The 115,343-nt window shown below is 38.3% G+C and carries 117 protein-coding genes (2 of these 117 cut by a window edge); 16 read left to right on the plus strand and 101 right to left on the minus strand.

Translation table 11 applies throughout. From position 1 onward, the window contains the following. Positions 1 to 326: the start of a glycoside hydrolase family 25 protein gene (locus AAFN64_RS12220; protein WP_347760638.1), read on the minus strand. 559 nt of this gene lie to the left of the window's left edge; the window shows 326 of its 885 coding nt (coding positions 1–326); the start codon lies at positions 324 to 326; its stop codon lies beyond the left edge, outside the window. 5 nt (positions 327 to 331) lie between these two features. Beyond that, positions 332 to 1,081 carry a CDP-alcohol phosphatidyltransferase family protein gene (locus tag AAFN64_RS12225; protein ID WP_300486274.1) on the minus strand — a complete coding sequence of 250 codons (750 nt, stop codon included), beginning with the start codon at positions 1,079 to 1,081 and terminating at the stop codon, positions 332 to 334. Between the two features lie 232 nt (positions 1,082 to 1,313). Between AAFN64_RS12225 and AAFN64_RS12230 the strand changes: the two genes are divergently transcribed. Beyond that, positions 1,314 to 2,300, plus strand: a complete 987-nt coding sequence (locus AAFN64_RS12230) for a PorV/PorQ family protein (RefSeq protein ID WP_300486280.1) — start codon at positions 1,314 to 1,316, stop codon at positions 2,298 to 2,300. Positions 2,301 to 2,317: 17 nt separating this feature from the next. After that, on the plus strand, positions 2,318 to 3,439 hold the full coding sequence (locus AAFN64_RS12235; protein WP_347760639.1) for a DUF4105 domain-containing protein: 1,122 nt from the start codon (positions 2,318 to 2,320) through the stop codon (positions 3,437 to 3,439). On the opposite strand, the gene AAFN64_RS12240 is transcribed toward AAFN64_RS12235, so the two are convergent. From AAFN64_RS12240 to AAFN64_RS12340, 21 genes are all read right to left on the minus strand, one after another. Continuing rightward, positions 3,440 to 4,789, minus strand: coding sequence for a sugar transferase (locus tag AAFN64_RS12240; RefSeq protein ID WP_347760751.1), 1,350 nt, complete (start codon positions 4,787 to 4,789; stop codon positions 3,440 to 3,442). A gap of 153 nt (positions 4,790 to 4,942) precedes the next feature. Beyond that, positions 4,943 to 5,959 (minus strand): glycosyltransferase family 4 protein, encoded by a 1,017-nt coding sequence (locus tag AAFN64_RS12245; RefSeq protein ID WP_347760640.1) that lies wholly within the window; start codon positions 5,957 to 5,959, stop codon positions 4,943 to 4,945. Beyond that, positions 5,928 to 7,277, minus strand: coding sequence for an O-antigen ligase family protein (locus AAFN64_RS12250; RefSeq protein ID WP_300485972.1), 1,350 nt, complete (start codon positions 7,275 to 7,277; stop codon positions 5,928 to 5,930). Before AAFN64_RS12250 ends, AAFN64_RS12245 begins: the two co-directional genes overlap by 32 nt. Further along, positions 7,267 to 8,355 (minus strand): glycosyltransferase family 4 protein, encoded by a 1,089-nt coding sequence (locus tag AAFN64_RS12255; protein WP_347760641.1) that lies wholly within the window; start codon positions 8,353 to 8,355, stop codon positions 7,267 to 7,269. The genes AAFN64_RS12250 and AAFN64_RS12255 overlap by 11 nt, the downstream gene beginning before the upstream one ends. After that, positions 8,322 to 9,329, minus strand: a complete 1,008-nt coding sequence (locus tag AAFN64_RS12260; protein ID WP_300485968.1) for a hypothetical protein — start codon at positions 9,327 to 9,329, stop codon at positions 8,322 to 8,324. The genes AAFN64_RS12255 and AAFN64_RS12260 overlap by 34 nt, the downstream gene beginning before the upstream one ends. Next, positions 9,329 to 10,450, minus strand: a complete 1,122-nt coding sequence (locus AAFN64_RS12265; protein ID WP_347760642.1) for a glycosyltransferase — start codon at positions 10,448 to 10,450, stop codon at positions 9,329 to 9,331. The genes AAFN64_RS12260 and AAFN64_RS12265 overlap by 1 nt, the downstream gene beginning before the upstream one ends. Positions 10,451 to 10,453: 3 nt before the next feature. Continuing rightward, a complete protein-coding gene (locus AAFN64_RS12270) occupies positions 10,454 to 11,467 on the minus strand; it encodes a glycosyltransferase (RefSeq protein ID WP_347760643.1) in 1,014 nt (337 codons plus the stop codon). Beyond that, entirely contained in the window at positions 11,464 to 13,002 is a 1,539-nt protein-coding gene (locus AAFN64_RS12275) for a glycosyltransferase (protein ID WP_347760644.1), read from the minus strand. The genes AAFN64_RS12270 and AAFN64_RS12275 overlap by 4 nt, the downstream gene beginning before the upstream one ends. Then, positions 12,999 to 14,150 (minus strand): glycosyltransferase family 4 protein, encoded by a 1,152-nt coding sequence (locus tag AAFN64_RS12280; RefSeq protein ID WP_347760645.1) that lies wholly within the window; start codon positions 14,148 to 14,150, stop codon positions 12,999 to 13,001. Before AAFN64_RS12280 ends, AAFN64_RS12275 begins: the two co-directional genes overlap by 4 nt. Next, entirely contained in the window at positions 14,147 to 15,541 is a 1,395-nt protein-coding gene (locus tag AAFN64_RS12285; RefSeq protein WP_347760646.1) for a UDP-glycosyltransferase, read from the minus strand. Before AAFN64_RS12285 ends, AAFN64_RS12280 begins: the two co-directional genes overlap by 4 nt. A gap of 4 nt (positions 15,542 to 15,545) precedes the next feature. Beyond that, the gene (neuC, locus tag AAFN64_RS12290; protein WP_300485959.1) at positions 15,546 to 16,667 is read right to left on the minus strand and encodes a UDP-N-acetylglucosamine 2-epimerase; all 1,122 of its coding nucleotides are present in this window, start codon (positions 16,665 to 16,667) and stop codon (positions 15,546 to 15,548) included. Positions 16,668 to 16,674: 7 nt separating this feature from the next. Next, positions 16,675 to 17,715 carry an N-acetylneuraminate synthase gene (neuB, locus tag AAFN64_RS12295; RefSeq protein WP_300485957.1) on the minus strand — a complete coding sequence of 347 codons (1,041 nt, stop codon included), beginning with the start codon at positions 17,713 to 17,715 and terminating at the stop codon, positions 16,675 to 16,677. Then, on the minus strand, positions 17,712 to 18,389 hold the full coding sequence (locus AAFN64_RS12300) for an acylneuraminate cytidylyltransferase family protein (RefSeq protein WP_347760647.1): 678 nt from the start codon (positions 18,387 to 18,389) through the stop codon (positions 17,712 to 17,714). Before AAFN64_RS12300 ends, neuB begins: the two co-directional genes overlap by 4 nt. Next, positions 18,386 to 19,492, minus strand: a complete 1,107-nt coding sequence (locus tag AAFN64_RS12305) for a glycosyltransferase family 4 protein (RefSeq protein WP_347760648.1) — start codon at positions 19,490 to 19,492, stop codon at positions 18,386 to 18,388. Before AAFN64_RS12305 ends, AAFN64_RS12300 begins: the two co-directional genes overlap by 4 nt. A 27-nt stretch (positions 19,493 to 19,519) precedes the next feature. Beyond that, positions 19,520 to 20,596 carry a galactosyltransferase-related protein gene (locus tag AAFN64_RS12310; RefSeq protein ID WP_347760649.1) on the minus strand — a complete coding sequence of 359 codons (1,077 nt, stop codon included), beginning with the start codon at positions 20,594 to 20,596 and terminating at the stop codon, positions 19,520 to 19,522. A gap of 49 nt (positions 20,597 to 20,645) precedes the next feature. Beyond that, positions 20,646 to 21,674: a glycosyltransferase family A protein gene (locus AAFN64_RS12315; RefSeq protein ID WP_347760650.1), complete on the minus strand. Its 1,029-nt coding sequence runs from the start codon at positions 21,672 to 21,674 to the stop codon at positions 20,646 to 20,648. Between the two features lie 62 nt (positions 21,675 to 21,736). Continuing rightward, positions 21,737 to 22,726, minus strand: a complete 990-nt coding sequence (locus AAFN64_RS12320; protein WP_347760651.1) for a glycosyltransferase — start codon at positions 22,724 to 22,726, stop codon at positions 21,737 to 21,739. 89 nt (positions 22,727 to 22,815) lie between these two features. Then, the gene (locus tag AAFN64_RS12325) at positions 22,816 to 23,802 is read right to left on the minus strand and encodes a glycosyltransferase family 2 protein (RefSeq protein ID WP_347760652.1); all 987 of its coding nucleotides are present in this window, start codon (positions 23,800 to 23,802) and stop codon (positions 22,816 to 22,818) included. Next, positions 23,799 to 24,701: a glycosyltransferase family 2 protein gene (locus AAFN64_RS12330; protein WP_347760653.1), complete on the minus strand. Its 903-nt coding sequence runs from the start codon at positions 24,699 to 24,701 to the stop codon at positions 23,799 to 23,801. The genes AAFN64_RS12325 and AAFN64_RS12330 overlap by 4 nt, the downstream gene beginning before the upstream one ends. Beyond that, positions 24,701 to 25,519: a class I SAM-dependent methyltransferase gene (locus AAFN64_RS12335; protein WP_347760654.1), complete on the minus strand. Its 819-nt coding sequence runs from the start codon at positions 25,517 to 25,519 to the stop codon at positions 24,701 to 24,703. Before AAFN64_RS12335 ends, AAFN64_RS12330 begins: the two co-directional genes overlap by 1 nt. Then, positions 25,516 to 26,799, minus strand: a complete 1,284-nt coding sequence (locus tag AAFN64_RS12340; protein WP_300485943.1) for an ABC transporter ATP-binding protein — start codon at positions 26,797 to 26,799, stop codon at positions 25,516 to 25,518. The genes AAFN64_RS12335 and AAFN64_RS12340 overlap by 4 nt, the downstream gene beginning before the upstream one ends. 175 nt (positions 26,800 to 26,974) lie before the next feature. Between AAFN64_RS12340 and AAFN64_RS12345 the strand changes: the two genes are divergently transcribed. Continuing rightward, positions 26,975 to 27,706, plus strand: a complete 732-nt coding sequence (locus AAFN64_RS12345) for a CpsB/CapC family capsule biosynthesis tyrosine phosphatase (protein WP_347760655.1) — start codon at positions 26,975 to 26,977, stop codon at positions 27,704 to 27,706. A 52-nt stretch (positions 27,707 to 27,758) separates the two neighbouring features. Here AAFN64_RS12345 and AAFN64_RS12350 read toward each other — a convergent pair whose 3' ends face one another. The 28 genes from AAFN64_RS12350 to recR all read right to left on the minus strand — a co-directional run bounded on the left by AAFN64_RS12350 (position 27,759) and on the right by recR (position 60,716). Next, on the minus strand, positions 27,759 to 30,149 hold the full coding sequence (locus AAFN64_RS12350) for a polysaccharide biosynthesis tyrosine autokinase (protein ID WP_347760656.1): 2,391 nt from the start codon (positions 30,147 to 30,149) through the stop codon (positions 27,759 to 27,761). A gap of 6 nt (positions 30,150 to 30,155) precedes the next feature. Then, on the minus strand, positions 30,156 to 30,935 hold the full coding sequence (locus tag AAFN64_RS12355) for a polysaccharide biosynthesis/export family protein (protein ID WP_300485937.1): 780 nt from the start codon (positions 30,933 to 30,935) through the stop codon (positions 30,156 to 30,158). Between the two features lie 37 nt (positions 30,936 to 30,972). Continuing rightward, complete coding sequence (locus AAFN64_RS12360) at positions 30,973 to 32,859, minus strand: nucleoside-diphosphate sugar epimerase/dehydratase (RefSeq protein WP_347760657.1); 1,887 nt, start codon at positions 32,857 to 32,859, stop codon at positions 30,973 to 30,975. A gap of 140 nt (positions 32,860 to 32,999) precedes the next feature. Further along, positions 33,000 to 34,160, minus strand: coding sequence for an aminotransferase class I/II-fold pyridoxal phosphate-dependent enzyme (locus tag AAFN64_RS12365; protein ID WP_347760658.1), 1,161 nt, complete (start codon positions 34,158 to 34,160; stop codon positions 33,000 to 33,002). A 143-nt stretch (positions 34,161 to 34,303) separates the two neighbouring features. Beyond that, positions 34,304 to 34,876 (minus strand): sugar transferase, encoded by a 573-nt coding sequence (locus AAFN64_RS12370; RefSeq protein ID WP_347760659.1) that lies wholly within the window; start codon positions 34,874 to 34,876, stop codon positions 34,304 to 34,306. A gap of 13 nt (positions 34,877 to 34,889) precedes the next feature. Beyond that, positions 34,890 to 35,909 carry a GNAT family N-acetyltransferase gene (locus AAFN64_RS12375; protein ID WP_300485931.1) on the minus strand — a complete coding sequence of 340 codons (1,020 nt, stop codon included), beginning with the start codon at positions 35,907 to 35,909 and terminating at the stop codon, positions 34,890 to 34,892. Beyond that, entirely contained in the window at positions 35,902 to 36,948 is a 1,047-nt protein-coding gene (locus AAFN64_RS12380) for a hypothetical protein (RefSeq protein WP_347760660.1), read from the minus strand. Before AAFN64_RS12380 ends, AAFN64_RS12375 begins: the two co-directional genes overlap by 8 nt. Next, complete coding sequence (locus tag AAFN64_RS12385; protein ID WP_300485927.1) at positions 36,938 to 37,504, minus strand: GNAT family protein; 567 nt, start codon at positions 37,502 to 37,504, stop codon at positions 36,938 to 36,940. The genes AAFN64_RS12380 and AAFN64_RS12385 overlap by 11 nt, the downstream gene beginning before the upstream one ends. 2 nt (positions 37,505 to 37,506) lie before the next feature. Beyond that, positions 37,507 to 38,148 carry a sugar transferase gene (locus AAFN64_RS12390; RefSeq protein ID WP_347760661.1) on the minus strand — a complete coding sequence of 214 codons (642 nt, stop codon included), beginning with the start codon at positions 38,146 to 38,148 and terminating at the stop codon, positions 37,507 to 37,509. Beyond that, positions 38,148 to 39,365 (minus strand): glycosyltransferase family 4 protein, encoded by a 1,218-nt coding sequence (locus AAFN64_RS12395; RefSeq protein ID WP_347760662.1) that lies wholly within the window; start codon positions 39,363 to 39,365, stop codon positions 38,148 to 38,150. Before AAFN64_RS12395 ends, AAFN64_RS12390 begins: the two co-directional genes overlap by 1 nt. Positions 39,366 to 39,370: 5 nt before the next feature. After that, positions 39,371 to 40,135 (minus strand): polysaccharide deacetylase family protein, encoded by a 765-nt coding sequence (locus tag AAFN64_RS12400; RefSeq protein ID WP_347760663.1) that lies wholly within the window; start codon positions 40,133 to 40,135, stop codon positions 39,371 to 39,373. 9 nt (positions 40,136 to 40,144) lie between these two features. Further along, the gene (locus AAFN64_RS12405) at positions 40,145 to 41,179 is read right to left on the minus strand and encodes a GNAT family N-acetyltransferase (RefSeq protein ID WP_347760664.1); all 1,035 of its coding nucleotides are present in this window, start codon (positions 41,177 to 41,179) and stop codon (positions 40,145 to 40,147) included. Between the two features lie 27 nt (positions 41,180 to 41,206). Beyond that, the gene (locus AAFN64_RS12410) at positions 41,207 to 42,025 is read right to left on the minus strand and encodes a glycosyltransferase family 2 protein (RefSeq protein ID WP_347760665.1); all 819 of its coding nucleotides are present in this window, start codon (positions 42,023 to 42,025) and stop codon (positions 41,207 to 41,209) included. Next, the gene (locus AAFN64_RS12415) at positions 42,025 to 43,092 is read right to left on the minus strand and encodes a glycosyltransferase (protein WP_347760666.1); all 1,068 of its coding nucleotides are present in this window, start codon (positions 43,090 to 43,092) and stop codon (positions 42,025 to 42,027) included. The genes AAFN64_RS12410 and AAFN64_RS12415 overlap by 1 nt, the downstream gene beginning before the upstream one ends. Before the next feature lie 185 nt (positions 43,093 to 43,277). Beyond that, positions 43,278 to 45,092: an asparagine synthase (glutamine-hydrolyzing) gene (gene asnB, locus AAFN64_RS12420; protein ID WP_347760667.1), complete on the minus strand. Its 1,815-nt coding sequence runs from the start codon at positions 45,090 to 45,092 to the stop codon at positions 43,278 to 43,280. Positions 45,093 to 45,151: 59 nt separating this feature from the next. Then, positions 45,152 to 46,255 (minus strand): glycosyltransferase, encoded by a 1,104-nt coding sequence (locus tag AAFN64_RS12425; protein WP_347760668.1) that lies wholly within the window; start codon positions 46,253 to 46,255, stop codon positions 45,152 to 45,154. A 90-nt stretch (positions 46,256 to 46,345) separates the two neighbouring features. Beyond that, positions 46,346 to 47,587, minus strand: coding sequence for an EpsG family protein (locus AAFN64_RS12430; RefSeq protein ID WP_347760669.1), 1,242 nt, complete (start codon positions 47,585 to 47,587; stop codon positions 46,346 to 46,348). A gap of 122 nt (positions 47,588 to 47,709) precedes the next feature. Beyond that, positions 47,710 to 48,798: a UDP-N-acetylglucosamine 2-epimerase (non-hydrolyzing) gene (gene wecB / locus AAFN64_RS12435; RefSeq protein WP_300485908.1), complete on the minus strand. Its 1,089-nt coding sequence runs from the start codon at positions 48,796 to 48,798 to the stop codon at positions 47,710 to 47,712. Between the two features lie 229 nt (positions 48,799 to 49,027). Next, a complete protein-coding gene (locus tag AAFN64_RS12440; protein ID WP_347760670.1) occupies positions 49,028 to 50,524 on the minus strand; it encodes an oligosaccharide flippase family protein in 1,497 nt (498 codons plus the stop codon). Between the two features lie 201 nt (positions 50,525 to 50,725). Further along, positions 50,726 to 51,316: a serine acetyltransferase gene (locus AAFN64_RS12445; protein ID WP_300490000.1), complete on the minus strand. Its 591-nt coding sequence runs from the start codon at positions 51,314 to 51,316 to the stop codon at positions 50,726 to 50,728. A gap of 30 nt (positions 51,317 to 51,346) precedes the next feature. Then, the gene (locus AAFN64_RS12450) at positions 51,347 to 52,624 is read right to left on the minus strand and encodes a nucleotide sugar dehydrogenase (RefSeq protein WP_347760671.1); all 1,278 of its coding nucleotides are present in this window, start codon (positions 52,622 to 52,624) and stop codon (positions 51,347 to 51,349) included. Positions 52,625 to 52,640: 16 nt separating this feature from the next. Continuing rightward, the gene (locus AAFN64_RS12455; protein WP_347760672.1) at positions 52,641 to 53,609 is read right to left on the minus strand and encodes an SDR family oxidoreductase; all 969 of its coding nucleotides are present in this window, start codon (positions 53,607 to 53,609) and stop codon (positions 52,641 to 52,643) included. Between the two features lie 75 nt (positions 53,610 to 53,684). Further along, positions 53,685 to 54,194, minus strand: coding sequence for an ArsR family transcriptional regulator (locus tag AAFN64_RS12460; protein ID WP_300489992.1), 510 nt, complete (start codon positions 54,192 to 54,194; stop codon positions 53,685 to 53,687). Positions 54,195 to 54,348: 154 nt separating this feature from the next. Beyond that, positions 54,349 to 55,740, minus strand: a complete 1,392-nt coding sequence (locus AAFN64_RS12465) for a UDP-glucose 6-dehydrogenase (RefSeq protein WP_347760673.1) — start codon at positions 55,738 to 55,740, stop codon at positions 54,349 to 54,351. Between the two features lie 125 nt (positions 55,741 to 55,865). Further along, positions 55,866 to 56,738, minus strand: coding sequence for an ABC transporter permease (locus AAFN64_RS12470; protein WP_300489986.1), 873 nt, complete (start codon positions 56,736 to 56,738; stop codon positions 55,866 to 55,868). Next, positions 56,738 to 59,200: a tyrosine-protein kinase gene (locus tag AAFN64_RS12475; RefSeq protein WP_300489983.1), complete on the minus strand. Its 2,463-nt coding sequence runs from the start codon at positions 59,198 to 59,200 to the stop codon at positions 56,738 to 56,740. The genes AAFN64_RS12470 and AAFN64_RS12475 overlap by 1 nt, the downstream gene beginning before the upstream one ends. A 3-nt stretch (positions 59,201 to 59,203) precedes the next feature. Next, positions 59,204 to 60,001 carry a polysaccharide biosynthesis/export family protein gene (locus tag AAFN64_RS12480; protein WP_300489980.1) on the minus strand — a complete coding sequence of 266 codons (798 nt, stop codon included), beginning with the start codon at positions 59,999 to 60,001 and terminating at the stop codon, positions 59,204 to 59,206. A 94-nt stretch (positions 60,002 to 60,095) separates the two neighbouring features. After that, positions 60,096 to 60,716 (minus strand): recombination mediator RecR, encoded by a 621-nt coding sequence (recR, locus tag AAFN64_RS12485; protein ID WP_347760674.1) that lies wholly within the window; start codon positions 60,714 to 60,716, stop codon positions 60,096 to 60,098. A 109-nt stretch (positions 60,717 to 60,825) separates the two neighbouring features. Between recR and AAFN64_RS12490 the strand changes: the two genes are divergently transcribed. Further along, positions 60,826 to 62,325 carry a sodium:solute symporter gene (locus AAFN64_RS12490; protein ID WP_300489976.1) on the plus strand — a complete coding sequence of 500 codons (1,500 nt, stop codon included), beginning with the start codon at positions 60,826 to 60,828 and terminating at the stop codon, positions 62,323 to 62,325. Here the strand turns inward: AAFN64_RS12490 and AAFN64_RS12495 are convergent. Beyond that, positions 62,322 to 62,678 (minus strand): CoA-binding protein, encoded by a 357-nt coding sequence (locus tag AAFN64_RS12495; RefSeq protein WP_347760675.1) that lies wholly within the window; start codon positions 62,676 to 62,678, stop codon positions 62,322 to 62,324. The genes AAFN64_RS12490 and AAFN64_RS12495 overlap by 4 nt on opposite strands. Positions 62,679 to 62,824: 146 nt before the next feature. Here AAFN64_RS12495 and AAFN64_RS12500 point away from each other — a divergent pair, with 146 nt between their 5' ends. After that, entirely contained in the window at positions 62,825 to 63,454 is a 630-nt protein-coding gene (locus AAFN64_RS12500) for a MarC family NAAT transporter (RefSeq protein WP_136403079.1), read from the plus strand. A gap of 81 nt (positions 63,455 to 63,535) precedes the next feature. Here AAFN64_RS12500 and AAFN64_RS12505 read toward each other — a convergent pair whose 3' ends face one another. Genes AAFN64_RS12505 through AAFN64_RS12515 form a run of 3 tightly spaced genes read right to left on the minus strand, consistent with a single transcriptional unit; the run spans position 63,536 to position 68,342 of the window. Beyond that, positions 63,536 to 64,795: a T9SS type A sorting domain-containing protein gene (locus AAFN64_RS12505; RefSeq protein ID WP_347760676.1), complete on the minus strand. Its 1,260-nt coding sequence runs from the start codon at positions 64,793 to 64,795 to the stop codon at positions 63,536 to 63,538. 23 nt (positions 64,796 to 64,818) lie between these two features. Further along, a complete protein-coding gene (locus AAFN64_RS12510) occupies positions 64,819 to 66,222 on the minus strand; it encodes an HmuY family protein (RefSeq protein WP_347760677.1) in 1,404 nt (467 codons plus the stop codon). A gap of 5 nt (positions 66,223 to 66,227) precedes the next feature. Beyond that, entirely contained in the window at positions 66,228 to 68,342 is a 2,115-nt protein-coding gene (locus AAFN64_RS12515) for a TonB-dependent receptor plug domain-containing protein (RefSeq protein ID WP_347760678.1), read from the minus strand. Between the two features lie 190 nt (positions 68,343 to 68,532). On the opposite strand from AAFN64_RS12515, the gene AAFN64_RS12520 reads away from it, so the two are divergent. Beyond that, complete coding sequence (locus tag AAFN64_RS12520; RefSeq protein WP_300489963.1) at positions 68,533 to 69,438, plus strand: DUF6607 family protein; 906 nt, start codon at positions 68,533 to 68,535, stop codon at positions 69,436 to 69,438. Positions 69,439 to 69,497: 59 nt separating this feature from the next. On the opposite strand, the gene AAFN64_RS12525 is transcribed toward AAFN64_RS12520, so the two are convergent. Beyond that, the gene (locus AAFN64_RS12525) at positions 69,498 to 70,436 is read right to left on the minus strand and encodes an arginine deiminase-related protein (RefSeq protein ID WP_347760679.1); all 939 of its coding nucleotides are present in this window, start codon (positions 70,434 to 70,436) and stop codon (positions 69,498 to 69,500) included. Between the two features lie 21 nt (positions 70,437 to 70,457). Continuing rightward, positions 70,458 to 71,372 carry an arginine deiminase family protein gene (locus AAFN64_RS12530; protein WP_300489959.1) on the minus strand — a complete coding sequence of 305 codons (915 nt, stop codon included), beginning with the start codon at positions 71,370 to 71,372 and terminating at the stop codon, positions 70,458 to 70,460. Positions 71,373 to 71,545: 173 nt separating this feature from the next. Between AAFN64_RS12530 and AAFN64_RS12535 the strand changes: the two genes are divergently transcribed. Further along, positions 71,546 to 71,911, plus strand: a complete 366-nt coding sequence (locus AAFN64_RS12535; RefSeq protein WP_347760680.1) for a hypothetical protein — start codon at positions 71,546 to 71,548, stop codon at positions 71,909 to 71,911. Positions 71,912 to 71,958: 47 nt separating this feature from the next. On the opposite strand, the gene AAFN64_RS12540 is transcribed toward AAFN64_RS12535, so the two are convergent. From AAFN64_RS12540 to rpsL, 35 genes are all read right to left on the minus strand, one after another. Then, positions 71,959 to 73,242: a citrate synthase gene (locus AAFN64_RS12540; protein WP_347760681.1), complete on the minus strand. Its 1,284-nt coding sequence runs from the start codon at positions 73,240 to 73,242 to the stop codon at positions 71,959 to 71,961. A 349-nt stretch (positions 73,243 to 73,591) separates the two neighbouring features. Beyond that, positions 73,592 to 74,884, minus strand: coding sequence for a phosphopyruvate hydratase (gene eno / locus AAFN64_RS12545; protein WP_347760682.1), 1,293 nt, complete (start codon positions 74,882 to 74,884; stop codon positions 73,592 to 73,594). 37 nt (positions 74,885 to 74,921) lie between these two features. Further along, complete coding sequence (carA, locus tag AAFN64_RS12550; protein WP_300489947.1) at positions 74,922 to 76,031, minus strand: glutamine-hydrolyzing carbamoyl-phosphate synthase small subunit; 1,110 nt, start codon at positions 76,029 to 76,031, stop codon at positions 74,922 to 74,924. A 182-nt stretch (positions 76,032 to 76,213) separates the two neighbouring features. Beyond that, a complete protein-coding gene (gene rplQ / locus AAFN64_RS12555) occupies positions 76,214 to 76,705 on the minus strand; it encodes a 50S ribosomal protein L17 (protein WP_300489944.1) in 492 nt (163 codons plus the stop codon). A 38-nt stretch (positions 76,706 to 76,743) separates the two neighbouring features. Continuing rightward, on the minus strand, positions 76,744 to 77,736 hold the full coding sequence (locus tag AAFN64_RS12560) for a DNA-directed RNA polymerase subunit alpha (protein ID WP_136403067.1): 993 nt from the start codon (positions 77,734 to 77,736) through the stop codon (positions 76,744 to 76,746). 25 nt (positions 77,737 to 77,761) lie between these two features. Beyond that, entirely contained in the window at positions 77,762 to 78,367 is a 606-nt protein-coding gene (rpsD, locus tag AAFN64_RS12565) for a 30S ribosomal protein S4 (RefSeq protein WP_136403066.1), read from the minus strand. An 86-nt stretch (positions 78,368 to 78,453) separates the two neighbouring features. After that, positions 78,454 to 78,837 carry a 30S ribosomal protein S11 gene (gene rpsK, locus AAFN64_RS12570; RefSeq protein WP_136403065.1) on the minus strand — a complete coding sequence of 128 codons (384 nt, stop codon included), beginning with the start codon at positions 78,835 to 78,837 and terminating at the stop codon, positions 78,454 to 78,456. Between the two features lie 11 nt (positions 78,838 to 78,848). Next, complete coding sequence (rpsM, locus tag AAFN64_RS12575) at positions 78,849 to 79,223, minus strand: 30S ribosomal protein S13 (RefSeq protein WP_136403064.1); 375 nt, start codon at positions 79,221 to 79,223, stop codon at positions 78,849 to 78,851. Positions 79,224 to 79,225: 2 nt separating this feature from the next. Further along, a complete protein-coding gene (gene ykgO / locus AAFN64_RS12580; protein ID WP_002987490.1) occupies positions 79,226 to 79,342 on the minus strand; it encodes a type B 50S ribosomal protein L36 in 117 nt (38 codons plus the stop codon). Between the two features lie 11 nt (positions 79,343 to 79,353). Further along, positions 79,354 to 79,569: a translation initiation factor IF-1 gene (gene infA / locus AAFN64_RS12585; protein WP_007136545.1), complete on the minus strand. Its 216-nt coding sequence runs from the start codon at positions 79,567 to 79,569 to the stop codon at positions 79,354 to 79,356. A 5-nt stretch (positions 79,570 to 79,574) separates the two neighbouring features. Beyond that, positions 79,575 to 80,921 carry a preprotein translocase subunit SecY gene (gene secY, locus AAFN64_RS12590; protein ID WP_136403063.1) on the minus strand — a complete coding sequence of 449 codons (1,347 nt, stop codon included), beginning with the start codon at positions 80,919 to 80,921 and terminating at the stop codon, positions 79,575 to 79,577. A 13-nt stretch (positions 80,922 to 80,934) separates the two neighbouring features. Next, positions 80,935 to 81,387, minus strand: coding sequence for a 50S ribosomal protein L15 (gene rplO, locus AAFN64_RS12595; RefSeq protein WP_136403062.1), 453 nt, complete (start codon positions 81,385 to 81,387; stop codon positions 80,935 to 80,937). A gap of 14 nt (positions 81,388 to 81,401) precedes the next feature. Continuing rightward, positions 81,402 to 81,584 (minus strand): 50S ribosomal protein L30, encoded by a 183-nt coding sequence (gene rpmD / locus AAFN64_RS12600; protein WP_347760683.1) that lies wholly within the window; start codon positions 81,582 to 81,584, stop codon positions 81,402 to 81,404. Between the two features lie 12 nt (positions 81,585 to 81,596). Next, positions 81,597 to 82,121 carry a 30S ribosomal protein S5 gene (gene rpsE / locus AAFN64_RS12605; protein WP_347760684.1) on the minus strand — a complete coding sequence of 175 codons (525 nt, stop codon included), beginning with the start codon at positions 82,119 to 82,121 and terminating at the stop codon, positions 81,597 to 81,599. 5 nt (positions 82,122 to 82,126) lie between these two features. Continuing rightward, positions 82,127 to 82,474, minus strand: coding sequence for a 50S ribosomal protein L18 (gene rplR / locus AAFN64_RS12610; RefSeq protein ID WP_347760685.1), 348 nt, complete (start codon positions 82,472 to 82,474; stop codon positions 82,127 to 82,129). Positions 82,475 to 82,485: 11 nt separating this feature from the next. Further along, positions 82,486 to 83,028 carry a 50S ribosomal protein L6 gene (gene rplF / locus AAFN64_RS12615; RefSeq protein WP_347760686.1) on the minus strand — a complete coding sequence of 181 codons (543 nt, stop codon included), beginning with the start codon at positions 83,026 to 83,028 and terminating at the stop codon, positions 82,486 to 82,488. A 15-nt stretch (positions 83,029 to 83,043) separates the two neighbouring features. Next, a complete protein-coding gene (gene rpsH / locus AAFN64_RS12620) occupies positions 83,044 to 83,442 on the minus strand; it encodes a 30S ribosomal protein S8 (RefSeq protein WP_136403057.1) in 399 nt (132 codons plus the stop codon). 76 nt (positions 83,443 to 83,518) lie between these two features. After that, the gene (gene rpsN / locus AAFN64_RS12625) at positions 83,519 to 83,788 is read right to left on the minus strand and encodes a 30S ribosomal protein S14 (protein WP_177732466.1); all 270 of its coding nucleotides are present in this window, start codon (positions 83,786 to 83,788) and stop codon (positions 83,519 to 83,521) included. A gap of 3 nt (positions 83,789 to 83,791) precedes the next feature. Continuing rightward, entirely contained in the window at positions 83,792 to 84,343 is a 552-nt protein-coding gene (gene rplE / locus AAFN64_RS12630; protein ID WP_300492176.1) for a 50S ribosomal protein L5, read from the minus strand. A 2-nt stretch (positions 84,344 to 84,345) separates the two neighbouring features. Then, the gene (gene rplX / locus AAFN64_RS12635) at positions 84,346 to 84,660 is read right to left on the minus strand and encodes a 50S ribosomal protein L24 (protein WP_136403054.1); all 315 of its coding nucleotides are present in this window, start codon (positions 84,658 to 84,660) and stop codon (positions 84,346 to 84,348) included. A gap of 12 nt (positions 84,661 to 84,672) precedes the next feature. Next, the gene (gene rplN, locus AAFN64_RS12640) at positions 84,673 to 85,041 is read right to left on the minus strand and encodes a 50S ribosomal protein L14 (RefSeq protein WP_007803649.1); all 369 of its coding nucleotides are present in this window, start codon (positions 85,039 to 85,041) and stop codon (positions 84,673 to 84,675) included. Positions 85,042 to 85,043: 2 nt separating this feature from the next. After that, on the minus strand, positions 85,044 to 85,301 hold the full coding sequence (rpsQ, locus tag AAFN64_RS12645) for a 30S ribosomal protein S17 (RefSeq protein WP_136403053.1): 258 nt from the start codon (positions 85,299 to 85,301) through the stop codon (positions 85,044 to 85,046). A 17-nt stretch (positions 85,302 to 85,318) separates the two neighbouring features. Further along, positions 85,319 to 85,510 carry a 50S ribosomal protein L29 gene (rpmC, locus tag AAFN64_RS12650; protein WP_347760687.1) on the minus strand — a complete coding sequence of 64 codons (192 nt, stop codon included), beginning with the start codon at positions 85,508 to 85,510 and terminating at the stop codon, positions 85,319 to 85,321. A gap of 12 nt (positions 85,511 to 85,522) precedes the next feature. Further along, positions 85,523 to 85,942 carry a 50S ribosomal protein L16 gene (gene rplP, locus AAFN64_RS12655; protein ID WP_136403051.1) on the minus strand — a complete coding sequence of 140 codons (420 nt, stop codon included), beginning with the start codon at positions 85,940 to 85,942 and terminating at the stop codon, positions 85,523 to 85,525. A gap of 18 nt (positions 85,943 to 85,960) precedes the next feature. Then, complete coding sequence (rpsC, locus tag AAFN64_RS12660; RefSeq protein ID WP_136403050.1) at positions 85,961 to 86,692, minus strand: 30S ribosomal protein S3; 732 nt, start codon at positions 86,690 to 86,692, stop codon at positions 85,961 to 85,963. A 5-nt stretch (positions 86,693 to 86,697) separates the two neighbouring features. Then, positions 86,698 to 87,108: a 50S ribosomal protein L22 gene (rplV, locus tag AAFN64_RS12665; protein ID WP_136403049.1), complete on the minus strand. Its 411-nt coding sequence runs from the start codon at positions 87,106 to 87,108 to the stop codon at positions 86,698 to 86,700. Between the two features lie 9 nt (positions 87,109 to 87,117). Next, positions 87,118 to 87,396, minus strand: coding sequence for a 30S ribosomal protein S19 (rpsS, locus tag AAFN64_RS12670; RefSeq protein WP_014085019.1), 279 nt, complete (start codon positions 87,394 to 87,396; stop codon positions 87,118 to 87,120). Between the two features lie 10 nt (positions 87,397 to 87,406). Then, positions 87,407 to 88,231, minus strand: a complete 825-nt coding sequence (gene rplB / locus AAFN64_RS12675) for a 50S ribosomal protein L2 (protein WP_347760688.1) — start codon at positions 88,229 to 88,231, stop codon at positions 87,407 to 87,409. Positions 88,232 to 88,237: 6 nt separating this feature from the next. Further along, a complete protein-coding gene (rplW, locus tag AAFN64_RS12680) occupies positions 88,238 to 88,528 on the minus strand; it encodes a 50S ribosomal protein L23 (protein ID WP_136403047.1) in 291 nt (96 codons plus the stop codon). 7 nt (positions 88,529 to 88,535) lie between these two features. After that, positions 88,536 to 89,165, minus strand: coding sequence for a 50S ribosomal protein L4 (gene rplD / locus AAFN64_RS12685; protein ID WP_136403046.1), 630 nt, complete (start codon positions 89,163 to 89,165; stop codon positions 88,536 to 88,538). Beyond that, positions 89,165 to 89,782, minus strand: a complete 618-nt coding sequence (rplC, locus tag AAFN64_RS12690; RefSeq protein WP_347068221.1) for a 50S ribosomal protein L3 — start codon at positions 89,780 to 89,782, stop codon at positions 89,165 to 89,167. The genes rplD and rplC overlap by 1 nt, the downstream gene beginning before the upstream one ends. Before the next feature lie 116 nt (positions 89,783 to 89,898). Further along, complete coding sequence (rpsJ, locus tag AAFN64_RS12695) at positions 89,899 to 90,204, minus strand: 30S ribosomal protein S10 (protein WP_136403044.1); 306 nt, start codon at positions 90,202 to 90,204, stop codon at positions 89,899 to 89,901. An 11-nt stretch (positions 90,205 to 90,215) separates the two neighbouring features. After that, on the minus strand, positions 90,216 to 92,351 hold the full coding sequence (gene fusA / locus AAFN64_RS12700) for an elongation factor G (protein WP_347760689.1): 2,136 nt from the start codon (positions 92,349 to 92,351) through the stop codon (positions 90,216 to 90,218). A gap of 19 nt (positions 92,352 to 92,370) precedes the next feature. Next, positions 92,371 to 92,847: a 30S ribosomal protein S7 gene (rpsG, locus tag AAFN64_RS12705; RefSeq protein ID WP_136403042.1), complete on the minus strand. Its 477-nt coding sequence runs from the start codon at positions 92,845 to 92,847 to the stop codon at positions 92,371 to 92,373. A 26-nt stretch (positions 92,848 to 92,873) separates the two neighbouring features. Beyond that, positions 92,874 to 93,254 carry a 30S ribosomal protein S12 gene (gene rpsL / locus AAFN64_RS12710; RefSeq protein WP_114757561.1) on the minus strand — a complete coding sequence of 127 codons (381 nt, stop codon included), beginning with the start codon at positions 93,252 to 93,254 and terminating at the stop codon, positions 92,874 to 92,876. 179 nt (positions 93,255 to 93,433) lie between these two features. Here rpsL and AAFN64_RS12715 point away from each other — a divergent pair, with 179 nt between their 5' ends. The 6 genes from AAFN64_RS12715 to rlmB all read left to right on the plus strand — a co-directional run bounded on the left by AAFN64_RS12715 (position 93,434) and on the right by rlmB (position 105,788). Further along, positions 93,434 to 95,098 carry a hypothetical protein gene (locus tag AAFN64_RS12715; protein ID WP_347760690.1) on the plus strand — a complete coding sequence of 555 codons (1,665 nt, stop codon included), beginning with the start codon at positions 93,434 to 93,436 and terminating at the stop codon, positions 95,096 to 95,098. Positions 95,099 to 95,175: 77 nt separating this feature from the next. After that, on the plus strand, positions 95,176 to 98,406 hold the full coding sequence (locus tag AAFN64_RS12720) for a SusC/RagA family TonB-linked outer membrane protein (RefSeq protein ID WP_347760691.1): 3,231 nt from the start codon (positions 95,176 to 95,178) through the stop codon (positions 98,404 to 98,406). Between the two features lie 3 nt (positions 98,407 to 98,409). Further along, positions 98,410 to 99,888 (plus strand): SusD/RagB family nutrient-binding outer membrane lipoprotein, encoded by a 1,479-nt coding sequence (locus AAFN64_RS12725; RefSeq protein WP_300485426.1) that lies wholly within the window; start codon positions 98,410 to 98,412, stop codon positions 99,886 to 99,888. A 377-nt stretch (positions 99,889 to 100,265) separates the two neighbouring features. Further along, positions 100,266 to 103,388 carry a SusC/RagA family TonB-linked outer membrane protein gene (locus AAFN64_RS12730; RefSeq protein ID WP_347760692.1) on the plus strand — a complete coding sequence of 1,041 codons (3,123 nt, stop codon included), beginning with the start codon at positions 100,266 to 100,268 and terminating at the stop codon, positions 103,386 to 103,388. 20 nt (positions 103,389 to 103,408) lie between these two features. Next, positions 103,409 to 104,983, plus strand: a complete 1,575-nt coding sequence (locus tag AAFN64_RS12735) for a SusD/RagB family nutrient-binding outer membrane lipoprotein (protein ID WP_347760693.1) — start codon at positions 103,409 to 103,411, stop codon at positions 104,981 to 104,983. Between the two features lie 70 nt (positions 104,984 to 105,053). Next, entirely contained in the window at positions 105,054 to 105,788 is a 735-nt protein-coding gene (rlmB, locus tag AAFN64_RS12740; protein WP_136403036.1) for a 23S rRNA (guanosine(2251)-2'-O)-methyltransferase RlmB, read from the plus strand. A 33-nt stretch (positions 105,789 to 105,821) separates the two neighbouring features. Here rlmB and AAFN64_RS12745 read toward each other — a convergent pair whose 3' ends face one another. Next, positions 105,822 to 106,628, minus strand: a complete 807-nt coding sequence (locus AAFN64_RS12745) for a rhomboid family intramembrane serine protease (RefSeq protein ID WP_347760694.1) — start codon at positions 106,626 to 106,628, stop codon at positions 105,822 to 105,824. A 128-nt stretch (positions 106,629 to 106,756) separates the two neighbouring features. Between AAFN64_RS12745 and AAFN64_RS12750 the strand changes: the two genes are divergently transcribed. Next, positions 106,757 to 108,034 carry a replication-associated recombination protein A gene (locus AAFN64_RS12750; RefSeq protein ID WP_300485414.1) on the plus strand — a complete coding sequence of 426 codons (1,278 nt, stop codon included), beginning with the start codon at positions 106,757 to 106,759 and terminating at the stop codon, positions 108,032 to 108,034. Here the strand turns inward: AAFN64_RS12750 and AAFN64_RS12755 are convergent. The 5 genes from AAFN64_RS12755 to AAFN64_RS12775 are packed head-to-tail and all read right to left on the minus strand — an operon-like array spanning position 108,031 to position 111,922. Next, positions 108,031 to 108,774, minus strand: coding sequence for a hypothetical protein (locus AAFN64_RS12755; protein WP_347760695.1), 744 nt, complete (start codon positions 108,772 to 108,774; stop codon positions 108,031 to 108,033). The two genes, AAFN64_RS12750 and AAFN64_RS12755, sit on opposite strands and share 4 nt — an antisense overlap. 19 nt (positions 108,775 to 108,793) lie before the next feature. Continuing rightward, on the minus strand, positions 108,794 to 109,483 hold the full coding sequence (locus tag AAFN64_RS12760; RefSeq protein WP_136403032.1) for a YjjG family noncanonical pyrimidine nucleotidase: 690 nt from the start codon (positions 109,481 to 109,483) through the stop codon (positions 108,794 to 108,796). A gap of 9 nt (positions 109,484 to 109,492) precedes the next feature. Then, a complete protein-coding gene (locus AAFN64_RS12765) occupies positions 109,493 to 110,038 on the minus strand; it encodes a hypothetical protein (RefSeq protein WP_347760696.1) in 546 nt (181 codons plus the stop codon). Beyond that, positions 110,031 to 111,296: an FtsX-like permease family protein gene (locus tag AAFN64_RS12770; protein WP_347760697.1), complete on the minus strand. Its 1,266-nt coding sequence runs from the start codon at positions 111,294 to 111,296 to the stop codon at positions 110,031 to 110,033. The genes AAFN64_RS12765 and AAFN64_RS12770 overlap by 8 nt, the downstream gene beginning before the upstream one ends. Further along, complete coding sequence (locus AAFN64_RS12775) at positions 111,293 to 111,922, minus strand: ATP-binding cassette domain-containing protein (protein ID WP_347760698.1); 630 nt, start codon at positions 111,920 to 111,922, stop codon at positions 111,293 to 111,295. The genes AAFN64_RS12770 and AAFN64_RS12775 overlap by 4 nt, the downstream gene beginning before the upstream one ends. 276 nt (positions 111,923 to 112,198) lie before the next feature. Between AAFN64_RS12775 and AAFN64_RS12780 the strand changes: the two genes are divergently transcribed. Then, positions 112,199 to 112,612 (plus strand): Fur family transcriptional regulator, encoded by a 414-nt coding sequence (locus AAFN64_RS12780; protein WP_347760699.1) that lies wholly within the window; start codon positions 112,199 to 112,201, stop codon positions 112,610 to 112,612. Here the strand turns inward: AAFN64_RS12780 and radC are convergent. After that, the gene (gene radC, locus AAFN64_RS12785; RefSeq protein ID WP_300485401.1) at positions 112,604 to 113,302 is read right to left on the minus strand and encodes a DNA repair protein RadC; all 699 of its coding nucleotides are present in this window, start codon (positions 113,300 to 113,302) and stop codon (positions 112,604 to 112,606) included. The two genes, AAFN64_RS12780 and radC, sit on opposite strands and share 9 nt — an antisense overlap. Positions 113,303 to 113,369: 67 nt before the next feature. Between radC and AAFN64_RS12790 the strand changes: the two genes are divergently transcribed. Then, a complete protein-coding gene (locus AAFN64_RS12790; protein WP_347760700.1) occupies positions 113,370 to 113,960 on the plus strand; it encodes a DUF1287 domain-containing protein in 591 nt (196 codons plus the stop codon). Positions 113,961 to 113,980: 20 nt separating this feature from the next. Here the strand turns inward: AAFN64_RS12790 and AAFN64_RS12795 are convergent, their stop codons facing one another. Beyond that, complete coding sequence (locus tag AAFN64_RS12795; protein WP_347760701.1) at positions 113,981 to 115,336, minus strand: Mur ligase family protein; 1,356 nt, start codon at positions 115,334 to 115,336, stop codon at positions 113,981 to 113,983. Positions 115,337 to 115,338: 2 nt separating this feature from the next. Further along, positions 115,339 to 115,343, minus strand: the 3' end of a protein-coding gene (locus tag AAFN64_RS12800) for a tetratricopeptide repeat protein (RefSeq protein WP_347760702.1). Its footprint extends 694 nt past the window's final position; 5 of the gene's 699 nt are visible here — the last part of the coding sequence; the start codon falls outside the window, past its right edge; the stop codon is at positions 115,339 to 115,341.

Here is a 115,343-nt window from a genome sequence, read left to right on the forward strand (position 1 = left end):
TTCCAATCGATTTTATCCTGATATTCGGATACATCAAAACCGACCAGTTTTGTATCATGACGGCTTAGGATTTCAAAAATACGGACATCGGCTATTTTACGTTCCTCGGCACTTAGCTTTCCGGCTACCTTATCGGTTTTAAATCCCAGATAATACAGAAAACCGTTGCGATACTGGTAGACCGTCGCAACCAAAGTAATCGCCAAAGCAATGGCAGCTGCATATAAAATGATTTTCCCGGTCGAAAAGCCTTTTTTAGATTTGGATTTAGCTTTGTAATTCCGGGAAACAGGTGTCTTTTTTCGCGGAGCAGTGCGCCTCTTCATGACACTTAAACCGCTTTTACTCCTTTGTTTAGGTTATTTGTGATTACCGAAAGCAACACATAAAACAAAATGATCATCGGAATTCCCAAATATTGGAAGAAGATTAGGAATAAGGCCGAAACCACCATAAACAGTATTTGTGTTTTATTATTCGCCCAACTAAAGTATTTCACTTTTAATGAAAATAACGGAATTTCAGCGTTTAGAATATAGGCACTAAACAAGCTGATTCCTACTAAAACATACGGATTACTCAACAGGTTGGAAAGTGTTTCAAACTGATTGTCAAATAAAATCATCGGTAAGCTCATGATCAATAAGGCATTGGCCGGCGTTGGCAATCCGATAAATGAATCCGTCTGACGCGTGTCGATGTTAAACTTCGCCAATCGGTAGCACGATCCTAAAGTGATCAAGAATCCAAGGTACGGTACAATCCCCATATAGAAAGTTTCCGGTGTCAGGTTATAATCCGGTTGGTTTTCCTGGATATCAGCCAGCATTTTATACATCACCACACCCGGAACCACACCACTGGTTACCATATCGGCCAAGGAATCCAATTGTACGCCAAGCGGACTTTGTACTTTTAGCAATCGGGCAAAAAAGCCATCCCAAAAATCAAAAAATATACCCACACAAACACAGGAAAAAGCTTCGTTATAATTTCCGTTAAAAGCATGAATCAAAGCAAAGATTCCGGCAGAAAGATTTAAAAGCGTAATAACATTGGGAATGTGTTTCTTTACAGACATATATATTTCGTTTTTTAGGAGGTATTGGAAACTCTTGTCACAAGAGACCAAATTACAAATTTTATGACAAAGGTAATACAATAAGTTAATACAAAATAGAGTTTAGTATTTGAGATTTTTATTTCATATTTGTATAAAATAAATGGCTTTGAAAAAAACCTTATTACTATTATTTCTTTTATTTCAGTTTCTTTCTTACAGTCAGTCCATTAGAAAGTATTCCAACGAGTTTATGAATATTGGTGTGGATGCTGCTGCTTTGGGAATGGCCAATGCTGTTGTAGCCCATAGTGCCGATGTCAATTCCGGATATTGGAACCCTGCCGGACTGTTAAAAGTGGAAGGGAAACAGATTGGTTTGATGCACGCCAGTTATTTTGCCAACATAGCGCAGTACGATTATGCCGGTTTTGCCATGAAGATTGACGAACGCAGTGCTTTGGGTATATCGCTGATCCGTTTTGGGGTTGATGACATTCTAAATACCACGCAATTAATCGATAGCCAGGGAAATATTGACTATAACCGGATCAGTTTGTTTTCGGCGGCCGATTACGGTTTAACTTTTTCCTATGCCCGTGCCTTACCGTTAGACGGTTTTAATTATGGTGTTAATGCCAAGATTATCCGTCGTATTATCGGGGATTTTGCCAGTTCCTGGGGATTTGGGTTTGATCTGGGAATCCAATACGAAAAAAACGATTGGAAAGTGGGTTTGATGGTTCGCGATATCACCACGACGTATAACGTATGGACCATCGATGAAGATGCCTATAATAAAATAAAGGATGCCGTACCAGGCGAAAATCAGGAAGCACCGGAAACCACCGAGATTACCCTTCCGAAATTACAACTTGGCCTTTCCAAGAAATTTATCATTCGCTACGATTACAGTATTCTGGCCGCGACGCAACTCAACATGCGTTTTGCCCGAACCAACGATATTATTTCGACCAATGCTGTGAGTATCGATCCGGCAGCCGGTTTTGAATTTGGTTATACCGATCTGGTTTTTTTACGTGCCGGTGTGGGTAATTTCCAAAATGTAAAACAAATAGACAATTCCGAAAAGCTGAATTTCCAACCGAATCTTGGCCTTGGTTTTAAATACAAAGGCATTCAGGTGGATTATGCATTAACCGACATTGGCGATCAGAGTGTGGCTTTGTATTCCAATATCTTTTCTTTAAAAGTTGATTTAGGCATTTTCAGCAGATAACCCTAACACCGTAAACCATGCGTTCCTTTACTCTTTCGATTCTGACTTTATTTTTACTGTTCACGACTACTAGCTCCGCACAAACCAATTTATTAGTATCCGAACAAACTGAAGTCAGCTTGTTAACCTGTGGTTCCGGAAATCAATTGCATTCCCTTTTTGGACATACCGCACTACGAATTCACAACATCCAAAATGGTGTGGATGTGGTTTTCAACTATGGTGCCTTCGATTTTAGTACGCCTAATTTTTATATGAAGTTTGTAAAAGGCGATATGCAATACTTTGTCGCCACCGGTTCGTATGACGAATTTATTCAGAACTACCAATATGAAAATCGTACGGTTTACGAGCAAAAATTAAATCTGACACCGGAACAGACACAACAATTGATCAACGATTTGGTAGCCGTACTTTCATCCGATCAGAAATACTACACCTATAAATTTATTGACCGCAACTGTACCACTATGGTTGCCGAACGTATCAACAGCTTATTAAAAACCGCTATCAGCACCGATATTCCGGATACTAAAAAGGACTACCGTACGATATTAAATTCCTATCTGGCGAATAGTTTTTATGAAAAACTGGGGATCAATCTTATTTTCGGAGCTAAAGTCGACAAACAGTCGGATAAACTTTTCCTTCCTTTGGAATTAATGGAAGGCGTTTCCAAGACCAAATCAGGTGCGACACCATTGGCTTCCGAAACCGTTACGGTATACGAACAACAACCTTCGGAAACATCGGGTTCTCTTTGGAATAACATTTATACTTTTATAGCAGCTCTGGCGTTGTTTGTCGCGTTTGCTCATAAAAAACCGGTTGCGATCGGCTACTTGGCGATTATGGGATTGATGGGATTGTTTTTCGCATTGGTTGGTTTTTATTCCTTCCACGAAGAAGTATCGGCCAACTACAACACTTTGGTGATTAGCCCGATATTCCTGATATCCTTATTCTTTTTAATCGCTAAAAACAAAAAAGGATTCCGAATCAGTGTGTATATCTGTTTTGCCTCCATGCTGGCGTTTATCGGTTATGCTTTTAACAAAGACCATTTCCTGTTGATGCTTCCGATTATCATAGCCAATACTGCGATATTAGTCCGCTTGCTTCGGAAAGAAAAGCTGTAATTATTGTCCTCTGTAGAATAAAACGGTACTCAGCGTTTTAATGATAATATTCACATCGAGAAAAACACTTCGATGTTTGATGTAGTATAAATCGTATTGCAGTTTTACCATACTATCTTCGATACTTTCCCCATAGGAATAATTCACCTGTGCCCAACCCGTAAGCCCTGGTTTTATAATATGTCGGATCTGGTAAAACGGCATTTTTTGTGAAATCGCATCCACAAAAACCGGACGCTCCGGACGTGGCCCAATCACGGCCATATCGCCTTTTAAGACATTAATAAACTGCGGAAACTCATCGATACGGGAACGGCGTAGAAACTTCCCGAAAGGCGTTATCCGATTGTCATTCGCTTTTGCAAAAACGGCTCCATTCTGTTCGGCATTGGTCACCATAGAACGGAATTTATAAATCCGAAACGGGATTCCGTTTTTCCCAACTCGTTCCTGAGTATAAAAAAGTGGCCCTTTATTACTGATCAGATTTCCGACACAAACAATTGGCAATAACAGGCAACCGAATAGTAATCCCAAAATAGAAAACAGGATTTCGAAACCGCGCATTACGATCAGATACAAACGATTCTGATTACTACGACTAAACGGGAACAATCGATAAAATTCCTTTTCGGCATATAGAATCGGTAATCGTTGTGTCGCATATTCATAAACCTGCATATATTCCCGGATAATCACACCTTTTTCAAGCAGATTCAGTAACTGTTGGTATACATCGGGAGTGATCGGTTTGGTATCTTTTAAAGCGATAACCACCTCGGCAACCGAATGTCTTTTCACAAAATGCTCCAGCTCGGCAAAATCGATTTCCCGAAAACCATCGGTATTTTCATTTCCAACAACCCGGCTTTCGGAAGAAACAAATCCGGCAATCTCATAATGCGGATCGGCCTTTCCCAACTCCAATGCCAATTGTGCAATGGTATCGGGACTACACACAAAAACCACTCTTTTCACAAAACGATGGGAGGCCAGAAAATGCAGGTAGAAAAGACGCCACGCAAACAGACTCAGTAATATTGCAAAAAAGAAGTAAATAATCTGCAAACGATTGGATGGTAATATCGGCGTAAAAACGGGTGTTAGCAAATAGCAAAAAACCGTCATACAAGCCGTTAGAATAATACTTTTAACAATCTGAAACTGATTACTGGCCACCTGCAGGTTATACATTTCGAAAATGGTTCCGAACAGGTTGATATAAAGCCCCAGAAACAGTATGGAACCTATTGAGGATTGTTTAAAGGAAAAATAATGAAATTTAAAGGTAACCGTCAAAAAGTATAAGGCAGCAAAAACAGCGAAAACATCTATTATACGCAAAAGCACTTTCCTTTCAGAAATTTCAAAATGTATTTTTTTGCCGCTCATGTAGGGGAATTTATTTCTACAAAAAACAAGTTTTTATATAATTAAAACAGTTTATACTTGTTTTTTTATAGAATTAATCTTCATTTATTAAACAAACATACAATAATATTACTAATACTCAAACAATAGCTTCCATTGCTTTTTGATTTCTTTCCAGTCAAAGCTTTCGACTTTACGATAGGCTTCTCCGATTTGTTTTTGAGCGTTATCCGGATTTTCAATTAACATCCGAATGGCCGCAACCATGGCTTCGACATCGCCATCGGCAACCAATTGTGCCTCAACATCATTACGGAGCAAAAACGGAATTCCGCCAACATTTGTCGCGACTACCGGTAATCCCAAAGCCATCGCTTCCATCACGCTAACAGGCATATTGTCGAAATGAGATGTCGCCATAAAAATATCGTATCCGGCGGCCAATGTCGTCCATTCCGTTTTGGATAGTTGTCCGGTAAAGCGAACCGCTACCTTTTTGAAACCGGCATAGGCTTTTACCGCATCCAGACTTCCTTCTTTATCAGGACCAACCATACATAAGGTTGTTTCCGGGTATATTTTTTGCAATGATGCCGCTACATCAACCGCCATTTTAGGGTTATAAATTGCGGCAAATGCCCGTACCCAAAGTAAACGGGGTTTGATGGCATTCCGCTGTGTAAAGGTATACTGCTCCCGTTCTATCAGATTTGGAATTTGTATCAGACGTGGCACATTCTTTTGTCGGAACTGTTCGATCAGATAGGCCGACGGCGCTACGTTTTTATAGGCATGATCAAAAATCATCCGACACAAACGCGGGTTTTGCTGCAAGCGTTTCGGCAGATCGCCACCATGCAGATACGGAATGTATTTTAATCGTACTATTCTGCAAACCTGACTTACCAGAAAGGCATACCAGAAATTGAAGGTACTGTAGGTATCTATAATTACAAAATCGGCCGATCGCGCGTGTTTTAGAACCGTAAGCAGCATATCGACTATTCGCAGCACTTTATTTTTTTGGGACGAAGCCGTAACTATCCGATACCCTTCTTTGGCAAACAAAACCGAAAGCGTATCGATTGTTGTAGGATTCTGACCATGACCGGCCAGTTTATTCCCGATGTAAAGGATCTTTTTCGTCATCGGGATATACTTTTAATAAGGTTAAGGCATAAATAAAAGCCGGTGCGGCGAGTCGCATGGCCGCATGGTTAATCGTGAACAGCCAAAAGGCTAAAAAACAAAACAAGAAGATATGATTCCGGTTTCCCAGACTCAACACTAACGGTACGATAAAGAGGATTAACAGGTTGATCACTCCTAATATACCATGTTCTGCCAGCATTCGCGTAATTTCATTGTGTGTAGCCAGATCAATCCCGGTTAATTCCTGTCGGTATTCTTTATTTTTTCCGACACCAATTCCTAAAAATGGATGATCAACAAACATTTGGATTTCCGTTTTAATCAACTCTTCCCTACCCGATAATTTACTTTCTTTTTCTCTTCCTAGAGCATCCTGATTGGCATACCGCTTGTCAATAAGTCCGCTTGTCTGATAGGAACTGTAAATCCAAACGCTAAGACTCGCCAATATGGTAAAAATAAACACCACTAACATTTTACTTCGCCCTTCCTTGTTCAATTTAAAATACGTCATAATAACCAATAACAGGATCATGATGCATCCGGTTATCATACCGCCACGGGAAAAGGTAATAATACCGCGATAGGCCGTCATTAACGTCAACGCAATATTGATAATTTGTAATCTCCGGGTCGGTGAATTCAATAAAAACTGGCTAAAAAACACAAAGGTTCCAAAACCCAACATGGTTGATACCTGATTGGGACCAAAACCACCGGAAGTTTCAAAATTGGATTGCGTTCCGGTTACCACATCCCGTACACTGGGCGTATACAAAAACAGATAGGTCACTACGGTAACTATCGGCATTGCAAAAGTCGTTAACAGGCTCCGCAATTCCCGAATGGTTATTTTTCTGTCAAAACAATAAATAGCCGCCATTCCGAGACAAACCGGTCCGGATATATTAAATGCGATGGCTTTTCGCATATTGGTTTCATACGACAGGGTTGCTGTGGAAACAATGATACCCGGCACCAAAAAAATAAGGAATAACCAGTAAGGCCATGCATTCCTGGAGAAACCGGTGTAAAACATTCCGATGAGCAGGAAGATCATGACAGAATATTTTCCGTATTCATTAAAAATCATACCGTTTGTCATTCGCAGGAATACTTCGATTCCAACGACATAGGCCGACAAATACAGTGCTTCGTTATTCTTATTTCTGGTTTTAAGCAAAATCACTAAACCGGAAACAAAAGTCAGCATGGTTAGTAGTACCGATAAAAACGGCACTACATAAATAACACCACCTATTACAATATGCAATAGTAATAAAGCGATATAGGTCGTTTGTTTTTTATTCCCCATTACTGATAAAATTCAGATAATCCTGTACTACGGATTCTTTTATATAATGTTGTTTGATGTCGTTTTGCAGTACGGTTCCGATTTGTTTACGGTTTACCGGATCTGCAATCAGTTGCAACAATGCTTCGGTAAATGATCCGGCATCGCCTTCCGGTATCAAAATACCGTTTGCACCGTTAATCACCGTTGGAATTTCCCCTACGGCTGTCGCTACCACCGGAAGACCAAAATAGCCATATTCCAGTAACGAAACCGGCAGTCCTTCGGAAATGGAGGTTAATATCCCGATGTCCGACTGTCGGATCACAAAATCCACTTCTGCCACACTTCCGTATAGAAAAACAGTATACTGTAATCCTAAAGCAAGAATCTGCTCCCGCAACTGCTCCGAATAGGCATCTTTAAAATCTTTCCCAACCAGATGAAATGTCCAGTCCGGATGTATGTTTTTTATATTTTTTGCAATTTCCAATACCAGCAAATGATTTTTCTGCGGTCTTAAATTTGCCAGACAGAGAATTCGTTTTCCATCTGCTCCTTGTAACGGTATTCCGGATTCGTTATGCACTACGGATACAAAATTAGGAAGGTATTTTATCTGTTTACAATGCAACTCCTTTTTGGACCAGTTTTTTAGTTTTTCGTTGACAGCGATGATTCGGTAAAAAAAGAACGATGCCCACTGTAACAACCTTTTATTTTTTCGTTCCGACACAAAATCGCTATAACCATAATGATCATGCCAAACAATTTTTAAAGAAGGTTGAATTATTTTTAACAATACGGCAAAGAAAAAAGAACTACTATGCGCATGCATTATTGATACCTTATGCTCTTTTACAAACGTTCGCGTTCGCCACAAAGCGTTAAAATCCAGAGCGGATTTTCGGTTGGCAAACCAATAGGAAACATCGGATTGTAATTCGTTTTTTAAAGCTCCTTCTTTCCGGGTTGCGATTAGCCCTGAAAACGAAATTTCAGCCGACAAGGCATTGGCATAACTTACAGCCATTTTTTCGGCACCTCCGATTTCGAGGCTGTCAATTAATTGAACGATTCGCATTGTTGGTAAATCCAATTTTTAAAATCGATATAATTCCACTTTAACGGTCCTTTGACATTCAATTTCCGTTCATTGTTTTTTAAACGATTACCGTCGTAAACATAATAATATTTTCCATCAATCAACTGTACATCGATCTGATGCATGCCCGCGTTAAATTCTTTAATTGTTTCGCTTCTTTTAAGGAAAAACGGATGCTCTCTTTTGGTGGTATACGTTCCGTTGGCAAAATTAAAACGGTATAACGATAGCCCAAAACCATAGCCTTCCGTTGAATTTTGAACCGGCAACAACAAGCCTTTTTTATCGGCAAAAAAACGGCCACCGGCTCTTGCTTCAGTTCCCATTAGTACTTTTTCCTTTTTGTGCGATTTCCATTTTCCAAAAAGCGAATCCGCTTCAAACAAATACATATTCAAATGATCATCGGAAGCAACTAAAACATTAAGACTATCCGACAGATAAATTGACGGATCTTTCAGCGCTCTGTTTTTAATCAGGGTATCGCAAACTTTCCAGCCGTAAGGGAATCGTTCTGCTTTATACAATAATACGTGTCCGGCACTTTTGGTTTCCGGCAACATATAAAATTCATTTTTATATTTAAAAACCTGAGGATAGGACAAATGAAATTTTTCGGTCAGTACCGCTCCTTTGTAATTGTAATTGACGCCATCGGTCGATGTTAGTAATGCAATATCTCCGTTAGGTTTTGTTTTTTTATGTTCCACAAAAAGATAAAAGGTATCTTTTTCTTTTATAAAAAACGGATCGGCCAGGAATGTCGTGCTGTCTTCCTGTTTTTTTAGCTGTTCAAAAGTGTATAATTGATTTTTTTCAATCGGAATTTTATGTGGAAATACAGTTGACTCTCCGAATCCAACAGACCACGGGCCGCCTTCCGGTTGCATAAACGGTGTTCTGTTGTTAATTACAAGCAATAGCAGCACTATACTTATCATCCCGAATATAATGACTTTTTTTAGCATCACTGATTTTTTAGCATTTTTCCTATTTCATTTTCGAAATAGTCCAACGTAAATTGTCGGGACCATTCCATTCCCTGTCTGGCTTTTTCCCGGTAATCCGAATGGTTAACGATGCATCGTTCTACAGATGCCTTATCAGCTGCAATAGACAGTGATAACAAGATACCTCTTTTTCCGTTATCCAACATCGACGGCACACAGGAAACTTTTGTCGCAACGGGTACGCATCCCCAAAACATGGCTTCGGCAACCACCTTAGGCCAGCCTTCACTTTGCGAAGGTAATATTAAAAAATGACTCTTCCGGTAGGCATTTTCGACGATTTCCGCTTCCCGGTTTCCATGTAAAACGATCTGTTGTTGTAGTCCGTTTTCCCGAATATAATTTTCCAGATTTTCCCGTTCCGCACCTTCGCCAAACAAGTCCAGGCGAACATCATATCCCGATTGGAGCAACGCTTCCGTTAGTTGTACGGCATATAAAGGTCGTTTTCCTTTGGACAATGTTCCTACAAAAAGTATGTTTATTGTCGTATCGGGCGTTCGCAACAGCACTTCTTTTTTATCACTATCGCGATAGGTTGCCGTAAAAAAGGGAACAATATTCGAACTGGCATTTTCCCATTCGCCATATACCAGAACTTTCATATTCCGGGTGAGTGTCGTATTGCTCAAAATCCACTTTTGCAGGCGATAACTCCAGGGTTGTTTGCTTTTAGGATCCCAGTTTCCGGCATATTTTGCCGTTTTATTTTTCTTCGGAAATAAGATTTGTACCAGACAGGCGACCAGTCCCATATTTCCGGGACAACGCAAATGAATATGATCCGCATCCCGCATCGCAAGGTAGGTCGAGCGGATAATACGGGGTAAATGCGTTATCGTTTTTAGTATTTCCCTGGCCGATAAAAGTGAAAAAGCCGGAACCTCGCGAAATTCGATTTCCGAATGTTGATAGGGCAAATCGATCGCCGAAATAGCTCCATTCTGAACCGGAGCGACCAGTAAAACCGTATCGACATATTGAAACCAAAGGTTCATTTCCTTTACATAAGGCCCATAGGCATAATACCGGTTTTCCCGGATAATATGCGGTACATGTGTAATAAGGGCTAATTTCATATGCTAAAAGAATTTTCCGGATTCGACCTTTGGTTTGTTAAACAGCAGACTGATCCATCCGGTAAAACGTCCCAACGATTCGGTAAAGGCTGCCTTTCTATCGGATGTTGTAAAGATATTACTAATTCGGGTCAAAAGTAGCAGACCGATGATTGCATGCCATTTGAATGCTGACTTCCAATCGGTTTGAGGATAGGCCACTTTCCAGACATACCAACCGTTTCGAACCACCATTCGGCCATAGTTGTATTGATTCGGCCGGCCGGAAGCGTCGTGATGGTGTTCCAGTCGGGCGCTGGTTGTAACGTATAATTTTTCCATTTTCGAAACCCGAAGACAGAAATCGGCATCTTCATATAATCCGTAGCCTTCGAAATATTCTGAAAAACGGAAATTTTGAAAAATTTCTTTTTTAAAGGACGAAACACCACCCATGAGTTGTTCCACCGGATAAGTTTTTCCGGAAGGCGGTAAAAAACTAACACTTCGCCCGTGTGAAAACGTTGGTAAAAATCCGGGCGGTCGATCCGCATCCAGTCCCAGTTTTTTTCGCAACACAAAACGGCTACCGTCTTTACGTACCCATCCGTCGTATTCGAATTCATTTTTCGAAATCGTATATTCCGGCGTGATCGGCTTCCATTTTACTTCGTTGGTAATATAACCTCCTACGCCTTTGGCATCGGGATATTGTGTATACGTTTTAAGCAATGCTTCAAAATAATCTTTTTCCAGAATGGTATCATCGTCTAAAAAACAGATCACATCACTATCGGTTGGAACAAGATTGATCCCAACATTGCGTTGTTTGGTAAGCCCTCTGTTTTCCGGGCTAACTTTATGATATTTTAAATTTTGAAAGGTATTTTCCTGTAAGATCTTTTCCGTTTCATCGTCTGGCGAACCATCGACAATAAGAATCGCATCGGGATAACAGGTTTGCTCCGCCACCGATTGCAACAATCGCAATACCGATTGCGCTCTTCTATAAGTACAGATGATCAATGTATTCTTCATGATCGTTCTTTTAAAACGTTTGCCCAATAGGTACTCCGGTTCCAGGCTTTGCGGAACTTTTTATAATAGCGTAGCGGATTTTTATCGGATTGGATTGTATAAAACTTGATACAAAGTGTAGTCTTGTATCCTAATAGTTGTTGTTCGGTATAATGCAACAGTCGGAACAACATCACCGTAGGCGATGGTTTGGGCTGAACCTCATCAATTTGCCATTCCAAAACGGGACGGGTTCTAAAACCGCCTACAGGTGCTTTCAGATGTAATATTTCGGGTTGTGGCAAATATAAGATATCATATCCTTTATTGCGGAGTTGCATTCCAAAATCGGTATCTTCTCCAAAACCATTTTCAAACCGCATGTCGAATTTCAGTCCTTGCAGGGCGTCACGATGTACGATACTACAACCTGAACCAAACGTTTCCCATTGTATGCGATTGGTATCTTTCGGGATATCGTCTTTCTGTCGACAACTTAGCGTAAATGCCTTCCCTCCTGTTTTACCAATTTCGCGGCTTGCTTGTTCTAAAAAATCCGACTGAAAACGAATATCGTCATCCGCCAGGAATACCCATTCACTTTGTACAAACGACAAAGCCATATTCCGCGCATTACAAGCTCCGGTTTGATGTATAAAACGGTGTATGATTTCAAAAGGCCATGATTCCTTTGTAAGGTAATCCAATTCGCTATTACTATCCGTCACCGGATTTTGTTCTATCAGGATTACGCTTTTCGGTTTTAGTGTCTGAGCCGATAAGTCCTGTAAAACATCATATAAAAACATTTTTCGACCGATCGTCGGAATGATAACATCAAACGCAAAAGGTGTTCTATCGGTTATTGGTTCTATGTCATTATTGAACAATACTCCGGAAAGTGTTCTTCGTTTATAAAATAACGCCATAATAAAAGGAAATAGCGTTACTTTTCGTTCGTATAGGAACAGGTTTAACAACAACATCAAAATCCACCGACCGCGATAATGTTGTTTTACAAATCGGAAAAGTAATTGATTCGATGCTTCCGGTCCGGTTTTAAATTTGGCATCCAACTGTTTTCGGAGTAGTAAGGGTTCCGAGCAACATTCTAATCCGATGGCCATTCCACATTTCGCCAGAGAACATAAAAAATAGGCAAAATTCCGGTCGGCCTTCAGACCTTTTAATGCGTTTACCGTTTCGGCAAATATTCCCCCTACGGTGCTGTGCATTTGCCAGGTTGGAAATGTTACGTTGCGATTGGGATTGGCAAACAAACTCTCGTCCACATAACCAATGGCATCCGGTATAAAATTTCCGATACCGTAGGATAGCATTCTTTTTTTATGCGAGAAAAGCACCGCGATTTTTTCGAGATGAAGTACCTCGCGATAATTGGTATCGCACCAAAGTAACAACCGATCCGGATAGTCCGTTGCCAGACGTAGCAAACTACGGGCTATATTTCCGGAATCCGGAACCGCGATTGTGGTACCGCTTTCGAGGTCCATAACAGTCGTGACGGTATTTTGATGATGATACAATACGATCATGTTCCGATTATCTTTTGGTAAAATGCTATATTCTGTTCAACCGTTTTGGCAATATTAAATCTTTCGTGCGTTCTGACTTCGGCTTTTTTCTCCATATTTTCCCGTAATTCCGAATCGTTTAATAAACGTACAATACGGTCGGCATAGGTTTTATGATCCGTTGGATGTACCAGAAAACCGCTTTCTCCGTCTACAATCAGTTCGTTAGCCCAACCGATATTACTATTTACAACCGGTTTTCGCATGGCCATCGATTCAATTGTTACCATTCCCAAAGTTTCGGCAAAAGTAGGAAAAACACAGACTTGTGCTTTTTCGATATACGATCGTACTTTTTCGTACGGTATTTTGCCTTTATATTCTATTTTGTTTTTTAGCGCATCGTCGAGACTATCCGCCAGTAATTCCCAGGTAGACGACGCTCCGGTTTTAATATCGGACGAATCGTTTCCGATCAGAATTAAACGCGCTTCCGGGTTTTGTTCGATCACGTGTTTCATGATTCCGGGCAATTCCAGTACGCCTTTCTTCCGAATAATCGTCCCGATATAGAGCAATAATCCGTTTTCTTCCTGATGTGTTCCATTATCGCGGAATTGCTCCAGATTCAATCCATAATGAATCGTTGCAATCTCTTTATTTCGGATATTAAAAATCTCTTTTGTTAGCACACCGGCAAAGGTTGTCGGAGCGATATAGGCTTTTGCTTTTTGGATGCCCCATTTTTCAAAATAGAAATTTTTCCGTTTTTGCGGTCTGTTTTCCAAATGACAGAAATAGGCATCACTGCCGTGAAATCGGATGATCAACGGTGCTTTTAATTTCATAAAAGCCGTTATACCCGTCCAATCCGGTGCTTCGACCAGTGTAATTTTTTCGGAAACAATCAGATCGTTCAGATAGGATTCCAGGTATTTCCGATAAAAATACCAGGTTGCCCATTTGTATTTTCGTTTTTTGACCGAATAAATCGTGACGCCGTTTTCTTCAAAAACACAATCTTCCGCTTGTCCGTAGACCACTACCGATACCGTCACGCCTTTTTGCGCTAATGCTACGGCCAGATTTTTAATACTGGTTCCGATTCCGCCGCTGTTCAATACCTTTTCGTGCGGGTATTCCGGTGTTAAAAAAGCAATGTGCATCATGACAACAGGGTATTAATCGCAGTCCATATATTTTTTGAGGCCATTTCGGGTGGAACCGCATTGATGATCCGGAACCATTCTTCGGCTTTTGTCGTATCGCTGTTTCCGTGAACGACCACTTCCCGAATCGCAGCGTCGATTGTATTTTTATCGTTCAACCAGATCACCGCTTCCGGATCGGGCATCGAACGGAAATGCACATAGTTGTAAATCTTTTTTACCGACCAGTCGGCTATTTTTTTATTTTCAACATCATAATTGATATAGGCACACGGTTTGTGATGTGCGGCATAATCAAAAACCATCGACGATCCCAAGTTGATCACCATTTCGGTATGGGCGATCGTATTCATTTGTAAATCCAGATCCTCCGGAGTAGGTAAAATTGTATTCCACATACCGCCTTTTTTCTCCCATTTGGGATTTACCGGTACGATGCTGTGTTTGTATTTTTGTAGTACCGAATCAAAACGATCCGAAAAATCCACCGGACATCTGCGGAACAAAATTCCCAATGCTTGTCCTTCCCGATTGAGTGTTTCGATAGCCTCCGCTACATTTTCAAGGTATTCCGGATCATCGGGACAAGTGGTCACATCGTCTCCGGAATAACAGATATATTTTTTATTCGGATCCAATCCATTAGCTTGAAAAAAAGCATCCCTCGAAAGCAGTCGCTCTGTTTCAAAATGCGATTCGAACTGCGGTGTTCCCGTTACAAAAACGGATTCCGATTTAATATACGGATAATATTTTAAAAGTTCCGCTTTCATAAAATCACTCCAGACAAAATAATAGTCGGTTTCGACTACCATCGTGGCTTTGGGCAGGTTATCCCATGAAAAAATAAAAGTTGCCGTGGGAATTCCCAGTTCCTGAGCGGCCAAAAGTGGCGCAATAGCTGTCATTGGCCTTTGATTGGTACAGAATACCATCGCCGGTTTTTCCGTTTCCAGCACTTTTTTACATTCCCGGAAATAGGCCGTTTGTTTTTCGAGTTCGCGGATATTTTGTCGGATTTTCAAAATTCCGCTATCGGATGTATAGCGCCATGCCAACCATTGCGTCGCGATGCTTTTAAGCGCTATTTTTATATTTCTATACGAATACGGGAACCGATAGGTATCGTAAACCGCATCGTTACATTGTTTTTTATTCCGGTTTAATTCAATTTGTTTCCGGGCATTTTTATAGACTTCGGTACGTTTGTTACTTTTCGCTTCGCGGATTGCAATTTCCTGAAACCCTAAATCGGTTAGCTGAAAAGGGGTGTTATTCCAGAAAACCACATCGTAGCCTTGTTCGACTCCCAACTCGTGGAAACGGGAATAGGCAAAATTGCGAAGTCCAATTCCGTCCGGAAGCAGAATAAAAATTTTGTTTTTTGACATCTTTTTAAATATCCCTAAATTGTTTTTGGTGGTTTAATTGCCAAAGATTCGCTTCTTTAAGGGAACTGACAAATAATTCGGCGCTATTTCCGCTACCGTAATCACCGGTTATTTTTTGAACAGTATGCGTCCCGATAACTTTCAATGCTTCCTGAATAGCCGCTTTATCGTAGTCGACATTCAATATGTCACTGTTTACCGAACGATTTTGCTGGCGACTGCCGATGTTAATGATCGGCAAACCGTAATACGGCGCCTCTCTGATTCCGGCACTACTGTTTCCGATAATAAAACGGGCATTTTTGAGCAAAGTCAGAAAGTATTCAAACCGCAAGGACGGAAAAACCCGAAAACGTTTGTTGTCTTTTAGCTTTTCGTAAGCCTTTACAATCGCAGAATTGCCCAGATCATTATTCGGATAAATGACCACATACGGGCGATCATCATCTAATAATGCCGCGACAAAATTATCGGCATAGTCTTGCATGTTCTGAAATTCGGTTGTCACCGGGTGGAACATGGCCACCGCATAATGATCAAAATCTATTTCGTAGTATTCTTTTACGGTTTGCAGGTCGGGAAGTGTATCCGAAAACATAATATCCAGATCCGGAGAACCGATAACCGACACAGACGCTTCCAGTTCGCCCATTTGTATCAGTCGTTTTTTGGCCGTATCATTCGACACAAAATGAACGTGACTCATCTTACTTGTCGCATGTCGGATCAATTCGTCTATCGTTCCGGAAATTTCACCACCTTCAATATGCGCTACCAGGATATTGTTGAGCGATCCCACAATAGCTCCTGCCAGTGCTTCCACCCTGTCGCCGTGAATGATAATCATATCCGGTTGGATCTCTTTACAGTAGGCCGACAATCCTTCGATCGTTTTGGCCAGTGTCAAATCCATCGTTGTTTCGTGGGTATGATTTTCAAACGCATGCAGATTTGTAAATCCACAACGCTCAATCTCAATCCACGTATAACCGTATTCCTGTTGCAGGTGCATGCCGGTCACAAAAAGATAGGGTGTAAAATCCGGTTGCTTTTCCAAAGCCTGGATCAGCGATTTGATTTTCCCGAAATCGGCACGGGTACCGGTTAGAAATACAATTTTTTTCATCCTGCGATTATACTATATCGTCCCAACTTAGCTGTTCGTCATTAGCAATATCCCGTCCGGCGGTTTTACCCAATACGGATTCGAAATGTTCGGCCAGTATTTTTCCGGTTCCCGGGCGTTTTACCCAGGTGTTTTCTTTTGTAAAAACATCCCCTTTTTTGATATCCTGAATCGTACACAGGGTTGCAAATGCAAAATCGATCGTTACCTGTTCCTCTTTTGCCGGTTGTTTGGTTCCGCCTCTCATTAGTGCGATTTCAGCGGCATTCCGAATCAGATCGGCACAATTTTGCTCGTCCATACTGCATACAATATCCGGCCCGGTACGTTCCATATGATCGGTGAAATGGCGTTCCAAAATGGACGCTCCCAAGGCTACCGCCCCAAGACAGGCATTGTTGTTTAATGTATGATCACTTAATCCGAAAACCTTATCCGGGAAGGCATTATGCATTTCGGTCATCGCTCCAAAACGGACCAAATGGATTGGCGTCGGATACAAATTCGTAGTATGCAACAGTGCTACCGGCACCTTGTGCTTATCAAAAATGGCCACGGCTTTACGAATGCTTTCAATGGTATTCATCCCGGTACTTAAAATGACCGGTTTTCCAAAAGATGCGATATGCTCGAGTAACGGATAATTATTGCATTCGCCCGAACCGATCTTATAGGCCGGAATATCGAATTTTCGCAATCGCTCGGCTGCTGCTCTTGAAAACGGTGTCGAAATAAAGAGCATTCCTTTGCTTTCCACATAATTTTTCAGTTCAAGCTCATCCGCTTCATTTAACGCACAACGCTCCATAATTTCATAGATCGAAACATCGGCATTGCCCGGTATTACCTTTTTGGCGGCACCACTCATTTCATCGGCTACAATATGGGTTTGATGTTTCACCACTTCCACACCGGCGCGAAAAGCTGCATCGACCATTTCTTTGGCCGTTTGCAGGGAACCTTCGTGGTTAATTCCGATTTCGGCAATTACCAATGGCGGATAATCCGGCCCGATTTTCCTTCCGGCTATTTCAATATAGGGATTCATTTATTATGTGTTTTATGGTTGTGATACAGATAGGATGCATATTCAAAATCGGCTTCCGTATCGATATCCAGTTCGGCAAACGGATGTTCCACAATCCAGGGAATAGCCTGTTCGCTAATAATTTTTTGTTCTTCTAAAATAAGTTCGGATTTACTGATGTATAGCAATCCGTTTTCAAAATATAAAGGTTCCATATCCTGACTCCGTTGTCCGATTTCATAATTAAACGGAACGTATCTGGATTGGGTTATTTTTCCTAGTTTACGGATTATGGGGGTTACCGAAAACAAGCTATCGGCTCCGGTGGCGCTATATTTTTCAAAGCTTTCCCGAAGTAATGCCTCCGGTCGTAACGGATTTGTCGCCTGTAATAAAACGACATTTTCCGGTTTTTCCGTTAGCGATTCCAGCACATGTTTTAAAGCGGTAACCGTTGGTTCCAAATCGCCCGAAAGCGAAGCCGGTCTGTCGATTACAATCGCTCCGTAATCCAGGGCTATTTTTTTGATTTCCGAATCATCGGTACTTACTACGATAGCATCAATTATATCCGCATTGGCTTTGGCATATTCGATAGAATGCGCGATAAGCGGTTTTCCTCCGAGTAGTTTTATATTTTTCCCGGGAAGTCGTTTCGATCCGCCGCGAGCCGGAATTACAGCTATCGTTTTCATTGGGCCATTTTCTTTTGGGCAGATGCAATAATCGTATTCATTCCTGCATTCCAGTTTTCGGTGGTATACAAAGCCGTATCAAAAGCATAAGATTGCTCGGGATTTTCTGCAAAATCCAACATTGCTTTTTCCCATTCGGAGACAAAATGCGGACTTTCGATTAGTTTTCCAAACTTTCCGTATTGTAATACTTCGGGAACGCCTCCTAAAGCGGATGCGATGCAATAATTACCGCAATGCAAAGCTTCGATAAGACTTAAGCCAAAACCTTCGTGACACAGCGTTGAAAACAAATAGCAATCGGCTGCCTGAAGGTATTTTGCCAATTCATCATTCGGAATTTTCCCGAAATAACGAACGCCTTCCATCGCTTCTTTGGGTTCGGTTCCGATAATCCACAATACACAATCGTTTCTTTTTTCGATTACGTTTTTCCAGGCATCCAAAACAATATGCAATCCTTTTTTAGGACGATCCTGTGCACACCAGACAAATACTTTTTTATTGATCACACCATATTCTTCTTTTAGAAGTTGTCTGGCGTCTGTTGCAATCGGGTGAAACTTTTTAGTGTCCACGCCATTATGAAGTACCGAAAAACGGGTTGGTAAAACGGTATAATAGTCTTTATGGGCTTTGTACGAATCGTGCGTTAACACTACCATCTCATCGATCCCTTCAAAAAACCAACGTCCGGCAAAATTTTCGTAGAAAGGCGGGAAGCCGTGATAACAGAATTGCAAATAACAATGCTGACGATAGCCACTTTCCGAAAGGAATTTTAGTAGCGGCTTTACAATTCCGTAATTATCGACAATCTGAATGATGTATTTCTGATCCGGTTGTAACAATTCTTCCAACGCATTCAGATATCCCACATAGCGGTTTTTCTTCCATTTCCGGATGATTTTTGCCTGTAAGGTGTTTTCAACCACTGCATATTCTACCGTATCAAATCTTTTTTCGGGAGGTTCGCAGATAATATAGTCGACCTGATGCTTACTTTCGAAGTAATTCTTATACAAGGTTGTCCAGCTCCCTATTTTCGGATAAGGCAGGGGCATTTGTGAAATAAGGATTACTTTGGGAAAGTTTGTTACCATTTGGTAAAAATATAAAAAATATGGCTTCTATTTTTTTATTTTAAACTCGATACCGCTAAGGTTTTCACGTATTCTGTAGGTATATGGCAAATGCGCATACTGGGTAACAATATGCCGCAACAACAGATCGTTACTCTCTTTTAACGTATAGTAATCGGGCACCTTTTTTCCCAGTATTTTTTTGAGTTTGTATTTAAAACTGTTATACAACGGCTCTTCTTCGATACAAACACTAAGCGTTTCCCCGTCTTTCAATTGCGGCAGTTGACCGAATATCAAATGATCAATGGCACTTTTACGGTTTGTTATTTTTTGAACCGGAAGTTCCCGTAGGAAATTATAGTCTTTTTCGTCTATAACGATTCCCCAGTTTTCGGAGTTAACCGTTGTGAATTGTCGTTGTTGATTGAACCGAAAATGTTCCTGGTTTAATTCGGCCACACCCGAAAGTTGCAATTCCTGTTTTAACAATGCGCTTTCCGTTTGTCGGAAGTTGGGATGCCATTGGTGTAACATCCGTATTTTATCGTCACAAAATCGAATCGGACAACCCAATTGTTTTAGGCGATTGTGAATATCGTTGTCTTCCGATCCCCAAAAATGAAAAAACTGATCGTACCCTCGAATCTGATGCAATTTTGCCGTAGGAAACAACGACATTCCTGCGGCTTCGCTACTACTACTAAATTTTAGCACATACTGATCAAATGATTTTTTCCTGGTACTTTCCGCTTCCGATAGAAACCCTACCGGGAAATACATTCCTTCGTCCAATCGGGCATGCTGATTGGCAAAAGCCATAAAATCCGGGGCGAAAATCATATCGATATCCGCCATAAAACAATAGTCGGTATCGGCTTTCCGGATGGCATAATTTAAAGCGATACTCCGGCTCCAGGGTTGATCTGTTGTAAAAAGGTAATGGTATTCTACAAAAGCATACTGCTTTGCCAATTCCTGAACGGCACGTGCTGTTATCTGATCCGATCCATAATCGACCAATACGACTTTAAATCGTATATCGGTCTGGATCTGTAAGGAATCCAGGGAACGTCGCACGCGTTCCAAGTCCCGGTTTCTATAGGGATAGATTACGGTTATCATGGGTATCAACAGTTATTATGTCTTTTTTCGGTTTGTTTTTCTTCCTCAGTTAATTCTTTAAATATGATTGTACCACATTGGCCGGCAATCCTTTAAACTTGAAAAATAAGGGTATTATATTTTTATTAAACAGCAATCGGGAAAAAAGTTTTGTTTTGATCCAATATCCGATTTTTGTTGCATTGTTTGCTTTTAAAACGGGCTGTTTTATCGGACTCACAGCGCTTTTTGTTAGGGTTTGTAATGTATCGGCCATCCAGGGTTCTGTTACATTTCCAAGATGGTACGCAAAATTATCTTCCGTTGCCAATCGGTAATAACCGGATTTGACCACTGGAATATCCAATATGTCCCGCTCGCTGGTTCCTCCTAAACGATATTGAGTATGCTTGGGCAATTTATTTTTAAAAATTTCGCTGCGATAGGTGGCCAGATAATGTCCGGCGCCAATTACTGCTTTGGTATTTCCCTGCGTAAGCGTGAGGTATTTTTCCAGCTGGTAACGGTTGTAAAAATTTTCATTTCCCACGCTATGTCCAAACGCTTTTAATCCATCCGGGTTTTTCACGGCTGTAAATTGCAATTTTCGGGACCAGAAATAATCCCACAAAACATTAGCAGTATAGGTTTTATACGATCGCGAAGACGGCGTTGGACAAACCGCCCCGGCTTTAGGAAAATTTTCGAACACTGCATAGGTCGCCATCTGCCAGTCGGGCAAAAACATCACATCGGAATCCGCAATAGTGACCAAAGGAAAGTCATTACCGGACAAGCCTTTTAAAACGGCATTCATTTTTCCGATATTAGAGGTATGCAGCAATTCGTGAATTTTTTGGGCGGCCAATAATTCATTCAAATAAGTAACGATGGTTTCACAGCTACCATTATTAACAATCGTGATAAAGGTTTTGGAATGAACCGTTAGCAATAAGGAATCGATACAATATTTTAATATCGCAAAACTGTCTTTAAAATAACCGTCGAAAGACGGAATATAGACCGGTAAGATTACCTGATGGAAGTAATCGTCCGCTTGTTGTATTTGATCTTTATGTGGATTAAATCCTACCCGCATCGTATTTAAAATAAATTGCTTTTATCACTATAATATCCCAAAGAATACTAGGGTATTGTTTTTTATGTCTGATTATTCTTTTTCATTTTTTGGCGTAAAACACCGATTCCTAAAAAGGCCAGGAATCCTTTACCCCATATTCCCAAGGTCATTTTTTGCTTTATAACCGATTTACTCGAATATGTAAACATCTCAAAAATTACTACATTTTTAAGTAACTTCAATGCATCAGTATAGTTATCTGCAATAAAAGCCGTATTGATCAATCCTCTATTGGTATTACATATCGAATCCGACAACCAGACTTTTGGCAGGTTATGGCGTTCTACAAATTCTTTTCGGCATAAATACGAATCCTTAAGTGCAAAAATATATTTATCCGTTTTTTTGGGATGACTGGCACTTCCTTCGACAATCCGGTATACGGTTGTCACTTCCTTTAAAAAGAAAATATCCGACAGGTATGCAGTTTCTAAAAGAATACGGGTATCGCCGATCACACCTTTTAACAGTGACGTCTGGTTGATTTCAATTGCTTTATCGAGAACTTTTTTCCGAAACAAGGTAGTTGGAAACTCAATAAATTTGTTTTTTAACATTACGGGAATAACATCCGCTTTACTGACTTCCTTTCCGGCCGGTTTATCCAGCAACTTTTCTATTTTTTGATCATAATGTTTTACATCCGTATAAACCAATCCTGTATTTGGGTTAGCTTCCAGAATACCGACTTGCTTTTGAAGTTTATCTTTGGTTATCCAATAATCATCTCCTTCACACATCGCCACATACTCGCCTTTACATTGTGCCATAGCAAACAGGAAATTAGGCATCATACCCAGGTTTTTGGAATGGGGAAAATAGTGTATTTTGTGTGCTTTCGGATGTGTTTTGATAATATCTTTTACAATTTCGTCGGTGGTATCCGGAGAACAATCGTTGGCGATAACTAATTCATAATCAAAATCACATTCCTGCATCAAGACGCCTTCTATCGCCTGACGTATGAACTTTTCGTGCCCATAAGTTATCATACATACACTAACTTTCATAACTCCTTGTTTATTTTGTTTATGACAAATCCGTTTTAATTTTACGTAACGATTTTTTGATGATCAATATTTTTAAACGATTACTTTATTTAATTTTCGATCGCTTCATTGATGTCTATCCTGGCACTTTTTAAAAAATTATAACCTTTATTCGAAATTGTGATGAGTATAAAACCGATATAGATCCGGATTTTATCTTGTAGCGGATAGGCTGTATTGAAAATATTTTTCAGTATTTGAATACCGTATCCTTTTATTGTTTTTCCGGAATTTATTTTGATCTGATAAAACGAACTCAACTGTCGGTATAATAAATATTGTTGGAGCGTATTTTGATTTTCTGTCGCCGTTGTTGCTACAATTTTAAATGCTTTTGTAAAAAATTTAAGTCGGGAAATATGCGACGAAAGTTCATTGGCTTTGTCCTGCGTTATACTTTGATGTCCTCTTCTGATTCCAAATAGTACATCCTCTCTGTATACATATTTTAAATGATTGGCCAGCATTCTGAAATGGAAATCCGTTTCGTGACTATTGGCTAATTCTTCATCAAATAAAGCTTTGCCCTCCAATGTTGTACGTCTCCATAACGGTGCCGCGGTAAAAAAATAATGATTTTTGGTGAGATAGGCCGTTAATACATCTTCCTTTGGTGTTCGGTTTGCTCTAAAAACGGTTTTAATAGGTGAACCTTCTGTAAAATCTTCCGCCAGACAGGCGCAAAAATCCAACTCTTTATCTTCTTCCAATATGCGAACCTGTTTTTCCAGAAAATCGGAATACAGAATATCATCGCTATCGAACCACTTTATATAGGCACCTTTGCTTTTTTCAAAGCCATAATTCCGACACGCATTGGCGCCTTTCGTCCGGTTATCGGGTCTTTTATAATAGTAAAACCGACTATCCTTATTGCTATATGCCGACAGGATTTCTTCGGTATTATCTGTCGAGCCATCGTCTACGACAATACATTCCCAGTCCTGATAGGTTTGGGCAATCATACTGTCCAAAGTCGCTCCAATCAGATCAGCTCGGTTATAGGTTGGGATGATTACGGATACTAACGCTTTCATTTTTTAAAAATACTGATAAAAAAACGTCGGATAAATTTTAAAAACGATATTGGTGTAAAATTACGAACATAGTGCTTCCCTAACAGCAGCCATTCTTTGAAGACTAACTTTCGCTGGTCTTTTACCGCAACTTCATAGGTTAACAATAAATCCAATCGCTCCTTTTTAGAAAACAGGGCTAATTTGTTTAGGATAAAGTCTCCAAAAAATTGTTCTTTGGCTTTCTTTTTTAAAACGGTATTGTCTTGTCGGCCTGAAATATTCATTTCTGAAAATCGAATAAAGACAAAACTTTCATTAATGGTGTATATGCTTTTCTGTTCGGAGAAATCGATCCACGCGCGATCGTCACTGTACCATGCCAGTGGATAATCGTAAAAACCGTAGGTATCGTAAGCCTTTTTGGTAAAAATATATTCCGACAGCGAGCTTCTTGTAAGCGCTTTTGTTTTTTTAAAAAAAGATTCCGTTGCTTTTTCCCAAACAGGATGTAGAAAAGGATCGGAAATTCGGGCTGTTTCCTGAAAAATTATTTTTGAGGCAAACTTAACCACATTCGTTTTGTCCTTAAACTGTTCGTAATTGTAATACCAGGATGCTATGGTATTATCCGACAATACATCATCGTCGCCTAAAATCATAATCCATTCCTCGTCGTTGATCAAATCGATACAACGATCCCATTGCCGAACCAGCGAATTGCCGCCTTTATTGGTTTCAAAGCGATGGTATTCGAACGGAAACTGACTGCTAAATCGTTCTAATAACCCCGATGGATCATCGGGACTGGCATCGTCTCCGATATATACCGTAAACCGTTTGTCGGTCTGATTGGCGAGTGAACGGAGTGTTTCTTCAAAAAACTGAATCTTGTAATATGGAATTACGATCGCCAGCATTATTTAAAGGCTTTTTTTAGAAACTTAAACGGCATTAATACCCTATGCCCCACTTTATAGGAATTTGAATTATAGATTTTGGCCATTTTTTGCTGGTATTCTATTTCCACAATACTGCTTCCGTCGAAAACAGAAAGACCCTGTCGGTCAAATGATTCGTCTGAAGCAATGGCTACAAGGTACAAAGCGGGTATATCCGTTTGCTGTACAGCCTTATAATCGCCGGCCATAATCACGGGTTGTTCCGGGCTTGCGATATCGGTAATCAGGGAATTCCCATTACAATAGCGTTGCGCCAACAATTGTTGCTTTGCAAAATATCCCGACAACAAGGTTTCGAATTCCTGCTGATAGAGTTCTTTAATATGGAACTCGTTTTTAAAATTCCGCTGATCGGAATAGTACAATTTATCCGGAGTGGAAATGATCACCATACCACCCGGTTTTAAAACGCGTTTGATCTCGCGCATCATTTCATCGTGCTGATCGTGATGTTCGATGGTTTCAAAACTGACCACCACATCTACACTTTGGTTTTCCAGCGGAATCGCACTGGTACTTCCCTGTTGGAAACGGATATTATTTTTGTGGTATTTGCGTGTTGCCGCTGCTACGGTCGTTTCGTCTATATCGACACCGTAAACAAATGCCGCATTTTCACTTAAAAGATTGGTTCCGTATCCTTCGCCACTAGCAATATCGAGAACCGTTTTTCCGGTTACATACTGTTGTGCTATAGCATAACGATGCAAATGATCAATAGCATCTCTGTTATATATAAATGTTTCGAGGCGTTCGCCTGTCCATCCTTTTTTCATATTTTTTCCCATTTTAACAACGGACGTACCAATCCCGGGAATCGTCCTGAATAATTGCCACGAGCCGTATTATCGCCCATTTCATCAATGATATTAAATCCAACCACTTCCATTTCATGAAACTCCACATGAAACGGACTATAACGCATAATCGCAAAACTACAGGTGTAACCTCCTTCCGCCAGTAAATTGCCCGGAATTGTAATGGTTTTGGTATATATTCCTTTGGATACTGGTTCCAGGAGTGTATCGGATTTTGTGTCGTGTGAACTCAGAATATGAATTCCCTGGTTGTTAAATAAATTAAATCCGTGTGTGAATTGTTGTTCGTCTTTCAGTACTTCATACGTAAAACGAACCATTACCGGACTTGAGATCATATGATTTAACGCTGTTTCCTGATTCTGATTAAGGACTTCCGCTTTGTGCAGACGGAAAAATTCCGATCCGGGATGGTCTTTATCCCATTGTCTTGTCGCATTTTGCTGCGATTCTCTCAGGTATTCGTCAATACAGTCGTCTACATTACCTTCAAAAACCACCCTTCCGTGTTCCATGACAATACCTTTGGTGCAAAGACTTTTTACGGCCGCCATATTATGACTTACAAATAGTACGGTTCGTCCTTCGCCTTTGGCGATGTCCTGCATTTTCCCGATTGCTTTTTTCTGAAATTCCGCATCACCAACAGCCAATACTTCATCGACTACAAGGATTTCCGGTTCGAGGTGTGCCGCAACAGCAAATGCCAATCGAACGGTCATTCCGCTACTGTAGCGTTTTACCGGTGTATCGATATAGCGTTCACAACCGCTAAAAGCAATAATCTCATCTATTTTGGAGGTAATCTCATTTTTTGTCATTCCCAAAATGGAACCGTTCAGGTAGATGTTTTCCCTTCCAGTCATTTCCGGATGAAAACCCGTTCCTACTTCCAGTAACGACGCAATACGCCCGCGGGTTTTGATACTTCCGGTTGTAGGTGCCGTTACCCGGGATAAGATTTTTAACAGGGTGGATTTTCCAGCTCCGTTTTTCCCGATTATTCCCAGTACTTCTCCTCGCTCGACTTCGAAACTAATATCGTGTAAAGCCCAGACATAATCACTGTTCCCTTTTCTCGAACGATCGTTTACATCACCGATTTTTAAGTAAGGATCTTCTTTACCGCGCACTCTGTGCCACCATCTGTTTAAATCATGGCTTACGGTTCCCGTACCGACCGTTCCCAAACGATATTGTTTGGAAATATGTTCGGCCTTTAGAATTACATCTTTCACCGGATAGTATTGGTAGTTTTAATGTTAATAGTTTACAAACTTATCTATAATTTTAGACGGAGTCAAATTTAGCGAAATAAAGTCCTGAAACAATATTTTCTTTTGCTATAAGATTCCTTTTCTCTCACCCGATTGCAGTTTATTTTTGCATACTCAATTTGGCTATATTTGCAGTATGTTATCATTCTTTAAATCCAAAGCCCTTTTAAAGGAACTTATACCGCAGGACTACACCGATATTCATTCCCATCTTCTTTTTGGAATTGACGACGGTGCCCAAACTCAGGAGGATACGGCTTATTTATTAGACTCGTGCCGCGAATTCGGTTTCGCCCGGATGATTACAACACCGCATACCTGTAGTTCGGTTTGGGAAAATACCCGCGAAGGCATTGAAAACAAGCTACATGAAGTACACGGGCTTTTACCGGAACTTTCCGGAGCTTTACAGCTTAAAGCGGCTTCGGAATATATGCTGGACGATACTTTTGTAAAATTATTTCAAAACGAAAAACTGTTAACCTTAAAAGACAACTACGTTCTGGTGGAAATGTCGTATATCAATCCGCCGATTCAGTTGTTTGATATTTTATTTGAGTTACAGGTAGCCGGATATCAGCCTGTACTGGCGCATCCGGAGCGTTATAATTTTTACCACAACAATTTCGACGCCTATAAAAAACTAAAAAAAGCCGGATGTCTGTTTCAGGCGAATTTACTTTCGGCTGTTGGTTATTATGGCGAGCACGTTACCAAAACGGTTGAAAAACTATTTAAAAACGACATGATCGATTTTACCGGTTCCGACATACATCATAAAAGTCATATTGCTTCTTTTTCAAAAAAGATAAAGATCGATGAGTTATTGCTTGTCGCCGCGATGAAACGCAATGCTCTTTTTAAATAAACTAAAAAAGTCCTTATAAATAAGGACTTTTTTTTATAAACCGGATTGTTTTTTATCGGTTAAAAAGTTTTTGCCACCATGCTCTTTCATCTTCAAGATCGGCACCATAACCGTAGCCATAGCCGTATCCTTTGGTTACATCCGTATCGTTTAACAACAAACACATATTCGGTAATTTTTTCTCTCTGTAAATGGTTTGCGGTACACTTAGCATTCGCTTATCTAAATAATTCGCCCGAACCACATAGATAAAGACATCTGCCAGATGCGCAACCAGTAAGGTATCGGTTACCAAACTTACCGGAGCCGTATCGACCACGATATAGTCGTATTCTTTTTTTAATTGTTCAAAAAGTGCATTTACTTTTTTACTCATCAACAACTCGGCCGGATTCGGAGGAATCACTCCGGAAGGTAATACATAAAACTCTTCGAAGCCGTTGTGTTTAATGATATAATCATTGATATCATCGTCTTTGGACGACAGATAATTGGTTAAACCTTTGGATGGAATCTGGACATACTCATCCAGCCTTGGATTACGGATATCCAAACCAACCAACAATACTTTTTTACCCGACAAGGCTATTGTAGCAGCAATATTGGCTGTGATAAAGGTTTTCCCTTCTTTCGGGAACGTTGATGTCAGGAAAATAGTTTTTGCCTGTCCTTCCGGAACATGGTTTAACATAAATTCCAGATTTGTTTTAGCGATCCGCAATGCTTCCGCAGCACTACTTCGGCTAGTAGTTGTGATTAATTCATTAGCCGAAAGCGATTGTGGCACATCACCCAGGAATGGTGCTTTGATTTTTGCTTCTATATCCTGACGCGATTTTACTTTAGTATCCAACAAATCTCTCAGATAAACTATTCCAAAAGGAATAAGCAGTCCCATAAACAATGCCCCTAAATAAATCAGATTTTTTTTAGGCGAAACAGGGATATCCGAAGCTTTGCCCGCATCGATCACTTTGGCATTTGGTGCTGTTACCGCCAAAGAAATTGCCGTTTCTTCCCTTTTTTGTAACAGGTACAGGTATAATGATTCTTTGATTTGCTGTTGTCGTTGCAACACTCTGAATTCCCGTTCCTGTGTTGGAATTCGGGAAATGCGTCCGCCCAATAAACCTTCCTGACGATCCAGGTTGCGTTTTTTAATCGTCAATGTCGTCTGCATACGATTCAGGCTTTCATCTACGCTTATTTTTAAGGCTTCTATTTTCTCATCTAAAGCAATGATAATCGGGTTGTTTGGCGTAGAACTTTTAAGAATACGATTGCGTTCCAGTACCATTTTATTAAACTCATCAATGGATGTAGAGGCTGTGACGTTGGAAGCGAGATTACTTGGAACAAGATTACTTGGAATAAGATCTCCTTTTTTGCTATTTTTTAAAAAGTCCTTCATCGAAGCGACCACCTTCATCTGGGTTTCAGTTTCGATGACACTTTTTTCATACTGACTGGCACTTTCCAGGAACAAACCTGCTTCGGAAGTGATGTCCGTAATTTTATTTTGTTTTTTATAGCCTTCCACATTTTTCTCTACCCCGTCCAGTTCCTGAGTGATCAACTCTAAACGTTGCGAAATAAAACGCGAGGTATTTTCGGAAATAAAATTTTTATCGGCAATGGCATCTTCATTATATATTCTAACTAAAGCATTTAAAAAATCCTCCGCTCTTTCTTTTACAGGATCTATTAACGACAATTCGATAACACTGGTATTCTTACTTAGCGGATTTACCATCAATTTTAATTTAAAATTTTCGGTAACTTTCGACAAGGGCACTATTTTAACATGGACAACAAAAGGATCATTGCTATGGCTTTTACCTTCGGCATCTGTTAAGTTTTCTATTTTTTTGCTAACAATAAATGTTCCGTATTTGGTTTTTACTTCATTACCATAAGAATATTCACCTAATTTATTTTCTTTTTCATCATAGATCACAAAACGATTATTGCTTTTATTTTCTATTCTATAAGCAAAATTTTGCAAATAAAAATCTTTGCTTTTATTTGTAAACTCAATTTTAATTGGCGAATCTTTATATAAAAAAGAAGATTTAACTCTTCCTTCAGCTATATAGAATACGTTTAGATCTAATCTTTGTATAACGTTTTCTACTAATGTTCTGGATTTTAAGACCTCTACTTCATTATCGACACTGCTCTTTGCCCCTGTCAACATTCCAATATCGGAAAAAGCAGCTAACTCAGAAGCGATCCCCCCTTTTTTATCATCTTTTACAAGTATCGTTGCAACTGCTTTGTAGCTAGGTGATGTATAATAACGCAAATACAAGAATGCCGTTACTAATGAAAGAAGTATCCCCAGTACAAACCAATGCCAATGGATTAAGTATTTATCAATCTGTTCCCGAATAGAAAAGTTATTTTCGTTTTGCTCTTCAAAATTATTAAATTCCTGATTCATCTATATCTATCTTGTGGTTAAAGCAATTATGGTTATTAACAAAGAAATTGCTGAAATGGCTACGGTGATATTCGGTCCGATTACCGATGAATTTACTTTGGTTTTGTTAGGCTCTACATATACCACATCGTTTTGTTTGAGATAGTAAAACTGAGAATTGAAAAACTCAGGCTTTGTAAGATCGATACGTGTGGTTGTTACCTTACCTTCTGTTTCACGGATTATCAGAATATTGTTACGTTTTCCGTAAACGGTAAGATCACCAGCCAAACTCAATGCTTCCGGTAGTGTAATCCGTTCCGACTGTATTGGGTAGGTTCCTGGTCGGGTTACTTCCCCCTGAACCGTTACTTTGTAGTTTAATATCCGCATGTTAACCGTTGGATTTTTGATATAGTCACTTAACAGTCCTTTTAATTTTGTCATGGCTTCACTACGGGTTAATCCACCAAATTTGATAGTTCCGATAACCGGGAAAGAAATTTCTCCATTGGAATCCACCAGATACGTTTGTAAACGAGGCTGGCTTGCGGCTGTTTCGATATTACCTTGCATGGTAACCGCATATAAGTTAAACGGTACCGCCACTTCCGGGTTTTCTGCCGAAACAACAATCATTAGCAAATCATCCGGTTGTAATTTCGGTTCGAATGTTGCAGAAGATCCTTCTCTCGAAAACTGATCGATATTTTGATAATAAACAATATCTTTTTTTTGCGCACAGGAAGACAGGATTAATAGAGCTCCCAGAGCCAAAAAACAGAAAAAGCGAGAAATTACCTCCATAAATAATAAATTTTGCGCAAAGATACGCTTTTGATTTTTAATTAATATCCAAGGTCGAGAACGACGAATTCATACTTCTGAATTCCGGCACGATTGTTTTCATCTGCATTACAATATCGGACATTTCGTTTCCTTCTTCTGTGATGTTGATCAAAAAATCTACCGCTTCAGAAATCACTTCAAAGGTATCGGAGACCTCAATTGCAATCATAATTTTTTCGTGATGCGTAGGCAGCGTTTTAGAAGAGTCGTTTAACAACTCTTCGTATAATTTTTCTCCCGGTCGCAATCCGACAAATTCGATCTTAATATCTTTATCGGGTTGTAATCCCGCCATACGAATCATTTTACGAGCGAGATCGATAATTTTTACCGGTTTTCCCATATCAAAAATATAGATCTCACCGCCACTTCCCATAGCTCCGGCTTCCAATACCAACTGACAAGCTTCCGGGATTGTCATAAAATAGCGAATAATCTTCGGATGCGTAATCGTTATCGGACCACCATTTGCAATTTGCTGCTTAAATAAAGGGACAACCGAACCATTAGATCCCAATACATTTCCAAAACGCGTGGTGATAAACTTAGTGTGTTTTACACCGTTGTCGTGCAAATGATAGTTTAGCGTCTGCACATATTTTTCTGCAATCCGCTTACTGGCTCCCATTACATTACTTGGATTTACGGCTTTATCGGTAGAGATCATTACGAACTTCGCAACTTTGTATGCTACGGACAAATCGGCCAGATTACGGGTTCCCATTACATTGGTAAAAACCGCTTGTATCGGATGATCTTCCATCATCGGCACATGCTTATAGGCCGCCGCGTGGAATACAATATCCGGTTTGTATTTGGCGAAGATCGACTCGATTTCTTTTTTATTCCGTATATCGGCGACAAACGAATGCACGGTTGCCGTTGTTTTCTTTTTACTCAGCTCTAACGTTAGATGGTACAAGGGTGTTTCGGCCTGATCAATTAGTATCACTTTTTTAGGAGAGAAGGCAATTACCTGGTTTACGATTTCACCACCGATTGAACCGGCTGCTCCGGTAATCACCACCGTTTTCCCATTTATTTCCTTTTGAATAGCGGTGTTATCCAGTTTGATTGGCATTCGCTCCAGTAAGTCTTCAATCTGAATCGACTTTACTTTTTTGGAAATGTCCTTAACATCCGACCAGTCGGCTACTACCGGTACGGTATATACTTTAAATCCGTATTCCAAACACTCATCGATTAGTTCGATTTTTCGATCTTCCTGTAAATCGTTCGAAGCCAGAATTAACGTATTGGCACCTAAGGAGCGTAGTAAAACCGGCACTTTTTTTCGGCTGGTATAAATTGGCATATCCAAAATCCTTTTTGTGGTATTGGATGCGTCATAATCTACAAACCCCAGTAATTTAAAACGTTGTGGTCGTTCGGTACGCAACGCATTGGCTAAGGCAGTAGCGTTAAAACCGGTACCATAGATCAGCGCTCTTTCGAGTTTTATTTTTTTGGATTCGGTAAGGTAATGCTCAAAAATCTGTTTTACCACAATGCGGTACAGAAATAATCCCATAAAGGAAATAATAATATTGAGCAGCAAACGGGTATTCAGAAACAGTTTATCACCAATGGCCTGTTCGAAGTAGACATTTATAAAAAACATCACTAAAAAGGTGGACGATTGAGCGAAAAACAAACGAATACCGTCGATAAACGTCGAATGTCGGATAATACCGGAATAGGTTCGGAATAACCAGAAAAAGAAAACGGTTACCGAAAGATATACACTAACGACATAGATAAATTTGTCTTTATCTAATGCCAATCGGAACTGAATTCCCAAGCCGTCGAGCAAGAAATAACTGATCACAGAAGCGATCATCACGACGGAAATGTCTATAAATAAGACAATCCATCGGGGCAAATAGCGTAAACTTTGCAAAGAAAAATCTTCTCTAAAAGTTGATGAAGCCTGCTGTAAATTAGAGTACAGGCCTTGAAGCACACTATTTTTCAAGTTCAACAGTATTATTATTCATGAATTATTACTATAATTAAGGTGAATTAAAGTGCTTCCGAAAGTTTTAATTTAAAAAACATATCAAGAACTATTCCAATTCTTTCCATTTCAGCATCGGTCATATTCGAACCGGAAGGCAGACATAGTCCGTTTTTAAACAGCTCTTCTGCGGTAGTTCCTCCATAATAAGGAGCTTTTTCAAATACCGGTTGCAAATGCATTGGTTTCCAAAGTGGTCTGCTTTCGATATTGTCAGCATCCAGCATTAGTCGCAATTCCTCGGCAGCCGTTACACCAAAAATAACCGGATCGATATAAATTGCCGTTAACCAATGATTCGAAAAATAATCGGTTGTTGGCTCTTGTAATACGGTTATCCCTTCTATATTTTTAAAATAGTTTCTATAATATTGATTTACTTTTCTTCGCAACGCAACATGATTGTCCAGCACTTCCATTTGTCCTCTTCCGATTCCGGCACAAATATTACTCATCCGATAATTATACCCGATAACACTATGCTGGTAATGTGGCGCTTCGTCTCTTGCCTGAGTCGATAAAAATATTGTTTTCTTTTTCAGTTCCGAATCTTTAACAACCAAGGCTCCACCACCTGATGTTGTAATGATTTTATTTCCGTTAAACGACAGAACCCCAAATTGACCAAAAGTACCGCAGGATTGTCCTTTATAGGTACTTCCCAACGCTTCGGCACTGTCTTCGATTACCGGGATATCATAGGCTGCTGCAATTTGGTTGATTTCGTCTACTTTATAAGGCATACCATACAAGTGTACCGCGATAATCGCTTTTGGCTTTTTCCCTAAAGCGATACGGTCTTTGATGGCATTTTCCAGTGCCACAGGACACATATTCCAAGTATCGGATTCACTGTCAATAAAAATCGGCGTGGCTCCCTGATAGGCAATTGGATTGGCCGATGCCGAAAATGTCATGGATTGACATAGTACCTCATCACCAGCTTGTACACCCAACATAATTAAGGATAAATGCAGCGCTGCTGTTCCTGAACTTAATGCTGCCACTTCGGCTATACCGCCCAGATACGATTGCAATGCATTTTCAAAACCGGTTACATTCGGTCCCAAAGGAGCGATCCAGTTACTTTCGAAAGCCTCATTAACATAATGTTGCTCCGTTCCTCCCATATGAGGTGAAGAAAGCCAAATCTTAGCAGAACTCATTTTTTTTCATATTTATTTAAAAAGAAGAACTAATCTTTATGCAAAAATAATTATTCTTTTGTCATTGTTAACATTATACTTATTTATATAGCATGGTAAACCCTGAATATTATATAAAAACCCTGTTAGTAAAATATTTATTTTTAACAAAAACGGAGTAATGTGTTAAATATCACCTTAAGATCCCCTGTAAAGCTGCGGTTATGATAATAATGTAAATTCATTTTTATTTTATCCGGAAAAATAACCTCATTGTTAAATTTCTCAGGATTGGGAATATTTTTTAATATTTCTTCTTCATTCGAGTACTTAATGCTCGCTTCTGAAGTTAACCCGGGTTTCAATTCTAAAATTTTACGTTCGTCACCGACCAACTTGTCGTAATAACCGGGAATATCGGGTCTTGGACCAACAAAACTCATTTGTCCGAACAGTATATTGAGTAACTGTGGTAACTCGTCCAATTTATATTTGCGAAAAAAAGCGGCTATCGTTGGAATAACAACTTCACTCTTAGTATCACTGACAGATACTAAACGCATGGTTCTGAATTTTAGTATCGTAAATGGCTTTCCGTACTGTCCGATTCTTTTTTGGAGAAAAAGACCGTTTGACCGCGTTGCTATGACGGATATAATCCATACAACCAATAATACCCCAAAGAGCATACTGAAAAGGACTAATGCAAGACTAAAATCAAATACTCTTTTTAACATACGGGTACTATTATTAACTCCTGTAAAGTGGAAAAAAATTAGTCCGTACTACTTTACAGTTTTTAACTAACTCATCATATTTTTCTGGATCAACGATAAATTGCCAAACCTTATAATTACATCTATAATCTGAAAAACCGGATTTGAATCTAAAAAGTGAGTCTTCATCACTTCCACCTACACCTCCTCCTAAATGTAAGAAATCAACACCCAGGTCATTGCCTAAAAGTCTAGCCTCATCAAGTATTAGTTTCATTGGTGTCTCTTTGATATAAGCCTCTGTTGTTCCTGCCAAATGATATTGCATAATTTTATCCGTAATGGTAAATATGGCTCCAGCAGTAATAATATTATCTTTTTTAGCCAACAGCAATTTATTTTCAAAGCAACTATTATTCAGAAAATCATAAAAATAATCTTTATCGAAGAAGTAGCTTTCCGATGCTTCCACTCTTCTCATTGTTTCTTGATAAATCGAAACAAATGTATCTACATCACTTTTATTTTGGGACTCAATTACCTGAAATCCTTTTCTTCTTAATTGATTCAACTCCGATTTATTGGATTTCCTATATTGTTTTCGTTGCTCATCCAATGACAATCGTAAGTCAATTGCAATCGTTTTATTAATATCCTTTACGATTCCAAAACCATCAAACAATTTTTCATTAGCGATTAGCGGATGTAATCTTGAAAAAGCTGTAATAATATTATTTTCTTTAAAGAATACTAATAATTTATTTTGAAAACTTTGTATAATTTCATCTGGAATCTTATTAAAATCCATACTACTTATTGGTCCACAATATCCATATACTGATGTACAATCTTTATAAGGGGTTCCAACAATATCCCTGATTATTAATGGCAAAGCAATAAAATCATCATTAAAATATGCCACACATAATACAGGATGATTTTCTTTGGCCAAAAGGTGATATGATTGCGTATGATAGAAATCGTACTGTTTACTCTTCGAAACTATATTTTTCCATTCAAAATCTTCAATTTCAACTATGCTAAATTTAACCATTTGCAAAAAAATCTTTTATATAATTTGCTATTAAAATCATATCATCCAGTCCATAACGATAATCTACATGAATGAATAACATCCTATTTTCTACTTGAGTATCAATATCAACAAACTGATTCGGCCATAGCGTTGCTGGAAAAATACTCTTAGACAATAAAAACTCCTTCAACTTTATTTTCGTCTTATCATTTTGACACTCAATAATCAATCCAAAAGCATCATCCAATTGTTTCATATTCACAATTATTTGATTTACATCTTCTAATCGCTTCACTGCTTCTTTTAAATTAGACGATTTTACGCTGAGAATCTCATCAATATCTAACTCGTATAATATTTGTTTTCCAGTTTCAGGAATTATTGTATTTGTATAATTTTCTTCAAATTTTTCTTCAGCGAGAGCAAACAATCTTCTGAATTCTTCTTTATCCCGCAAATTACCTTCTAAATACGCTCTCTTTAAAATCATAGCCTGCATTTTATTTAAGGCTATATCTTCACTTTTGTTATTATCTTCACCTACTGGCAATACATATCCTTTTGGCGAAAAACAAAAACCACCTACAGGAACCGGCAATTCCTTTCTTAATGACGCAAAACAGTAACTAGCAGTGCTATGCTTAAATCCTAATATATTATGAGTTAAATCATCTATTAGCACTGCTCGTTTTAAATATTCGAGATTTACTTTTTTCAGTCCATAAAAATCAACATTCACAACAACATTTTGTTCATCATCGGATACCTCTATTTTTGTATTAACTGAATCTACAAAAGGGTTAAAGTTATAATAGACAACTTGTATCGGCAAGGTCCGGATGTATTCGACAACTTCATGGCAGTAGTAACTAGGAAAATATATTTTACGCCACTTTTCCTTTTCAATTCCGTCTTTCACCAAGTTATATAAAGCAACTCTTCCTGAAAAAAACAAGGAGAACTCTTTACTTAAAAAGACGGATTGATCTGGACTTTTCAAAAGAAATCTGTCTTCTTTACAATAATGAAAATCAGAGCCAAATTCTTTATTTAACATCTTCCCAGTACTTGTTTTTATTTATTAATTCAAAATAATCATCTCTGGTTATTCCAACAACTACCTGATCCCACCATTGATTTTTTCTAAAATAACACCTCTTCTTTACACCTTCAATCTTCCATCCACATTTATTTGTATAAACTCCAATGGATGCTTCATTATAAGAAATCATAGATCCATCCATTCTTTCCAATCCCAGTTCTTCAAAGGCAAATCTATTTATTGCCATTATAGTATCAACACCATATCCCTTTCCTCTCATATCTTTATCACCAAGCAACATTCCATGGAAGGCATTTCTGTCTTTCCAATTAATGTTGACCAAATTTGCCATACCTATTAAGCCCATCTCCTTTGTATCTATTGCAAAACGCTGATTTACACTTGATAGGTTAAGCGAGTCAAACCATTTTTCTTGATCCGATAAACCAGATGGGAAATGCCATCCGCCCAGCATATAATTTATTTCAGGATCATTTGACCATTTATGCAATAAATCTAAATCTGCTTTTTCTATAGCTCTTAAAGTAACTTTATTTCCTTTTATATTCATATCTATCTCTTTTTAAAATGGTTAGAACTTAAATTTTTACTTAGCCCAATATCATCCACTTCATCAACAGTTTGCCCGTTTACTATAGAATTTGACTTAAATAATATTGACTGTATCGTCATTAAAATAATCTTAACATCTAATGAAAAAGTAAGATTTTCCACATAATAAACATCATTTTTGAGTCGTTCACTAAATTTCATCTGGTTTCTCCCTTTAACCTGAGCCAAACCTGTAATTCCTGGTCTTACTAAATGTCTTTTCTTTTGAACTTCATTATACATTTCTAAATATTCCGGCAGCAAGGGTCTTGGTCCGATTAAGCTCATATCCCCTTTTAAAACGTTTATCAGCTGAGGAATTTCATCCAACGATGTTTTACGAACAAAGCTTCCAACTTTCGTTAAACGTTCGGAATCCGGCAATAAATTTCCATCCGTATCTTTCTTATCATTCATCGTCTTAAACTTGATGATTTTAAAAAGACGTTCGTTTTTTCCGGGTCTGATCTGAAAGAAAAAAGGCTTTCCATCGTTTGCAATAAACAAAGGAATCGTTACGATAATAAATATCGGACTCAGAATTAGCAGTCCAAAAAAAGCCACTATAAAATCGAAAAAATGTTTACAATAATTTTTATACATTATACTATCTTATTAAAAACCGCTATATACTTTTCAACTGCTATTTCCAATGAATAGTTATCTTTAGCAACTTCCAAAGCTCTGGTGGATTGCTTTAGAATCAGCGCATCATTTTGAGTATAGCTTACAAAATCACGAGCTACAAATTTGTCAATTTTTTCCGGAAGTACATAACCAATATTTTCAGATTCTATCTTATCTTTCTGCCATCCGGGATGATTAATCACTATCGGTTTTCCTGCCGCCAAAGTATCAAAAAATTTATTGGCCGAATTGGCCCACAATTCTTTTACTGGTATCACAAAAGAACTTCCCATATTACATTCATAATACAGTTGTGGTAACTCTTGTTTGGAAACCGGATCAAGTATAAAAACATTTTTATCCAAAACGCCCTCATCTGAAGCAAGCTGTGTGATCATTTCTTTTTCAGCCCCAGCACCAATTAATACAAAAACAACAGTCGGATCTATTGTTATTACTTCTTTGGCTAATTTCACAACATAACCTATTCCATTCACACGACCGAAAGTCCCCGCATATAAAACCGTAAATCGGGGAATAAAACCTAATTTTTCTTTCAATAATGATTTGTCCTGATTGTAGTTGTTTTGAAAGCGTCTGATTTCAGATATGTTCTCTATAATTTCAATAGGTTTCATTTGAATTTGTGGATATCTATCGACAATAGATTTCTTCATATCAACCGATAGCGGAACAATAGCAGCTGTATTTTTATAAATTATTCTTTCCAGTTGGTACAATAATTTCTGCAAATAAATATTTTTGATTGCTCCTATTGCAATAACCGCTTCCGGCCAGACATCTCTTACTTCAAAAACAAATGGTGTTTTAGTTGTCCATTTTTTTATCAACGCAGGGATACCGATAGACAAAGGTGTAGAAGTAGCTAAAACCAAATCTGCTTTTATTCTTAACAGCTTAAACGATGCAAACCAAAGAAACTGAAAGAAAACCAAAGCTCTTTTAAAATACGATAAGTGATTCCCATACGGCAAATAGATGTAATGTACTATTAAGCCGTCTTTTTGAAACTTTACCCAGCGTTTCGCCTGATTATATTCCGGATCTGAAGTGGAGGTCACTATTTCGACTTCATATCCCTTTTCTGCAAATCCAGTAGCTAGATCATAGGAACGCGTCCCTCCATTTTCACTTGGAAATTTAAAATATTGATGTAAGTATAAAATCTTCATGCTTTTTATGATTTCAATAAAAATTTCCGAATCTTTAAATAATTTGTTCCTAATACATACTTAAACAGAATTAAGCTTTTCCATTTCACAATCTGTCTTAAACGCGTTACCGAAACAGTCTTCAATAAATCTTCAACTTCAGAAACTTTTGTATTGTTATAAATTGCGAATCTTCCTATGGTGCGGCAATTATCACTAATAAGCTCTATTTTATCGGTAGGCTGTGATATAAATATCGATTCAATTCCCTTACTCGCAAGTATATTTCCCATTTCCTTAGAAAATGAACCGCCAGGAATCGATACATGTGTTGTTTTGATCTTTAACAGCTCATTTAATATTTTAATTGAAACGGACCACTCTTCTTCCAGTTCTACTAACGGCAATTTATTTAGCATACCCGGATGTGTATGCGAATGTGCTCCTATAAAATGTCCTTCTTCATGCAGCGAAATCACCTGATCAGATGTTAAAAACCCTTTCGTATTAATAAATGCGGTACTAATAAAAAAATATCCTTTAAAGCCATATTCTTTTAAAATCGGAGCTATTATTGAATAAAAAGAAGCCCCACCATCGTCAAAGGTCAGCGTTACATTTTCTTTTAAAATATTTCTATCAGTACAATATTGGGATATCCTTTGAATTTGTTTTTCAAATTCCTCTTTTGAAATTTTATATTTATTGGCTGGTGCTGTTTGAAAACCACTTTCATGAACGGTATGTTCATATACATCATGATACATTAAAGAAATCATTTTTCTCATCATTTACTAGTATTATACCCCTTCATTGACGCTTCTACCTTTAAGCAATGCTCCAATTTTCCTAACGGTATAAAAGGCTGATTTGGCAAATGCTTTGGCAGGAATAAGCCAGAACAGGTTCGACGCAATAATTTTTGGTTTCACGTAAGGCGTAGGACCGTACTTTTCTTTATACCGGCGCCCTCCTCCGAATTCCATATATTTCACCCCTTTATCCTTCAACATTTCTATTGCACTCCACATGATTAACTCATTAGGACAGTAACTTTGTGCCGACTGGTAGCTTGCTCCTCCTGAAAAGAATCCATAATTACCCGCATAAGGAAAAAATGCTGACGCCAGACATTCGCCTTCAGGATTAACAGCATAAAGAGCCACCATATTCTCAGAAAAGGTATGTTGCAACATTGTCTTGGTTTGCTCCATAGAATGGGTAGGCGTTAAACCTTGTCTCTGAAAAACCTCTTTCAACTGTTTATAATATTCGTGAGCATATTCATTTACATCCGAAATTTCCTTTACTTCTACTCCCTTTTTTTTGGATTTATTAATGGAATAACGCACACTGCTGTAACTCGTATTTTTATAAAGTTCTTCCTTATCTTTTGTAAGATCCAGCACATAACCTTTCTGCAATTCAATAGTGAAATTACGATGCAGGCATTCAGCAACTTCCAATTGCCAATCAGAAACCTGAAAATAACGACAGTGTTTATTCTTAAACAACCATGCTATTAATTCTTCGTAAATATCCAATCTTTGATTTACCGTTATCTCTTTTAACATCGACAAACCCTGATACGATGTTGACCAACCCTCAAAAGGCGACGCTACTATCGGAACGCCAAATTTCTTTATTTTATGTCCATAAAAATAGCCGATCTCTTTATCTTTTTCAGATATAGCAACAACAAACGGAGCCACCTTATAGAATTCCTTCAGAAAATTTGCCCAGTTTTTGGACTTAAATACAGTATGGTCATAGCATGAGGCCATTTTATCCCACAAAATATCGGGAGATGTAATAACTTCAAAAGTATATTTCATTATTTATTTGCTTTAAGTCGGTTATTATTAGTGGATAAGGGTTTTTAAGATATATTGCATTTCAGCTAAAATTCTCGTTATATATAACTTGAAACTGTACTGCCTCCAGTGTGAAAAATAAACCTGTGAGTACTTTTTACACAAGCCTAAGCTCCCTAAAATACGGGGTATTTTTTTTTGTTTTTTTCTACTTGCCGATAATGGCCGTAAACCTCTCAAATAAACAGCTTTCTCGTCTGTCAATTTCATTTCATTGATTCTGCCGGATATTTCGAAACCAAATAAGGAATCTTCACCGATAGCAAAATGCGTATCAAATCTGGTTTTTCCAATTACAGATAACGGAATGAATTTCGCGCATACTGTTGATAGAAAACTCCTGTAATTTATGATATTATATTTTTTTCCCTGATTTTTTTTAAAACAACTGGAGAGATAATCATCACCGAGCTTTTCATCTGTATTTTCAACAAAGGTTTTGGCATTGGACACCACAATGACATCCGGTTGTGCCTTTTTTAAACATTCTTCTATAAAAGACGAACTTAATCTGTCGTCATCATCCAAAAAGGTAACATACGATGTAGCACTGTTTGCGACATAATCAAGCGCTATATTTCTTGCATTTGATACCCCGGGTACATTGGTATAGAATAGCTTGTAATTAAAATTATGCTTTTTCAGAGCTGCCGCTATAGTATCATAATAAGGTGCTCTTTCCCCATTTAACACAACCACAACCTCAAATACAGCCTTGCCGCAAGTCTGAATAGCAAGCGACTCGAAGCATTGGTAAATATAGTCTCCGGGTTTATAGGTCGGAATAATAACAGAAACTAAATGCATTAGCTAAAAATTTGCTCGTAATTATAATTAACAATTTTGTTAGTCGTCGTTTTTTTCAAATGATCAATAGCTTTAATGACCCCTTCCGATAAATCATTTACGGAATCTTTAGCAACAATGTATCCATTTACGCCATTGTTGATGACTTCAGAAAAATCCACACAATTGGTTGCAACAACCGGAATACCATAATATAATGCTTCTAAAACAACATTTGGAAAACCTTCTTTACGTGAAGACAGCACAAACAAATCGGCATTCTTATAATACGGATACGGATTCGATTGATGACCTAATAAAAAAACGTGATTCGTTAATTGATTCTCTTGTATCAGCTGCAACAATTGGGCTTTATATCCCGTCTCATATCGCTCATCTCCTAAAATATATAAACGGGTCGTTATATTGTGCTTTACCACTTCTTTCATCGCATGGATCAAAAGGTCAAATCCTTTTACCGAATACAAGGCTCCCGCAGCTACTATGTTATAATTCCCGCTACTAAATTCACCCGGAAAATACCGATCTCCACTTTCGTCTAATAACGATTGATCAACAATATTCCTGATTACTTTTATTTTTGTCAACGGTACTTTATAGTGCCTGGCAACATCTATTTTCGAAAATTCGGTCTGAGCAATAATCAGATCAGCATGCTTAAGCGTAAACGAATTAATCAAACTTAGAATAGATGATTTCACCCCTTTATGAGGCGATTCTGACGGCGGTACAGCAATACGAACAATCAACCTGGATTTGAGTCGGGACATCATACGTATGATCTGCAACAAATACGCCACAACAATGGATGTGGTAAAAATATAATGCGGATTAATATGCTTTAAATCTTTAGACAGTAAGCGATATGCATTTTTAGCATGGCTTTTATTGTACTGAATATATGTAATATGTGGCTTTAAGGTTTGAGGTTTAGGCTCACTGCTGGTATTCACAAAAAAGACATCGTATTTTTCAATAGAAAGAGAATGCATAATATTGATTTGCATTCTTTCGGCACCACCACCCTGAGTAGAAGCCGCAACAAAAACGACTCTCTTTTTTTCCATAATAAGATCCTTTCTTTATTTTAATTTAATTTCAGATTTCGAGTCTAGACGATCCGTAATGACATCAATGATAATTTCAATGCTCCTTGATTTCATATTTTATAAAAGTTTCGAACAAGAAACATTAGTATCCCGAATAATCAGTATTCTTTCATTTATAAGCAACGGAAAAACACTAATACGCCTTAATTCGTTTTTGAGCCCAGACTAATATTATTGTACTCAGACCATTTCGCAAGTACATATAACTTCCAGATATTGGTTCCGTTAATCTCCGTCCCTTCCATATGATTATACAATTGTTTTTTGAATTTTTTCACATCCAGATTAGGCACTCCATTCAAAAAGGAATCATTCAAACAATTTAAAATTTCCTCTTTCAGGTCATTTTTAATCCAATCATCTAATGGTATAGAAAATCCTCTCTTGGGCTGATTAAAAACGGAACTAGGTATATATTCTTCCAATATATCTCTTAAAATCTTTTTTCTTAATTCTTTTTGATATCTAAAACTTACGGGTAACGTTCTGGCGAATTCAATTATCCTATAATCTAAAAAAGGACTTCTGACTTCTACGGCATAAGCCATACTCGCTCTATCTACCTTAACATTACTATCATTTTCTAACCAAAGTTTAATATTTAGATCCGCTGCTCTTTGCTTTTCATCAGATGCTAATTTTTTAAATATTGAGTAGTGTGTATTGATCCATGAATCGTTCTTTACTAAATTCAAACTATTCATTGAAACAAAAATCCTTACGATAAAATCGTCAATATTCTTAATTGAAAGCCACTCTTTAAATTTTGATTTTTTATTTATTATGAAAAGCCCCAGAAAACTTCTAATAAAGTAAGGAACTTTAAAAAAAACTGTAGCTTTTCGAATACTTTCAAAATAATTATATCCCAAAAAGCTTTCATCACCACCATCACCGGATAAAGCGACAGTGACTCCTTTTTTTGTAGTTAAATTCAACAACAACGAAGGCAAAGCGGAACTATCAGCAAAAGGTTCATCATAAACTTCTTGAAATTTCGGCAGTAATTTTAAGGCATCATTGGCATCACAAAATGTAGTTTTATGATTGGTGCCTAAAATTTTTGAAAACTCTTCTGCTATTTTACTTTCATCAAACTTCGGATCATTAAATCCAATAGTAAATGTATTTATCTTTTCAGTAGTTATTTTAGACGCAATAGCTGTAACCAATGCTGAATCTATTCCTCCAGAAAGAAACGTTCCTAAAGGAACATCTGAATCCAACCTTATTTTTACAGCATCGATTAATAATTTGTGTAATTCTTCTTTAGCCTTCTCATAGGAAATATCTTTAGCCGTAACGGATTCCAAATTCCAATATTCAGAAATATTCATCGATTGAGCCACTAAATCAATTTCAATACATTTCCCAGGACTTAACTTGAATACATTTTTCAAAATTGAATATGGAGAAGGTACATAACCACAATCTAAATAAATTGAAATCGCTTCTTCTGATACTTCACTCTCTGAATTCATTAGCGGTTTTAATTGGCTACAAATTTCAAAAAGACCATCTTTCCAATAATAATAAAATGGTTTTACACCAAGCCGGTCTCTTGCGCAAAAAACTTTTTCATTTTCAAAATCATAAATCGCGAATGCAAACATTCCATTAATCTTTTGTAAAATATCTTTACCCCATACTGCATATCCCTTTACTAAAACTTCAGTATCACCAGTTGTTTCAAAAGAGTGTCCCAGTGTTTCCAATTCATCTCTGATATCTTGAAAATTATATATTTCGCCATTAAAAACGATACTATATTTATCGTAAAAAAATGGTTGATTTGAACGAACATCCAAATCGACAATAGCCAATCGTAGATGACCTAAAGAAATATTCCCTTTTTTTGAGTACCCTAAATTATCAGGTCCTCTAAACTTTATTAAGTTAAGTTTGTCCAACACTTCTTCCTTTTCATAAGGAATGTTAGTTATATATATACCACACATTACTATTATTATTTTACACTATACTATAATCATAAAGACTACTTTAATAAATCATTACCTTAATTAAGTGCAATAAACTTATTCGCGACATTTCTTATATCATATTGATCTATATTATGTACTTCTAACTTTTTGCTATAATCTCCTTTCAGAAACCTATCAATATTATTTTCATCAATTGTAAAAGACGATACTGACATTATAGGTCTTTTTGCTAACGCATAATCAATTAACTTACTGGGAGACTGTACAGCGTTTCCATTTTCAAAATTTACCAAAAAATCAGCTTTAGCCAATTCTACTAATAATTCCTCTCTGGTTACATAATCTTTTATAATAAGTTTTTCTCCTAATTTACTTTTGTAAGGTTCCAATATATCCTTTGATTGTGTATAAATGATAAACTTAAAATTAATTGGCACTTTTGAAAGGTAATCCAGAAACATTCTAGGATCTCTAACTCCCTGATAAAACACGCCCGAATAAATAAATGTAGGCACTTCATTATTAGGTTCTCTTGAATCTATACGCACTAAATCAAAATCAAAACCTTGTGGAATGACTTTAATTTTATCTCTAAAATCAGAATAATATGCTGATCTTCCTTCTTCTATCGGAATCGTAATATAATCTACATTCCGACAAAACCATTTTTCAATATATTTAAAATAAAAAGCTGGTGTTTCAATTGGATTTCCCATATAAGGGTCTCCACAATCTGCCACCCAGAGCTTAGGAAACGCCATTCCCATTCGCGCTTTTGCTAATGCACATCCCCAATGAATAGGATGCGGATATGCGATAGATATCAACATGTCTGTCCCTTTTTCTTTTTTAAGAATTTTAGTCATCTTAAACATGAATTCAATATTTGGGAACTCCAGCCAACGTCCTAATAAACGTCTTAAAACTTTATTTAGAAAAGTATCTTTACTAGAATTATCGCTATTCAAAGTTGCAAAAGTCATTTTTTCAATGTTTTTAACTTTGACGTTATTTTTAGCTTCAAACACTGAATAATCATAATTCCCTAATACACCATAGAGGGTCACATCATGTCCTTGTTTACCAAGCTCTTTAGCTAGTTCAGTCGCTCTATTAGCTCTAGGAGATTGAAATGGAAAAATAGCACTCGCAATAATTATAATTTTTTTATTTTTCATTTTTATTAAAACATTTTACATCAACTTTCATTTTAAATACACATAAACGAAGTCTATATTCACCACACAATCACCGAACCTAAAATCCTTCTAGAACAAGTATTCATAAACAATATAAAATGGACTTGAAATATAAAAATACACGCCCGTAACCTTTAAATACAAAATAAGTTGCTCATAAATATTGAAAAAGAATGCAATAGGAAAAAAGTAGAGTAAATATTTATACCTATTCTTTCCAAAATTGATTAGCCATATATAAGCTATTATCGGGTAAGACAATGTAAAGAATCTTCCTCCCAGAGACGGGATACTCATAGTAAAATTTGCAAAAGTTACTAATACTAATAGGAATTTATAAAGACTTTCCGTTTTCAAGTTTCCTTTAATTAATTTTTCATTTCGTATAAACAAATACACCAGTAAATTCATATAGGTAAATGATATCGTTTTGAAAATCTTAGCTATCCAAAAAAAACCGGTTCCCTCAGCACTTAACTTCTCAATCGTTTCTGTACTGGTATAAGAATCTATTAATTTAGCAAGAAAAATTGGTAAAAAATCGGTACTATCTTTTGCCAATTGTAACGATACTGAAGAGAAAATAAAACTACAGAAAAATAAAACAATAAAAATTCTATAAAATCGGCTTAATATTAAATATAAAAAAACAACAAAAATAAATATCCAAAATGAACCGTGTATAAATGGAAGTAGTGCCATCAATACTAAATAGTGGTATTTTTTATTTCTAAAAACCTGAAATACTATAAAAACCGCGACCCAAGCTGCTGTCCAAAATCGAACTCCATTGATATTAAAAATCTGGTTTGTTAAAAATATATAGGCTAGAATATAAGACGATAAATCATTTTTGAAATTCTCTTCTTCTGTTAAAAACCGAAACGTTTTTAAGGACAAAAAAGCAAAAACTATAGCAAAAACAGCAAACAAATAATGATAGTTATCTGTAAATCTAGAAACAAAAAAAGCTATCGTTTCATAATAATAATCTTTTCTTCCTTCGTCAAAACTTAAAAAATCTTTAAAACCCTCTATATACTCGAAATAACTTAGGTTTTGAAAAGACTCAAATTCTTCCCTATAAAAAAAACTATCTAAATCATACTCATTTCCGCTTCGCTTTTCTATAGTAAAACTAATACCAAAACAAATTGCTGTTAGGAAGAAAATAACATACGACGATTTGGTTTTTATATTTTTTAAAGAATATAAAAACCCGATAAAAGGACTAATTATAAAAAAAACAATTTTAACAAATCTATCTAAATTATTTTCTTTTACACTCCACGCTTTTTGCTTAGTATTCATTTAAACTATATTATTAGATCTAAACAATTTACACTTCCGCCAATCATCATTTTTATTTTTTCAAAGCTTGACAAATATTATAACCTTATCAGAACTATCAAAAAAAACTTTAAACCAGTGACTTACTGTAAATTTAAAAGACATTCAACTATCCTTTCTGCTGCCATTCCATCCCATTTCTCAGGAATTCCTCCTTTTTTCCATTTTCCATTTAGCAATTGTGATAATACCGGAAGTAAAGCTGATGGGTTAGTACCAACCAATTCATTAGTCCCAATAGTAATTGTTTCCGGTCGTTCTGTGTTATCTCTTAAAGTAATACATGGAATCCCCATCACAGTTGTTTCTTCAGTGATTCCTCCTGAATCAGTTATGACTGCCTTGGCATTTGCAACCAAATAATTGAATTCTAAATAACCCAAAGGGTCTATTATAAAAAGATTCTCAGCTTGTATTCCTAAATCACTGAAAATTTTGGCTGTTCTTGGATGTATTGGAAACAAAACTGGTAATCCATCAACATTATTAACAATAGTTAGTATCAGCTCTTTTAATTTTTCACCTTGATCTACGTTGGCAGGGCGATGTAAAGTCATTACGAGATAATTATCTTTCTGCAACCCCAAAGTGGAAAAAACTGAGGGAGCTAAAAAGCGTGGTATATTTTCCAACAAAGTATCTATCATGACATTACCTACAAAAAAGATGGCTTCTTCAGAAACCCCCGATTTTCTCAAATTAGCATTAGCAATTTCCGATGTAGTAAAAAAATAATCTGTAATACTATCAGTAACCATCCGATTTATTTCTTCCGGCATGGTTAAATCAAAAGAACGAATACCTGCTTCAACATGAGCCACTTTTATATTTACTTTTTTAGCAACAATACTGCAGGCCATTGTTGATGTCACATCACCAACCACCAAAACCAAATCAACAGGATTCATTAACAATTCTTTTTCAAAAGCAATCATAATAGCTGCCGTTTGTTCTGCCTGACTACCTCCTCCGCATTCTAAATTAACATCCGGTTGCGGAATGTTAAGCTCTCTAAAAAAGGTAGCACTCATTTTTTCGTCAAAATGCTGCCCTGTATGCACTAATCGAAATGAGATGTCTTTTCCCTTTTTTTGTGCATTCTGAATAGCATGTATTATAGGAGCAATTTTCATAAAATTAGGCCTTGCCCCTGCAATTAAGGTTATTTTCATTTTTTAAAGATTATTGTTATCAGATATACTATAGCAATCCTATTCATAAAACACATTTTAAATATAAATTTCAAAATTATTGTTTGTAATTTTAGGAGACAGATACAATTCTATAGTCCTTTTTAATCATATATATATTTTATATAGCAATTTAATTATTCGTATTTTAAACAAAAGAAAAGCTAACCACTCAAAACATTTTCATTTTCTATTTGCCCAACTAAATCCATCAACCATTTTTTTTAATTTTATTAAGTAATGGATATAAAAATTCTAAATAATTCAATTTCAAAAAACGCCCTGTCATTAAAACTAACGTCGCATATAACAGTCCTGCCACAATAAGATTCATTAAACTATTTTCAATGGCTATCATCTTAAGACAAAAAGTCACAGCAAACATAACAAGACATGTGTGCAGTATTATTTTGAGCATCTGAAAAACAGGAAATAACTCGTATGCTTTGACGTTTAGTCTTTTGCTCACATATACTAAAGCAATTATCACTTTTACTATCGATAATGATACCGAAAAAATTGCAAGTGAAATTGGATTATTAAAAATGATCATGATTAAGTATCCACCAATCCAGGCTAAAATTGCAATAAAGGCATGTAATCCGGAATAGAATTTAGTTGCTCCTAATGACAACATTAATGGAAAGAAAATAATGATATTAAAAAAATTAAGTACCATATTAATTTTAAAATATCTTCCGGATTCAAAATAAACATCTGAGTACATCAAAACCATTACCTCCGTAGAAAAAAACATAAAAAAAACAACTATCGGATAGATAATCATTGCAGATTTGTTTAAAACGCTTTTCCAAGTAATTACTAATTCTTCAACGCCTTTATTTTCATGTATAACCCTTGAAAAAACAGGCATTAAAACGACTGAAGTACTTGTAGTTATCATAGACACGAGAGGTAACTCGATAAAACCATTCGAAAATTCGGCAAAAACGTTTGCACCAAAAAAACGGCTAATATAAAATTCATCCGCAGCTTTAATAGCGATACCCCAAAAACTGGCAAAAACAAGAGGTATACTATATGCGAAAACCTCTTTAAGCTCCAATTTAGCTGCCTTCGATTCCACTCCTTTGAAAGGTATTCCTTTAAAGAAATAAGTCATCACAAATATTATCAATGAAGCGATTAACCATCCATAAATTGCGATAATATAATTTGCCTTAATCAAGATAACAGGAACAACTATAAAAATCAGCATCAATAATCTTGAAAGCGTATTATAAATTGCTAAAAACAAAGTTTTTTTATAGGTCGAAAAGATACCTTCAATACCTAATGTAGGCAATAATAACATGGGCATTGGCGAAAACACCTTCAATCCATACGCTAATTTTTCATTTTTTAAAACATCCGCAATGCAATCTGAAAATAAAAACAAAAAAACCGAAAATAACACTCCTGCCAGAAACAACACTTTACTTATCTTCCATACAATTGCCTTACCTTCATTTAAGTGATATCGGGGTAAAAAATAAGCATATACTCTTGGTAAGCCTGCAGAAAAAACAATTAATAAAGTACTATAAACGTATAGTATTTGTTTATAAGTCCCATATTCTGCTTTATCCAGATATCGTGATAGAATTGCTGCACTTACAATAGAAAGCCCTAAGGTGCTTAAACTGCCTAATGCAACCCAAAATACCTGTTCAGTATTACTTGTTTTAACATTAATACGATTTGACATTTAATAAATTTTAATTACAATTCTCCATCAACAACACTACTTATAATCCATAGAAATAAAAGATAAAACATCGCTTTTATTTGCAAAATAGCGTTTGATATTCGTTATTACGCAATATGCTTTATTAATTTCTTCTTTTTTTAAAATTATAATGAAGCTCACTCCATATAACTTCATCAATAAAACCTTTGTTATTCCCTTTTATAAAGACAATCGGTTATTTTCCCACCATACAGGAAACTGCGTTTTAACAATTTTAGCCGGGGAACCTGCTATAACAACCCCTTCTTCGGTAAAGCTCTTATTTACTGTTGAATTAGCTCCTATGGTTATATTGTTTACTATGGTTATATCTCCATACATGATTACTCCTGGTCCTATATACACATTGTCACCAATTTCAGGCGCTTTTGAACTTCCTGCACTTGCTCCAATATTGACCCCAACATGTAAACGACAATTTTTTCCAACCTTCGCCGCCGGATTGACAACTATAGTTCCATAATGTGGAATTGACAAGCCCGGTCCAAATACATTTACCGGAATAGAAAAACCTAACTTAAGAGATATTCTTCTATAAGCGATCCTTACAAAAATGAGTTGAATCTTTCCAAAAAGTCCTTGATTAGTATTTTTAAGATATTCATATTTGCGCATAAGTCGTATAAACTTCCAAATATAATTGGGAAATAAAAACTCTTTGATTTGATACAAAAATCCCTTCCCTTTGATGCTTGAAGCCAACCTATCTTGATCTAGATAGTACTTATATTCTCTTTTTGTCGTAATCATGTATTTGTTTAACTATTAGGTATAACAAAATTATAACTTCCCATCCACTTCACCTTCCAAAACTCCTTTCACATCATACAACAGGCTGTTTTCCTTTAGCAAAGTACTCAGATCAGCATTTAAAAATTCCTTATGTGCTACTCCTAAAACTACGGCATCAAATTGCTGCGATGGTAATTCATTACTGGTAACCAATCCATATTCGTGCTTCACCTCAGCCGGATTCGCCCAAGGATCGTATATATTAACTTCAATACCATAATCAGCTAAAGCCGCTATAACATCAACAATCTTAGTATTACGCACATCAGGACAGTTTTCCTTGAAAGTAATACCCATCATTAACAGTTTGGCTCCGTTTACCTGTATTCCTTTTTTAATCATCAGTTTTACAACCTGTGAGGCTACATATTCGCCCATACTGTCGTTTAAACGGCGACCGGCAAGGATAATTTCCGGGTGGTAGCCTTTTTCCTGTGCTTTTTGTGCTAAATAATAAGGATCTACACCAATGCAATGTCCGCCCACCAATCCTGGTCGGAACGGTAAAAAGTTCCATTTTGTTCCGGCTGCTGTCAAAACTGCCTGTGTATCGATTTCCAGAATATTAAAAATCTTTGCCAGTTCGTTTACAAAAGCAATATTGATGTCGCGCTGTGAATTTTCGATTACTTTAGCGGCCTCGGCTACTTTTATAGTTGGTGCAAGATGCGTTCCGGCAACAATTACGTTTTTATAAAGTTCATCTACCTTTTGTCCGATTTCCAAAGTAGATCCGGAGGTTATCTTTAAGATTTTCTCTACTGTATGCTCTTTATCTCCCGGGTTAATACGCTCCGGCGAATAGCCTGCAAAGAAATCCACATTAAACTTCAGTCCGGATACTTTTTCCAGTACCGGTACACATTCTTCTTCCGTTACTCCAGGATATACGGTAGACTCATAAATAACAATATCTCCTTTTTTCAGTACTTTTCCCACCGTTTCACTGGCTTTATACAAAGGAGTAAGATCCGGTCTGTTATGTTTGTCAACAGGCGTAGGCACAGTAACAATATAGTAATTACAATCTTTAATATCTTCTAAATCCGAAGAACAATACAACCCTTTTGAGTTGTGATTTTTGGCAACTAATACTCCTTTAAGTGTTTCACTGTCCACTTCAAGTGTACTGTCCTGCCCCGAATTTAATTCGGAGATTCGTGTTTTATTAATATCAAAACCAACAACTGCATACTTTGTTGCAAATAATCTTGCCAATGGCAAGCCTACATAACCTAAACCTATAACTGCAATTTTATTATCCATTATAACTGATATTTTATTATTTTAAATTACTCCAATACCAAGAAACTGCCTCCTTAAGCCCTTCTCTGATTGAAAATTTCGGATTATAATCTAATTTTATTTTTGCTTTTTCTATACTCGCCAGAGAATGCGGAATATCTCCTGCTCTGTTCGGTCCGTATACCACCTCAACATTGGCTATTTCCGGGTCGTACTCCGATAAAAATTCTTTCAGATACTCAACCAACTGTTTTAAAGTCGTTCTGTCACCATAAGCCGTGTTGTATACCGTATTAATCGCTTCCGGTGATTTTGTGGTCATTGCCAGCTCATTCATCTGAATCACATTATCGATATAGGTAAAGTCACGGGAATATTCTCCGTCACCATTTACTACAGGGCTTTCATGCTGCATAAACTGCATCACAAATTTTGGAATCACAGCCGCATAAGCCCCATTGGGATCCTGTCTTCTTCCAAACACATTAAAATAGCGTAACCCTATCGTTTCCATACCATACGTCTTGCTAAAAATATCCGCATAAAGCTCGTTTACATATTTTGTAATGGCATAGGGCGATAAAGGTTTTCCGATCTTATCTTCCACTTTTGGTAAAGCTTCCGAATCACCATAAGTAGAAGAGCTCGCTGCATAAACAAATCGCTTTACACCTGCATCTCTTGAAGCAACCAACATATTTAAAAATCCGGATACATTTACATCATTACTGGTAACAGGGTCATTAATAGAACGCGGCACCGAGCCTAATGCTGCCTGATGCAGGACAAAATCGACATTTTCTACAGCTTTATGACAGGTCGCCAAATCTCTGACATCACCTTCAATTAAATTAAAATTAGGATTTCCCAGAAAAGGCGCAATATTATGACGATGACCTGTTGCAAAATTATCCAGACAGGTAACATGGTAGTTTTTACCCAAAAAGTACTCTACCAAATTTGAGCCTATAAATCCAGCACCGCCAGTAATCAGTATTCTATCCATTATTTTTATTCGTTTAATTCAGTTCTACTTAACGTAATCTACCCGAACAGCAATTGTCTGCCCTGAAAACAAAATTCACGATTCGTTTCCAAACAACAACAACCCTTCTTCTCGATAATCTTTGGAAAATATAAATTTCACTTTTCGCTTTATTTCTCCTTCTATCTTAAATGCCAATTGCTCAACATATTCCTCATTCAGTACTTCCCCCACAATAACTACTTCAATGGTTCCGGTATCTCTTCCTTCGGCATAATCGCCAATGAGGTATACTTTTTTCACTTCGCCCATTCGCTCCAATATGGTTGCTACAATCGTATCCAGACCTATTGTCCTTCTAACCACACTTTGTAATAGCGAAAAAAGAGGGTGGTTGGTATTGGCCCGATACGAAATCGTATTGCGTACGGCTTCTTTTTCGAGATAACCAGCTTCCGAAAGATTATTTAATTCTTTACGTATCGCATTGGTTGATTCGCTGAATTCTTCGGCTAAGCCTCTCAAATGGCCATGATTGGCTGCATTGATAAAAAACTTAACCAATAGCCGTAGTCGGGTTTTTGATGTTATTAAAGATTCTAACATTCTTCTATTGTGAGCAACAAAAGTACTCGTTATTTTGAAACAAAAATATTTTTTTCAAGAAATTTTAAAAAGTCACAAAATTCATTATTATTTAAAGAAAAAAGCCTTTCTCATGCAGATAAGAAAGGCTTTTTTGATAGTATGTTTTTGATGTTTATGAACCGATACCCTGGTATACAAATCCTATTTTTTGAACAGCTTCTTTATCCAACAGGTTTCTACCATCGAAGATAAAAGCCGGTTTTAACATATTGTCATAAATACGTTGCCAGTCGTAGGTTTTAAATTCGTCCCACTCGGTTAATATTGCAATGGCATGTGCTTTTTCGGCAGCTATATACGGATCGTTGGTCACCGTTAATCCACTTCTGTTTTCATCGGCAGAACGGCTATCAAGATAATCCAGATCATAAAAAATCTGATCTTCCTGTACTTTCGGATCATATACTGCAATTTCCGCTCGCTCGCTCAACAAGTCATCCGCAACATAAATAGCGGCCGACTCCCGGGTATCGTTCGTATCTTTTTTAAATGCCCATCCCATAAAAGCGATTTTCTTTCCGGAAACCGTATTGTATAATGTCTGGATAATGTTTTTACCAAAACGACGCTTCTGGTGATCGTTCATAATAACTACCTGTTCCCAATAATCGGCTACTTCATTTAATCCGTAGGATTTTGCGATATAAACCAGGTTTAAAATATCTTTCTGGAAACAAGATCCTCCAAAACCAACGGATGATTTTAAGAATTTTGATCCGATACGACTATCCATACCAATTGCTTTGGCCACCTCATTTACATCGGCACCTGTTTTTTCACACAATTCCGACAAGGCATTGATAGACGATACACGTTGTGCCAGAAAAGCATTGGCTGTTAACTTTGACAATTCCGAAGACCATACATTGGTTGTAAGGATACGTTCTTTCGGAACCCAGTTGGCATAAATGTCTACCAGTTTCTGAATCGCTTTTTGTCCCTCTTCGGTTGTATCGCCACCAATCAGTACGCGATCCGGCATTAGTAAATCTTCAACGGCTGTACCTTCGGCCAGGAACTCCGGATTGGATAAAATCTGGAACTGCACTCCGTTTCCGGTGTTGTCCAGAATATCTTTAATGGCACTGGCAGTACGTACCGGCAATGTCGATTTTTCGACTACAATTTTATCGTTTTTAGCGACTCTTGCAATTTGTCGCGCGCATAGCTCAATATATTTTAAATCGGCCGCCATTCCTTTCCCGATACCATACGTTTTTGTAGGCGTATTTACCGAGATAAAAATCATGTCAGCTTCATCGATCGCTTTATCTACTTCGGTAGAGAAAAAAAGGTTACGTCCACGGCAGGAAGCTACGACATCGCTAAGTCCGGGTTCATAAATCGGGATATTTTCAACATTCTCATCGTTCCAGGCAGCAATACGTTTTTCGTTCAAATCGACAACTGTCACCTGTATATCCGGGCATTTCTGTGCAATAACAGCCATAGTTGGACCTCCAACATATCCTGCACCAATACAGCATATTTTCTTTATACTCATATAAGCGTTCTGATTATTTTATTTAAATCGCAACGAATTGCGGGTTTATCCTGTTTTTTACAACCTTCTAAACCGGTTACAAATATAAGCGTTATTACCAGAGCTTTGTAGCTACCTTATAGATTTTATATTGTATCGATAAAGCTTCTTTCCGTACGATTGAAAATAACCAATCCTAACAGAAAAATAACGATCGTACTTCCAACAGAATACAAAAGTCCCAACATTGTAAAAGTTCCTTTCCCCAGAAAAGAATATTTAAAAAACTCAAAAATACTTGTCAGCGGGTTAATATAGACAAGCCAGGAATACCCTTCCGGTAGTTCTTTAATCACCTGCGACACCGGATAAATAACCGGCGTAACATACATATACAACGAAACTCCGAAAGACACTACAAAGGTCAGATCCCGATATTTAGTCGTCATTGAAGATATGATCATTCCAAGCCCCAGTGAGATTAAAGCCATCACCAGCAATAAAAACGGGGTAAGTATAATGGTCCATCGGGGTTCTATTGGAGAACCCTGCCACATATAATAGCCCATTACGGTGAGGAATAACAAAAACTGGATTCCAAACTTAACCAGGTTGGACACTGTTAACGCCAGCGGCATAATGATTCTCGGAAAATAGACTTTCCCAAAAATATTCTGATTGGTTCTAAACGTTTCGGAAGTGGTTTTAAAACATTCGGAGAAATAGAACCAAAGGGTGTTTCCGGCCAATGCAAACAGGAAATACGGAATACCATCCGATTGTAATTTGGCAATTTTAAAAAACACGATAAACTGAATTACAGATGTGATCAGCGGTTGAATTAAAAACCAAAGTGGCCCCAGAATCGTTTGTTTGTAGTAGGTTACAATATCGCGTTTGACAAACATCAGTAATAAATCGCGGTATTTCCATATCTCACCGAAGTCGAATGTAAACAATTTTGCTTTGGGTGTAATTTCATACAACCATTTTTCCTTATCGGCAGCTTCAGTGCTCATTATTTTCTTTTAAAAATTTTCGATTTAATTTTTTCCCAGATGGTTTTATCTGTCACTTCTTCTTCCATATAACCATTAACATAGGTTCCGTAGCCGTATCCATAGCCGTAACCGTACCCATAACCATATTGTGTTTTGTTGTCAAAACCGTTTAGTACGATACTGATATTATGCAGTTCGCCTCTTTTGTGTTTTTCATTGACAATCGCCAGCATGCCTTTTTTGGTTACGCCCTGACGTACTACATATAAGGTAGCATCACAATATTCTGCTAGTTCCAGTGCGTCCGAAACCAAACCAACCGGAGACGTATCTAAAATGATATAATCGTACAATTCTTTTAATTCTTCGATCATGGACGTCATCGCCTGACTAATCAATAGTTCTGACGGATTGGGCGGAATAGGTCCTGCCGTAATTACATCCAGAAAAGGCACGTGCGTATGTTGTACTATTTCCTGAATGCTCTTTTGTCCGATCAGGTAGTTTACCACTCCAATATTGTTTTCGATGTTAAAGTCACCAAAAATTCTCGGTTTTCTTAAATCCAGACCCACAATAACCGTTCGCTTTTCGCTTAAGGCAAAAACAGTAGCCATGTTGATCGAACAGAATGTTTTTCCTTCGCCCCCAACCGATGACGTGAGCATTAAAATTTTTGTACCGTCGAGTTTTTGCTTTTTATATAAAAACTGAAGGGACGATCGTATGGATCGGAACGATTCGGCCAAAGGTGATTTTGGTTTTTCATAAACCGCCATATTCGATTCGGTATGTTTTTTCCCTACAATCCCGATAATCGGAATCGCAGTAAGACGTTCGATATCTTCCGTTCCGTGGATCGAATTGTCCAGTAACGTAATAGTAAACACCACAATCAACGGAATCAAAATTCCCAACAGTAAGGCCAGAATATAGTTTACACTTGTTTTCGGCCCCAACAATCCGCCGCCTATATCTTTGGCGGTATCGATAAATTCAATATCCGAAACATTGGATGCTTTTACGATATCGGCTTCGCTTCTTTTCTGAAGGAATGTACTGTAAATATTATCGTTCAGATCGTATTTTCGGGTGATCTTCATCAGCTCCTGCTGTTCTTCCGGTAATTGTCGGATGGTACTTTCGGCCTGACCAATTCTTTTGTTGATGATACCAAGATCGATTGTAATGGCGTTTTTAGCCGAGTTGATATTTTCCAGCAATACTCTTTTGGTAGCATTCATCTGGTTATCGAACTCGTCAAAAAGTTTCTGACTTTTAACCGAATAAGCCATTTCCGAACGCTCTCTTGAAAGCTGAATCAGCTTTGCGACATTGGTTACGATGTTCGGATCTTCGATTCCCGCAACGGTAGGCGCAGGCAATTTCGAATAATCGGTACTTTTTTGCAGGTAGTTATTCAGGGAATTATAGTAATTGATTTTACGTGTAATCCCGTCTTTTTCGATATCAAAATTTGATAATTGTTCTGTGATTTTTTCACCGCCACCCTGAAGTTCAAATACATTTTTATCTTTCCGGAAATTTTTCAGTTCTTTTTCGGAATCTTTTAAATGTTCTTCCATTGCAATCAGCGTGCTATCGATAAAAGCGATGGTATTTTTGGCAAACTGATTTTTACTGTCCAGTTGTTTTTTCCGCAACACATTAACCGTTGTATTCAGGTAATCGACCAAACGTTTTTTATTGGTTCCCTGTAACGAAAGACGCACAATCGATCCCGCTTTGGTATCGATTTCTACATTCAGTCCTTTATAAGCAGCAACGGTACCGTCAAAATTATTAAAGCGAATGTAATATTCGTTTCCGCTATAAAAGCCCGGATTGGCATTAATCAGTACTTTAAGATTCAGGAAAGGCAAGTGAACCGCTTCGCCTACGGCAAACTTTTTTTCGAACGTTCCGGCCGATACATTTACGTTTTCGGTAGTTCCCTGTAGATAATTATAGGTTTTTACCGATGTATTTTCATCAAACGGAATCGACAAAACATATTCCTTTTCGTTTACAAAGCGAATCAGAACCGGAATATCTGCAAGCTGATTTTTATTTTTATCAATCTGAATATAAAAAGGCGTTTCACCGTATACATCCTGAAAATTGTATTTTCCTTTTTTCAGATAATCGATATAGAAACCCAGTTTGTCTACAACATATTCGTTATGCGTACGCGATTTAAGGGTATTGATCACGGTTTGTACCTTATCGGAAGTTCCGCCCCAGTTAAATACCAAACTGGTATTGGACGTAAAGAACGGATTGTTTTCATCTTTTATCACGACAGAAGCATCCATTCCGTAAATTTTCTCTTTTCGGATATTTATCTGATATGCGATAAAAAAAGTAACAATAAGACAGGCTAAAAACCATTTCCAATAGCTGACAATTTTTAAAAGCAAGCCTTTAAAATCGAAATTATTTTGATTTTCAAATAAGGAAAAGTCTTTAGTACTCAGCATATACTATAGGTTTTTAAAGAGTAAAAACGTTGTTGTAACCAGCGACATCGCGGTTATGATGGTCGCCACAGTCTGCGTTCCGGTAGTTCCCGTTCCCCATGATTTTTGTTTTAGCGGCTTGACATAAATATAATCGTTGGGCTGTATGTAATAATACGGAGATTGCATGGCTTTGGCATCGGTAAGGTTGATGGTATGCATTTCGGTACCGTGTGGATATTGTCGAATGATCATAACTTCTTTTCGATTTCCGGTCATTGTAATATCGCCGGAATTAGCGATCGCCTGCATAATCGTAACTTTATCCTGATAGAGTACTTTTGTTCCCGGAACCGTTATTTCGCCATTAATTGTGTAGCGGAAACCGGCCAGACGAACGTCGACAAAAATATTAGCTTCTTTTCTAAAGTATTCTTCCAGCAATTGCTTTTCAATCCGAATCCGTACTTCGTCAAGGGTATAACCGAGTACATTTATTTCGCCCAAAACCGGAATACGGATGTTTCCGTGATCGTTTACCGAAAATCCGTTAAAATACAGACTTTGTTCCGTTTCACCATTGGCACTGCTTCCCGCCGCCGCGGCAGGGTTAAACATATCGACCAGTTTCTGATCCAGTGCTTTTATTTTAATGCTCACCACATCGTTGGTCTGTATACGGTACGGTTTAAACAGTACGGGATTTACCGCCACAGCCAGCGTATCTTTACTATAGTTCTGCAAATACAATAATTCTTTATTGGACACACACGAAACCGAAAAGATTCCGACCAATAGTAACATTAAAAATGTTTTTATCATTCTGATGACTTTTTGAGCAACAAATATAGTTTATCAAAGGCTATTTTACGTACGGTACTATAGCTTTACAAAGAAACGTTAATTTTTTAAAGTTTTAGGAATTTTTAATGGCATTTTCAAAAGGAATTCGATGCAAAATACTACGTCCCAGCGTTACCTCATCGGCATATTCCAGTTCGTCGCCAATTGCAATTCCGCGCGCAATAGCCGAAACGATTACGTCACAGTCTTTGATTTGTCTGTAAATATAGAAATTGGTCGTATCGCCTTCCATAGTCGAACTCAGTGCAAAAATAATTTCCTTTACGGCTCCGGATTTTACTTTTTCCACCAATGATGGAATATTTAACTGACTCGGCCCTACTCCGTCGATTGGGGAAATCTTTCCACCCAACACATGGTACAAGCCTTTGTATAATCCGGTATTTTCGAGTGCCATCACATCACGGATATCTTCGACCACACAAACCACCGATTGTTCCCGTACGGGATTGGAACAGATATAACAGATTTCTTCATCGGAAATATTATGGCAACGGGAACAAAAACGAATGTCTTCCCGGAGTTGCGTTAAAGCACTTGCCAATAGCTGCGTTTGCTCTTTCGGTTGTTTTAGCAAATGAAGCACCAGTCGTAACGCCGTACGCTTTCCGATTCCCGGTAATTGCGACATTTCGTTGACCGCCTTTTCCAATAATTTTGATGAGAATTCCATAGGGACAAAATTACTCTTTTTAATTGAATTTTATCTCACGTCAATCCGTTGAAAAAGTGATCTCAAATTAACATTTTTTTGTATTTTGGCTCCACCTAAAATATCAAAAATGACACCTTTTACCATATTGACCATCATTGTTATTTACTTTGGACTTTTAATCCTGATATCCAATGTTATCAGCAAAAAAGACCATAGTAATGATGCCTTTTTTAAGGCTAATAAAAATTCCAAATGGTATCTGGTGGCTTTCGGGATGATCGGAACGGCACTTTCGGGTGTTACGTTTATTTCCGTTCCGGGCGAGGTAGGTTCGCCTAACGGAGAGGAATTCAAATATTTTCAGTTTGTACTCGGTAATGCCATTGGCTTTATCATTGTTGCCACCGTATTGCTTCCGTTGTATTACCGAATGAACCTGACATCGATTTACGAGTATATGGAAAAACGGTTGGGCTACTACAGTTATAAGGCCGCCGCGTCTATTTTCCTGTTGAGTCGTACCATCGGATCGGCTTTCCGACTGTATCTGGTAGTGATTGTTTTACAACGTTATGTATTTGATTTCTATAATGTGCCTTTTTCGTTTACCGTACTGATATCACTCGGTTTGATCTTTGCCTATACCTATAAAGGCGGCTTAAAAACGATTATTGTCACCGACACCTTACAAACGTTGTTCCTGGTATCGTCGGTATTTTTTACGATTTATTTTATCTGTGACAGTCTTGATTATAATGCGGTACAAGCGTTCGAGGCGATAAAAGAGAGTAATTATTCCAAAATATTCTTCTTTGATGATTTTATCGGAAGTCGGTACCATTTTGTAAAACAGGTATTGGGTGGCATTTTTGTAACCATTGCGATGGTTGGACTGGATCAGGATTTGATGCAAAAAAACCTGAGCTGTAAAAATATTGGAGAGGCTCAAAAGAATATGTTTTCCTTTACGGCCATTTTTGTGGTGATCAATTTATTCTTTCTAAGTGTAGGTGCATTATTGTACTTGTATGCCGGCAAAAACGGAATCGAAGTGCCTTTGGATGCGATAACCGGTAAACCGCGTACGGATTTATTATTCCCGGAAATTGCGTTCCATCATTTAACACTCATTCCTTCGATTGTATTCCTGTTAGGACTAACGGCCGCTACTTTTGCGACAACCGATTCGGCATTAACGGCACTAACCACTTCTTTTTGTGTTGATTTCTTAGGAATGGACAAAGCCGAAAATGCCAACAAACCGAATATTGTAAGAACCCGTCATCTAGTTCATATTTCCTTTTCCTTGTTGATGTTTCTGGTGATCATCATTTTTAACGAGATCAACGATGCTTCAGTGGTGAGTATGATCTTTAAGATTGCATCGTATACCTATGGCCCGTTATTGGGATTATATGCTTTCGGATTATTTGTAAAAAGCCGTGGTGTACGCGACAAATTAGTTCCTTTTATCTGCGTATTAGCACCGGCACTGACCTTCTATTTAAGTCAGCATTCGAAAGTATTTTTTGGCGATTATGTGTTTGATAACGAGTTGATCATTATCAACGGACTCATTACATTTTTACTGTTACTGGCGATTAGTCAGAAAAGAAAAATCGCTTAAAACTGGTTGGTCGTTAACAACACCAAAGTACAGGCTACTTCATAACCGATGCCGTTTGCTTCAAGCAGACGGTACAACTCAGGATTTTCCGTTCCGGGATTAAAGATCACGCGTTGTGGTTTCAGGCTAATGATATAGTCATAATACTCCTGTTGGCGTACCGGATTCAGGTATAAAGTAACCGTATGCACGCCGGTAAACGGTATTTTTTCCGTTTCGATAGTCACGCCTTCCACCACTTCTTTTTTAAGCCCGACTGCCACGACTTCGTGTTGGTGCTTTAAAAGACTTTTCAATGCCATATTCGCATAACGCTCCGGATTTGACGAAGCTCCGATAACCAATGTCTTCATATTCGTATATTTAAGTATAAAATTACGTATTTATCGCTTATTTTCTTACATTTCAAATCAATTATAACATTGTTTTATCATAACTTTGAAATAACACTCCCCTAAAGCCGAAAGGAATATTAACGTTTTATTTTGCAAAAAAAACTATGGAACTATTTATTTACATTTTCGCAGCCCTTTTTTCCGTTTTGAACCCTTTGGGCGTTATCCCGATTTTCGTTGGACTGACGCATCACGAAAGCAGCGCTGAACGATCGAGAATTTCATTATGGACCGCTGTCAACGTTTTTATTATTCTGGTCATTTCGTTTTTTATCGGCGAATATGTATTGAAGTTTTTCGGTATCAGTATCGATGCGCTACGTATTGCCGGAGGATTGGTGATCGTAAATTCGGGATTTGCATTGCTTTCCGGAAAATTCAACAAAACAAGAGGTGTTAATAAAAAAGTGGCGCACGATGCTCAGAAGCGTAGTGATATTGCGTTAACACCATTGGCAATCCCGATGTTGGCCGGACCGGGTTCCATTTCCTTATTAATTGCGTTTTATCAGGATTTTACCGAGGTAACCGAAAAAGCGATTGTCTGCTCGGCTATTTTAGCGGTAGCGCTTACCATCTTTATCATTTTAAAAAGTGCGCATTACCTTTCCCGTATTCTTGGAGCTTCGGGAATTGTAGCGATTTCGAGAATTATCGGTTTTATCGTCATCGCCATCGGAATACAATATATCAGCAGTGCGGTGGTGAACATCTTAAAAACCGTATCGCCCTAAAAAGAAGAAAGAGATTTCAATACTGAAATCTCTTTCTAAAACAAAAACAAACATTTAAACTAACTACTCAATTGGAAAGTATTACTTTAAGATTACTTTTTTAGTAATCGTACTACTTCCCGACTCAAGATTCAGTATATAGATACCGGTTCCTAAAGCAGATAAATCCAATTCTCTGCTATAGAATCCCTGAGCAGTTTCGATAGCGGTTTCGAAAACTTTCGCACCTGTCATCGAATAGATACTCACTTTACTGTTGGCATCCATATTTTCTTTAATATCGTAGATCAAATTGATTTTTTTATCTAAAGACGGATTCGGGTAAATTCCGAAAGCGATCTTATCTTCAAATGATACCGTTCCCAAAGCACTGGTTACATCCTGGTAGTTGAATTTGATCACTCCAGTTGAACTTCCTGCAAATGTTGTGAATACCATACGGTAAACAGTACCATTAGCTTGTTTTACGTAATATGCTTTCGATCCATCGATAGTATAAGTCGATCCGGTAAATGTTTTCCAGTCGTATCCGATAGTATTGATAGCCGAAGCGAAAGTAAGATTAGATGTATTCATTACACCTCCTGGCTCTGTATTTTTAGCCACTTTAACATCCGGGTGGTGTAAAGCACCCGTTACCTGATATTTCGTTGTACTTCCTCCCATTGGGTAATCGGTTGTGAACTTTGTAAAGATCAAATCCCAATCTGCAGTAGCCGGCTCAGCTATAATCGCTGCGTCCGTTTCCAAAGAGAAATAATTAAAGATATTGTTCGGGTTCGTTGCATTCGCTACCACTTTTGTCTGATCGGCGCTCCAAGTACTTGTTCCTGCATTCCAGGTTGCATACGTAAAGGTATAACCAGAGAAGAAATCATCTATTTTGAATTTTTTATAGGTCCCATTTGGATATTTCAATACAAAAATGATCGATCCGGTTACGTGGTGGTTTGCCATGTTATATTCGCCCCAACCATAAGTAGCCGTACCATAATCGAAAGCTCCTTTTGTCCACTCGATATCACTGTTGTACAGACGTGTCCAGTTTGCCACCTGACTTACATCGATAGAAGCCCAGTTGCTTACCGTATTGGAAGCCTGGTAAACTTCAATACCTTTTGCATCGTTAATACGGGTTGCAAAAGCCATTGCACTTTTTCTGTAGAAAGCAACATCCCAAGAACTGTGTGGGTAAGCATTAGTCACTCCCGGAGTAGCGAATTTAAAATACACCTGATTTGCGTAACTTGGTCCCATGGTTACCGTTCCTTCCTGAACGGTCTGAGCGCCCGCAAATGAACCAACCAGCATTGCTGCTAAAAGTAGTATTTGTTTTTTCATAGTAGTACTAGATTTAATTATATTTATTGTATCAGTTTATATTCAAATTTTGGATATCCACGTACGCCACCTTCATTTAAGAATTCCAGCATTCGCACTTTATAGTAATTTCCATCGGTATCTTTAATCACATAAAAGCGATCGGTATAAGCACTACCGGTGAACACATCGCGCCATTCGGCACCAATCACACGCTGATCGTCCATAAAATTACTTTCCACTACATTCGCCATGGTGAAATTGCCAAAATTCACAGCCGAAGTCACCGCTACTCTATAGCCTCTCACACCTGCTTTCAGGTTGTTCAATACGAAATCGGAATAACCATAAGAACCAGAATTTACAATTTCGTTGGTAAATACGGTAAAACACAGATCCCATAAATTCTTTTGCGGTTCCACATTCACGACATTTTGTGTCGCCAGACTAAAGAACGTAAAGTTGTAATCCGGTTTTTTAGGGATCGAAACCTGTTGGTGTGTCGTACTGTTCAAATCGGCATATTGTAACATATAGTTGTCACCGTCGCGTAAGATTCTTATTTTTTTCCATCCACGAGCATCACCTGCAATAGCTACAGTTCCCGCCGGTGGCGTTGTATTACCGATGGTATATCCCATATTTACCAGATATACATTGTTCTCAGCGTCGTTTGCAGAAATTTCAGCGATGGCTGTTTGATTAATCATGCCATTTGGCGCATCGATATAATTGGTATTGGTCGGATCGAAGGTTCCAACGGCAACTTGCGCCTGAAAAGCACTAACACTTGCCGGTGTAACGGCATCGATATTGGTAGCATCCAGTTTTTTAACCGCCATATATAGCGAACCGTTGATTGTTACGCGGAATTGGTTTCCGGAATAGAATCCCAAATCCCAAACATCTCTACGGGAACTGGTCATTGTTTCTTTACTTAAATCGACAAAAATCTGATTCCCCTGATTAGGTCCTCCAATTTCCGGTAGTAATGTCGCTCCCAAAGATCTTTGGAACGATACCAATGACGTTGTATATCCCTGAATCGATGTTTCACCGGTATAATTGATTGCAACCACTTCCATCAAAATGGATTTTTCGTCGTTATCAAACGGGTAAATCAGGTTTTTAAATGTAAACGTCAATTCGCTTTGCCCTTTTGCAAACGGAAGTTCCAAAATACCGCCCTGTGCTTCCGGAAGCGTACTAAAGTCTACTCCATAACTGGCATGGGTTCCCGATAATTTAATACTGATTTTCCCATCGGTTTTTGCCGGTTCCGAAAAAATCAGTTTCATTTCCCTTTGATCCGGAATGGTCGAAAAATCGATCGATTGTCTTTCGAAAGCAATCACAAAAGGATTCTGTTCAACAGTATAATCTTTTTCGCACGATACTGTTACGAACAGGATCAAGGCTAATGCTATTTGTAGTATTTTAGATTTCATGTTGATTACATATTTAACTTATACAATAATTTTACGAAGTAGGATCTTCCATATCCCATCAGGATATTTGTTCCGGCTGCCGAATGCGCTCCGGCTTCTGTAGCCGTGGTATTAATCGTCGTGATATCCAAAAGGTTTCTCGCTCCGATAGTCGCTTCCAGTTTTTTATCCAAAAAGGTTTTCTTGATCGTCGCATCCAACCAAGTAAATGGATTTTGTTTTCCTCTTTCCAATGCGCCGTTTCTTTCTACAAACTGATATTGCGGTCCGTTATATTTTACGTAGGCCGAGAAAACAGTTCCCCATTTTGGTAAGCTATACGACGTATTCGCATTTAATTGGAACGCATACAGATAATCGTCGTTTGACAATACACCACTGTCTAACACTTTTGAAATTCCGGAGAAGGTAACCCCGAAATTACCGGTAAAGTTTTTGTATTGTGCGGTATTCGTTAGCGACAATCCCCAGGTTTTATACACATCAATATTGTTATATTGGTATACTAAAGGCGATTGTTGGATAATGATCATTTCGATTCTGTCTTTTACATCCATAAACCAACCCGAAAGTTTGTTTTGCATCGAGAACGCCTCGTTGATTTTGGTATCTTTTTTCAGGTGTAGGAAAATTGATTTCCCTTGTTCCGGATTTAAGTTTGGATTCCCTTGAATGTTATGGTTTACATCGACCATATAGGTATACAACTCATCGAAGTTTGGTAGTCGTGGTGCCGTACCTACAATGGCGCGTAATTCGTATCCGCTGTCGAAAGCATATTTCGCACTCAATGAAAGCGCCGCCTGTGTATCGAATTTGGATGACAACAACATACGTACACCCGGACGAATCGAGAAGCGTTTGTTAAAATTGATTTCGGAAGAGGTGTATACATCGTACGAGTTTAATTCTCTTTCGATATTTTCACCGTTAAACAATCCGGCTAAGCTGGTAATATACCCGTTAACACTGTTTACTTCGTATCCCGCCTGAAGATTAAACGTTTCATTTTTCAGGAAGTTGGAGAAAAACCCTTTGGAATAGTATACTTTTCGGGATTCGTATTCTAATTTCTCCGTTCCGAAATGCTCCTGCTGACGGATTCTGTAGTTGTATTTTTCAAGATCACGGGTTTGCTCCTGATAGGAAAACGACACATCGTAATTCATTCCGTTGTCACCAAATTTTCCGGAAGCGTTTAAATGATGGTAATATCGCGTAGAACTGTAAATTTCATCTTTTGCTATCGGGTTATCCGTTGCGGTAACCGGATCAAAATTTTGTTGAACATCGGCACTAAAACGATCGGTTGTTTCTTGAAAGAACTCAAATTTATAGAACAAACGGTAGTTTTTTGTGGTATACGCTAATAATGATTTGGCGTTTAACTGTACTTTTGGCAACCATTCGTAACCTCTAAGTCCGTCGTTATTTACATAATTCTCACCCATTTTATCGTTCCAGAATCCTTTAAAGTCGTTACGGGTAAACATTGCGTTAGCGTAAAACTTCTCATTAAAGTTATGTCCGATTTTGATTGACTGGATATGACGTCCTTTGTCGGCAAAATTATATTCTTTTCCAACCGTCTCTTCCTGAATATAAGGTGTCACTTCCCATTTATACTGAGACGATTTTTTAGTGATGATGTTGATAATTCCGGAAACGGCATTTGCACCGTAATCAACTCCCATGGAACCTTCCACGATTTCGATTTGCTGAATATCGTCAAGGTTAATTTGCGTCAGGTCGGTATTATTACCCAAACCTTCGTCGTTTACAACCGGAATATTATCCACTAATATTTTAAAATACTGCGCATCCAATCCAAATAACTGCACACCCGATTTTCCGGTAGAAGCATTTGGTATGATATTAATGTTTAAGGTCTGATTTAGGATGTCGGCCAGGTTGTTTCCGGCTTGTCTGTCGATATCGGCTCTGGTGATTACTTTTACTTCGAAAACCGATTTTTTAACCGATTGTGGATTGTATTGTCCGGTTACGACTACTTCATCCAATTTGTTAACTTTAGGGACGATGCTGTCATTTTCTTGTGCAAAACCGGAAAAAGCTCCCAGTAGAAATAACCCGCTGCAAATTTTTATTTTGAAACCCATGCGTTTTTTTTTGTGCGTTTTTTTGACTTTAAGAATTGTTGATCAACCAAATAGAAAATATGACACAACATTTATTGTCTTAATTTAGACTTATTCTTAATAATTTTCTGCAAATGTAAGTGATAATTTTTATTCGTTCTAAATAAATTTAATATTTTTGCACAGGAAATTTTTTAATTAATACATCATAATGAAAAATCTAAAACAAAAAGTAACTGTTGCTTTATTGTTTGCAGCCTTTTTAGGTCATGCACAAGGCAATAAGAAAAAACAAGACATCGACGCGATCAAATCTATGTGCGGATGTTATGAAGTAGAGTTTAATTTCGCAGAGACTTTTAAAACTACAAAAGACGAGAACTACAAACCATCCCCTACAAAATATGACAAAGGATTAGAGTGGGTAGAATTGGTTGAAGACAAACCAAACAAAATCGTAATGCAGCATTTACTAATTGTAGGAGACACTATGATTGTAAAACACTGGAGACAGGATTGGGAATTTGAAAACACCCGTTTATACGATTTCTTTAAAGACACGTCATGGAAATACAAAACGCTTTCTAAAGCCGATGTAAAAGGACAATGGACACAACGTGTATTCCAGGTAGACGATAGTCCGCGTTATGAAGGAACAGCAACATGGGTTCACGTTGACGGAACTTCATACTGGAGAAACTACACCGATGCGCCACTTCCACGAAGAGAGCACACAATCCGTAACGATTACAATGTTTTAAACAGAAGAAACGAGCATGAAATCACGAAATTCGGATGGATCCACAACCAGGATAACAAAAAAATCAAACGTGACGATGCTGGTAAAGATGTAGTATTAGCACAGGAAAAAGGAATCGACATCTACACAAAAGTAGCCGATTCTAAATGTGTTGCCGCTCACAAATACTGGAAAGAAAACAAAGCCATGTGGAAAAACGTTCGCGACAAATGGCAAACAATCTTCGACAGAAATAAAGATTTAAACTTAGAAGAAAAAGTAAACCGTAAATCGTTATTCGGTTATTTATTCGACTTAAAAGGAGATACTCCAAAAGCGGAGACAGACAAAATCATCGATAGCTTTGTAAAAAACTAATACTTCTTACAACATAAAAAGCCGCTATATAGCGGCTTTTTTTATATCTAAACAGTTACTTATTCTGCTTCCGGCAAAAATACTTCCGCCATCATACAACGGGCACTTCCACCACCACAGGCTTCAATCGTATCCAGACTGGAGCTTAAAATTTCACAGTGTTTTTCGATTTTCGCGATCTGATCTTTTGTCAGACTCTGATGCGCCGAAGCACTCATCACCAAATAACGCTTATCATCAGTACCACGAACCTGTAACATATTTCCGGCAAAATTATTCACCTGATCTTCCGTGATTAATATAATTTCCTTTCCGTCCGATTTCAGGCAATCCAATACCATTTTACGCTCTTTGGTATCATCGATACAATCGGCACAGATCACCGCAAATGTTTCCCCCAAACACATCATCACGTTCGTATGATAGATATGCTTGCGCTCTCCGTTTACCGTTTGATACGCTTCAAAAATCACCGGGTTCAATTCGAAATCTTCACAAAACTCAATCATCAGTTCCTCATCTGCTCGTGGCGACAAAGCGCAATAGGCTTTTCCGTTTTCACGATCCAACAGTAAACTTCCGGTTCCTTCCAAAAAGATATTATCTTCTTCTGCCGATGTATAATCCACAAGATTTTCGATTTGAAAACCTTTTTCTTCTAAAATATCCAATATATCCTCACGACGCTCTAAACGACGGTTTTCGGCAAACATTGGATACAAAGCCACATCTCCGTTTTCGTGGAACGAAATCCAGTTGTTCGGAAAAATACTATCCGGCGTGTCCGGAGTAACGGTATCATCCACAACGATAACGTTTACACCAACGTTTTTTAGTTTTTCAACAAAAGCATCAAACTCTTCCTGTGCTTTGGCATTTACGGTAGCCGGCAACAGGTTGTCCAATACTTTTTGGTAATAATTATTTACAGCCGTTTGTTCGTTCATACGGAACGCCACCGGGCGGATCATCAAAATGGTATTTGTTGTTTGTTTCATAACACTATTTTCTTAAAATTATTAATCCCGGATCAACGGTAAGGTAGAACATCGTAAAAGCCCTTCCTGTTTGGCGATTTCGGCATATGGAATTTCCTCTACCGTTATCCCCTTACTGCGCAACCAGTTGTTTAGTCGTGTAAAATTGCGTTCCGACACGACTACGTCCGGTGCAATCGAAAACACATTGGAATTCATCTGATACATCTCCTCTCTTTCGATATGGAACAGGTTTTCCATTCCAAAAAGATTAACCAGATACATATAATCGGCTTCTTCGCGGAATCCACTTTTGTAGATAATTCCCTTATCGGTTCCTACCGGTTGAAAACAACAATCCAGGTGTAAGGCATTATCTCTCGGCTCGATCTTCGATTTTACCAAATCAAATTCTTTTACAATTTTGTTTGGAAACAGATTTTTGATGTAGGCTACACCTTCCATATTGGTACGTGCCGTGATATAGTCTTTATAATCGCTTCCTTTATAGGTTCCGATAAAAATATGATCATTCCACACCATTACATCGCCACCTTCAATATGCACTTCTTCGGGTGGGCGAACCACTTTTGCCGGGTTCATCTGGTCGATTACATACTGGATAGCATCCAATTCTCTTTCGCGATCCGGTAATATATTGGCTTTAACAAAAGTATCATCAATGACAAAACCGATATCACGGGAAAAGATTTGGTTATAGCTTTCGATAATTTCCGGGCGGTATACTTTAACATCGTATTTTTCGAAAACGGCATTAAAGGCATCCATTTCTTTGATCATATCGGGTTCCACGGGATAGGTTCCCGCTTTAATATGTTCTAATGATTTCGGATCATAGGCCTCATCGATCGTGGGCGTTGGTCCATTATTTACTGCAGTTCCTAAAACGACGGCTCTAAGCCGCGACGTTTCATTTTTTACATTTAGACTTAACATAGCTTTTGGCTTTTGGCAAATATAAACAAAGGGCTTTGATTAATAAAAAAGTCCCGATCAAATATCCGACTGATTGCGAATTATTCTTCCGAATTATAATAACTTAAAAATAAAGCGATTATAAGTTAACAAAAAATAATTTTTTAATACATTTACTTAAAAAACTACAAAACATGGGATTATCAAGCTTTTTTAGTTCGCTTTTCGGGAAGGCCAAACAGACTACCGAAAATGTTGGCGACGCCTTACATAGTACGTCTGAAGCGGCATCAGACAAAATCGAGTCTTTTTCCAAAGAGGTAGCCGAGACGGTTACTGATATCGGCGATACTGTTTCTAACAAACTGGAAGAAATGGGTGTATCGGAAACGGTAACCAACTTTGCCGACAAGGCCAAAGACACCATAACCGATGCCGGCGAATGGTTTGAAGAAAAAGCCGCCGATGCAAAAGAGTCGGTTTCCGATTGGATTAATAAGACAGAAGAGAAAGCAGACGATGTATCTGACGATTCGGAAACGGAAAAAACTACAGAATAAAAAAAATCCCGAAGCTACTTCGGGATTTTTTTTTATGATAACAACTATTATCTTTCGTTCATCGGTTTAAAAGAACGCAATGCATAACCGGTATACACCTGACGTGGACGTCCGATTGGTTCTTTGTTAACACGCATTTCTTTCCATTGTGCAATCCATCCCGGAAGACGTCCGATTGCGAACAATACGGTAAACATATCGGTCGGGATTCCTAAAGCACGGTAAATAATTCCGGAATAGAAATCTACGTTTGGATATAAGTTTCTCGATTTGAAATACTCATCTTGTAAAGCAGACTCTTCTAATTGTTTCGCGATGTTCAAGATTGGATCGTTAACTCCTAAAGTAGCCAATACTTCATCAGCTGCTTTTTTGATGATTTTCGCACGTGGGTCGAAGTTTTTATAAACACGGTGTCCGAATCCCATTAAACGGAAAGGATCGTTTTTATCTTTCGCTTTCGCTAAATATTTCTCCGCATCACCTCCATCTTTCTGGATTTCTTCCAACATTTCCAATACCGCCTGATTTGCACCTCCGTGTAGTGGTCCCCATAAAGCAGAAACACCGGCAGAGATTGAAGCAAATAAACCAGCATGAGACGAACCTACCATACGTACTGTTGATGTAGAACAGTTTTGTTCGTGATCGGCATGAAGGATGAATAATTTATCCAGCGCATCTACGATAACCGGATTGACGTTATACGGTCCAGTTGGTAATTCGAACATCAAACGAAGGAAGTTTTCCACATATCCTTTCGTATTGTCGTAGTAGTTTAACGGGAAACCAGAAGTTTTACGGAAAGTCCAGGTAGCCAATACCAGGAATTTACCCATTGTTTTACAAACAGCGGTGTACATTTCCTCTTCGTTTTCAACATTGACAACTTTCGGATTAAACGCTGTAAGTGCACTTGTTAGTGAAGACAGAACGCCCATTGGGTGTGCCGTTTTTGGAAAACCATCGATGATGTTTTTCATTTCTTCATTAACCAACGTGTATTTACGAATATCGTTTTCGAATTTTTCTAATTGGGCTGCTGTTGGCAATTCGCCAAAAATAACCAGATACGAAACTTCTAAAAAGTTTGCTTTTTCCGCCAGGTCTTCAATGGCATATCCTCTGTAACGAAGAATACCTTGCTCCCCGTCAAGGAAAGTGATATCACTTTTACAAGATCCTGAATTTTTATACCCCGGGTCAAGCGTAATCGCGCCAGTTGCAGCACGTAATTTTTCTATATCGATAGCAACTTCGTTCTCGCTTCCTACTATTACCGGGAATTCATATTTGTTGCCATCAATTTCTAATATTGCAGTTTTTGACATGTTTGTATTAGGAATTAAATGTAAAATATTTTTGTTATCTGCGAATTTAAGCAATTCCAATCGAAATGGAAAGAAAATCAAGCAAGGAAATCGTTAATTATTCCGTAAAAATTAAGCGTAAAAATTACATTTTTCACATTTTTTACCGCACAAAAAAACACCCTGTAAAGTCGTGTTTTCTCAAGTTAAATTACGTTACTAAAAAATACCGGGATGTTACATAAAACACGCTTTTTTATCGCTATTTTTCATAATGAGACACCTGACAGGTTTTGGAAACCTGTCAGGTGTAATGCAACAAAAAAGGCCATCCTTATCGGACAGCCTTTTCCTATACTTAAAAGCGTTGTTATTTCACTTTAAATGCTCTTTCCTGTGGAAAATAAGCAACTTCAGCTAATTCTTCTTCAATTCGAAGCAATTGATTGTATTTTGCCATACGGTCGGAACGGGAAGCCGATCCTGTCTTAATTTGTCCACAGTTTAATGCTACGGCCAGGTCGGCGATAGTATTGTCTTCCGTTTCTCCGGAGCGGTGCGACATTACAGACGTATATCCGGCATTATGCGCCATGTTTACCGCTGCTATGGTTTCGGTTAACGTTCCGATCTGGTTTACCTTGATCAGGATGGAATTAGCGATATTTTCGTTAATTCCTCTTGACAAACGCTGTACGTTGGTCACAAATAAATCATCACCTACCAACTGTACTTTATCACCGATTTTTTCGGTTAATAATTTCCATCCGTTCCAATCGTCTTCATACATTCCGTCTTCAATCGAAATAATCGGATATTTTGCAGCCAAATCGGCTAAATATTGTGCTTGCTCTTCGGACGTTCTTACTTTTCCGGTAGCGCCTTCAAATTTGGTATAATCGTATTTACCATCGATATAGAATTCGGATGCCGCACAATCCAAAGCGATCATTACGTCATCTCCGAAAGTATATCCGGCATTTTCTACTGCCAATTTAATCGAATCCAAGGCATCTTCGGTACCACCAGCCAGATTTGGAGCAAAACCTCCTTCATCACCAACAGCAGTACTTAGATTTCTATCGTGCAATACTTTTTTCAGGTTATGGAAAATTTCCGTTCCCATTTGCATCGCATGCGTAAAGTTTTGCGCTTTTACCGGCATGATCATAAACTCCTGAAATGCGATAGGCGCATCGGAATGTGATCCTCCGTTGATAATGTTCATCATCGGTACCGGAAGTGTGTTTGCCGAAACACCACCTACGTAACGATATAATGGCATTCCCAGTTCGTTTGCTGCCGCTTTTGCCACAGCCAAAGAAACTCCAAGAATAGCGTTTGCGCCTAAATTGGATTTATTTGGCGTTCCATCCAATTCGATCATTACTTTATCGATGGCATTTTGTTCGAAAACCGACATTCCAACGATTTCGGATGCGATTGTTATATTTACATTTTCCACCGCTTTTAAAACACCTTTCCCCATATATGCTTTTCCACCGTCTCTTAATTCGACAGCTTCGTGCTCTCCGGTTGAAGCTCCCGATGGAACAGCAGCTCTTCCCATGATACCGTTTTCGGTAAACACATCTACTTCTACTGTTGGATTACCTCTGGAGTCTAATATTTGTCTTGCGTGAACTTTAATAATCATGCTCATAATTGATACTTTTTGATTGCCTTTAAAAAAGGCCGGATTAATTTTTAGCTAATTTAATGTTTTCGACGAATTGGTCAAATAAATAACGGGCATCGTGCGGTCCGGGACTCGCTTCCGGGTGATATTGTACGGAGAAACAACTTTTGTTTTTCATTCGCATACCGGCTACGGTACCGTCGTTCAAATGCACATGGGTAATTTCAAAATCAGGGTGTTTTTCCAATTCTTCACGCACTACGGCAAAACCGTGGTTCTGCGACGTGATTTCACCTCTGTTTGTGATTACATTCATCACCGGGTGGTTGATTCCACGGTGACCGTTAAACATTTTATAGGTCGAAATTCCATTCGCTAAAGCAATAATCTGATGTCCAAGGCAGATTCCGAAAACCGGAACATCGGTAGCCAGGATCTGGCGTGCCACTTCCTGTACACCTTTTAACGGATCCGGATCACCAGGTCCGTTGGATAGGAAATATCCATCCGGATTAAATGCTTTTAAATCTTCAAAGGAAGTATTGTATGGGAATACTTTGATATAGCAGTCTCTTTCGGCCAGGCATCTCAAAATATTGGTTTTGATACCTAAATCAAGTGCTGCGATACGATAAGTTGCCTTTTCATCACCAAAAAAGTAAGGCTCTTTTGTCGACACAGTGGAAGCCAATTCCAAACCTTTCATATCCGGAACAGCGGCCAATTGTTTTTTCAATTCTTCCAACGGTGTTCCATCGGTACAAATTACGGCATTCATAGCGCCATTATCGCGGATATAACTCACCAAAGCACGCGTATCGACATCGGAGATTGCAACAAGGTTTACTTTTTCGAAGTATTCGAATAAACCTTCGGAAGCATCGGGTCTGGAATAATTAAAGCTAAAGTTTTTACAAACCAGTCCGGCAATTTTGATTCCGTCGGAATCCACTTCATCTTCATGAACACCGTAGTTTCCGATGTGCGCATTGGTTGCCACCATGATTTGTCCGAAATAAGACGGATCGGTAAAGATTTCCTGATATCCGGTCATTCCGGTGTTAAAACAAACCTCTCCAAAAGTGGTTCCTTCAATTCCTATGGATTTTCCATGGAAAACAGTTCCGTCACTTAGTAAAAGGATGGCTTGATTTCGATTTGAATATTTCATTGTGTGTTGTGTTGTAAAATTTTGCAAATTTAATCTAAATTCTTCTTTCTGGAAACTATTCGGACAAAACCGCTGTTCTTTTTTCATTTTGACATTTGGAATCCGAAAGAAAAAGGCAAAAAAAAAGGACAAACTTAAAAAGTTCATCCTTAATTTTTATTGAAGAATCAATTGTTTCATGATTATTCAGTAGCTTCTGTATTTTCAGTAGTTTCAGCAGCCGGAGCTTCAGTAGCAGGAGCAGCTTCCGTCTTTTTAGCTCTACCACGACGAGTAGTTGCTTTTTTAACTTCTTTCTTACCTCCGTTGTACAATTCGTTGAAATCTACAAGTTCGATCATTGCCATATCAGCGTTATCCCCAAGACGGTTACCCAATTTAATAATACGAGTATATCCTCCTGGACGGTCACCAACTTTAGCGGCTACTTCTCTAAATAATTCCGTTACAGCGTATTTGTTACGTAAGTAAGCGAAAACAACACGACGGTTGTGAGTAGTATCTTCTTTTGATTTTGTTACCAATGGCTCTACGAATTGCTTTAAAGCTTTCGCTTTAGCAACAGTAGTATTGATACGCTTGTGCTCAATAAGTGAGCAAGCCATATTAGCCAACATAGATTTTCTATGTCCAGCCTGTCTGCTTAAATGATTTATTTTTTTTCCGTGTCTCATTGCTATACAATTTAATCGCGCTTTTAGGGCGGACTAGATTATTCTTTATCTAATTTATATTTAGTCAGATCCATTCCGAAAGTAAGCCCTTTAACAGCAACTAATTCGTCAAGTTCTGTTAATGATTTCTTACCGAAGTTACGGAACTTCATCAGATCATTTTTATTAAATGATACTAAATCGCCTAGTGTATCAACTTCAGCCGCTTTTAAACAATTTAGTGCTCTAACAGAAAGATCCATATCGACAAGCTTAGTTTTAAGCAATTGTCTCATATGTAATGATTCTTCGTCGTACGATTCTGTCTGAGCAATTTCATCAGCCTCAAGTGTAATTCTTTCGTCAGAGAACAACATAAAGTGATGAATCAACGTTTTAGCTGCTTCTGTTAAGGCATCTTTAGGGTGAATAGAACCATCAGTAATGATCTCAAAAACTAATTTTTCATAGTCAGTTTTTTGCTCCACACGGAAGTTTTCTATTGAATATTTTACATTCTTTACTGGAGTGTAAATAGAATCTGTAAAAATAGTTCCTATAGGTGCATTTGGTTTTTTGTTTTCTTCAGCAGGAACATAACCACGACCTTTTTCGATAGATAATTCCATGTTAATGGTAATTTTGCTATCAAGGTTGCAGATAATCAAATCCGGGTTAAGCACTTGGAAGCCAGAGATAAATTTTTGAAAATCACCGGCCGTAAGTTGCTCTTTACCAGAAAATGAGATAGAAACAGATTCATTATCGATATCTTCGATCTGACGTTTGAAACGTACTTGTTTCAAGTTCAGGATGATTTCTGTAACATCTTCAACCACACCGGAGATAGTAGAGAATTCGTGATCCACGCCTTCAATACGAACCGAAGTGATTGCATATCCTTCCAAAGAAGAAAGCAAAACACGTCTTAATGCGTTACCAACAGTCAATCCATATCCCGGTTCTAAAGGTCTGAATTCAAATTTACCTTCAAAATCGGTTGAATCGATCATGATAACTTTATCGGGCTTTTGAAAATTAAATATTGCCATATTTATTTCGACTGATGTCTAATTATTATTTGTTGTACAACTCTACGATTAACTGTTCCTTAATGTTTTCTGGAACTTGGATTCTTGCCGGTACAGAAACGAAAGTACCTTCTTTAGTATCATTATTCCAAGTAATCCATTCGTAAACAGTGCTAGAATTAGATAACGAACGTTCGATAGCCTCAAGAGATTTTGATTTTTCACGAACAGCAACTTTGTCACCTGGTTTTAGGTGATAAGAAGGGATATTTACCACTTCACCGTTTACAGTGATGTGACGGTGTGAAACGATTTGACGCGCAGCACGACGAGAAGGAGCGATACCCATTCTGTATACAACGTTATCTAATCTTGCTTCACATAATTGGATTAACACTTCACCCGTTACTCCTCTAGAAGCAGCTGCTTTTTCGAATAAGTTACGGAACTGACGCTCTAAAATTCCATACGTGTACTTCGCTTTTTGTTTCTCCATCAACTGGATAGCGTACTCGGATTTTTTACCTCTTTTTTTCGCTAAACCGTGTTGCCCTGGAGGGTAATTTCTTTTTTCGAAAGATTTATCATCTCCGAAGATCGCTTCACCAAATTTACGAGCGATTTTAGTTTGTGGACCAGTATATCTTGCCATTGCTAAAAATTAAAAAAGGTAGGGATTATGAATTCAGGTCTTTCCTCCGATAATCTTGTTCCTACCTTAGGTTATACTATAAAAAATTAAACTCTTCTTCTTTTTGGAGGGCGACATCCGTTGTGTGGCATTGGAGTTACGTCGATGATTTCGGTAACTTCAATTCCTCCATTGTGAAGAGATCTGATAGCAGATTCTCTACCATTTCCAGGACCTTTAACGTAAACTTTTACTTTTTTAAGTCCTGCTTCTAAAGCAACTTTGCTACAATCTTCTGCTGCCATTTGAGCTGCATAAGGAGTATTCTTTTTAGAACCTCTGAAACCCATTTTACCCGCTGAAGACCAAGAAATAACTTCACCTTTCTTGTTAGTTAACGAGATGATGATGTTGTTAAAAGTTGCATTAATATGAGCCTCGCCTGTTGATTCAACGATAACTTTACGCTTTTTTGTATTTGCCTTAGCCATACTACTACTTATTATTTAGTTGCTTTTTTCTTGTTAGCAACAGTTTTTCTTTTACCTTTTCTTGTTCTAGAGTTGTTTTTAGTTCTCTGACCTCTTAATGGAAGTCCAGCTCTATGACGAATTCCTCTGTAACATCCGATATCCATTAAACGTTTGATGTTTAATGAAATTTCAGAACGTAATTCTCCCTCAATTTTGAAATAAGACACTGCTTCACGGATTGCTCCGATTTCGTCGTCATTCCAATCTTGAACTTTTTTATCTTCGCTTACGTTAGCTTTAGCTAAAATCTCTTTCGCTCTGCTGTCCCCAATTCCGAAGATATAGGTTAGCGCGATGATTCCTCTTTTATTTTTAGGTATATCTACCCCTGCAATTCTTGCCATAACTATCCTTGTCTTTGTTTAAATCTAGGATTCTTTTTATTAATAACGTATAATCTTCCTTTTCTACGCACAATAATGCACTCGGCACTTCTTTTTTTAACTGATGCTCTTACTTTCATTTTAATAGCCTTTAGTATCTATAAGTAATTCTTGCTTTAGACAAATCGTAAGGGCTCATCTCTAACTTCACTTTATCACCAGGTAATAATTTGATATAATGCATACGCATTTTACCAGAGATATGAGCAATTACAATGTGTCCGTTTTCTAATTCTACGCGGAACATAGCATTTGATAATGCTTCAATGATTGATCCGTCTTGTTCTATTGCTGATTGTTTTGCCATAAAAATTAAGCTACTGCTTTTCTATTTTTACCACTTTTCATCAAACCGTCGTAATGCTTATTCAATAAATAAGAATTTATTTGTTGAATAGTATCAATTGCAACTCCCACCATAATTAGCAACGATGTTCCGCCATAAAACATAGCCCACCCCTGTTGAACGCCAAGTAAACTTACCGCGATAGCTGGGAACACAGCGATCAATGCTAAGAATAACGAACCAGGGAAAGTGATCAACGACATGATTTTATCCAGGTAGTCACCAGTCTCAACACCAGGACGAATTCCCGGGATAAAACCTCCACTACGCTTTAAGTCGTCAGCCATTTTATTTGTAGGTACTGTAATTGCGGTGTAAAAGTAAGTAAAAATAATGATTAATAAAGCAAAAACTAAATTATACTGCCATCCGAAGATATTCTGGAAGCTAGTTGTAATAGTTTGTGCTGTATCAGATGTCGATAAACCAGCAACAGCAGCAGGGATAAACATGATTGCCTGAGCGAAGATAATCGGCATCACCCCAGAAGCATTAAGCTTAAGCGGGATCCATTGTCTGTTACCACCCATCATATCCTGTTCGAAATCTCCGGCGGTTGTACGACGTGCATACTGAACCGGGATTTTTCTAACTGCCATGGTTAATAGAATACAAGCAATAATGATTAACAACCAAATGATTACTTCTAAAACGATAAGCATAGGTCCTCCGTTGTTTTCTGTTACACGGGAAGAGAACTCCTGAATGAAAGCCTGCGGCAAACGGGCAAGAATTCCTACCATGATCAACAACGAAATACCATTTCCGATACCTTTATCAGTAATTTTTTCACCTAACCACATTGCAAAAATCGTACCTGTAACTAGAATGATTACAGATGAGAATAAGAATGAGAATGAACTAAATCCTAATAAAAAGGCATCTGCAGGCAATTGTTTATACAAGTTATAAATATAACCTGGACCTTGCAATAGGGTAATACCAATAGTTAACCATCTAGTGATTTGGTTGATTTTACGTCTTCCGCTTTCACCGTCTTTTTGTAGTTTCTGTAAATAAGGAATCGCAATTCCCATTAACTGAACTACAATCGACGCTGAAATATACGGCATGATACCCAATGCAAATACAGATGCCTGCGAGAACGCACCACCTGTAAATACATTGATTAACCAACCAATACCTTGATCTGTTTGACTAGATAAACTTTGCAATTTAGTAGCATCAATACCTGGAAGGGTCACCTGAGCACCTAAACGGTAAACTAATAATAACCCAAGAGTAATTAAAATTTTATTTTTTAATTCCTCAATTTTCCAAACATTTACTAATGATTCTATAAATTTCTTCATCTGTCTATAAAGATTATAAAGTTACGGCTTCTCCTCCTGCAGCTTCGATAGCCGCTTTTGCAGTAGCAGTAAATTTGTGAGCAGTTACTTTTAGTTTTGCTTTAAGCTCTCCTCTTCCTAAAATCTTTACTAAGCTATTTTTTGTTGCTAAACGATTGTCTACTAAAACAGCGAAATCAACTGTATCGGTTACCACTCCGTTATCAACTAATAACTGAAGTGTATCCAAATTGATACCTTGATATTCTACTCTGTTTATGTTTTTGAAACCAAACTTAGGTACACGTCTTTGTAAAGGCATTTGCCCTCCTTCGAAACCAATTTTCTTAGAATAACCAGAACGAGACTTAGCTCCTTTGTGTCCACGTGCAGCGGTACCACCTTTACCAGAACCTTCTCCTCTACCTAATCTTTTATTTTGGTTGTGTACTGAACCTTCAGCTGGCTGTAAGTTACTTAAATTCATAACTGTTATTGTTATTAGTTAGTTTCTTCAACAGAAACTAAGTGTTTAACTTTATTTACCATTCCAAGGATAGCAGGATTTGCATCGTGTGCAACAACTTGTCCTAGTCTTCTAAGACCTAAAGCTTCAAGAGTTCTCTTTTGAATAAGAGGACAATTGATTTGACTTTTAACTTGTTTTACTAATATTTTCGCCATAATTTCCTTGAATTAACCTTTGAATACTTTTTCTAAAGATACACCTCTTTGTTTTGCAACAGTGTGTGCACTTCTCATTTGTAATAAAGCATCAAAAGTAGCTTTAACAACATTGTGTGGGTTTGATGAACCTTGTGATTTTGATAATACATCGTGGATCCCTAAAGACTCCACAACGGCTCTCACAGAACCACCGGCAATTACTCCGGTACCGTGAGAAGCAGGCATCAAAAATACACGTGCTCCACCAAATTTACCTTTTTGCTCGTGAGGGATAGTGTGTCCAACCAATGGGATACGTACTAAGTTCTTTTTAGCATCTTCTACTGCTTTTGCAATAGCTTCAGACACATCCTTAGACTTTCCAAGACCATGACCTACTACACCGCTTTCGTCTCCTACTACTACAATAGCAGAAAAACCGAAAGCTCTACCACCTTTTGTAACTTTAGTAACACGATTAACACTTACCAAACGGTCTTTTAATTCAAGACCACTTGGTTTTACTAGTTCTACGTTTTTATAATTATGATACATAATTCTTAGAATTTAAGTCCAGCTTCTCTAGCGCCGTCTGCCAATGATTTAACTCTTCCGTGATATAAATAACCACCTCTGTCAAAAGAAACAATCTCTACACCTGCATTTTTACCTCTTTCAGCAATTAACTTACCTACAGCAGCAGCAATTTCGATTTTTGTTCCCGTTGCACCAGCTTCTCTTGAAGAAGCGGCAGCTAGTGTCACACCATTTACGTCATCTATGATTTGCGCATAGATTTCTTTATTCGATCTAAAAACAGAAAGTCTTGGTTTCGCAGCAGTTCCGCTTACAATCTTTCTGATTCTGAACTTGATTCTTTGTCTTCTTTCAGATTTTGTTAATGACATAGTCTTAATTTTTAAGCTGATTTACCTGCTTTTCTTCTTAATACTTCACCTACAAACTTCACACCTTTTCCTTTGTAAGGTTCCGGCTTACGGAAAGAACGGATTTTAGCCGCTACTTGCCCTAAAAGTTGTTTATCATGTGAAGCTAACTTAATGATTGGGTTTTTACCTTTCTCAGAAACTGTTTCAACTTTTACTTCTGAAACAACTTCAAGAACGATGTTGTGCGAAAAACCTAAAGCGACATCCAATTTTTGACCTTGGTTAGAAGCTCTGTATCCTACTCCAACTAATTCTAATTCTTTAGTAAAACCTTCCGCTACACCAACAATCATGTTATTGATTAAAGCTCTGTATAAACCGTGTTTTGATCTTTGATCTTTAGCATCAGAAGATCTTTCTACGATTACTTGTCCTTCCTCAATTTTAACAGACACATCTGAAAACTCTTGAGAAAGTTCTCCTAATTTTCCTTTTACTGTAACTACAGCATCTTTAACCTCTACAGTTACTCCAGCTGGAATTGCAATTGGACTTTTTCCTATTCTTGACATTGCTTAGTCTTTTTATTAGTATACGTAACAAATAACTTCACCACCAACATTCAATTGTTTCGCTTGTTTCCCAGTCATAAGACCTTTAGATGTAGAAACGATAGCGATACCTAAACCATTCAAGATTCTAGGTAGTTTGGCAGCACCTGCGTACTTACGTAAACCTGGTTTACTAATTCTTTGGATATCTTTAATTACAGCCTCTTTAGTCTCTTTGTCGTACTTAAGAGCAATTTTGATAGTACCTTGAACAGTACTGTCTTCAAATTTGTAACTTAAAATATATCCTTGATCGAATAAAATTTTTGTGATTTCTTTTTTCATGTTAGAAGCCGGGATTTCCACAACTTTGTGGTTTGCTCTTACGGCATTTCTGATTCTTGTTAAGAAATCTGCGATAGGATCTGTATACATGTTTATTAATTTGCGATTATGGTTTTCGGTAAATTTTCATTTACCGAACCTTTAATCAATTTATAATTCTTTTATATTACCAGCTAGCTTTTCTAACCCCTGGGATCAATCCATTGTTAGCCATTTCACGGAAAGTTACACGTGAAATACCGAATTGACGCATATACCCTCTTGGTCTTCCTGTTAATTTACAACGGTTGTGTAGACGTACAGGAGAAGCATTTTTTGGTAATTTTTGTAGGCCTTCATAATCTCCAGCTTCTAATAAAGCCTTTCTTTTTTCAGCATACTTGTCTACCAAAGCTTGTCTTTTCACCTCGCGGGCTTTCATTGATTCTTTAGCCATAACTTAATTCTTTTTAAAAGGTAATCCTAATTGTGTTAACAATGACTTCGCTTCTTTGTCTGTCGACGCCGAAGTTACGAAAGTAATATCAAATCCGGCAATTTTGTTTACTTTATCAATATCAATTTCTGGGAAAATGATTTGTTCCAAAACACCTAAGTTGTAATTACCTCTACCATCGAATCCGGTTGCTTTGATACCGCCGAAATCTCTTACACGTGGTAATGCAGAAGTGATCAAACGATCAAGGAATTCATACATTCTTTCTCCACGTAAAGTTACTTTAGCACCAATTGGCATTCCTTTTCTTAATTTGAAAGAAGCAACGTCTTTTTTAGAAATGGTAGAAACTGCTTTCTGACCCGTAATTTTTGTTAGCTCCTCAACAGCATGATCTACTAATTTCTTATCTGATACAGCTGCTCCAACACCACGGCTTACAACGATTTTTTCAAGTTTAGGAACCATCATTACGTTTTTGTAACCGTATTCTTCTGTAAGAGCTGCGATAACGCGACTCTTATATTCTTCTTTTAGTCTAGGTATATAAGCCATCACTACAATACTTGATTAGATTTTTTAGAAATTCTCACTTTCTTATCTCCTTCAACTTTTACCCCAACTTTAGTCGCAGACTTAGTTTTAGGATCGATTAAAGCGATGTTAGAGATATGAATAGGAGCTTCTTTTTTAACGATACCACCTTGAGGGTTTTTAGCACTTGGTTTCGTATGTTTCGACACCATGTTAACACCTTCAATAATCGCTTTGTTTTTCTCGCGAAGTACACGTAAAACTTTACCTTCAGCACCTTTATGGTCACCGGCGATTACTTTTACGATATCTCCTGATTTTATTTTTAGCTTCATCATCTTTACAACGAATTAAAGCACTTCTGGTGCTAATGATACAATTTTCATGAATTGTTTTTCACGAAGTTCTCTGGCTACCGGACCAAAAACACGAGTACCTCTCATTTCACCAGCAGCATTTAACAATACGCAAGCGTTATCGTCAAATCTGATGTATGAACCATCGGCTCTTCGCACTTCTTTTTTGGTACGTACAACAACTGCAGTGGATACAGCACCTTTTTTCACGTTTCCGTTTGGTGTTGCGTCTTTGATAGACACTACAATTTTATCTCCAACAGAGGCATAACGACGTTTCGTTCCTCCTAAAACACGGATAGTTAAAACTTCTTTAGCTCCCGTGTTATCTGCTACTTTTAATCTAGATTCCTGTTGTACCATAATTATTTCGCTCTTTCAATGATTTCAACTAATCTCCAACATTTAGATTTACTTAACGGACGAGTCTCCATGATTCGAACAGTATCTCCAATGTTGCAATCGTTTGTTTCGTCGTGTGCAACGTATTTTTTCGTTTTTAACACGAACTTACCATATAATGGGTGTTTTACTTTTCTTGTTTCAGAAACAACAATAGATTTTTCCATTTTGTTACTAGTAACAACACCAATTCTTTCTTTTCTTAAATTTCTTTTTTCCATCTTTCAGCAGAATACAATTATTGTAACTCTCTTTTGCTTAACTCAGTCGCTACTCTAGCAATTGATCTTCTTACAACTCTTAATTGTAATGGATTTTCAATTGGAGAAATAGCGTGAGCTGTTTTTAGGTCGGCATATGTCTTCTTTAACTGACTAAGTTGTCCTTGTAACTCAGCTGCAGATAGATTTTTAATTTCTGATTGTTTCATAATAAAAATTGATTATGCTTCGAAATCTCTAGCAACGATAAACTTAGTTTTAACAGGAAGTTTTTGTGCAGCAAGACGTAAAGCCTCTTTTGCAACAGAAAGAGGAACTCCTCCAACTTCAAACATAATTCTTCCAGGTTTCACAACTGCAGCCCAATATTCAACTGCACCTTTACCTTTACCCATACGTACTTCAAGAGGTTTCTTGGTGATAGGTTTGTCTGGGAAAATTTTAATCCACAACTGACCTTCTCTTTTCATGTAACGCGTTGCAGCAATACGAGCTGCTTCGATTTGACGAGAAGTAATGAAAGTTGAATCTAAAGATTTAATACCAAACATTCCATTAGAAAGTTCATGTCCTCTTTGAGAAATGCCTTTCATTTTACCCTTCTGTACCTTACGGTATTTTGTTCTTTTAGGCTGTAACATTTTTCTTTAGTTTAAAAATTACTTTCTTTTGCGTTGGTTTGGTCTACCATTTCCTTTTGCAGGAGAAGATCCTGAAGGTTTAGACTGTTTTTTGTCCATACCTACTAACGGAGAAAGATCTCTCTTACCGTAAACTTCACCTTTCATGATCCACACTTTGATTCCCATTCTACCGTAAGTAGTATGTGCTTCAGCAAGTGAGTAATCGATGTCAGCTCTGAAAGTTGATAGAGGAATACGTCCTTCTTTGAACATTTCTGAACGTGCCATTTCAGCACCGTTCAAACGACCAGAGATCATAACTTTGATACCTTCAGCGTTCATACGCATAGCAGCAGCAATAGCCATTTTGATAGCACGTCTGTACGAAATACGACTTTCGATCTGACGCGCGATACTTGTACCTACTAAGTAAGCGTCAAGTTCTGGTCTTTTAATTTCAAAGATGTTGATTTGAACCTCTTTGTCTGTAATTTTCTTAAGTTCTTCTTTTAACTTGTCTACCTCTTGTCCACCTTTTCCGATAATGATACCAGGTCTAGCAGTAGTGATAGTAACGGTTACAAGTTTTAAAGTTCTCTCGATGATTACTTTTGATACACTAGCTTTTGATAAACGAGCATGTATATACTTTCTGATTTTGTGGTCTTCGGCAAGTTTATCACCGTAGTCATTTCCACCATACCAGTTAGAATCCCATCCTCTGATGATACCAAGGCGATTTCCGATTGGATTTGTCTTTTGTCCCATCTTTATTAATTGCTTTGTGTGTTATTAATATCTCCAATCACGATTGTAACGTGGTTAGAACGTTTTCTGATTCTGTGCGCGCGACCTTGTGGAGCTGGACGAAGTCTTTTCAACATCATACCACCATCAACACGGATCTCTTTTACAAATAAGCCAGCTTCTTCCATATTAGCGTCTGCGTTTTTAGCTTGCCAGTTAGCGATAGCTGATAACAACAGTTTCTCTAATTTACGAGAAGCTTCTTTTGAACTAAATCTTAATATATTAAGAGCTTTTTCTACCTTCTGACCTCTAACTAAATCTGCCACTAAGCGCATTTTTCTAGGTGAAGTAGGGCAGTTATTTAGCTTAGCAAATGCGATTTGCTTATTAGCTTCTTTAATCTGCTCGGCTCTTTCTCTTTTACGAACTCCCATAGCTTCTTATTATTTTTTACCTTTATTTTTAGCTCCAGCATGACCTCTAAAAGATCTTGTTGGCGAAAACTCTCCTAATTTATGACCTACCATGTTTTCTGTTACGTAAACAGGTACAAATTGACGACCGTTGTGAACTGCGATAGTTTGTCCAACAAAATCCGGAGTAATCATAGAAGCTCTAGACCAAGTCTTTACTACTCCTTTATTACCTTTTTCGATATTTTCCTGAACTTTTTTATCTAATTTATAGTGTACAAAAGGTCCTTTTTTTAATGAACGTGCCATGTCTTACTTATTATTTCTTTCTACGTTCTACGATATACTTATTACTCGGGTTAACTTTAGAACGAGTTCTATAACCTTTAGCAGGTAAACCTTTTCTTGAACGTGGATGTCCTCCAGAAGAACGTCCTTCTCCACCACCCATTGGGTGATCTACTGGGTTCATAGCTACCGGTCTAGTTCTCGGTCTTCTACCTAACCATCTTGATCTACCAGCTTTACCAGAAACGATCAATTGGTGGTCTGAGTTAGATACTGCTCCAATTGTTGCAGAACAAGTTAACAAGATTAATCTTGTTTCTCCTGAAGGCATTTTGATTGTCGCATATTTACCGTCTCTCGCCATTAACTGAGCAAAAGTACCAGCCGAACGAGCGATAACCGCACCTTGTCCTGGTCTTAACTCAATACAAGAAATAACAGTTCCTAGAGGAATTTTGCTTAAAGGCAAAGTATTACCAATTTCTGGAGCCGCTTCAGGACCAGAAACTACAGTTTGTCCTACTTGTAAACCATTTTGAGCGATGATATACGTTTTAGCACCATCTGCATAGTACAATAACGAAATAAACGCTGAACGATTCGGATCATACTCGATTGTCTTAACTGTTGCAGGAATTCCTACTTTAGTTCTTTTGAAATCGATGATACGATACTTTTGTTTGTGACCACCACCTGTGTAGCGCATGGTCATCTTTCCTTGACTATTTCTACCTCCAGAGTTTTTTTTCGGTGCGATCAAAGAACGCTCCGGCTTATCAGTTGTAATAGTGTCAAAGCTATTCACAACTCTAAAACGCTGACCCGGGGTAATAGGTTTTAATTTTCTAACTGACATTTTCTATTAGATATTATTATAAAAATCTATTGTTTCTCCTTCTTGTACTTGAACTACTGCTTTTTTGTAAGCATTAGTCTTTCCACTGATTAAACCACTCTTAGTGTATTTAACCGTTCTATCAGCTCTGTAATTCATTGTATTTACAGCAACCACATTCACTCCATAAGCCGCTTCAACAGCATTTTTGATTTGAATTTTGTTCGCTTTTTTATCAACAACGAAACCAAAGCGGTTGAAAACTTCTCCGTCTTTGGTAATTTTTTCAGTAATGATAGGTTTAATTATGATACTCATAGCCCTATTATTTGCTTAAATTTTCTTCAATTCCTTCTAATGAACCTTCTAAAAGCACTAAACTATTTGCATTTAAAATAGCATAAGTACTTAATTCTGAAGTAGTTACAACAGTAGAAGCCTTTAAATTGCGTGACGACAAATATACATTTTTATTTGATTCACCCAACACAAATAAAGATTTTTTGTTTTCTAACCCTAAAGCTTTCAATACGTTAATGAAATTTTTAGTGTTTGGTGTTTCAAAAGTAAAGTCTTCAAGAACTACTAAATTTGACTCACTTGCTTTAATTGAGAAAGCCGATTTACGTGCTAATCTCTTTAAAGTTTTGTTCAATTTAAAAGAGTAGCTTCTTTGTCTAGGACCGAAAACTGTACCTCCACCTTTGAACAAAGGAGACTTAACACTTCCCGCACGAGCAGTACCAGTTCCTTTTTGTTTTTTAACCTTACGAGTACTTCCGGTTACTTCAGCTCTTTCTTTAGCTTTGTGAGTACCTTGTCTTTGATTTGCTAAATATTGTTTAACATCAAGATATACCGCATGGTTATTAGGCTCAATTGCGAATACAGAGTCAGCAAGTTGTACTTTACGACCTGTATCTTTTCCGTTGATATCTAATACTTTTACTTCCATTACTTTTGAATGATTACGTAAGAGTTTTTGTGTCCAGGAATAGCTCCTTTAACTAAAAGTAAGTTCTTTTCAGCAACTACTTTTAAAACTCTAAGGTTTTGAACTGTTACATTTTCTCCTCCTGTTCTTCCAGCCATACGCATTCCTTTGAATACTCTAGATGGATAAGATGATGCTCCAACAGAACCTGGTGCTCTCAAACGGTTGTGCTGACCATGTGTAGCTTGTCCAACACCACCAAAACCGTGACGTTTAACAACCCCTTGGAAACCTTTACCTTTTGAAACGCCTACCACGTCCACAAACTCACCTTCGTTGAACACATCAACAGTGATCACATCACCTAATTTGTGCTCCGTTACAAAATCCTGGAATTCAACGACTTTCTTTTTCGCAACAGTTCCCGCTTTTTTAAAGTGACCTAGCTCAGCTTTAGTAGCGTGTTTTTCTGTTTTGTCATCGAAACCAAGTTGTAACGCTTCATACCCGTCAACCTCATTGGTTCTGACTTGGGTAACAACGCATGGACCAGCTTCGATAACTGTACAAGGAATATTTTTCCCGTTCTCGTCGAAGATACTAGTCATGCCGATTTTTCTACCAATTAACCCAGACATATAAAACTAATTATTAATTACTTATTGAATATTTTTATTTTTAGAGTGCGCAAAAGTAAGCATTAAGTTTTAAATAAAAAAACTTAATGCTTAAATACTTTAAAATGCGAGTTTTATCACACTTTGATTTCTACCTCAACTCCGCTTGGTAACTCTAATTTCATTAGAGCGTCAATTGTTTTAGAAGATGAAGAATAGATATCTAATAATCTTTTGTATGAACTAACTTCGAATTGCTCTCTTGATTTTTTGTTTACGTGTGGAGAACGTAACACAGTGAAAATCTTTTTGTGCGTAGGCAACGGAATTGGACCAGTTACCACAGCTCCTGTACTTTTTACAGTTTTTACGATTTTCTCAGCAGATTTATCTACTAAGTTGTGATCGTAAGACTTTAATTTTATTCTGATTTTTTGACTCATTTTCCTAAAAATTAAGCGTTACCTTTTGCTTTTTTGATTACATCATCAGAGATGTTGCTTGGTGTCTCAGCATAGTGTGAGAATTCCATTGTAGATGTTGCTCTACCAGAAGATAATGTTCTTAATGTAGTAACATATCCGAACATTTCAGAAAGTGGCACACTAGCTTTAACAACTTTAGCACCATTTCTATCGTCCATGTTGTTGATCTGACCTCTACGACGGTTCAAATCCCCAACGATGTCACCCATGTTTTCTTCCGGAGTCAATACCTCTAACTTCATGATTGGCTCAAGGATTACAGCACCTGCCGCTTTAGCAGACTCTTTATATCCCATTTTAGCAGCCAATTCGAATGAAAGCGCATCGGAATCCACAGGGTGGAAAGATCCATCCAATAAAGTAACTTTTAAACTATCTACTTCATATCCAGCTAAAGGACCCGACTTCATAGCCTCTCTAAATCCTTTTTCAACAGCAGGGATATATTCTTTAGGAACGTTACCACCTTTAACTTCGTTAACGAATTGTAATCCTACAGGCACTTTTCCATCAACTTCATCAGCAGGCTCGATTCTAAATACGATATCACCGAATTTACCACGTCCACCAGATTGTTTTTTATACGTTTCTCTGTGTTGTGCAGATCTTGTAAACGCCTCTTTGTACTCAACTTGTGGCTCACCTTGGTTTACCTCAACTTTAAACTCACGACGCATACGATCTACAATGATATCTAAGTGAAGCTCACCCATACCAGAGATAATCGTTTGTCCTGAAGCATGGTCAGTTCTAACTGTAAACGTTGGATCCTCTTCAGCCAATTTCGCTAAAGCCATACCCATTTTATCAACGTCAGCTTTAGTTTTTGGCTCAACAGCGATACCAATTACCGGATCAGGGAATACCATAGACTCTAATACAATCGGATGTTTCTCATCAGATAATGTATCTCCAGTCTTGATATCTTTAAATCCTACAGCAGCTCCGATATCTCCAGCCTCAATATATTCGATTGGATTTTGTTTGTTCGCGTGCATTTGGTAAATACGAGAGATACGCTCTTTGTTACCAGAACGGTTGTTCAATACGTAAGAACCCGCATCTAAACGTCCAGAGTAAGCTCTAAAGAATGCCAAACGACCTACATAAGGGTCAGTAGCAATTTTAAATGCTAAAGCAGCAAATGGCTCACTTACGGATGGTTTACGAGAGATCGGCTCGTCAGTATCAGGATTTGTACCTTCGATAGCCTCTTTATCCAATGGAGAAGGCAAGAATTTACAAACTGAATCCAACATAAACTGAACTCCTTTATTTTTGAATGAAGAACCACACAACATTGGGATAATCGCCATGTCGATAGTTGCTCTTCTTAATGCATTGTTGATTTCTTCCTCAGTAATAGAGCTTTCATCTTCCATGAATTTCTCTAAAAGGTTTTCGTCATACGCAGCCACTTCCTCGATTAACTGAGCTCTGTATTGTTTCGCATCAGCAACCATATCTTCCGGAATTGGAACGATATCAAAAGTAGCTCCCTGAGTATCATCATGCCAAACAATAGCCTGGTTTTTGATCAAGTCTACTACTCCTCTAAAATCTGCTTCATCACCGATTGGCAATACCAATGGCACTGCATTCGATTTCAACATATCTTTTACTTGTTGACAAACTGCTAAGAAGTTTGAACCTTGACGGTCCATCTTGTTAACAAATCCCATACGTGGAACTTTATAGTTATCAGCAAGTCTCCAGTTTGTTTCAGACTGAGGCTCAACTCCGTCTACTGCAGAGAATAAGAATACCAATCCGTCCAATACACGTAGGGAACGGTTTACCTCTACTGTAAAGTCAACGTGACCCGGGGTATCGATAATGTTAAAGTGGTAATCTTTAGTATCAGCAATAGCTTTACCTTGCTCAGTTGGGAAATTCCAGGTACAAGTTGTAGCTGCAGAAGTAATTGTAATACCTCTTTCCGCTTCTTGCTCCATCCAGTCCATTGTTGCAGCACCTTCGTGTACTTCACCAATTTTGTGTGTTTTCCCGGTATAAAATAAAATACGCTCTGTTGTTGTAGTTTTACCCGCATCAATGTGAGCAGCAATCCCGATATTTCTAGTATATTTTAAATCTCTAGCCATTTCTAATGTTTCTTATGAATTAAAATCTAAAGTGAGAGAATGCTTTGTTCGCTTCCGCCATTTTGTGAGTATCCATTCTTTTCTTAACAGCAGCACCTTCTTCTTTTGCAGCAGCTAAGATTTCAGAAGCAAGTTTCCCTGCCATAGATTTCTCATTTCTTTTTCTAGCGTAAAGAATCATCCATTTCATCGCCATAGAGATTTTTCTGTCCGGACGAATCTGCATTGGGATTTGGAAAGTAGCTCCTCCTACACGACGAGAACGAACTTCAACGTGAGGCATAACATTAGTTAATGCATCTTTCCAGATTTCCAAAGAGGATTTTTCTGCATCTTGCTTTTTAGTCTCAACGATCTCTAAAGCATCATAGAATACTTTGAAAGCAGTCGATTTTTTACCATCCCACATTAAGTTATTCACAAAACGCGTTACTAACTGGTCGTTAAATTTCGGATCTGGTAAAAGAGGTCTTTTTTTGGCCTGTCTTTTTCTCATGTCTTTTCTTTAAAAGTTTTTAAAAATTACTTTTTGTCTTTAGGGCGTTTAGCACCATACTTAGATCTTCTTTGAGTTCTACCGTTAACTCCGGCAGTATCCAAAGCACCACGAACGATGTGGTATCTAACTCCTGGTAAATCTTTTACCCTTCCACCTCTAACTAATACTATCGAGTGCTCTTGTAGATTGTGTCCTTCTCCTGGGATGTAAGCATTCACTTCATTACCATTTGTCAAACGTACACGCGCAACTTTACGCATTGCAGAGTTTGGTTTCTTTGGTGTAGTAGTGTAAACACGCGTACAAACCCCTCTTCTTTGAGGACAAGAATCTAAAGCAGCCGATTTACTCTTCTTAGTTATCTGGGCTCTCCCTGTTCTTACTAATTGTTGAATTGTTGGCATAATGTTTAATAAAATTTCTAACGTTATTAAATTCCCGCTTTTTACGGGGTTGCAAATGTAGAAATTATTTTCAACAAATCAAATCATAAATCATTAATTTTCAACCACATTAATCAACAAATAACTTCTGCATACTTTTTTGTAAATTTTGCGTTATTTTTACCAAAACAATTTAGTCTTTGAAAAAGCTATTTTTACTTACCCTTTTCCTGCTACTTTCGCTATCGGGAAAGACCCAGAACCTCTATTTAAAAATCGAAGGCAACTCCGCTACACAAAGCATGTTGATCGATAGTATCGGTTACCAATCAAAACACAGCAACATCAAATCAATCCTCGACGAGAGCCACAATTTCTCCAATACACTTGTAAAGATTGGCTACCTCGAAAATAGTTTGCTGAATCAAAAAAAAGTAAACGACAGCACATTTCTTTTCCGGTACGAGCTGGGCAAAAAAACCAATCGCATCCATATATATACCAAAAATAATACTGCGGCCGTTCGCGATTTACTCAACTTAAATAAGGACACACTTATCATTCCACTGTCCGGAGTGGAAGATTTTATGAACACATCCATCCACCTACTTGAAAAAAAAGGATATTCTTTGAGCAGCATCCAACTGATCAACCATAAAAAACACCAAAACACCTTATATGCCGAATTAAAAATCGACACCGAAAAAAAACGCATTCTGGACGATATCATCATTGCTGGTTATCCAAAATTCCCGGAAGGCATCCGCAGAAACATCGTCCGTCAAAACCGAAAACGCATCTTTAACCAAGACAACCTCAAACAGATCCACAGCAACTTTAACGCGTTGCCTTTCGTCAATCAAATCAAATATCCGGAAATCCTATTTACCACCGATAGCACCAAAGTATATGTATATCTAGAAAAAGCGCGACCGAATCGCTTTGATGGGTTTGTTGGTTTTTCCAACGACGATAGCGGCTCCGTAAAGTTTAACGGTTACCTCGACCTGCTTTTAAACAATATCTTAAATGCCGGGGAAAAATTCAACTTGTACTGGAAAAACGACGGAAAAGAACAAACCACCTTTACTATAGGTGCCGAAATCCCCTACCTGTTTAAAAGTCCACTAGGAATAAAGGGAAGCCTGAAAATCTTTAAACAGGACAGCACGTTTCAGAACACCTCATCCGACATCAATCTGGGATATTACTTTAATTATAACTCCAAAGTATTTTTGGGTTATCAGGAAACCGAGTCGGTCGACATTCAAAAAGCCAACTCCAACAGTCTTAGCAATTACAACAACTCTTTCGTAACCGGAACCTACGAATATGCGCAATACAATCCGGAAGACTTTCTGTTTCCGGAAAAAACCAGCCTTTTCCTCAGAGCCGGAATCGGTAGCCGAAAAACAAAAGCCGAAAACAACGACCAGTATTACGCCCAACTCAACGCTTCTCATAACATCTACCTCAACAGGCGTAACATTTTCAATATCCGCAACCAAACCTTCTATCTCCAAAGTGATCATTATATAATTAATGAACTGTTTCGCTTTGGCGGTATCAATTCGATACGTGGTTTTAACGAAAATAGTTTACAAGCGAGTTTGTATTCCAGTTTACTTATCGAATACCGTTACGTACTTGCCTCCAATATTTATGTTCATTCTATAACTGATTTTGCTTATTTTGAAGATAAAATCACAAACCTTAAAGATAATTTGCTTGGATTGGGCTTTGGCTTCGGATTATTAACAAAGACAGGACTTTTTAACATAATTTATGCCAATGGAAGCGCGAAAAATAACGAAATACAGCTTTCCAACTCAATAATTCACATTAGCTTTAAAACAAAATTTTAGCATTTTTTTTACACTTTCCTTGGTTTGTTGTGATTTTTTTAAGAAATTTGATTGCATAACCGTAATCAAAAACCAAAATGAGAGTAAAAATCAAATCCTTTTTAACACTTTTTTTAGTGTTACTGGTGCAAAATCTGATTGCACAGGAAAGAATCGTTTCCGGGAAAGTGACCGATACAAATGGTTTACCTTTACCCGGTGTTAGCGTAGTTGAAAAAGGAACTACCAATGGATCCCAAACCGATTTTGACGGTAATTACAAGGTTAAAGTTAGCCCTAGCGCTACACTGGTATATACTTTTATTGGTATGAAAACCCAGGAGTTACGGGCGAATGCAACAGTACTAAATGTAAAACTGGAAGAAGAAGCCCGAGTACTGGAAGGTGTTGTTGTAACCGCTTTAGGTATTACACGAGACAAAAAATCACTGGGATATGCCTCTCAGAAACTCGAAGGAGAAGCGGTAAACTCCTCTCCTACAGTAAACTTCGTCAACAATTTAGCCGGTAAAGTAGCCGGATTGGATGTAAAAATCAACTCAAACTTTGGTGGTTCGACCAATATCGTACTTCGTGGTGCCAAATCCATCACAGGAAATAACCAGGCCTTAATCGTAGTCGACGGTATTCCGATTAGCAATGCCAACCTAAACAGTAAGGACGCTGTAAACGGTCGTGATGGTTATGATTTTGGTAATGCGGCAGCAGATATTGACCCGAACAACATCGAATCGATTAACGTATTAAAAGGTGCGGCTGCGACAGCGCTATACGGAAGTTTAGCTCAACAGGGCGCCATCATGATCACTACTAAAAAAGGAAAGAAAAACTCCGAAATCGGAATTTCAACCAGCTCTACCGTATCGGTGGGGTATTATGACAAATCTACTTTTCCAAAATATCAAACCGAATACGGACAGGGATATGCCGGAGAAGATAGTATTTACAGTGCCGATGTAAATGGCGACGGTATTCCGGATCTGGTAGCATCTACAGGAGACGATGCTTCCTATGGAAATGCTTTTAATCCGTCGTTAATGGTTTACCAATGGGATGCCTTTGTACCGGGAAATCCGAATTACGGAAAAGCGACACCTTGGGTAGCCGCTGCCAATAATCCGGGAACGTTTTTCCAGAACTCTACTTCCTATGTAAACAACGTTTCCTTAAATGGTGGTAACAGCGACAGTGCTTTTAACCTGAGCTATACCAACAATTCCGAAACCGGAATTATGCCCAATAGTAAACTGGTAAAAAATACGATCAGCGGTAACTATACCCGTGACCTGAACGACAAAATCAAAGTGAATTCGTTTATGACCTTTACGCATCAAAGTGTAACCGGTAGAAATAGCGTTGGATATGGCGACAATATCCTGACCGGTTTTAGACAATGGTGGCCGGTGAATGTCGACATGCAAGCTTTAAAAAGTGAATATTTCAGAACAAGAAGCAACGTAAGCTGGAACCAGATCGACCCTACTAACGGCGATTTACGTCCAAATTTCTGGAACAACCCGTACTTCGATCGTTACGAAAACTATACCAGCGACAACCGTAAACGTTTGCTAACCGGAGCCAGTATTAGTTTTGACATCACGAAAAACTTCAACCTGTTAGGTCGTGTGGGTATTGATTATTCCTACGACAAACAAGAGCTGCGTAAAGCAATTGGCAGTCACGCCGAGGAATTCGGAATCACACAATCGACCAATCAGGCAACCGAATCGTCCGGATATGTAATGTACACCCGCGACTTCCTGCAACAAAACTACGACATCATTGGTACGTATGATTTTAACCTGGGTTCTGATGTTTCGGCTAAGGTTATCGGAGGTTTTAACTTTATCCGCGCCGATGTGTATTCGTTCGAAGGTGCTACAGCAGGTGGATTGTTAGTACCGGGCATCTACAGCCTTTCTAACTCAAAAGTATTTATTCCGCCGGTGGAATCGACTATTCCATACGAAAAAGCAGGTGTTTATGCACAAGCCAATATCGACTATAAAAAAATGGTTTATCTGGAAGGATCTTTCCGCCATGACGAATCGACGGCTTTACCAAAATCAAGCCGCGGTTACGACTACTACTCTGCCGGAACCAGTATTATTGTTTCTGAAATGCTAAAAGCCGACTGGTTGTCGTTTGCCAAATTGCGTTTAAACTACGCTCGTGTAGGTAACGACCCGGTATACGGCCGATTGGGAGCCAAACAAAATAACGGATCCATCAACAACAATCCTATTTTTGGAAACAGTGATCAGTTAATCGAATTCGAAAAACTAAGACCGGAAATCACCCATTCGTGGGAATTAGGATTGGAAGCTTCTATCTTTAAAAACCGTTTAAGCGTGGATGCTTCCGTTTATAAAACGAATACAAAAGATCAGATTTTCTTTGTACCACAATCGCCATCCACACAATATATCTCCAAACAGATTAATGCCGGGGAACTGGAAAACAAAGGAATCGAGGTTGCCTTAAGTGCAACACCAATCAAAACCACCGATTTTTCATGGCAAATCAATGTAAACTGGTCGAAAAACGTAAACAAACTGCTATCGCTGGATTCCGGAAGAACCAACCTGTTACTAACCACATTCCAGCGTACTTCGTTAAACGCAACCGTTGGAGAACCCTACGGAACCATCCGCGGAACCGATTATGTATATGATGCCAACGGAAATCCGGTTGTAGGCGACGACGGACTTTACCTTACAAACGCGGATCAGGTGTTAGGAAATATCCAACCGGACTGGATTGGTGGTGTATCCAATAAAGTTACGTACAAAAACCTTTCCCTTAGCTTCTTGATCAACGTACGACAAGGCGGTAGCATTTTCTCACTTGATCAAGCCTACGGACAGGAAACCGGACTATATCCGGAAACAGCAGGACTTAACGACCTGGGCAATCCGATACGAAGCCCGTTGAGTCAGGGTGGTGGTATTATCCTACCGGGGGTAAAAGAAGACGGAACGCCCAATGACATACGTGTTGATGCGACTGCTTCGGCCAATGTATTTGGAGGTGACTCCAATCCGGAAAAAGCCTTTGTATACGACGCTTCTTTCGTAAAACTAAGAGAAGTTGCCTTAAACTACACCATGCCATCGAAATTACTGGGCCATTCGTTTATAAAAGGAGTCTCCTTTAGTCTAATCGGGAACAACTTGTGGATTATACAAAAACACACCCCTTATGCAGATCCTGAAGCAGGTTCGTCCGGCGGTAACATTCAGGGATATCAAAGTGGTGTAATGCCATCGATTAGAGTGTATTCTTTCAATGTAAAATTAAATTTCTAAAAGATGAAAAAGTTATTAATCCCTATAATCGCAATCGCATCATTCTTTTTCACAGGATGTGTTAATGATGACGACAATTTTAACGACGATACCAGTAAGACCTATGCCGCTTCGGCCGAAGCTTTATTGGCAAACTCTCAGAAAGAGCTAACCGATCAGTTAACCACGCCCAGCGTCAACCTGAATGTATTCCGTTACTTTACCCAATATTGGGCCGCGACCTTATACCGAGCTGAATCCCGTTACAACTTAACCAGCCGAAGAATTCCGGACAACCACTGGCGGATATTATACACCCGTGTTTTAGGAAACCTGAAAACGGCAAAAGAAGTAGTCGATGCCGAGGCCAAACCGGAAAATATTGCACAGGCAGACTGGGACAAAATACAGCAAAACAAATCGGCTATCATCGAGATCCTAAACATTTACACCTATCAGGTACTCGTTGATTCCTTTGGTGATATTCCGTATTCGGAAGCACTACAACCGGTTGATATTGTTTTACCCAAATACGATGACGATCAGACCATTTATCCGGATCTGCTAAACCGTTTAAATGCCGCTATTGCCGAACTGGACGACAGTCATGCTTCCTTTTCAAGTGGTGATCTGTTATACAACGGAAATGTTACCAAATGGAAATTATTTGCCAATTCCTTAAAAATAAAACTAGCCATTAACTTATCGGATGTAAACAGTTCTCTGGCACAATCGTCTATCGAGAGCGCCTTTACTGCCGGCGTTATTACCACCAATACCAATAATGCTTTGGTACAATTCAACTCCTTTTCACCAAACTACAACCAGATTTTTGGAGAATTGGTAGCCAGCAACCGTAATGACTTTGTACCGACATCTGTTTTTGTAAATGAGTTAAACACACTTAATGATCCGAGAAGACCTATTTATTTTACTCCGATGGCAGACGGTAGTTATGTAGGTGGTGCTTACGGTTACACCAACACCCAGCCTTATGAAACGTCCTATTCGCATGTTGGGGATGAAATTAAAAAACCGGATGCCAAAGGAGTACTTTTTGATGCGGCCGAAGTTAATTTTTACCTGGCCGAAGCAGCTGCAAGAGGTTATAGCGTTGGCGGAACTCCCGACGTTTACTATACCGCAGCCGTAACCGCCTCATTAAACTATTGGAATGTGGCCGCATCGGATGTTGCTACCTATCTGACGCAACCTTCTGTAGCCTATGCCACAGCAACGGGAACCTGGAAAGAAAAAATAGGCAAACAGTCCTGGATCGCATTCTACAACAGAGGTTTTGAATCCTGGAATTCGTTCCGAAGACTTGATGCTCCGGGCTTAACCGCTCCTGCGAGTGCTTTCCCTGTTGCCGAAGGAAAAATTCCGGTTCGCCTCACCTATCCGGTAAATGAGCAAACCGTTAACGGAGCCAGCTATCAGGCAGCGAGTGCAGCCATAGGTGGCGATAAACTCACAACCAAAGTATTTTGGGATGTAAATTAGAAAATCTAGTTCTTTTTATTTGAGTTATTTAAAAACCATCACAGCATTTATGTGGTGGTTTTTTTATTTCCGATTGCCATCATTATTTTATTTAGTGCCATTTTCAACACATTCAGCTTCTTTATCCCCTACTTAAATACACACAAAAACTACTCATTTCTTCACAGAATACCCTGAAATTAGAAATAGTTCACTCATTCATCTTTTGTTCTTAACAAAACAATACAGGAATCAATAATTCCATTGCATCATATTATATTATTAATAGTAAAAACTACACCAAACCGTATTATCGTAAAAAAAATTACTCAGGATCTTGTTTTTTGGATACCCCCCATTAAGGCTATACCTTATATGGGAATCAAAAAAGTAGACCTATGAGAATAAAGTTTATGTTCTTGCTAACCGCTATATTAGCAACCCAGTATTTCTTTGCCCAAGAGCGAAATGTGAAAGGTCGGATTACCGATTCCGACAACCTGCCTATACCAGGTGTGAGTGTTATTGAGAAAGGCACAACAAACGGTATTCAGACCGACATGAACGGAGAATATACGATAAAAGTAAGCCCGACAGCCATTCTAACGATTTCTTTTTTGGGGATGAAAACAAAAGAAGTCAAAGCCGATATTACACCTTTGAATATCGTCCTGAAAGCAGAAGTCACCGAAATGGATACTATTGTTGTAACCGCATTAGGCATCAAAAGAGAAAAAAAAGCCGTTGGATATTCCGTCCAGGAGATTAAAGGCAACGTAATCAACCACGCCGGGCAAACCAATGCTCTGAGTGCATTATCCGGGAATATTGCCGGAATTCAGGTAACCGCCCCATCCACTATGGGCGGCTCTTCAAGAATCCTCATCCGAGGTATTGGTTCGGTTACACAAAATAATCGTCCACTCATTGTTATCGATGGTATTCCTATGGACAACTCTAATTATAACAGCGGCAACGCGCAAAGGGGCGGCGGCGGTAGGGATTACGGTGATGCAGCAGCCGATATCAATCCCGATGACATTGAATCGGTTTCCGTATTAAAAGGAGGTCCGGCAGCGGCCTTATACGGCTCACGAGCGGCAAATGGCGTAATCATGTATACGACAAAATCCGGGAAAAACGGAAAAACGGAACTTTCCATAAAAACAGGTTTAACGCTGGAAAATATTTATATCATGCCCAGATTACAAAGCCTATATGGCGGCGGTTCGTCCAGTATACTGCCAACCGCTACCATTAATGGTCAGTTATACAATCTTGCCGACTATAGTACCGACGAAAGCTGGGGACCTAAATATAATGCCAACCTCCACTATCTTCCCTGGAGTGCATTCGATCCTGAATATCCAAACGATTATCTGGTAACGAAACCTTGGGTAAGTCCGCGAAAAGACGTGCCTTCTTTTTTTAACACAGGCTATACAACGACCAATAATGTGGCCGTAAGTCATGCGACCAAAAGTGGTACTATCAGGATTTCGCTTTCCAACCAGTATACAACAGGTGTTGTGCCAAATTCAAAACTGGTAAAAAACACATTCGCAATAAACGGAAGCACCATGCTACACGAAAACCTCAGGGTTGATGGGACGCTTTCCTATACAAACACCAATGCCTTTAATAGACCTACTCAAGGATATGATGGCAATTCCGTTGCGCAGAAATTTTTCCAATGGGGGCAACGACAATTGGATTTTGACAACCTAAAAAATTACAAACTACCCAATGGTAAGCAACGTTCCTGGAACAGGACATCATGGTCGGATCCTACCCCTTTGTATTCTGACAATCCGTATTGGACGACTTATGAAAACACTTCCGAAGACCTAAGAAACCGTTATACCGGAAGTATTAAACTAAAATACAATTTCAACAAAAACCTCTATGCTGTTGGAAATATATATGGCGATCAATATAATTTCACCGTCCAGAATAAAACGGCAGTGTATTCACAGGCCTTGTCCGGATATTCACAGGCTATACGGCAGACCTCAGAGATGAATTACGAAGCAAGAGTGCATTTTGACAAACGCTGGGACAAATTCAGCCTCAATTCCTTTATTGGAATCAACCGTAGACATCATCAAAACAATGCACTATCAGGCAGCACTACCGGCGGACTGATCATTCCTAATCTATACAATCTTTCTAATTCTAAAAATCTTGCGACTGCTACTAATGCCAGTGCCCAAATGCGTGTCAACAGTGTATACGCAATGGTTTCGTTAGGTTATGCCAACATGCTCTATCTGGAAGTGACCAATAGGAAAGATTGGTTTTCGACGGTAACCCGACCGGCAAATTATCCATCGGTAACCAGTAGTTTTATATTTTCAGAATTATTACGGAATGTTTCATGGTTATCCTACGGAAAGATCAGAGGTGGCTGGGCACAAGTGAGTAACGGAGCTTCCCCCTATTCGCTTGCGAATTACTACGAAATCAGCCGACCTTTTCAATCAATTCCTTTCTATTACAATAATGAAACAGCAAACAATCCCGATTTAATTCCGGAAACAAAAATCGACAAGGAAATCGGCTTGGAAGTACAGCTATTCAAAAACCGGCTAGGTTTCGACCTCGCCCTCTATGAAAATGTCACCCAAGATCTTATCATACCGCTACAGGTTACAGCTGCAACCGGTTTTTATTCCCAATATGTAAATGCCGGCAAAATGCGCAACCGCGGTATTGAACTTTCGCTATCCATTACACCGATAAAGTATTCCAACTTCAGCTGGAATATCAAAGGTAACTTCTCAAAAAATGATAACAAACTCCTCTCTTTATATAAAGACACTAAATCAAGACAACTGGCAACTTCGATCACTCCCCGGGTTACCTTACTGGCTGTTGTTGGTGAAAAATATGGTCAAATATACGGGTACGATTATGCCTATAACGAAAAGGGACAGCGAATAATCAATGCCAACGGAACCTATAAAACAGGAGAACGAAAAGCATTAGGCTGTATTATTCCGGATTATAATATTGGTATTCGCAACACTTTCAATCATAAACAATGGAACTTGAGTTGCTTAATCGATATTCAAAAAGGAGGAAGTTATTTTTCAACAACCCATATGTATGGACATTATGCCGGTGTATTGGAAGAAACAGCCGCCAACGGAATTAGGGAAAACGGGATCGTACTCGACGGTGTTCTGGAAGATGGAAGCCCAAACACCAAAGTAATTCCAGCTTATCGATGGGCTCGGGCCCATTCCAATAGTGTTGATGCACAAAACGTTTTTGATGCCAGCTACATCAAACTAAGGGAAATTACTTTAGATTACAATTTACCTAAAAAAGCTATCGGAAAAAAAATAAGTCAGGTGACTTTTTCAGCCTTTACGCGAAATATTTTCGCCTGGGGATTAGGTTGGAAGGGAATGGATCCCGAAAACACAAGTTACGGAAGCGGTAACATACAAGGGTTGGAAGGAGGCTCACTTCCTTCAACCAGAACATACGGAATGACTGTAACAATTAAAATCTGATTCACTTAACGTATAACATTATGAAGCTATTAAAATCGATATTCATACGGATAGTACTATTGATAGTATTTATCTTTTCCGGTTGTACCGACCGGTTTGAAGAAATCAACACCGACCCCAATCGTCCAACAAAAGTAAGTACTCCGGGTTTATTTAATGGTGCGACAAAAACTATTGTCGGTTCTGCCACAAGAGGTGCATTCGGTTCAGCCAGAATGACACTACCTTGGATGCAATACTCGGCACAACTCAATTATACTGACGAAGATCGCTTCCTGTTTAGAGAAACGGTGAATCTTCACTTGTTTAACACATACTATATAGAAGCCCTGAATTTTAAATCAATACTGGATCTCAATACCAATCCGGCTACAGCTTCCGAAATGACCACCTATGGTAATCAGGCCAATCAGATTGCCGCTGCCCGGATCATGCTTGCCTATAACTTTCATAAACTCGTAGACGCTTATGGTGATATTCCTTATTACTCTTTTGGAAATGACGATCCTGATTTTCAAGCATTAGACATTAATAATCCAACACCTAAGTTTGCCTCCCAACAGAAAATCTACACGGATTTATTAAAAGAATTAAAAGAAGCCGTCGAATCGATTGATTTAAATGATGTCATTTTCTACGAAAATCAGGATATCATTTTTAGAAATGCTGAAAAATTAAAACGTTTTGGAAACTCATTACGACTACGGATCGCCAATCGGGTAAAAAACACTATCCCGGCAGCCGCAATACATATACAAGAGGCAATTGCATCCGGAATAATGCAATCCAACGCCGACAGTGTAGGCGTAACATTCGAGGACAACATGATCAACCCGGCACCAACTTATTTTTCTTTTTTTATCGATAATCGAACCGATTTTACCGCATCAAAAACCTTTATTGATCTTTTAAAAGGTCAGATCGGCCCTTTTAGTCCGGATCCGAGGTTACAAAAAATAATAGCTCCGATAGGCACTACAAAAAAGAATTCGCTACATAAAAATTATGAGGAGTCCTCTGACTTAACGCGTTACCAAGGTATGCCGTATGGAATTTCGTCTCAGCTAACCACCAGTCAGGTTAGCGGCGTATCCTTATTCAGTGCTACTATTTTCAGACCGGATTATACCGAATATCTGATGGAATATTCCGAAGTAGCATTCCTATTATCTGAAATAAACGGATGGAATCAGGATTATTATCAAAAGGGAGTACAGGCGTCCATGAAAAAATGGGGCGTCCCAGAAGATCAGATAACAACCTATATCAACGGACTTCCGGCCGCGAATCAAAAAAATGTATTGACTCAGAAATACATTGCGTTGTTTATGCAGCCTTATGAAGCCTGGGCAGAATACAGACGCACCGGTTATCCGGATATCCTCATTAAACCAGGAGAAACCGGCACACTCGTTAATCCCGTTTCAGGCACACTGACGTATACTTTCACACCGTTGGTTAACCTGACAGAGATGCCTGCACGACTTACTTACCCTGTAAATCTTCAGGATCTGAATACAGTAGAGTACTATCACGCCGCACAAAACATAGGAGGAGACCAATTAAATACAAAACTAATCTGGGACACAAATTAATCCACTCTTAATTCATTTCATTTAAAACCATCACATTATTTATGTGATGGTTTTTTCTATCTTTGCCGGTATGGAAAAAGAACATTTAATATTCGGCATCAGAGCAATTATTGAGGCCGTAAATGCAGGGAAAGAAATAGATAAGGTTTTTATTCAGAAAGAAGCTCAGGGCGACCTGATGCAGGAGTTGATGAAAACACTCAAAAAGAACAGCATTAATTTTTCATATGTTCCGATAGAAAAACTAAACCGCTTAACCTCCAATAATCATCAGGGTGCTGTGGCAAGTATTGCTCCGGTTTCTTTTTACAGTCTTGAATCTCTTGTAGAATCGGTTATTGAAAAAAGTGAAAAACCACTTTTTCTGATTTTAGATCAGTTATCCGATGCCCGTAATTTTGGTGCCATTATCCGAACTGCCGAATGTACCGGTGTTGATGGGATTATTATCCAAAAACAGGGTTCTGCTCCGGTTAACGGCGACACGGTAAAAACATCGGCTGGTGCGGTATTCAATGTGCCAATTTGTAAGGTAGACCATATCAAGGATGCTATTTTTTACCTTCAGGGATCGGGTGTTAAAACAGTAGCGGCCACCGAAAAAACCGAAAGTCTTCTTTATGATATCGATCTAAGTGGTCCTTTGGCGATTATCATGGGAAGTGAAGACAAAGGGGTTAATCCGTCGGTACTTAAAATTGTAGATGAAAAAGCAAAACTACCGATGTTCGGAACGATCTCATCCTTGAATGTTTCGGTTGCCTGTGGTGCCTTTCTATACGAAACCGTCCGTCAGAGAAGTTAAAAATAGAAATACAAAAAAAGGATTAAGTAGTACTTAATCCTTTTTTTGTGTGCTATCTCCAGGTTCCGTATCCGACTTCGGTTTGTATATAATCCGATAATAAACCGGCATATCCGATTTAAAATATAGATCAGAAAGTATATCCGGTTCAACAACTTCCAGTTCCTCTTCTTTTGGCAGGTTTACAAAATTTCCGTTTTCATCGAAGTGTTTCATAAACGGATCCTGCGATGGATCGAAATCGGGATGCTCCCATTCATAGCGTATTGGCTTTTTATATTCGGGTGTTTTCAGAAAAAACGATAATAAATACCCGGTAACAAATCCCGACAAGTGTCCTTCCCAGGAAATATTCTCCTCCGGATTGGGAAACACATACCAAATCATTCCACCATACAATACAATAATGGTTAGCGACAACGCCACCAGTCGATAGTACTTGGTTTGAATACCTTTAAAAAAGATAAAACTTACCAAAACATAAATCAAACCACTGGCACCGATATGATAACTTTCCCGGCCAATTAGCCAGGTTCCGAAACCCGAAAGCAGGATTCCCAGTACGATAACTTCCAATGCCTGTTTCCGATAGAAATACCGCGTAGCAGCAATCAGCATTAATAAAGGTATTGAATTATTATAAAGGTGTTTAATATCTCCATGCAGGAACGGACTAAACAGTATTCCTTTTAACCCGGACAATGTTCGCGGGTAAATTCCATAATCGGAAAGGCTAATCTTAAACCTGACCTCCACCCAGAAAACCAGCCAGAGCGTCAAAACGAAGTACAAAGGCCAGGCCAGTACCGAAGGTGAAAATTTAAAGTCTATTTCTTTCATGCCATTTATTTCTTCCGGCTACGCATCAAAAACATCACCAAAAAGATTTTAATGCTTTTTTGTCAGTTCTTCTTTTCAAAATTGCATTCGTACTTCATTCAAAAGTTAGTTTTTTGTAATTTTACCACATGGAAGCACCATTGGCAGAACGCATACGTCCGCAACATTTATCCGATTATATTAGTCAGCTACACCTGGTTGGCGAACAGGGTTCCTTAACCCACCAAATTGCACGCGGTATCATCCCGTCGCTAATTTTATGGGGACCACCGGGAACCGGAAAAACAACCCTCGCCCAAATCATGGCACAGGAAAGCAAACGCCCGTTTTATGTTTTAAGCGCGATTAATTCCGGGGTAAAAGATGTACGTGAAGTGATCGATAAAGCCAAACAAAGCGGTGGCTTGTTTACGGCCAAAAACCCGATATTATTTATCGATGAGATCCACCGATTTAGTAAATCACAACAGGATTCCTTATTGGCGGCTGTCGAAAAAGGATGGGTAACCCTTATTGGAGCCACGACCGAAAATCCGAGTTTTGAAGTCATTCCCGCTTTATTGTCAAGATGTCAGGTTTATGTCCTGAATCCGTTTTCCAAGGAAGATCTTGAAGCCTTATTACATCGGGCGCTTGAAAAAGATACGATTTTAAAATCCAAAAATATTCGTTTGTTGGAAACCGAAGCGTTACTACGACTTTCGGGCGGAGACGGGCGAAAACTACTCAATATTTTCGAATTGGTGATCCATGCATCCGAAGGCGATACAATTGAAATCACCAATGAAAAAGTCATGCAATTGGTCCAGAAAAACACCGTATTGTACGATAAAACCGGAGAACAGCATTATGACATTGTTTCCGCCTTTATAAAATCCATCCGCGGTAGCGATCCAAACGGAGCCGTATATTGGTTGGCACGAATGATTGAAGGTGGCGAAGACGTTAAATTCATTGCGCGTCGCATGCTGATTCTGGCTTCGGAAGACATTGGTAATGCCAATCCTACGGCTTTAATTATGGCCAACAACACCTTTCAGGCGGTAACAACAATTGGTTATCCGGAAAGTCGCATCATATTGAGTCAATGCGCTATTTATCTGGCGACATCTCCCAAAAGTAATGCGAGTTATATGGCTATTGGAAAGGCACAGCAACTGGTAAAACAAACCGGCGACTTACCGGTTCCGATACATTTGCGCAACGCTCCTACCAAACTCATGAAAGAATTGGGCTATGGAGACGAATACAAGTATGCACACGATTATGCAAACAATTTTGTCGATCAGGAGTTTCTTCCGGACGAATTACAGCAAACTATATTTTATGATCCGGGAAATAATTCCCGGGAAAATGCAACCCGGGATTTTCTAAAAAACCGTTGGAAGGATAAATACAATTATTAGAACTTAATATCCAGTTTTTCGGATACCAGTTTTTCGTTCTGATAGTATTCGAATATCCAGGCGTTATTCTTTTTGATCAATACACCCTGAACGCTATCGTTTTTAGCGGTATACATATCCGGGTTACTGGTTTTAAATATTTTTAAAACGATTTTCGGCGTACTATCCACTAACTGATAACCGTTTGTTATCGGTTGTGCAAACAATTGTCCGGATATAACCGTTGTAGTTATTGGGTCTTTTTTTATGGCTTCCTGTACAACCAGATTTTCCGTTACAGGTGGCGCAGGTTTTAGTGGTGGAATTGGTAGCGGTTTAGCATCCTGTAATCCTTCCTCAATCGATTTCCCTACAATTCGGAAGGCCTGGATATAGGCTTTATCATACTCTTTTAATCGGCTGGTTCCCTCTTCCGAAATAAAAACAGTTTGATTTTTACAATCTGTCAACTCCACTTTAATTTTGGTATTGAAAACCGTATTATCCTCCACCATATTAGCAAATAACGCATTACATCTATTTTGAGCAACCTCATCCGGCATAATATCCGTATCATACAACACTGTATACCCTTTCTTTTCAAAAACCATTTTGGTTAAAGCGTTCAGGTTATACTTATTGGCTTGCTTCAAAAAGGAAAATTTAGCCGGTACTATAACATATTTATAATCCGTTAGTCGTTGCGAAAATGCCGTTGCCGAAAGCAACAGGATTGTCAGCATTACACCAGTCTTTTTCATATTGGTTTGATTTACTATTCTAAAGTATTTTTTTAAGTTCTAACAAGTGACGCACCTGTGGCACTTTTAAAGCGTCCCCATAGTCGGATTCACTAAAAAAGATGGCATCAAGCCCAACATTTAACGCCCCTTCGATATCGGCTTCCATGCTATCGCCAATCATCACGCTTTTGTCTTTATCCGTTCGGGCAAGATCCAATGCAAATTCAAAGATCTTCGGATTGGGTTTTTTAACTCCGGCTTTTTCCGAATTGGTTATCGTAATAAAATAATGGTCGATATTGGCATTTTTGAGTTTCCCTTCCTGAACTTCATGGAATCCGTTCGTGATGATATGCAGGTTGTATTTCGGTTTTAAATAATCCAGGATTTCGATAGCACCATCGAAAAGGTGATTGAACTTTGGCAGATACCAGATATATTCCTGTGCTAAAAGATTGATTTTCGCGTCGTCGATTGGATATTGTAACAAGTCGAATACTTCTCTAAAACGGGAATATCGCAATTCCTGTTGTGTAATTTTTTCTTCCTGATACAGTTTCCAGTATTTAAAATTAATTGGAATATAGTATTCCAGAAAAGTTTCCATCGAAATAGGCATTGCATGCTTTTCGAAGATTGCTTCAAAAGCTAATGCAGAATTTTTTTCAAAATCCCAAAGGGTATGATCCAGATCGAAAAAAATATCGGTTTTATTCGTAAATCTCATGCTTGTATTTTATTTGGCTCCTTTAACGATAACGGCATCATCTACGTGATAAACCCAGTCTTCTACATCGCTATCGTTATAGCGAAAATTCCCTTCCAATGTTACATATTGGTCGGTTTTTAATTTTGGTGTTTCTCCTTTAAACTTAATTCCCATAATGGTTTCCGGCCCGGATTTACCACAAAAGAAACAAGATGCAAACACATTTTTACTTAACGCATAGGACTTGTTATCGATCGGGATAATAAACCCGCTCATCACAATGCGCTTTTTATTGGTTAGTTTTAGTTTCGCATTTACCTGCGGGAACATTACTTCTCCGTATGTTTTATGTTGTTTTTTTACATATTTAATATCACCCAGCAATTTCCAGGTAAGCGTATCCGAACTTGCCGTTACTATAGTGTTTCGGCTGTTCGTAAAACTAACGAATCCTGCTTTTTCCATTTTTGTATCCGCAGGTGTGTTGTTTTGTGCTTTTTCCGGAGTATAACCGTATTCCAGGACTAAAAGCAGTGCCGTAAGGGCTATTACTACTATCGATTTTTTACGCATTGGCCAAAGTTTTTGAAATATTAAGTTTATACGCCTTAACAGCCGGAATAACAGCCGCTAAAACACCGACAAATATAGTCAGTAAAAATAAGAATCCTTCTTTTTCCCAGACAAACTCAAAAGGGTTAAATGTCATTTTAAATTCTTCCTCGGAGGAACCGGAAATAAACAGTAGTGCTACTCTTCCAACTATTGTGCCGGAAAGATAACCCAGTACGCATAAGATCAAACTCTCAATAACGACCAGATACAGTAATTGAAAACGGGTTGCTCCGTTCACTCGCAACAAGGCGAATTCATATTTTCGTTCTTTTAATGTATTGTATAAAGCAATAAAAATACTAATTCCGGATATCAGCATAATTCCATACGCCAGGTATTGCAAAGCCTGAAGTCCGACACCAAACAAAGTGAACAGTCGGTTGATTTCAATAGCCGGTGAAGCCGCCTGCATTTTGGTATTTTGCGGAATCATTCGCGGCCAGGTTACAATCCCCATTTTATTTCGAAATTTCAATAAAACAGCTGTAATCTCTTTTCCTTCCTCACTAATCCCAACTGCATCGTGATGATGATCGGCTTCCGCGTGATCGTGGTCATGTCCTTCATGATCGTGGTCGTGCATTTCGGCTTCGCCATGTTCATGCGAATCGTGCATCGCCCAAACACTCTGGATATTCGAAAGAATCAGGTTGTCGATTACCTTTCCGGTTTCCGATAATACGCCAACGATATGATAGGCATGTTCTTCATGAACCTCGCCTTCTTCGGCATCGCCATGGGATCCAAAAAATTTATCTCCGGTTTTCAGGTTTAGTTTTTTAGCCACTTCACTTCCCACAACAACCTCAAAATCCTTTTCAAAGGCTTTACCCGACACTACTTTTGCAGCATACTTTTCCATATAATCGGTAGTGGTTCCAACAATTTTAAAACCGTGGTAATTATCGCCAAAAGCCAGTGGAATGGCTGTCTTTACAAAAGGATTTGTCATCCATTTTTTGGCTTCCTGATAATCGATATTACCAGTAGGCGCATCCACCTGATATACGGAAGACAAAATAAGTTGCAACGGACTTCCCTGCGCGCCTAAAACCAAATCGATTCCATCGGCATTGCTGGAAAATTTTTCCTCAAATTGTTTTTGCAACAGAATTAACACTGTAATAATCGCCACACTGGCTGTTAGCAAAATAATGCTTAGCGTTGTATTGAGTGGCTTAAACCAAGTATTTTTCCAGGCTAATTTTGTAATCATGACAGCGTAATTTGATTGGTAAAACGTTGCTTTAATCGGGAATCATGTGTCACGATTACCAGTGCCGAACGATATTCTTTGGCCAGATTATCCAGTAAATCGGCAACTTTAAACGCATTTTCATCGTCCAGACTGGAAGTCGGTTCGTCTGCTAAAAGTACTTTTGGTTCGTTGATCAACGCTCTGGCAATCGAAACCCGTTGCTGCTGACCAATACTAAGTTGTGAAGGCAACTTATGGATATGATTTTCGAGATCGAGATGTTGTAATAACACTTTAGCCTTTTCGGTACGTTGCTTACCCGAAGCCAGCCAGGAGGCCAATTCGACATTTTCAAGTACGGATAATGCGCCTATAAAATAGGATTGCTGTAAAACCAGTCCGATGTTTTTCCCTCTGAAATGATCCAGTTTTTTTTCAGACAATATTCCGATATCGGTAGTATTTATAAGGACTTCACCTGCCTGAGGTCGTAAAAGTCCACCCAAAAGATGTAGCAATGTTGTCTTTCCTTTTCCGGATCCACCGGTAATCAGTATGGTATCACCATCAGAACAGCTAATATCGGGAAACGCAAAAGAAGTCCCTTTCCCGTATGAGAACGTAATATTTTTAGTAGCAATCATTATCAAATGCTTTTAATAAATCCAATGTAGGCTATTTTAAAAGAAAAAATAGCTCCTAAAGAGCTATTTATACTAAGCCAATCAAAAATAACAAAAAATTAGTTCCGGTTCTTTTTATTATGAATAATATAACAAAAGCTAGTGTTTCTTTCAATAGCCACAGTATCGCTTCGTTTCGATCATGAACCTTTCTGACACCAAAGCATCGTATTTTGATTTTTTGTAATTTTGTTGCAAAGGCTTACAAAGCAATAGCACAACCTGTTCATTTTAAAGATGGCTGAAAAAAAAATCAAAAGAGAACGTAGTTCCGGTACCAAAACTGCGATACTTGAACTGTTGAAGGCACAAAATACCGCCTTAGCCCATAAAGATTTCCACAATCATTTTGGAAACACATATGACAGGGTTACAATATACCGGGCATTGGATCGACTCGTTGACGAGGGAAAACTCCACAGAATTACAAACCTTGACGGGGTGGTTCAATATGCCTTATGTAAGGAATGTGAATCCAAAGAGCAGTCAGAACACAATCACGATCATGTTCACTTTAGTTGTGAAAAATGTAAAAAAACGACTTGCATGGAGTCTATTGCTATCCGGATTAATTTACCTTCCGGTTATACCGTTCGGGAGCAACAAATTTTAATTAGTGGAATTTGTCCGGAATGTAATGCTTCAGAGTAATCCTTCGTCCCGAAAGCTAAAGTATTCGTTTTCAGTTACGATAATATGATCGAGTACTTTAATATCCAGATAATCTCCGGCTTCTTTGAGTTTATAGGTGATACTAATATCGGTTTCACTGGCTTTTAGAGATCCGGAAGGATGGTTATGAACTAAGATCACACCGGTTGCGCTATATTCAAGGGCAGTTTTAAAAATCAGTCTTGGATCTACAAGGGTAGCCACCAAACCTCCCTTACTGATCTGGTATTTATGAATTGCTTTATTGGAGTTATCTAAGAGGAGAATCCAAAATTCTTCATGCCCCAGTTCTCCTAGGATAGGCTGCATAATTGTGAAAACGGATTTGCTGGACATAATAATCGGGAGGTTCCATTTACTTGCTTCGGCTTTTCTTCTCCTCCCTAATTCCAAGGCTGCGATTATGGTTACTGCTTTTGCTTCACCAATGCCTTTAAAGGACATTAATTGTTTGATGGATAGCTTCCCTAAAGCGTTTAAATTATTATCGAGGCTACCCAGAATTTTTTTTGAGAGGTCCAGAGCGCTTTCTTTTTCACTACCGGATCGTATCAGGATGGTTAGCAATTCGGTGTTACTTAAAATGGTTCGGCCTTTTTCGATTAGTTTTTCTCTGGGTTGATCGGAAGGTGCCCAGTCTTTAATTGGGATATAGTTGATTACTTTCATTTTGGCGTATATTTTTTGTTTAATACTAGTTTCGTTCAAAGTCCGTTATTCTAATAAAAATAAAGTTATGAATTTTTTTCTGGTTTTTCTATTCCTAACCTACCCAATAACAGCCATAAACAGCCAGTTTCACCCCTCTCAAAAATTATCCGAAGCGGCTATGGTATTAACAAAGGATCGGGTGACGTATGATCCGGTGTATCGAAAAATTGGATATCCAAATGGGGATGTCCCGTCGGATAAGGGCGTTTGTACGGATGTAATTATCAGGGCTTACCGGAAGCTTGGGATTGATTTACAGAAGGAGGTTCATGTGGATATGCAAAAAAACTTTTCGAAGTATCCTTCGAAATGGGGTTTAAAAAAACCGGACACGAATATTGATCACAGAAGAGTTCCCAATCTTCAGGTTTACTTTTCCCGTTTTGGAAAAGTCAAACCGATTACCGCTAATGCATCCGATTATACTACCGGAGATATTGTTACCTGGATGCTTCCCGGAGCCTTACCCCATATCGGCATCGTTGTACATCGAAAATCAAAAGACGGAAAACGCCATCTGATTGTTCACAATGTAGGCCGCGGACAAGTGTTGGAAGATTTTCTTTTTAAGTATCCGATTACCGGACACTATACCTATAAAACAGAAAAGGATTAGCGAAAGCCAATCCTTTTTTATTACTGTATTAATTTCTTTACATCGTCGAAATCCAGTCCGCCGTAATTTCCGGAACTCATTAATAAAAGTGCCGTATTATCCAGGTTAAGATTAAAAAGATACTGTTTAAAATCTTCCGGATTGGTATAAATAATCAGGTCTTCCCTATTGAATGCTTTAGCAATCTGCTCGTAGGTTATTGTTTCCAGTCGTTTGATCTTAACCGCTTCGGGCGAATAAAACACGACAGCCGTATCGGCAGCATTGAGTGCTCCTTGGTATTCTTTTAAAAATTCAGCATTCAAACTACTATAGGTATGCAACTCCAGACAAGCTATCAGATTTCGGTTTGGATATTGTTCTTTTACCGCTTTAGTCGTCGCGGCCACTTTACTCGGCGAATGTGCAAAATCCTTATAGGCAACCTTACCTTTTCCTTCCGCGATTTTTTCCAAACGTTTGGAAGCGCCTTTAAAACTAGCGATGGCCTCGTAAAAATCGGCTTCATCGACACCCATATTCTGGCAGATCCATTTTGCTCCGGCAAGGTTATTCAGGTTATGCGCTCCGAAAACTTCAATTGGCATTGGCCCTTCCGGTGTTGCTAATAACGTTGTTCCATCTTCCACGGTATACTCCGGAGTATGGTATGGAATTTTCCGGATCGGATTGGTCGCTTCTTCGGCTACTCTTTTTACTTCCAGATCATTTTCATTATAAACCAATATACCGCCATTGGTAATTTTCCGGATAAAAATCGAGAATTGCTCTACATAATTTTCATAGGTCGGAAACACATTGATATGATCCCAGGCAATTCCGCTGATCAATGCAATATTCGGTTGGTATAAGTGAAATTTCGGTCTTGGATCCATTGGAGATGACAGGTATTCATCGCCTTCCAGAACGATAAAATCATTATCGGTCGTAAGGTGAACCATGGTATCAAACCCTTCCAATTGTGCTCCCACCATATAATCCACATCGATATTATGATAATGCATTACATGAAGAATCATTGAAGTAATGGTTGTTTTCCCGTGGGAACCGCCAATTACAACCCGGGTTTTATCTTTTGACTGTTCGTACAAAAATTCAGGATACGAATAAATTTTCAATCCCAATTCCTGTGCTTTTAACAATTCGGGATTATCGGCTTTGGCATGCATTCCCAAAATAACCGCTTCGATATCGGATGTGATTTTCTCCGGGAACCATCCCATTTCTTCCGGTAATAATCCTTTGTTTTTTAATCGGGTTTTGGAAGGTTCGAAAATAGCATCATCACTTCCGGTTACCTTATATCCTTTGCTATGTAAAGCCAGTGCCAGATTATGCATGGCACTTCCTCCGATAGCGATAAAATGTGTACGCATTTTTATG

Origin of the sequence: Flavobacterium sp. CAU 1735, assembly GCF_039888695.1 — a bacterium.
Classification (GTDB): domain Bacteria; phylum Bacteroidota; class Bacteroidia; order Flavobacteriales; family Flavobacteriaceae; genus Flavobacterium.

What these genes read in the sequence shown, in the direction of transcription:
- rplE (WP_300492176.1), bottom strand. Translation starts at nt 84,343, where the DNA reads ATGGCTTATATACCTAGACTAAAAGAAGAATATAAGAGTCGCGTTATC.
- infA (WP_007136545.1), bottom strand. Translation starts at nt 79,569, where the DNA reads ATGGCAAAACAATCAGCAATAGAACAAGACGGATCAATCATTGAAGCA.
- recR (WP_347760674.1), bottom strand. Translation starts at nt 60,716, where the DNA reads ATGGAATTCTCATCAAAATTATTGGAAAAGGCGGTCAACGAAATGTCG.
- carA (WP_300489947.1), bottom strand. Translation starts at nt 76,031, where the DNA reads ATGAAATATTCAAATCGAAATCAAGCCATCCTTTTACTAAGTGACGGA.
- AAFN64_RS12535 (WP_347760680.1), top strand. Translation starts at nt 71,546, where the DNA reads ATGGGATTATCAAGCTTTTTTAGTTCGCTTTTCGGGAAGGCCAAACAG.
- AAFN64_RS12250 (WP_300485972.1), bottom strand. Translation starts at nt 7,277, where the DNA reads ATGGGGAATAAAAAACAAACGACCTATATCGCTTTATTACTATTGCAT.
- AAFN64_RS12375 (WP_300485931.1), bottom strand. Translation starts at nt 35,909, where the DNA reads ATGGTTAAATTTAGCATAGTTGAAATTGAAGATTTTGAATGGAAAAAT.
- rlmB (WP_136403036.1), top strand. Translation starts at nt 105,054, where the DNA reads ATGGAAAAAGAACATTTAATATTCGGCATCAGAGCAATTATTGAGGCC.
- AAFN64_RS12450 (WP_347760671.1), bottom strand. Translation starts at nt 52,624, where the DNA reads ATGGATAATAAAATTGCAGTTATAGGTTTAGGTTATGTAGGCTTGCCA.
- AAFN64_RS12235 (WP_347760639.1), top strand. Translation starts at nt 2,318, where the DNA reads ATGCGTTCCTTTACTCTTTCGATTCTGACTTTATTTTTACTGTTCACG.
- rplN (WP_007803649.1), bottom strand. Translation starts at nt 85,041, where the DNA reads ATGGTACAACAGGAATCTAGATTAAAAGTAGCAGATAACACGGGAGCT.
- rplF (WP_347760686.1), bottom strand. Translation starts at nt 83,028, where the DNA reads ATGTCAAGAATAGGAAAAAGTCCAATTGCAATTCCAGCTGGAGTAACT.
- AAFN64_RS12500 (WP_136403079.1), top strand. Translation starts at nt 62,825, where the DNA reads ATGGAACTATTTATTTACATTTTCGCAGCCCTTTTTTCCGTTTTGAAC.
- AAFN64_RS12430 (WP_347760669.1), bottom strand. Translation starts at nt 47,587, where the DNA reads ATGAATACTAAGCAAAAAGCGTGGAGTGTAAAAGAAAATAATTTAGAT.
- radC (WP_300485401.1), bottom strand. Translation starts at nt 113,302, where the DNA reads ATGAAAGTAATCAACTATATCCCAATTAAAGACTGGGCACCTTCCGAT.
- AAFN64_RS12260 (WP_300485968.1), bottom strand. Translation starts at nt 9,329, where the DNA reads ATGCTAAAAAAAGTCATTATATTCGGGATGATAAGTATAGTGCTGCTA.
- AAFN64_RS12335 (WP_347760654.1), bottom strand. Translation starts at nt 25,519, where the DNA reads ATGAAAAAAGGATGGACAGGCGAACGCCTCGAAACATTTATATATAAC.
- AAFN64_RS12355 (WP_300485937.1), bottom strand. Translation starts at nt 30,935, where the DNA reads ATGGAGGTAATTTCTCGCTTTTTCTGTTTTTTGGCTCTGGGAGCTCTA.
- AAFN64_RS12315 (WP_347760650.1), bottom strand. Translation starts at nt 21,674, where the DNA reads ATGCGGGTAGGATTTAATCCACATAAAGATCAAATACAACAAGCGGAC.
- rpsM (WP_136403064.1), bottom strand. Translation starts at nt 79,223, where the DNA reads ATGGCAAGAATTGCAGGGGTAGATATACCTAAAAATAAAAGAGGAATC.
- rpsD (WP_136403066.1), bottom strand. Translation starts at nt 78,367, where the DNA reads ATGGCAAGATATACTGGTCCACAAACTAAAATCGCTCGTAAATTTGGT.
- rplD (WP_136403046.1), bottom strand. Translation starts at nt 89,165, where the DNA reads ATGGAAGTAAAAGTATTAGATATCAACGGAAAAGATACAGGTCGTAAA.
- AAFN64_RS12350 (WP_347760656.1), bottom strand. Translation starts at nt 30,149, where the DNA reads ATGAATCAGGAATTTAATAATTTTGAAGAGCAAAACGAAAATAACTTT.
- AAFN64_RS12530 (WP_300489959.1), bottom strand. Translation starts at nt 71,372, where the DNA reads ATGTTAAGTCTAAATGTAAAAAATGAAACGTCGCGGCTTAGAGCCGTC.
- AAFN64_RS12460 (WP_300489992.1), bottom strand. Translation starts at nt 54,194, where the DNA reads ATGTTAGAATCTTTAATAACATCAAAAACCCGACTACGGCTATTGGTT.
- AAFN64_RS12275 (WP_347760644.1), bottom strand. Translation starts at nt 13,002, where the DNA reads ATGATCGTATTGTATCATCATCAAAATACCGTCACGACTGTTATGGAC.
- AAFN64_RS12410 (WP_347760665.1), bottom strand. Translation starts at nt 42,025, where the DNA reads ATGCATTTAGTTTCTGTTATTATTCCGACCTATAAACCCGGAGACTAT.
- rpsK (WP_136403065.1), bottom strand. Translation starts at nt 78,837, where the DNA reads ATGGCTAAGGCAAATACAAAAAAGCGTAAAGTTATCGTTGAATCAACA.
- AAFN64_RS12515 (WP_347760678.1), bottom strand. Translation starts at nt 68,342, where the DNA reads ATGGGTTTCAAAATAAAAATTTGCAGCGGGTTATTTCTACTGGGAGCT.
- AAFN64_RS12730 (WP_347760692.1), top strand. Translation starts at nt 100,266, where the DNA reads ATGAGAATAAAGTTTATGTTCTTGCTAACCGCTATATTAGCAACCCAG.
- AAFN64_RS12470 (WP_300489986.1), bottom strand. Translation starts at nt 56,738, where the DNA reads ATGAGCACTGAAGCTGCCGATAAGGAAAAATGGTTGTATGAAATTACA.
- rplC (WP_347068221.1), bottom strand. Translation starts at nt 89,782, where the DNA reads ATGTCTGGGTTAATTGGTAGAAAAATCGGCATGACTAGTATCTTCGAC.
- rpsQ (WP_136403053.1), bottom strand. Translation starts at nt 85,301, where the DNA reads ATGGAAAAAAGAAATTTAAGAAAAGAAAGAATTGGTGTTGTTACTAGT.
- AAFN64_RS12245 (WP_347760640.1), bottom strand. Translation starts at nt 5,959, where the DNA reads ATGACGAAAAAGATCCTTTACATCGGGAATAAACTGGCCGGTCATGGT.
- rpsH (WP_136403057.1), bottom strand. Translation starts at nt 83,442, where the DNA reads ATGTATACAGATCCTATCGCAGATTTCTTAACAAGAATCAGAAATGCC.
- AAFN64_RS12345 (WP_347760655.1), top strand. Translation starts at nt 26,975, where the DNA reads ATGTTATCATTCTTTAAATCCAAAGCCCTTTTAAAGGAACTTATACCG.
- AAFN64_RS12445 (WP_300490000.1), bottom strand. Translation starts at nt 51,316, where the DNA reads ATGATTACGACAAAAAGAGAATATAAGTACTATCTAGATCAAGATAGG.
- AAFN64_RS12405 (WP_347760664.1), bottom strand. Translation starts at nt 41,179, where the DNA reads ATGAAATATACTTTTGAAGTTATTACATCTCCCGATATTTTGTGGGAT.
- AAFN64_RS12230 (WP_300486280.1), top strand. Translation starts at nt 1,314, where the DNA reads ATGAATATTGGTGTGGATGCTGCTGCTTTGGGAATGGCCAATGCTGTT.
- AAFN64_RS12495 (WP_347760675.1), bottom strand. Translation starts at nt 62,678, where the DNA reads ATGAAGACATTGGTTATCGGAGCTTCGTCAAATCCGGAGCGTTATGCG.
- AAFN64_RS12540 (WP_347760681.1), bottom strand. Translation starts at nt 73,242, where the DNA reads ATGTCAAAAACTGCAATATTAGAAATTGATGGCAACAAATATGAATTC.
- AAFN64_RS12475 (WP_300489983.1), bottom strand. Translation starts at nt 59,200, where the DNA reads ATGCTGAGTACTAAAGACTTTTCCTTATTTGAAAATCAAAATAATTTC.
- rpsJ (WP_136403044.1), bottom strand. Translation starts at nt 90,204, where the DNA reads ATGAGTCAAAAAATCAGAATAAAATTAAAGTCTTACGATCACAACTTA.
- rplV (WP_136403049.1), bottom strand. Translation starts at nt 87,108, where the DNA reads ATGGGAGTTCGTAAAAGAGAAAGAGCCGAGCAGATTAAAGAAGCTAAT.
- rplP (WP_136403051.1), bottom strand. Translation starts at nt 85,942, where the DNA reads ATGTTACAGCCTAAAAGAACAAAATACCGTAAGGTACAGAAGGGTAAA.
- AAFN64_RS12780 (WP_347760699.1), top strand. Translation starts at nt 112,199, where the DNA reads ATGGCTGAAAAAAAAATCAAAAGAGAACGTAGTTCCGGTACCAAAACT.
- AAFN64_RS12520 (WP_300489963.1), top strand. Translation starts at nt 68,533, where the DNA reads ATGAAAAATCTAAAACAAAAAGTAACTGTTGCTTTATTGTTTGCAGCC.
- AAFN64_RS12480 (WP_300489980.1), bottom strand. Translation starts at nt 60,001, where the DNA reads ATGATAAAAACATTTTTAATGTTACTATTGGTCGGAATCTTTTCGGTT.
- AAFN64_RS12380 (WP_347760660.1), bottom strand. Translation starts at nt 36,948, where the DNA reads ATGTTAAATAAAGAATTTGGCTCTGATTTTCATTATTGTAAAGAAGAC.
- AAFN64_RS12280 (WP_347760645.1), bottom strand. Translation starts at nt 14,150, where the DNA reads ATGATGCACATTGCTTTTTTAACACCGGAATACCCGCACGAAAAGGTA.
- neuC (WP_300485959.1), bottom strand. Translation starts at nt 16,667, where the DNA reads ATGAAAAAAATTGTATTTCTAACCGGTACCCGTGCCGATTTCGGGAAA.
- rpsE (WP_347760684.1), bottom strand. Translation starts at nt 82,121, where the DNA reads ATGTATCATAATTATAAAAACGTAGAACTAGTAAAACCAAGTGGTCTT.
- AAFN64_RS12735 (WP_347760693.1), top strand. Translation starts at nt 103,409, where the DNA reads ATGAAGCTATTAAAATCGATATTCATACGGATAGTACTATTGATAGTA.
- AAFN64_RS12285 (WP_347760646.1), bottom strand. Translation starts at nt 15,541, where the DNA reads ATGTCAAAAAACAAAATTTTTATTCTGCTTCCGGACGGAATTGGACTT.
- rplB (WP_347760688.1), bottom strand. Translation starts at nt 88,231, where the DNA reads ATGTCAGTTAGAAAATTAAAACCTATTACCCCGGGTCAGCGTTTTAGA.
- AAFN64_RS12505 (WP_347760676.1), bottom strand. Translation starts at nt 64,795, where the DNA reads ATGAAAAAACAAATACTACTTTTAGCAGCAATGCTGGTTGGTTCATTT.
- wecB (WP_300485908.1), bottom strand. Translation starts at nt 48,798, where the DNA reads ATGAAAATAACCTTAATTGCAGGGGCAAGGCCTAATTTTATGAAAATT.
- AAFN64_RS12560 (WP_136403067.1), bottom strand. Translation starts at nt 77,736, where the DNA reads ATGGCAATATTTAATTTTCAAAAGCCCGATAAAGTTATCATGATCGAT.
- rpsL (WP_114757561.1), bottom strand. Translation starts at nt 93,254, where the DNA reads ATGCCAACAATTCAACAATTAGTAAGAACAGGGAGAGCCCAGATAACT.
- AAFN64_RS12525 (WP_347760679.1), bottom strand. Translation starts at nt 70,436, where the DNA reads ATGAAACAAACAACAAATACCATTTTGATGATCCGCCCGGTGGCGTTC.
- rplX (WP_136403054.1), bottom strand. Translation starts at nt 84,660, where the DNA reads ATGATGAAGCTAAAAATAAAATCAGGAGATATCGTAAAAGTAATCGCC.
- AAFN64_RS12310 (WP_347760649.1), bottom strand. Translation starts at nt 20,596, where the DNA reads ATGATAACCGTAATCTATCCCTATAGAAACCGGGACTTGGAACGCGTG.
- AAFN64_RS12370 (WP_347760659.1), bottom strand. Translation starts at nt 34,876, where the DNA reads ATGTTAAAAAGAGTATTTGATTTTAGTCTTGCATTAGTCCTTTTCAGT.
- neuB (WP_300485957.1), bottom strand. Translation starts at nt 17,715, where the DNA reads ATGAATCCCTATATTGAAATAGCCGGAAGGAAAATCGGGCCGGATTAT.
- AAFN64_RS12385 (WP_300485927.1), bottom strand. Translation starts at nt 37,504, where the DNA reads ATGAATATAAAAGGAAATAAAGTTACTTTAAGAGCTATAGAAAAAGCA.
- secY (WP_136403063.1), bottom strand. Translation starts at nt 80,921, where the DNA reads ATGAAGAAATTTATAGAATCATTAGTAAATGTTTGGAAAATTGAGGAA.
- AAFN64_RS12320 (WP_347760651.1), bottom strand. Translation starts at nt 22,726, where the DNA reads ATGAAAGTTAGTGTATGTATGATAACTTATGGGCACGAAAAGTTCATA.
- AAFN64_RS12415 (WP_347760666.1), bottom strand. Translation starts at nt 43,092, where the DNA reads ATGGAAAAAAAGAGAGTCGTTTTTGTTGCGGCTTCTACTCAGGGTGGT.
- rpsS (WP_014085019.1), bottom strand. Translation starts at nt 87,396, where the DNA reads ATGGCACGTTCATTAAAAAAAGGACCTTTTGTACACTATAAATTAGAT.
- AAFN64_RS12465 (WP_347760673.1), bottom strand. Translation starts at nt 55,740, where the DNA reads ATGAGTATAAAGAAAATATGCTGTATTGGTGCAGGATATGTTGGAGGT.
- rpmD (WP_347760683.1), bottom strand. Translation starts at nt 81,584, where the DNA reads ATGGCGAAAATATTAGTAAAACAAGTTAAAAGTCAAATCAATTGTCCT.
- AAFN64_RS12330 (WP_347760653.1), bottom strand. Translation starts at nt 24,701, where the DNA reads ATGCTGGCGATCGTAATTCCATATTACAAGATTCAGTTTTTTGAAGAA.
- AAFN64_RS12395 (WP_347760662.1), bottom strand. Translation starts at nt 39,365, where the DNA reads ATGAAGATTTTATACTTACATCAATATTTTAAATTTCCAAGTGAAAAT.
- AAFN64_RS12270 (WP_347760643.1), bottom strand. Translation starts at nt 11,467, where the DNA reads ATGAAGAATACATTGATCATCTGTACTTATAGAAGAGCGCAATCGGTA.
- AAFN64_RS12400 (WP_347760663.1), bottom strand. Translation starts at nt 40,135, where the DNA reads ATGATGAGAAAAATGATTTCTTTAATGTATCATGATGTATATGAACAT.
- fusA (WP_347760689.1), bottom strand. Translation starts at nt 92,351, where the DNA reads ATGGCTAGAGATTTAAAATATACTAGAAATATCGGGATTGCTGCTCAC.
- AAFN64_RS12265 (WP_347760642.1), bottom strand. Translation starts at nt 10,450, where the DNA reads ATGAAATTAGCCCTTATTACACATGTACCGCATATTATCCGGGAAAAC.
- AAFN64_RS12770 (WP_347760697.1), bottom strand. Translation starts at nt 111,296, where the DNA reads ATGATTACAAAATTAGCCTGGAAAAATACTTGGTTTAAGCCACTCAAT.
- rplQ (WP_300489944.1), bottom strand. Translation starts at nt 76,705, where the DNA reads ATGAGACACGGAAAAAAAATAAATCATTTAAGCAGACAGGCTGGACAT.
- AAFN64_RS12305 (WP_347760648.1), bottom strand. Translation starts at nt 19,492, where the DNA reads ATGGTAACAAACTTTCCCAAAGTAATCCTTATTTCACAAATGCCCCTG.
- rpmC (WP_347760687.1), bottom strand. Translation starts at nt 85,510, where the DNA reads ATGAAACAATCAGAAATTAAAAATCTATCTGCAGCTGAGTTACAAGGA.
- AAFN64_RS12760 (WP_136403032.1), bottom strand. Translation starts at nt 109,483, where the DNA reads ATGAGATTTACGAATAAAACCGATATTTTTTTCGATCTGGATCATACC.
- rpsN (WP_177732466.1), bottom strand. Translation starts at nt 83,788, where the DNA reads ATGGCTAAAGAATCAATGAAAGCCCGCGAGGTGAAAAGACAAGCTTTG.
- asnB (WP_347760667.1), bottom strand. Translation starts at nt 45,092, where the DNA reads ATGTGTGGTATATATATAACTAACATTCCTTATGAAAAGGAAGAAGTG.
- AAFN64_RS12720 (WP_347760691.1), top strand. Translation starts at nt 95,176, where the DNA reads ATGAGAGTAAAAATCAAATCCTTTTTAACACTTTTTTTAGTGTTACTG.
- AAFN64_RS12755 (WP_347760695.1), bottom strand. Translation starts at nt 108,774, where the DNA reads ATGAAAAAGACTGGTGTAATGCTGACAATCCTGTTGCTTTCGGCAACG.
- eno (WP_347760682.1), bottom strand. Translation starts at nt 74,884, where the DNA reads ATGAGCATGATTATTAAAGTTCACGCAAGACAAATATTAGACTCCAGA.
- AAFN64_RS12795 (WP_347760701.1), bottom strand. Translation starts at nt 115,336, where the DNA reads ATGCGTACACATTTTATCGCTATCGGAGGAAGTGCCATGCATAATCTG.
- AAFN64_RS12300 (WP_347760647.1), bottom strand. Translation starts at nt 18,389, where the DNA reads ATGAAAACGATAGCTGTAATTCCGGCTCGCGGCGGATCGAAACGACTT.
- AAFN64_RS12510 (WP_347760677.1), bottom strand. Translation starts at nt 66,222, where the DNA reads ATGAAATCTAAAATACTACAAATAGCATTAGCCTTGATCCTGTTCGTA.
- AAFN64_RS12455 (WP_347760672.1), bottom strand. Translation starts at nt 53,609, where the DNA reads ATGGATAGAATACTGATTACTGGCGGTGCTGGATTTATAGGCTCAAAT.
- AAFN64_RS12440 (WP_347760670.1), bottom strand. Translation starts at nt 50,524, where the DNA reads ATGTCAAATCGTATTAATGTTAAAACAAGTAATACTGAACAGGTATTT.
- ykgO (WP_002987490.1), bottom strand. Translation starts at nt 79,342, where the DNA reads ATGAAAGTAAGAGCATCAGTTAAAAAAAGAAGTGCCGAGTGCATTATT.
- AAFN64_RS12775 (WP_347760698.1), bottom strand. Translation starts at nt 111,922, where the DNA reads ATGATTGCTACTAAAAATATTACGTTCTCATACGGGAAAGGGACTTCT.
- rplR (WP_347760685.1), bottom strand. Translation starts at nt 82,474, where the DNA reads ATGTCATTAACAAAATCTGAAAGAAGACAAAGAATCAAGTTCAGAATC.
- AAFN64_RS12425 (WP_347760668.1), bottom strand. Translation starts at nt 46,255, where the DNA reads ATGAAAAATAAAAAAATTATAATTATTGCGAGTGCTATTTTTCCATTT.
- rplO (WP_136403062.1), bottom strand. Translation starts at nt 81,387, where the DNA reads ATGAATTTAAGTAACTTACAGCCAGCTGAAGGTTCAGTACACAACCAA.
- AAFN64_RS12750 (WP_300485414.1), top strand. Translation starts at nt 106,757, where the DNA reads ATGGAAGCACCATTGGCAGAACGCATACGTCCGCAACATTTATCCGAT.
- rpsC (WP_136403050.1), bottom strand. Translation starts at nt 86,692, where the DNA reads ATGGGACAAAAGACAAATCCAATCGGAAATCGCCTTGGTATCATCAGA.
- AAFN64_RS12490 (WP_300489976.1), top strand. Translation starts at nt 60,826, where the DNA reads ATGACACCTTTTACCATATTGACCATCATTGTTATTTACTTTGGACTT.
- rplW (WP_136403047.1), bottom strand. Translation starts at nt 88,528, where the DNA reads ATGAGTATCATAATTAAACCTATCATTACTGAAAAAATTACCAAAGAC.
- AAFN64_RS12725 (WP_300485426.1), top strand. Translation starts at nt 98,410, where the DNA reads ATGAAAAAGTTATTAATCCCTATAATCGCAATCGCATCATTCTTTTTC.
- rpsG (WP_136403042.1), bottom strand. Translation starts at nt 92,847, where the DNA reads ATGAGAAAAAGACAGGCCAAAAAAAGACCTCTTTTACCAGATCCGAAA.
- AAFN64_RS12365 (WP_347760658.1), bottom strand. Translation starts at nt 34,160, where the DNA reads ATGAGTTCTGCTAAGATTTGGCTTTCTTCACCTCATATGGGAGGAACG.
- AAFN64_RS12225 (WP_300486274.1), bottom strand. Translation starts at nt 1,081, where the DNA reads ATGTCTGTAAAGAAACACATTCCCAATGTTATTACGCTTTTAAATCTT.
- AAFN64_RS12765 (WP_347760696.1), bottom strand. Translation starts at nt 110,038, where the DNA reads ATGCGTAAAAAATCGATAGTAGTAATAGCCCTTACGGCACTGCTTTTA.
- AAFN64_RS12325 (WP_347760652.1), bottom strand. Translation starts at nt 23,802, where the DNA reads ATGAAAGCGTTAGTATCCGTAATCATCCCAACCTATAACCGAGCTGAT.
- AAFN64_RS12790 (WP_347760700.1), top strand. Translation starts at nt 113,370, where the DNA reads ATGAATTTTTTTCTGGTTTTTCTATTCCTAACCTACCCAATAACAGCC.
- AAFN64_RS12745 (WP_347760694.1), bottom strand. Translation starts at nt 106,628, where the DNA reads ATGAAAGAAATAGACTTTAAATTTTCACCTTCGGTACTGGCCTGGCCT.
- AAFN64_RS12390 (WP_347760661.1), bottom strand. Translation starts at nt 38,148, where the DNA reads ATGTATAAAAATTATTGTAAACATTTTTTCGATTTTATAGTGGCTTTT.